Raw genomic sequence first — 90,074 nt, 5'->3', positions numbered from 1 at the left:
GAGTTTCTCCATGTGAGAGTAGGTCATCGTCAAGCTCCTATCCCAAGACCCCTGGTCAGCTTCGCTGGCCGGGGGTTTTGCTTTTGCGCGCGGGAAAGTAGGGTTCGCCTGGGTTGGCACGGCCGCTCGGTTTCCAGAGTTTTCGAGACAATTTCCGGGCACCGAATCGAGGGTTGGGTCGTCTACAATAGCGACAAATTTTCCCTGAGTGCCTACATGCCCGAAGTCGAAGGACATGCCTTGCAGGATCTGCCTCTGGAGGAGCTGACGGCTTGCCACGAGTGCGACCTGCTGATGCGCCGCGAGCCTGTTCCGTCAGGGCATCGCTCCGTTTGCCCACGCTGCGGCTATGAGCTGGAGATCCACCGTCCCCATATGATCCGGCGTGCGCTGGCCCTGGTGCTGACGGCGCTGTTGCTCTATATCCCGGCGAATTTCCTGCCGATCATGCACATCACCATTCTTGGCCAGACCAGCATGGACACGGTATGGAGCGGCGTAATCGGTCTGTACGAGTCCGATATGAAGGGCGTGGCGGTCCTGGTCTTCCTCTGCAGCATGGTGATCCCTCTGGCCAAGTTGCTGTGCCAGCTGTTTGTCTTGCTGACCATACGTTTCAAGGTCTGGCGCGACCAGGGGATGTTGTTGCTCCGCGGTTACCAGCACCTGCGCGAGTGGGGCATGCTGGAGGTTTACCTGATGGGGATCATCGTTGCCATCGTCAAGCTGATCGACATGGCCGAGTTGCATGTCAGTGTCGGCCTGGCGTGTTTCATCGGGCTGCTGTTCACCCAGGTGTGGCTCGAAGTGACCATGTCCCATCATCAGGTCTGGGGTGAACTGTCCGGGGAGTTCGATGATGCGAGCCATTGATGCCGATATTCTGGTTTGTGGCGAATGCCATCAGCTCAATCGCCGTGAGGTGGATGACGAGACCCATTGCAGCCGCTGCGGTGCGCTGGTGCATGACCGCCGCCCGAACAGCCTGACCCGTACCTGGGCCTTGCTGATCACCGCCGCGGTGCTCTACATCCCGGCCAACCTGCTGCCGATCATGACGGTCAACTTCCTCGGCAACGGTATGCCCGCCACCATCATGGAAGGCGTAGTCGAGCTGATCAATGCGGATATGCTGCCGGTCGCGGCGGTGGTGTTCATCGCCAGCATCCTGGTGCCGACGTTCAAGCTGGTGGGCATTGCTCTGCTGCTCTACTCGGTGCAGCGGCACCAGCCGATGTCCGCCAAGCAACGCATCATCATGTACCGCTTTATCGAGTGGATCGGCCGTTGGTCGATGCTCGACATCTTCGTCATCGCGATCCTGGTGACGCTGGTGAACTTCGGCAATCTGGCCAGCATCGAGGCGAACCTCGGTGCAGCCGCCTTTGCCTGCGTGGTGGTGCTTACCATGCTGGCGGCAGTGACTTTCGATCCCCGGCTGATCTGGGATAACACGGACGCGGAAAACGACGATGAGTGATCTCCCCAAACCCAAGATGCGCAAGACCACCAACTGGTCGGCAATCTGGATCCTGCCATTGATCGCGCTGGCGATCGGTGCCTGGCTGGCCTGGCGTGCATACGACCAGGCGGGGATCGTGATCAACATCCAGTTCGAGAGCGGCGAGGGTATCCAGGCCAACAAGACCGAGGTGATCTTCAAGGGGATCGGCGTCGGCAAAGTGGTCGACCTTCACGTCAACCAGCCCACCCTTGGCGTCACGGCAACCGTGGAGATGCGCAAGGAGGCTGCCGAGTACCTCAGCAAGGGAACGCGTTTCTGGCTGGTGAAGCCACGCGTTTCGATTGCCGGCGTCACCGGGCTGGAGACCCTCGTGTCCGGCAACTATATCGCCATCGATCCGGTGAAGGGCGAGCAGCAGAGGGAGTTCTCCGCGCTGAAGGAGCCGCCGCCGCTGTCCGACTCCCTGCCGGGCCTGCACCTGACCTTGAAGGCAGAGCGCCTCGGTTCACTGGAGCAGGGCAGCCCGATCTACTACCGGCAGATCCAGGTTGGCCAGGTGAAGAGCTACCGCCTGGCGGAGGACCAGAAGACCATCGAGGTGAAGGTTCACATCGAGCCGGCCTACGCCAACCTGGTGCGTAAGCACACGCGTTTCTGGAACGCCAGCGGCATCACCCTGTCCGGTAGCCTCAGCGGCCTGAAGCTGCGTACCGAGTCGCTGGCGAGCATCGCGGCCGGCGGTATCGCTTTCTCGACGCCTGACAATTACCCGGACAGCCCGCCCACCGACCCGACCAAGCCGTTCCGCCTGTATGAGGACTTCGACGCGGCTCAGGCCGGCCTCAGCGTCAAGGTGAAGGTCAGCGACGTCAGCGGCCTGACCCCGGGCAGTACGCCGGTGATGTACAACGGCGTGCAGGTCGGCACGGTGAAGAGCATCGACATGGACAAGGATTTCAATGGCGCGACCGCCACCTTGTCCATGGACCCGCGCACCGAGGACTTCCTCAACAGCAAGACCGAGTTCTGGATGGTCAAGCCGAGCATCTCGCTAGCGGGCATCACCGGGCTGGAGGCGCTGGTGAAGGGCAACTACCTGAGTGTGCGATTCGCCAGTGGCGGCGATCCGACCCGTGACTTCGTCATCCGCCCGAAAGCTCCTCCGTTGAATCTCGACTCGCCGGGCCTGCACCTGGTACTGACCACGGATCAACTGGGTTCTCTGGAGGTCGGTACACCGATCCTCTACCGCCAGATGAAAGTGGGCAGCGTGCAGAGTTACCAGCTCTCCCGTCGTGACCCTTCGCGGCTGATTATCGGTGTCCACATCGAGCCGGAGTACGCCAAGCTGGTGAATACCTCTTCGCGCTTCTGGAACATCAGTGGCGTCACCATCAGCGGCGGCCTGGACGGGATCAAGCTGAAGAGCGAGTCGCTTCAGACGCTGATCGCTGGCGGCATCGCCTTCGATACCCCGGACCCGAAGGCGGCGCCGGTGACCAAGGTGCGCCGCTTCGCGCTGTACGACAGCGAGGACGATGCGCATCTCAAGGGCCAGATCATCGACCTGCGCGCCGATACGGCGGACGGTCTGAAGGAAGGCACCGTCCTGCGCTACAAGGGGCTGGAGGTTGGCCGCATTGAGCAGGTCGATCTGAGCAAGGACCTGCAGTCCGTGCAACTGAAGGCGCGCCTCACCCGCGGGGCGGATCGCATCGCCCGGCAGGGTACGCGTTTCTGGGTAGTGGGCCCGCAGGTCGGTCTTTCCGGCGTGTCCAACCTGAGCACCATCGTCAGCGGCCAGTACATCGAAGTGTTGCCGGCGCCCAAGGCCGGCCAGGCGCAGACCAGCTTCAGCCTGCTGGGTGGCGAACCCAACCGCCTGCTGGATGCTGACGGCCTGCGCCTGACCCTGAGTGCGTCTCGACGGGGTTCGCTCAAGGCCGGGGTTCCGGTGACTTACCGCGAGGTGCAGGTCGGCAAGGTCACTTCCTTCGAGTTGGGCGAGACGGCAGACCGCGTGCTGGTCCACGTCCTCATCGAGCCACGCTATGCGGCGCTGGTGCGGACGGGCAGCCGCTTCTGGAATACCAGTGGCGTCGGTGTCGACGCAGGTTTGTTCAAAGGCGTGAAGCTGCGTACGGAGTCGATGGAAACCATCCTCGCCGGCGGTGTGGCCTTCGCGACACCGAACAACGACGAAATGGGCTCGCCGGCCAAACCCGGGCAGACCTTCGCGTTGTTCGACGAGTACGACGAGAAGTGGCTGGACTGGGCGCCGAAGATTCCGCTTGGGAAGGCGAACTGAGTTTCAGCCGTACAGGAAAAGGGCCGCATCAGCGGCCCTTTTCATTCCACGGGCTCGATGGGGGCACGAGCAGCGTTTGTAGGGGGGGGCGTAGTGCGCACCGGTACCCATCAGCAATGGGTATCGAATAGGCTTCGGCGTTATGCGGTTCGCGAGCAAGCTCGCTCCTACAAGTGCAGGGCCGCGCAGAGTCGGAAAGGAAAAAGCCCCGCATGGCGGGGCTTTTTCGTTAACGCCGAGAAAGTGTCACGCCGGCTCGGCGCTGGCTTCCATGTCGTTGTGCGCAGCCTTTTCAGTGTCCCGGCGACGGATGTACTTCCAGTCTGCCTCGTCGATATAGATACCGTTCGGACCGCTGCCGCCTTCCAGGTCGATGGCAACCTGGGCTGAGACCTGCGGCTTCACGCTCGCCAGGATCGGCACGAAGCCCAGCTGCAGGCTGGTCTCCAGCAGCGCCGACTGGTTGCGTTCGTCGATGTCCGCTGCCTCGTCGAGGTAGTAGGGCAGACGCACGCGGCCGGCCTGCTCGCGGTCCATCAGGTGCAGCAACAGGTACATGTTGGTCAGCGCCTTGATGGTCATGGTGGTGCCGTTGGATGCCGCACCGTCGATGTCGGTGTGCATGATCGGCTGGCCGCCCATCTTGGTGATCTCGAACGCCAGTTCGAACAGGTCCTTCAGGCCCAGCTGGTTGTTGTTCGCCGCCACCAGGCGCGACAGGTAGTCCTTGGCTTCCTCGTTCTTCGCATCCTGCTCGGCGCTCTGGGTCAGGTCGAAGACGGAGAGGTTCTCGCCCTCTTCGTACTGGCCGGCGCTGTGGATGATCTGGTCGATGTGCTTGAGCGCGTCCTTGTTGGGCGCCAGCACGATGCGGAAGCTTTGCAGGTTGGATACCTGGCGCTTGTTGATCTCGCGGTTGAACAGCGCCAGTTGGTGTTCCAGGTTGTCGTAGTCGCTGCGGATGTTGCGCAGGGTACGGGCGATGTCGGTGACGGCTGCACGGCGCGCCTTGGCCAGGGTCATGGCTTCGTCAGTGCGGTGTGCGTAAGCGTTGATCAGCAGTTGCAGGCGACGCTCCGGATCATCCTCGCTGTCGAACTTGGCCACGCCCTTGAGGCGCACCTGGGCGTACAGCGCCTCGATCTGACCGTCCACGCGCTGCAGCGATTGCCAGGTGTCCTGATAGTCGTTGAGCAGCGGCAGCAGGTTGTCCATGGAGTCGTCGACCGGGTCCATGAACGGGATGCCGAACGGCAGGTTGGCCGGCAGCAGTTGGCGGCGGCGCAGGGCATCGTCGAGGGTGCGCTGCTTGGCTTCCATGTCGGCCAGCTGGCGGCCGATCAACTGCAACTTGGCGGAGAGCTGCTGGACGCGTTCGGTGAAGGCGTCGGCGGAGCGCTTGAGTTCGTCCTGGGTGGCTTCCAGCTGGGCGAGTTGCTCCAGCTTGGCCGGCTCTTCGGCGTTGAGCGTCTGGCTGCGACGGAAGTCTTCCAGCGCCTTCTGCGCATCGAGCACGTCCTGATAGAACTTGTCCGCTTGCGCCTTGCTGGCATTGCGGTCGGCGGCGACGGCCTGCTGGGTCTTGAGCTGCTTGAGCTCCTTCTCCAGGCGTTCCTTCTGGTCGCGCAGCGCGGCGCGGTCAGCCAGGGCCTGCAGGGCCGGCGGCTCGATGGTGGAGATATCGATGGAGAGGCCGGGCACTTCGAAGCGCTCGCCCTTGAAGGCATCGAGGATCTTCTCGACGCTGCCGACCCACTGGCCGGCTTCGTCGAGGTCCACGCCTTTTTCGCCCAGCGGCAGGCTGAACAGCGCGCCGTTGAACAGACGCATCAGACGCTCCACGTCCTGCTGGGAGAATTCCTCGCGCAGGCGGGCATAGCTGTTGTTGTCGGCGTGCTCGAGTTGCTGGCGAACGCCTTTCAGGCGTTTTTCCAGATCGCGCATGCGCTCTTCCAGGTCTTCGCTGGAGAACTGCCGGGAGTGCGCCAGGGCGCCGGCCAGTTCGTCGTGGGCGTCCTTGGCGGCGAGCAGTTGCTGCTCCAGGACCTTGACGTCATCGACCAGCGCGAAGCGATTCTTCAGCACGGCGAGTTCGCCCATCCAGCGCTGGATCTCGCTGATTTCGCGCTCCAGGCGCATCAGCTCGGCGGTGCTGCCGCGCTGCTCGTTCTGCAGGCCGTCCTGCTCGCGCTTGTAGTGCTCGGCCTGGATGACCAGCTCTTCCTTGCGCGCGCCGGAATAGTCTTCCCAGGTACCCAGCAGGTTATCCAGCAGCGGCGAGAGACGGTGCATCTTGCCGCGCAGCAGTTCGCGCTGCTGCACGCCGTTGGCCAGGGCCTCGACCAGCGGGCCGGCGGCGACCAGGGCCTGGTAGTCACCTTCCATGCGGCGTACGTCGCGGAAGGCTTCTTCGCAGGCGGCGATGTAGTCGACGCTGCCCGAACGCAGGCTGTGCTCGAACGCATCGAGGAACAGCTGCTTGAGCTTGGCGGCGGTGATCTCGCGCATGTGCAGCAGGTTGATGAACAGCGAGCGGAAGGTCTTCAGGCTCTGTTCGCTGGTGGAGCGCAGCGGGATCAGGGTCAGGTCCAGCGGGATTGAGGTGTGGCCGCCGACCAGCAGGCGACGCAGCTCGTCGGGCTTCAGTTCATAGGACTTGATGCCCTCGCGCTCGAGGTTGGCGTACAGCTCGCGCAGGCGCAGGCAGGTACCGTTCTTCTGGTAGTGCTCAAGGTCCAACTCGCCCTGGTAGGCGAAGAACTGGTGGCCGAAGCCGCCGCCCGGACCGCGGCCGCCGACGCCGATCACATGGCGGCCGTTGGGCAGGTCCAGCTCGATGAGGATGTAGCTGGTGTCGGTGGCGAAGTAGAACTTGCGCGAGGCTTCCAGGCTGTATTTGCCGAAGCTCATGTCGGACATGCGCGCGAGGATCGGGAACTGCAGCGCGTTGATCGACGCCGACTTGCCGAGGTTGTTCGCGCCGTAGACCGACAGTGGCTGCTCCAGCGGGAAGATGCCGAGGCTGTAGCCGGCGGTGTTGAGCAGGGCGAAGCGGCGGATGCCGTAGCGTTCCTGGGTCATGCCTGGGCCTCCTGTTCTTCGGCGATGGCGCGGGCGAGGGCGTCTTCTTCGCTCTCTTCTTCCGCGATGGCAGCGGGTTCGTCGATCACCACGATGGCGTCTTCGCTGTCTTCCAGCGGTTCGTTGGCGTAGGACTCCAGGATCACTACCGGCTCATCGTCCTCTTCCATCAGCGCGGGCGCGGTGAACTGCATTTCGCTGGCGTGCAGGTTGCTGGCCAGGTCGCGGTCCTGCTGGACCGACAGGCAGACGTCGAGGAAGCGGTGGATCGGCGGCAGGAAGCGGTACACGCCATTGTCCTCGGCGGCGAAGCCGAGCTGGGTGAGGCGGCGCATGACCTTCTCTTCCAGTTCTTCCTGGGTGGTCACTTCGGCCTGCAGGAACAGGTCGCGGTACTTCTCCAGCAGTGGCGGCAGCTCGTCGCGGCCGATGCTGCCGCCGTCGAGGACGGCCAGCGGGTCGCGGCCCTGGTCGGCGAGGTGTTCGACCAGGATGAAGGTGAACAGCGCCAGGCGCTGGGCGGTCTTGTTCACCTGGGCGCCGGTCTGCTCGGGGACGAAGTAGTAGAAGCCGCGGGTATCGCAGACCAGTTCGTAGCCCAGGCTGCGGAACAGCGCGCGGTAGGCGTCCTGCTGGTTGGACAGCTGGCTGTACAGCTCCGGATCACGGCGGCTGATGTGGAAGCCCTTGAACAGCTCGCGGAAGATCGGCGCGAGCTGGGTCATTTCGGTGAGATTAATCTGCATGCGATTCGCTCTTGCTGTCCTTGCCAGCGGTCGGGCCGGCGATCAGGGCGAAGGAGCACAGGCTGACGCTGTGCTGGAGAGTGTCGTATTGCGCGCGCTCGAGGCGGTCGCGCTGGAAGCGGGCATCGCGCGACAGGCGCGAGAACCAGTAGAGCAGTTCGTCGGTGGCGCCTTCGGGTTCCTGCTCCAGCAGCCATTGCATCAGGTCCGGCAGGGGCAGCGCGGCCTGGCAGCGGTCGAGCATTTCCCGCGCGGTGCGTGGCGAGCGCTGCGGGCCGTCGCTCTTGCGATTGCCGCTGGCCTTGGGGAAATGCGCAGGCTTGGGCTGGAAGTTGGCGAGGGCGAAGACGTAGCTCTCGACCTGCGAGGCGGTGCCGAGGAAGTTGCTCTGCGGCCGGGTGAACATCGGCATCGCCGCCTGGGGCACGGCGTCGATACCCTTGCGACGGATGACCGACAGCGCCAGGGCGGCGCCGCGGGTGATCGCGTTGTGCCGGCGCGCTTCCTCACGCAACGGCAGCAGCAATTCGCGGGCACGGCGCAGGGTGAGCTGGGCGGTGGTCTGCATTTCCAGGATGCGCGCGTGGGTGCGCAGCAATTGGTCGTCATCCACCAGTTGGCCGAGGCGCGCCTGTTCGCTGAGCAGGCGCAACAGTACCTGCTCCACGCGGTGCACGCCCTGTTCGAAGGCGCCGTCGGCGGAAACCAGCTGGATCATCGGTTCGACGTATTCGTCCCAGGTCGCCAGGACTTCCGCATAGCGCTGGCGCAGCGGAATCTGCCGGTCCTGGGTCTTGGCCCGATCGGCCACGGCGACCAGCGCCTGTTCGTCGTTGGCGAGCTTCTTCAGCACGTCGCGCACGCGCATGTCGAGCAGGCGCAGTTGCCGGGCCAGGTCGTTGCCGTCGCGCGCCTCGAAAGCCTCGCGGATGTAGCCGGCGAGGCGCTCGAGGTGGCGCAGGTAGGCTTCGATCTCCAGGCACAGGCCCAGGCGGTGTTCCTGGCGCAGGTAGGCGAGGAAGTCGTGGATCTGCGCGTTCAGCTCGAAGCGGTTGGGGCTCTTGGCCACCGGGACGAGGATGTCCAGGCGGACCCACTGGTCGAGCAGGGCGGTGATGTCCACCGGGGTGCTGTCGGGCAACTGGCTGGTGAGCTGGATACGCAGCTCCACCAGGCTCAAGGTGCCGGCGTCGAAGCGCTCGCACAGCGGTTCGAGCAGCACCCAGTGTTCGGCGAGGGCGCGGAGTACGCGTCGTGGGTCGATCATCGGCTTGGTTGGGCCCGGAATGAACAAAGGGGGCGATTGTACTGCAAAGGTCCCCCCCTGGCCGACAGGGTGACGAAACGCGTCAGTTTGCGACCGCGACAGCGCCCCAGGTGTGCGCTGGTTCACGGAAAATCAGGGCTAACTCACTGAATTTTCTGGCAAGTTTTTTGCCATAGCCTGTTATCAGAGCCGGGATATCGAAAGGCTGATCGCTGCCATGACCTACGACGCCGCACTTGCCAAAGCCCGCTGGGCCGAACTGGAACGCCAGAACGACCTTGACTGGGACCTGGATGCGATCACCGATCGCAATGAAGCCATCGCTTTCCTGCAGCGCTTCGAAAATCGCTTGTGCATCTATTCGTCGTACGTCGAGAAGCTCTACAGCAACTACAGCTTCGTGATTCCGGAGAGCCAGGAGGGCGGCATCACCATCCTCCCGGACGAGCAGGCCTGGTTCGACACCTTCCACGACATTCCCGGCGATGCGGTGGAGCCCACCGGCATCCATATCCTGCCCGGCGAGACCATGGGCTACAGCGGCCTGTACCTGAAGATCCCCGGCGAGCACCGGCTGGTGGCGTCGCGGGAGCTGCCCTTCCAGGATGGCCTGAAGCTGCTGATCAACCGTTACCGCATGCGTGGGGACATCTTCCTGCCGGTGCTGGTGAAGGGCGACTTGCGCGAGTACGAGGCGCGCATGCCCTCGCTGCACCTGCATCGCCTGAACACCGCCAAGCTGCAGGCCCATTCGCGGCTGAACCTGGACGCCATCAAGGGCGCGATCGCCGAGCACCTGATCGGCCTGTTCCGCCACCAGTGAGCCTTCGGCCGCCCGAGTCTGTCACCCGGGTGTGACGATGGGTAACAACCGGGCCCGGACTTTCCATTCTTCGTCTATCGTTCGGAGCGATTTACTCGACTATGGGTCGGCCCGCCGTGGCGGGTGAGTTCCTATAGTGGCATCACGGCGCCGAGTCTCGACCTGCTTCCTGACCCGATAAGCCCGACGAATAACAACAGGCTCTCGCGAACAGGGGGCCAGGAAAGGAGAGTGCCATGCGTCAGTCCTCCGGTCCGCTCATGCGTGCCTTTGCCTTGTTCTGCGGCGGCCTGCTGGCCTTTTCCGCCCAGGCGCGCATGCAGTCGATGAACGATGAAGAGCTGTCCGCCATCTCCGGCCAGGGCGCGATGCTCACCGTCGACGCTTCCACCTACCAGAACTACCAGTACACCCGGCTCAACTTCGGCGCCGATATCAGCCTGCTGACCAACATCGACCAGTTGAGCCTGGGCAACTACAGCCGCACCGGTTCCACTACCGTCTCCGGCCAGCCGGCGGATATCCTGATCAACAACTTCGCCCTGGGCCGGGTGGACAACGCCAATTCCGCCGATGCCAAGGTGGTTCCGTTCCAGATCCAGGATCCGTACGTCGAGTTCGCCTTCCAGACCAACAACGGCGTGCGCCAACTGGTGGGCGCACGGGTCGGCTTCGGCAAGGCGCAGGGCGATCTCTCCGGTGACATCCTGTCGATCACCGGCAACCTACAGGGGCAGATCTACGGCCCGGCATCCATCGCCTACGACTACTACACCCGCAACGGCTGCCCGAACCTGATCAACTGCCTGGCGCTGGCTGTTGCCGGGGACACGCCGGTATACGCCGACGTGGTTCTGCTCAAGGCCGGTACCGGCGAAGCCACCATCAATGGCCAACCGATCAACCGTGCGACCCAGATCGGCATCGCCAAGGGCGACTCGCTGCATTCGGACGCCGGCGGCCTGATCGCCTCGCTGATCCCGACCCTGTCCACCACCAGCAATTGCCAGGCGCTGGGGTTGACCACCTGCTTCGACCTGACCAACTACAAGACCATCTACATCGGCAAGCCGGGCTCCACCGACATCAATACCGGCGCCCAGGGCATCTTCTTCTCCCTGCAGAACCAGAACGTGCCCTGGCAGGACCTGGCCAACGCCGGCAATTTCGTCAACACCCAGTCCGGCGCCTTCGCCAACTTCCCGAAAGTGGGGAGCGGCGCGGATGCGGTCTACCCGATCCTGATCAACCTCTACGACGCCCTGCGCGGCCTGCCCCGGCAGTCGACCTGCATGGGCTCGCAAGCGGCGGGTTGCTGACATGAGGAGCGCTGACATGAGCTGGCGCGCGACAGTATTCGCCTGCCTCGCCGGTTGCCTGGTCAGCCTGCCGGCGCTGGGCATGAAGGCCCTGGATGATGATCAGCTCGAAGAGGTCAGCGGCGCGGGCCTGGGCTTCTTCATCGATGGCTTCAGCTACGACCAGGCCGCTGCGACCTCGAAGATCACCGGCGTGAAGAACAGTGCCAACCAGGACGTGCAGGTGGACATCACCGGCGCCTACATCAAGGGCGCCGGCAGCCAGCGTGGCACGCTGGATACCAAGGCCTACCTCGGTACGCCCATGCACCCCTTCACCCTCGGGCCGATCAAGTACAAGGCCGGGCTGAACATCCCGGCCAACCAGGAAGCGCTGCAACTGATGACGCCGACCTGGACCGACCCGATCAACGATACCCACAAGTTCGGCCTCTGGTCCTACTATCAGGGCTGCCTCTACGGTGATGCCGGCTGCACCAACCCGGCCCAGGCCACGACCAAGATCAACAGCGAGCTGAGCGCACTGAAGACCCAGCGCGACACGCTGCTCACGACCTATTCGAACAACATGGTGAGCCTCAAGTCCGGCATCGACGCCGACATGGCGGTGGTCAACCAGCGCGAGACCCAGGTCGATGCGGCCCAGGCGGTGCAGAAGACCAACTACAACACCATGAATACCCGTTACACCTCGGCGCCTGCCCAGGTCTGCGGGCTCTGGTGCGTGGACCGCCCGGCGCTGGGGACGAAGTACGACTGCGGTATCCTCGCCGCCTGCAACAACAACACCGCGGTGAAGAACTACAACGCCTCGGTGGACACCTACAACACCAGCACCAGCGACCTCACGGCTGCCCAGCAGAACCTCAGCGCCGCCTGGTCCGTCAGTCGCAACGGCGTCACCCTCAGCCAGCGCGCCAGCGACTACGACAAGTTCGTCCAGCTCTGCGGTGCGCAAGGCGGCAGCGCCACCACCTGCGTCAGCGGCACCATTACGCGCACCGAGAAGAACGTCTCCACGGTGCAACTGGTGGCCGGCGCCATGCAGACTTCCTCCGGTACGCGTATCCAGGGGCTGGATATCGGCATCGCCACCAAGTTCACCCTGCCCAGCACGGCCTACAACAGCAATGGCTCGGCAGGCGCGACCACCACGCGCACGGACTTCTTCTCCATCGCCCTGGAGAACTTCACCCTCAACGGCTCCTACCTCAACCTGTGGGGCGACGCCGCCGGGCTGAAGGCCTCCATGAGCCTGCAGATGTATGCCGACAAACTGATCATCGCCGGCTGCGAAAACTGCGCCGACAGCAACAAGGTGGTGGCCAAGAACGTCTACTTCGACCTCAACCTGGGCGATGCCAATTACCAGCCGGCAACGCTCTCCGTGGCCAGCAACGGCGACCTGGTGCTCAGTGCGCCGGGCGTTACCTGGGCCAACCACGAAGCCTTCTACCAGAACGTGCAGAAGAGCAATATCAGCATCGGCAACCTGAACATCAGCGGCACCGACGTCGGCTCCCAGGCCATCCGTGGCCTGCGTATCGACTACCTGAACGTTCGAACCGTGAACCTGCCGCGCTAGCGCATGAGGAGACTCGCCGTGAAAACTGCACGCCTTTCGAGCCGACTCCTGGCCCCGCTGTTGCTGTTGGCCACCTTTGCCGCCCACGGCGAGATGCGCGGGCTGGACGACAGCGAAATGGCCGATGTCAGCGGCCAGGACGGCGTCAGCCTGAGCGTCAGCTTCAACCTCGCCGCCAACACCGCCGATACCCGCTGCACCGGCGGCTGTGGCGCGCGCCTGGCGATCCAGCCACTCAACAGCACCGGCTACATCGTGCTGGACAACATCAAGGGCACCTTCAGTTTCGACGGCATGTCCATCGACATGGTGACCATCAACAATGGCTTCAACGGTGACGGCGCGCTGTTCAACCGCCAGGCCATGAAGATCGGCCTGACCAACGCCAGCGCCACCAACCTGCAGTTCACCCTGGGCGGCGCCAACCAGGGCAAGGTTTCCGGCAGCGGCCTGCAGCAGACCAACCTGCTCACCTACCAGGCTACCGGTGCGGTCAAGCTCACCGGCAACGTCTACGTCTTCGGCACTCCGTAAGCGAAACGCACGGGCTCTCCGCCCGCCGGCCTTTCCCCCCAGCGCGTTTCACGCGACAATCCCGCCTCGTCGTGTCGGCCTGCTCGCGCAGGCACCACCCACAGGTAAACGCCCCTTGATCGAAGAAGCCCGTCGCCGCGCCTACCTTGGCGCCATGCAGGTCGCCAGTTGGCTGCCGCGCGTGGTGCTGCCGTTCGCCGCTCCGTCGCGCCCGGAGTTGCTGGAAACGCCTGCGCCCGTCGTAGCCGAGCCGATTGCTCCCGCGTCCGTTGCGGTGGCTCGCGAGGCCGTCGCCCCGGTTGCCGCCCCCTCGCCTGCTGCACCGGCAATGCCGGCAGAACCCGGCTCGATCGCTGCGCGCCTGCTGCCCAAGGTCGGCGCTGCGGCCAAGCCGGCTGCTGCGGTCAAGGCCGAAGAGCCGGCCGAGGCGGAAGCCGAACCGGCTGTCCGCGCGCCGGTCGCGCCGCCGCCACGCTTTGCCCTGCAACTGTTGCGTGCCGGTGAATGCACCTTGCTGGTCGAACTGCCCACCGGCGAGCCGCTGGCCAGCCGCGACCCGGCCTACCTGCTGCTCAAGGACCTGCTGCGCGCCGCCGGCCTGCCGGATAGCCCGCAACTGATGGGCGAGCCGGTACGCTGGCCGCTGTTCTCCCGCGGCAACATGGACCAGGGCCCGCAAGCCGCCCGCGAGTTCGTTCAGGGGTTCGTCGCCGCGCGGCTGGAGGAGGGCGCCCCGTGCTCCTGCCTGTGGCTGGTCGGCATGCCCGCCGTACGCTTTGCCGGCGAGGGCGATGAAGAGTCCCTGCTGCGCGAGCTGCAGGTCGAAGGCCTGGGCGTAGCCTGGGCACTGCCGGGCCTCGAGCGCCTGGCCGAAGAACCCACTTTGAAAGCCGACCTCTGGCGCGCCATGCGCCGAGTGCGGCAACGCTGGATGAGTCAGGCACCTGCATGAGCGACGCTGTTTCTTTCCGCCCAATGACCGAGGCGGACCTCGATGCCGTACTCAAGATCGAATACGCCGCCTTCAGCCACCCCTGGACGCGCGGCACCTTCGCCGATGGGCTGAAAAGCTATGAATGCTGGGTGATGTTCGAAGGTTCCCAGCAGGTCGGCCACGGCGTGATCCAGTTGATCCTCGATGAAGCGCACCTGCTCAACATCACCGTCAAGCCGGAGAGCCAGGGCCGTGGCCTGGGGCTGGCGCTGCTGGAACACCTGATGAAGCGCGCCCACGAGCGAGGCGGAGTGGAATGCTTCCTCGAAGTCCGCGCTTCCAACGGTCCCGCCTATCGCCTTTACGAGCGCTACGGCTTCAATGAAATCGGTCGTCGCCGCGATTACTACCCGGCAGTCGGCGGCCGTGAAGACGCGCTGGTGATGGCCTGCACGCTGGTCGACTGAGCGCCCCCCACGCGGGCTTCTTCGCACTGACCAGGAAGTAGGATGGTGTGGAGCGAAGCGATACCCATCAATCGGTGCGTCTGCGGCATGGGTATCGCTCCGCTCCACCCATCCTACGAGAACTTCCCCAGACTCCCCGCTACCCCGCACGCCGGAATCCAGGACTGCGTGGGAGATCTGTCCGCGATTATCTCGCCGCCGCGCCATTCATCCCGGCCTGTCCAGATCGCTTCATTCCGGGATAGCCCAGGCTAGAGCCCTCGACATTTCATCCTCCGCAAAGCCTGGAAATTTCCCACAATTCGGGTTTCTCCGAGGACGATTCCTGGCTTACGCTTAAGCCCAATAACAACAAGAACATAAGGTCGCAGACATGAATCGCAGCGATGTGATCGTGGTGGGCGCCGGTATTTCGGGGCTGACCGCGGCCTGGCGCCTGGCGCAAGCCGGGCAACGGGTCAAAGTGATCGAAGCGAACAAGCGCGTCGGTGGGCGCACCCTCAACCATCGCTTCGCCAGCGGCGAGGTGGTCGAGGTGGGTGGCCAGTGGGTCGGCCCGACCCAGGAACGCATCCTTTCCCTGCTGGCCGAACTCGGCCTGTCGACCTATCCGCAGTGGAACCAGGGCGACAACCTCACTCTCTTCGGGAATCGCCTGAGGCCCTATCGCGGCGCTATTCCGAAACTTCCTCCCCACGTTCTGCTCGATGTCCTTCAGGCTCATGTACGCCTGGACCGCATGGCGCGGGAAATCCCCCTGAGCGACCCCAGCCTGCACCCCAAGGCCGAGCTCTGGGACAGCCTCACCTTCGCCGAATGGCTGCGGCGCAACGTGCGCACCGCCACCGGGCGCAAGGTCTTCGAGCTGATGAGCGGCGCCGTGCTTGCCGCCAGCCCCCATGACCTCTCTTTCCTCCATGTGTTGTTCTACATCCACAGCGGCACCAACCTCGACACCCTGCTGGGCGTCGAGGGCGGCGCCCAGCAGGACCGCATCCTCGGCGGTTCCCAGCGCATCAGCGAAGCACTCGCCGAGCGTGTCGCAGACGTCATCACCGGCGAGCCGGTGCGCACCGTGCGGCAGAACGGCAGCAGCGTCGAGCTGATCACCGACCGCGGTACGCACCAGGCCGCCCGTGTCATCTTCGCCGTGCCGCCCACTCAACTGCTGCGGATTACCCAGGAGCCGCTGCTGCCCAGTTGGCGCGATCAACTGCTGCAACGCCTGCCGCAGGGCTCGGTGATCAAGTGCATGGCGCTTTATGACACCCCGTTCTGGCGTGACAAAGGCCTCTCCGGCCAGGCCACCAGTGAGATCGGCCCGGTTCGCCTGACCTTCGACAATAGCGTCCCCGACTCCGGGCGCGGCGTGCTGCTGGGCTTTATCGAAGGCGACGAAGCGCGCCAGTGGAACGCCCGCCTCGCTGACGAGCGCCGCGGCCAGGTGCTGGAGTGCTTCGCCCGCTACTTTGGTGAGCAGGCGCTCCAGCCGATGGACTACGTAGACAAATCCTGGGCCGAGGAACCCTTCGCCCGGGGCTGCTATGCCGCCCTGTTCCCGCCGGGGCTGTGGAGCAGCGGCGCGGCGCGCCTGCGCGAACCCTACGGGCGTTTGCACTTCGCCGGCACCGAAACGGCAACGCGCTGGATGGGCTATTTCGACGGGGCCGTGGAGGCCGGGGAGCGTGCGGCGCGGGAAGTGCTGGGCGCGCGGGAAGATCACGGGGAGGAAGACTATGTGCGACACCTTGGTATTGCGTAGCGGCGGGGCCACCTGGTTCGCCAAGAACAGCGACCGCGAGCCTGCCGAAACGCAACGCCTGATCCGCCTGCCCGCTGTGAGCGGCGACAGCGCGGCCAAGGTGCGCACCACCTATCTGGAGATCCCCCAGGCTTCCCATCGCCATGGCGTCATCCTCAGCCAGCCGGCCTGGCTGTGGGGCGCCGAGATGGGCGTCAACGACAAGGGCGTGGCCATCGGCAACGAAGCCGTGTTCACCAGACTGACCCAGCGCGACGGCGAAGCCCTGCTCGGCATGGACCTGCTGCGCCTGGGGCTGGAGCGCGGCAGCAGCGCCCGCGAGGCGCTGTCGGTCATCACCGGACTGCTGGAGCGCCATGGGCAGGGTGGCCCTGCCGGCTATCGCAACAAGCGCATGCGCTACGACAATAGCTACCTGATCGCTGACCGCGACGAAGCCTGGGTGCTGGAAACCGCCGGGCGCCTGTGGGCGGCGAAGAAGGTCGAGCGCTGGGCCATCTCCAACGCCCTGACCCTGGGCCATGACTACGATCTCGCCAGCCCCGACCTGGAATCCCAGGCACGCCGCTTCGGCTGCTGGAATGGCCGCGGCGATTTCCACTTCGCCCGCGCCTTTGATGGCCGCGTGCTGCCCTGGGTTGCAGGTGCCCACCAGCGCCGCCAGCTTAACGAAGACTTCCTCGCCCACTGCCCGGCGCAAGTCGACTGGCTGGCGCTGGTCGTCGCCCTGCGCAGCCACGGTCACCGCGGGCACCGCTTCAACCTGCACGACAACCGGCAGATCTGCCTGCATGCCGGCAGCTTCTGGCGCCCCTCGCAGACCACCGCCAGCCTCATCGCCCGGCTCGACGGTGAATCTCCGCGCCTGGCCGCCACTGGTACTTCTGCACCCTGTCTGTCCATGTTCCAGCCGCTGGGTTTCGACGAGCGCGCCGGGGAAGGGCTGCTCAGCCGCGAAACCGACGCCGTGGAGGACTCACTCTGGTGGCGCTTCGAGACCGTGCACCAGCGCGCCCTCGCCGATCCCGGTTTCGCCGATGCCTTGCGCGCCGGCCACGGCTGGCTGGAAACCGAGTTGCTCGGCGCCCTGGATCGGCGCACGCTGGATTGGCCGCGCCTCGCTGCCGAAGGCCAGGCCTGGCACGACGCCTGGCACCAGCTGGCGCTGCAGCAGGCGCCGCGTCCACCGCGCTGGTGGCGGCTCAACGCCGTGCACTGATGCCGCTTGTCAGTCACGCCTGCGCTGCGTAAGGTGCCGCCAGCCAATGATGAGGAGCCGGACATGAGCGATCTGCAGGAACTGTTCGACAACAACGCCCGCTGGGCCGAAGCCATCAAGGAGGAGGACCCCGAGTTCTTCGCCAAACTGGCCCGCCAGCAGACTCCCGAATACCTGTGGATCGGCTGCTCCGATGCACGCGTGCCGTCGAACCAGATCGTCGGCCTGCTGCCGGGCGACCTGTTCGTCCATCGCAACGTCGCCAACGTCGTGCTGCACACCGACCTCAACTGCCTGTCGGTCATCCAGTTCGCCGTCGACGTGCTCAAGGTCAAGCACATCCTGGTCACCGGTCACTATGGTTGCGGCGGCGTGCGCGCCGCGCTGCAGCACACCCAGCTCGGCCTGATCGACGGCTGGCTGCGCACCATCCGCGACCTCGCCTACGAATACCGCGACCACCTCGGTCAGTTCGAGAAGGAAGAAGAGCGCGTCGATCGTCTCTGCGAGCTCAACGTCATACAGCAGGTGGCCAACGTCAGCCACACCAGCATCGTCCAGAACGCCTGGCACCGTGGTCAGAAGCTCTCAGTGCACGGCTGCATCTACGGGATCAAGGACGGTATCTGGAAGGACCTCAACGTCACCGTCAGCGGCCTCGACCAACTGCCGCCGCAATACCGCCTGCGCCCGCTCGGTCAGTCTTGAGCCGACGCCTGTGTGTCATTCCCGGTGACGGCATCGGCCGCGAGGTCGTGCCCGCCGCCGTGGAAGTCCTGCGACGCCTGCTGCCTGACCTGCAGGTAGAAGAAGCCGAAGCCGGCTGGGACTGCTTCCAGCGCCACGGCACTTCGGTGCCTGACACTACCTATGACCGCCTGCGCGACTGCGGCGCCGGATTGTTCGGCGCCGTTTCCTCGCCCAGCCACAAGGTCGAAGGCTACCGCAGCGCCATCCTCAGCCTGCGCCAAGCGCTGGCGCTGAACCTCAACCTGCGCCCCGTACGCTCGCGCCCATTCGTCTCGCCGCGCGCAGGCATCGACTTGCTGGTCCTGCGGGAGAACAGCGAAGGCCTCTACAGCGGCCGTGAGCACTGGGAGGCGGAAGGCGTCGCCATCGCCGAACGGGTCATCAGCCGCACCGCCTGCGAACGCCTCGCCGCTGGCGCCGCCGAGCTTGCTCGCCTGCGCAACGCACGGCGCATCACCCTCGTGCACAAAGCCAACGTCCTGCCGCTCACCTGCGGCCTGTTCCGCGACACCTGCCGCGACCGCTTGGCCGAAGACGGCTGGAGCGACGTGCTCGACGAACGCCTGGTCGATGTGGCCGCGCTGCAACTGGTCGAGCGCCCGGAGTCTTTCGACCTGATCGTCACCACCAACCTCTTCGGCGACATCCTCTCCGACCTCGCCAGCCACTGGGGCGGCGGCCTGGGCCTTGCACCTTCGCTCAACCTGGGCGCCGGCATTGCCCTGGCCGAACCCGTCCACGGCAGCGCCCCGGACATCGCCGGCACTGGCCGCGCCAACCCGCTCGCGGCCATTCTCAGTGCCGGCATGTTGCTGCGGCATCACTGGCAGTTACCGGAATTGGCGGATTGCATCGATGGGGCGGTGGATGCATTCCTGCGGGAGGAGGGGAGTGTGGACTTCGGGGGCGAGACGACGCGGGTGATCGGGCGGGGCGTGTTGCAGCGGTTGGGCTGAGCATCAAGTCGTGAAGCGACGCCTGTCTGTGTGCTAACGTGCGCCACCCCTCAAGGCACGGAGACACGGATGATCCTGCGCTACTTCAAACCTTCCTGGCGTAAGCTTCTCATTGCAGCTGGCCTTTACTGTGTTACCTCCTTTTTGACCGGAGTCAACAGCGCGATCAGCAAGCACATGCAGGTCGATTACGCCAAGACCGTGGTGGGGCAGAAATATGCTGCCGAGGTAGAGCGCATCTACAAGGAGTACCGCTGTGAAGCTCATGAACAGGTTTATGAGTTGACGAAGAGCATGATGGCGGAGCCCCGCGGTCAGGCGCTGAGTGAGCAGTTGGATAGAAGAATGGCTGTCTTTGTCTGGGCAAAGGCTTTACTGGTTGCTTTGCTGGCCTATCTCGCCGCTTGTCTTGCCTGCACCGCTGGCGCGCATCGCATCGCTGAGCACGCATGAAGCTACTGATACTCGCCCTGGCACTCTTCGTCCCGCCGGTACTTCTGTTCTGGCGGGCTTCACGTTTTAGCTGGCTGGCGCGCTACCTGCTCGCCGTCATACCGGCAGCTTATTCCGGCATCGGTTGGCAACTGGGCTCCTGGGGATATGGCTACGCCAACTGCCAGGGCGGAGCGAAGAACCTGCAGGACTGCCTGGCCGGTAGTGCGGACATCACCGCTTGGGTTGGCTACGGCCTGTTCCTGATGATCCCTTTCCTGTTCCTCGGCGCGCCTCTGTCGTTGTGGTTCCTGATCGACACCGCGGCGAAGCACATCGGCCAGTCCCGCACGCAGCGATGACGCCGCCGGGCATACCGGCGAACTAAGCTCAAGGCACCACTTTATTCAAGGTGCCCGGCATGTGCGGACGCTACGTCAGTCCCGAAGAGGCTGCCATCGAACGCTATTGGCACATCGGTGCGCGCACACCGCCGCGCTGGTTGGAGGCCTGCTACAACGTCGCCCCGACCATGACCGTGCCCATCCTGCGCCACGACGAAAGTGGCCAACTCGAACTGCTGCCTGCCCGCTGGGGCTTGATCCCCTCCTGGTGGAATGACCCCGCGCCGCCGCGCTTCTCTTTCAATGCCTGCAGCGAAGAAGCCGCCGGCAAACCCTTATGGCGACAAGCCCTGCGCAGCACTCGCTGTCTGATGCCCGCGCTGGGCTGGTATGAGTGGAACGAGAAGGAAAACCTGCGCAACCTGGCGGGCCGGAGAGTCCACCAGCCGTACTTCATCCACAGCCCCATCGATCCCATCATCGCAATCGCAGGCCTCTGGTCCCAGTGGATGAACCCCGACGGCGAGCCGGTTCTCTCCTGCGCCCTACTCACCAGACCCGCTGCGCCGAGCATCGAAAATATCCACCACCGCATGCCTGTGGTGGTGGCGCCGGAAAGCTTCGAGGAATGGCTGTCTACTGCCACCCGTAACGAGGCGGTGGACGACCTGATTCAACACGCGCGGGAAGACTTTGTGGGACACCGGGTTTCGTTGCGGGTAAATGACACCCGGAATGATGAAGATGGCTTGCTGGCCGAAGCTGAGTAGCCGGGGAAGGAATGACTTTTCGCAGACAAAGAAAAAGGGGTTTAGCTTTCGCTAAACCCCTTTTAAGAGATGGTGGCTACACCGGGACTTGAACCTGGGACATCAGCATTATGAATCGCATGAGAGGCACCCCGTGCGCGCCCGAAGCCTTGTAAATCAGGCCTTTCAAAGGCGACAAAACCTCACTTCGACAGGCTGTTTCTGACAATTGGCGTTATGTAGTCACCCTAGAGTCTTTACGGGTACTAGCGTCTCAGGATAGCTTCCATGTATGGCCTCTGGCCATGAATGGATGCGTATTTAGGAGACACGGATGGCTCGTCGCCGCAGAACCTCGCTCATCGAGGACCTCATCGAGATCGCTAGCCGCCTACCCTGGTGGGTGAGCCTGCTCATTGCCTTGGGCAGCTGGCTCGTTCTTCACCCTATCGCCAACAGTCAGCCCGAAGTCCCCAAGGACTTGCACCAGATGGGGCAATCAGTTGCCGGGCAGCTCATTCGTACTTTTGCCTTTTTCGGCCAGTTCGTGCTGCCGGCGGTATGCGTGATTGGAGCAATTGGCTCTGTGCTTGCCAGGGCCGAACGCAAGAAGCTGCATGCAAACGTGACGAATGCGCGCGAGTCAGGGAAAACCATTGAAGGTATCAGCTGGCGCGAGTTTGAGCTGTTGGTGGGCGAAACCTTCCGCCGTAAGGGGTTCACCGTTATCGAGAAAGGCGGTAACGGACCGGATGGTGGCGTTGACCTCGTGCTGCACTTGAGAACGGACAAGTACCTAGTTCAGTGCAAACAGTGGAAGGCTATTAGCGTTGGTGTCACGGTTATTCGAGAGTTCTTCGGTGTGATGACTGCGGAAGGAGCCGCAGGAGGTTTCGTTGTGACCTCGGGAAGATTTACTGCAGAAGCTAAATCGTTCGCTGATGGTAGAAATATACAGCTAGTTGACGGCGCCTTGCTTAAAAGGTGGATAAGCAATCTATCTGAAATTATGCAACCCGCTTCAAAAAATAAAAATGATGATACTGGTCATGCACGTAGTTTATGCCCCCCTCATTGCCCCGCGTGTAACGAACGAATGGTGATTAGAACTGCCAGACGAGGATCCTATGTTGGGTCTGAGTTTTGGGGGTGTACTAAGTTCCCTGTTTGTCGGGGGACAAGAGATCTATTGACCTCAACAGACAAGTAAGTCATCGGGCTGTGCCTTATACAACCACTCTTCAGGGAGGAGATGAATAAAAATATTAGGCTTTGGGTTTTTGTTTGCCTTTAAAAATCTCGAAATTGAGTAGGAGTTTTTATATGAATGTTCTTGCCCTTCTAAACAAAAGTGAACTCGCTCTCGTTGGGGAGATTGAGCAGGTACTTTCCGATTCAGCTTGCAATATTGATATTCTTGAGCTTGCAAAGCCTTTCGATTCTGAATGCACACAGAGGGAAGAGATAATTTCCCGCCTAACTGATGCCAAGGTTCTTGTATATTTTGGATCTCGAGAGAATGAAGGAAACAAATGTATTGACCTTGCATTGATTGAGGCCGCAAGGTTGAATATAAAAGTTATTTGCATCTCCCTTGATCAAGGTGCGGAAATTGCTTCCGGATTTGAACAATTGGGAGATGTTTTAATTCCTAATATTGCAGCCCTTCCCGAGGCAATTGCCGAGCAGCCCCGGGAATGGCAAAACGGTGACGGCACTATGAGAGAGGATCGTCCATTCAAAAGATATAAATGCGGCAACAAGAAATGAGAATTTTCTCATATGTAGTCGCTAGAGATTATGGATTTGCGCCAAATCCATTCCATGGATTCTGTACGCTGGCCACGTGTAAGCCTCAGATAAGAAAGCATGCGAATGTAGGAGATTATATTGTTGGTATAACCCCTAGAGATATGGGGAATAAGATTTGTTATGTGATGGAGGTTGGCTCAAAAGTAAGTTTTGATGAGTACTGGGAAGGAGAGCAATATCAGGCTAAAAAGCCAAGACTTAACATGTCTTATAAGTATTCATTCGGGGACAACATATACCACAGAAAGAGCGATGGTACTTGGCATCAAGAAAATTCCCATCATACCAACGAGGATGGTAGCCCAATTCAGGAAAACATTGATGCAGATACCGGAACTACAGACAATGTTCTGATTGGTAGTAATTTTTCATACTGGGGGAAAGATGCAGTTGATTTGCCGCCAGAATTTAATGCGTTAATTGTTGCGCGCGCCCATAAGTGTGAATTCTCTCGAGAGTTTGTCGATAGCTTCTTGGTTTGGTATAGGGGACAGATTAAAGGACAGATATCTACTCCGGAAAGATGGACAAAAAGAGGGACTTTTATATGACTCTTGTTAGCTTTTTATCGGACTATGAGCGAGACATTGAACCTACCGATACTCTTGGGGATGATGCAGATGAATTAATAGTTTTTGGGCTATTTGGGGAGGTGGGAAGCGTTCTGTCTGTGTCAAAAAAAGCACGGCGTGACGCAGGGGCTTTTGACACAAATCACTCATTTATAGAAGAGCTTGGAGACGTACTTTGGTATTTCTGCCGTTTGTGCAGCAGGAAAGGATTAACTTTGAGCACCGTTGCTGCTCCTTTTATTAGTGGGAAGCCTTACCAACTTGCCCCTACGGGAATAAAGAGATTTCCGCTTGCACTTGTGCCATCGCCGGTTGAGATCAGCGTGATTGAGGCCAGTACTGCACTTGGTAAAAATGCGGCAGTAATTTTAGAGAAGTCGGAAACATCTATAGATCAAGCGGCGCTCTCTGGCTTTTTTGAAAGCTATATCGCTTTGATGTCGGCATCAGGTGTCAGTTTTAAAGCAGTCGTTGACTTCAACCTGGATAAGTCATTGAGCAGATTTTCTCCCATAGACTTATCTAGTTCGCCAGACTTTGATGCTGAAGAACATGTAGATGAACAGTTGCCGAGGAAATTTGAAATTGAGGTAAGCCAAAGATCCAATGGAAAAACATACATGAAAATGCATGGTGTTTTTATCGGTGACCCTTTAACCGATAATATTGCAGTTGAAGATGGATATAGATTTCATGATGTATTTCATATGGCTTATGCTGCCATTTTGCATTGGTCACCGGTGTTCCGAGCACTACTGAAGCAAAAAAGGAAAAGTAATCCCGGAGTCGATGAGTCACAGGATGGTGGAAGAGCTATTGTTATTGAGGAAGGGTTGAGTGCGTGGGTGTTCTCTTTGGCAAAAGAGAATGACTATTTTGAAGGGCAGGACAGAATATCCTTCGATGTTCTAAAGACAGTTAAGCAATTTGTTAAGGGGTATGAAGTTGAGCGATGTTCATATAAGTTGTTCGAAAAGGCAATTTTGGATGGCTATAGCGTATTTCGGGAGCTAAAAAAATATAAGCAGGGAACGATAATTGGTAGTAGAATTGAACGTTCAATAACTTTTCGGCCTGCCGAGGGCTGCAAATGAAACCGAAAGAATTTGCCCGAAGATTGTCGGCAGTTACTACCAGTAATAGCTTCAATCCTTACTCGCAGGTTTGCAGTGCTTTTGATGTTAAAGCGGCAGATAAGATTAGATTTCAATTGCTTTTGGGTATGTTGGAAAAAGCTGCTTCTGTTGAAGTCGACGCTATATGGATTGGGAGAGATTTGGGTTACCGAGGTGGGCGTCGCACGGGACTAGCGTTAACGGATGAGATCCATGCTGAAGAATACGCAGAGCGATGGTCTCTATGTGCGCAGAGAACTACTAAGGGGGAACCCTGCAAAGAGAGAACAGCATCCGTGATATGGGATGCGTTAAGGTGTATCGAAGATAATATATTTCTTTGGAACGTGTTTCCGCTTCATCCTCATGAAGTCGGGGAACCGTTTTCGAATAGAAGCCACAATGCTGCCGAGAGAAAGATCGGCGAAGAAATTTTAACGGAGTTGGTTGCCATCCTCCGGCCTCGGCGATTAATTGCAGTGGGGAATGATGCCGTTTCATCTATAAGTAGAGTGGCTCCTAAGATAGCGTCTGCCAAGGTCAGGCACCCAAGCTATGGGGGGCAAAATATTTTTTTGAAGCAAATAGAGACACTGTATGGTGTTAGCTGCCTACCGATAATGCAAGGGGAACTTTTTTAAGAGAATTAAAAATTCCCGCTTAGATGTGCATTTATTTTTGTATTAGAGGTGCGTTTTAGCTGGATGCTTTAGAGCCTTTGTTGCGGTTCGTGCTGGCTTTATATGGCGAAACTTTTATTGCACTACCAGGTTTTTTCTCTGGTTCCTTCAGTACACTCTTTGACGTCATCGTCGATTACGTTGCCAGGCTTAATACACTCCTTCATGGATTTGCGTACCCCTCTATTGGCTTCCCTGTCGCGTTGAGCCTGCATCTTGAGGTTTCTTCTGGCCCCTTCTGCCAGTGGCCCTTTTCCGTCGGCAAGGCCTTGCATGATGCTTTTCTCGAGATATTGTGCCGGTACTTCGATGATGGGCTTCATCGTTTCGGCAGCTTCGGCGAGGGCGGTTTTCTCTTCGGCGGATGCGAGGGGGGCGCAGCTCAGGATGGCAACGCTGGTCAGTATGGTTTTCATCTGATTCACGTCCTTGTAGCGGAGAGTTGATTGAGCCCGGCAAATAGGGGCTTAGCCAGACCATATGCTCGCGGTATCCAGCGTCAATCGGAAAAGACTGAAATGCGGAGAGCGGTACCTACTCCATGGTCATACGCTTCACCGTCTTACTAGCTGTAGCAGGCTTGGCCTGTGTTTCTGCTTCATTCCTTCTTGGCGGATTTCTCTCGGGCGTACCAGCGCCTAGCTACCGTCTGAGTAATCTCTATCCCGCGTCGTGTCCGCCCAAGTTTCGATCAGCTTCATCATATTCCGGGCTTCGGTGCCCATTTTCGGGTTCAGTCCGTCCCGATATCAGCCACAGCGCGTAATGAGGATATGCGTCCGCCAAGATGCCGACCTCCTCAGTACTAATCCTGATCTTCCCGCTACTGATATTTCTCCAGCGATCGTAGTTCTTTCCGCCAAGCTCACTTAGGTGCTTAGGACCAAGCGTTCGGATCAGTTGAAGCGCTCTATTTCGTACAGAATCCATCGACTTTTCTCACGGAGAGTAACCTTTACGCACGCAATTTGCGGGGGTAGCCTTTACTCATGCGTAAATTTTACTCCAGCTAACCGCTGGGAACGTCCGACCCGATTATAGGGAGTTCGTATGGAAGATTCTGGAATAGTGGGGTTCACCGTCACTGGCGCAGTTGAAAAGGTTACGGACTTCCGTACCGCTCCGTTCTGCTCCCAGGCGGTATTCGCTCAGATGCTGGGCCTGGAAGACATCACGGAAGACGTGGTGCGCGGTTGGGTCGAAACCAAGACAGTGCCGACCGCTAAGATCGGCCGCCGCCGCGTCATCAACCTCCACAAAATTCGCCGCGACCTCGACAAGGGCAAGTCGATCTTCTGTCAGGGGGATTACGACGATGAATAAGCTCCGTCGCCGCTCACCCACCAAGCCTCAGCGCCTCGCAGCAGCCCGCACCAAGGCCGACCAAGCCGGGGTAGCTGCCTTCCGAGTTCTCAACGCCAAGCTGATCGTGCGCCTTCAATGCCGCGCCGTGGGGGAGGTGCCCGCCAATGCTCCCGAGCAAGTACCTGCACCGTCCACACCCGGAGGGCTGCGACTGCTCTGTCTGCTGGTCCCGTCGCGAACTGGCGAAACCCGTTCCCTCCCAGTCCACACCCTGTACCGAGTGCCGCCGTACGCGGGTCTTCGCGGTCGTTATTACGATGAAGCAGGTCGCGGGTGTGTGGCGTTCTATCCACTCGACGTACCGGGTGGAGCCGGGTTCTACCTGCGCGAAACACATGCCCGCACGCCGTCCCCCGAAGTACTGGCACGTTGTCTACGACAGCGGCAGGCCCACACCCTTCGTGCCCATACACCAGCCATTCGAGTGGGAGGGCTGAACAGTGGTCACTGATCCGCTACCTCACCTCATTTTCTGGCTGGTGCTGCTGACATATGCGCTGATGTTCGTGCGCTACCACGCTCGCCACACCATCCCCACCTGGGCCAATCAGGTCAGGGGCCGCCGCACCGGCTTGTCCGAACACGCTTCACCGTTCGGTCAAACGGAGCGCCGGGCGAAGCGCACCCTTGACCGCGCTCCCCCCTGAACAGCCTCAGCTCGGGAGAGTGGGGTAGCTCCACCACCCCGCGCTCCTGAGCCCTCGGCGGCGAGAGCGGGATGGTAAGGGCAGCGCCCTTGCGACGTTGACCTTCGCTCTCCAGCCCAATCACCACCCGTAAACCCAAGGCACCACCACACCCGCTGAATGACGGCCACCACGCGCCCAAATTGCAGCAGCGGGCCAACTCATGCCCGAAAAAGGCAAAGGAGCTTCACATGAACATGTTTGCCACCACCGGCGGCGTAGTCGAACTCTGGGTCACCAAGACCGACACCTACACCTCCACCAAGACCGGCGAAATCTACGCCAGCGTCCAGGCCATCTCCCCGATCCCCGAAGGCGCTCGCGGCAACGCCAAGGGCTTCGAGATCAGCGAATACAACATCGAGCCGACCCTGCTGGACGCCATCGTCTTCACCGGCTCCCCGGTGCTGTGCAAATTCGGCAGCGTCGTCCGCCCCACCCAGGACCGCTTCGGCCGCACCACCAATACCCAGGTGCTGACCGAACTTCTGAGCGTGGGCAAGGACGCCACCACGCAACCCCGCCAGCCCTCTGTACAGCAGCCCACCCACCGCCCGACCCAGCAGCCGGCCAGCGACAAGCCAGTCGCTGAGAAGCCCGGCGACCAGCAGAAGAACTAACCGGGAGACAGGCACATGAACGTGGACGGCTACCTCTTCTGTGATCGCTGCGGCAGCGCCATCGGCCACCTGTGGAACGAACCGGTAGTCGCCCCCGCTCTGCTGCCCGAACCCACCCGCCACATCTGCCCGGACTGCATCGAGCTGACCGAGCTGAACGACGTGGAGGACGAGTGAATGGGCGTTGTTGCCATACAGGTCTGCACCAGCTGGGCGTCCACCGCGGACGGCCTGATGCGCTGCCAGCAGCTCGAATGGCAACAGGCCTACCTAATACCGCCCGAAGCCGCCGGAGCCGTGGAGCTCCTGGCCAACGGCGGGTTTTCCCTGGAGGCCTTCAGCATCGGTGCTGCGGGCGTCCTGGGAGCCTTCGTGACGGGCCTGCTGACGGGCTGGGTCGCGTCACTTCTCCGTAAAGCCCGCTAGAGAGGTAACAACCATGAACGCACTGCAAAACATCAACCCGGTAACTGCCTTCCGCAACCTGTGCATCGCCGGCGCCGTGACCGCCGCCAGCTCTGTCCCAGCCTGGGCCGGCAGCGTCATCGACACCTCGGCGGTGGAAAGCGCCATCAGCGACGGCAAGCAGGACATGTCCAACATCGGCGGCTACATCGTCGGCGCCCTGGTCATCCTCGCCTGCGCAGGCCTGATCTACAGCATGTTGCGCAAGGCGTAACCGGTGCTGTGGTCGGTGTGGTTGGGGGCGTTCTTCGCCGGCGCCTTCATCACCGGGTACCGCTGCGGCGAATTCTTCTGATCGCACCCAATGTGCCGAACTTGAGCCCCGCTTCGGCGGGGTTCTTTTTTGAGGATGCGCTATGCGCGCGCGTTTTTTCCTACTGCTGGTGATGGTGAGTTCCGCATTCCCTGCCAGTGCCGAAACCTATTACTGGTTGATGGGTGGAGGGATGCCGCAGATATTCAAAGCTGCCATGAGGGCTCCTACGCCTGCTCAGCTTTGTCAGAGTGCGCTGATAGAGAAGACTTTCTCGCCGGCAAAGTTGACGATCGTTAAGCCTGATCGTGGCGTCTGCTCCACCACGTCGCCATCAGGTCTTCTCTATGAGCAGGGCATTTTCCGCTCTGGAGATTCTTGCCCTAATGGGCAAGTCTTGAGCGAAGAAACACTCGGATGCGCCTGCCCACCCGGCCAGGAGCAGAACACCGCCGGAATGTGCGTGGAGCCCCCGCGTTGCGACACCGGCCTCGACCTGCTTACCCGCGGCTCCGACTTTCCCGCCACGAACGTTTCCGGCCGCGTCTACATCCTCAGCTCTCCTCCCTCCAGCGTGTGCAGCGCCGGCTGTCAGTACACCTCGGCCAGCAGCAAGGCCAGCTCCTGCTATCTGGTCAGCGGCTCGACTGACACTGGCTTCTGCAACTACTCCATGACCAGCGACGGCGAACGCTGCAGCGGTGACGCCCCCCCCGGCCCGGACGTGGGCGACCCGCCGAATCCGGACGACACCTCCGAAACACCCAACCAACCCTCAGACCCCGACGATCCCGGCTGCTCGCCTGGCCAGGCCTGGTCCGGCAGCGCCTGCGTGACTGAACCCACCGGGGAGGGTGACGAAGGCGATGGCACCGATGACGGCGAAGGCGACGACTCCGGAGATCCCTGCGACATCGAGGGTGATTGCTGGGACGAGGACGACGGCGGATCTGGCTCGGGCAACGGCTCAGGCAACGGTTCCGGAAGTGGTAACGGTGACGACGACGGCAGTGACGATGGCGGCGGTGAAGACGACGGCGAGGGCGAATGCGACCCAAGCCAGGGTTACGTCTGCGGCGATGGAAAAGGCCCCGAATCGACCCTGAACACCCCCGACGTCGGTAGCTGGGACAAAGCCAACGAAGAGTGGGACCAGCGCCTCGACGAAGCCAAGAAAGAACTCAAGGACAAGGTCAAGGCCAACGTCGACCAGATGAAGAACGCCTTCAACCTCCAGATCTCCGCCGGCGGCGGTCAGCTGCCCTGCGACTCCATCAGCGTATGGGGCAAGTCCTACCGCTTCTGTGTCGCCGACTACGGCGAGCAACTCATCAACCTGCGTCTCGCGCTGCTGCTGATGGCCGCCGTCATCGCCGCGCTCATCATCCTCAAGGACTGACTCATGGAATGGTTATCGGGCTTCCTCGACCAGATCATCGGCTTCTTCCAGTGGCTCTGGAATTTCTTCGCCCAGGGCATCTACGACTTCGTCAAGGACGGCCTCGTGGTCGCCACAAAGGCCGCCATGGTCGCAGCGCTGCAGACCTTCCTCCTGCTGATCGACGTCAGCTTCACCGTCGCCAACGACCTGATCGAAGGCCTTGGCGTCGGCCAGCTGGTGCGCTCCATGTACGCCGCGCTACCGGCCCCCATCGCCTCCGCACTGTCGTTCTTCGGCGTGCCGCAGGCCCTCAACATCATCTTCGTCGCGGCCGTCACGCGCTTCTGCATGCGCTTCGTGCCCCTCATCGGCAGGTGACCCATGTCCATCAAGATTCACCACGGCCCCAACGGCTCGTACAAGACCTCCGGCGCGCTCCAGGACGATGCCGTCCCGGCACTCAAGGAAGGTCGCGTCATCATCACCAACGTGCGCGGCTTCACCCTGGAGCGCGCCTACACCGTCTTCCCCGATCTGCCTAACACCTCGCAGATCATCAACCTCGATCTCGAATCCCTGGCCGACCTCGACCGCATGCGCAGCTGGTTCCAGTGGGCGCCCCGCGGCGCGTTCCTGATCTTCGACGAAACCCAGCTGCTGTTTCCCAAGTCCTGGCGTGAAAAGGACCTCGAGAAATTCGACTACCCCGGCGGCCCCGAAGCCGCGCACGAAGCCGACCGCCCCATGGGCTGGCTCGATGCCGGGACCCGGCACCGGCACTTCAACTGGGACATCGTCCTGACGACCCCGAACATCAGCTACATCCGCGACGACATCCGCATGACCAGCGAGATGGCCTACAAGCATTCCAACCTCGCAGTGATCGGCATCCCCGGCCGCTACAAGGAGGCCCAGCATGACGCCCAGCTCAACCGACCACCCGCCGACGGCACCATCGTCGAATACAAGCGAATCAAGCAGCAGACCTTCGCCCTCTACCAGTCCACCGCCACCGGCAAGAACCAGGACACCAAAGCCGGCAAGAGTCTGCTCCGGTCCCCTAAGCTGGTTTTTCTACTGGCACTGCTGGCCTGCACTATTGGCTTTGTCAGCTATATGGGACCTCTCAAGGTCATCGGCGGCAACGCTGCTCAAGCCCCTGCCAAGCCTGCTGTGGCATCTGCTCCGAGTGCTGCTGCGCCCTCTGTTCAAACCGCTGCTGTGGATCCTGCGGCGCGTCCTCCTGCGCCTGGGGCTGTTCCTGCTCAGCCTCTATCTGGTCGGCCAACTGATCCGCCTGCTGAACTGAGCCCGCATCCCTTCGCCGGCCGCAGCATCACCATCACTGCCCACCTCTACAGCAAGAAGAAAGGCGACCAATACATGTTTGCCTTCCTCGATGCAGATGGCCGTCAGCTGGACCTGACCAGCTGGGACCTGGTCGGCTCCGGCTATGCCATCCGCAGCAAAGGCGCCTGTGTCGCCGAGCTGATGTACGAACAGTGGAAGCAGACCGTCACCTGCTCCGGAGCCCTGCCACGGCCGGCGATCTCGAACGCTCCGCTCACGCTTGCAGCAACGCCCACCACCAGCCCGCCAACGTCACCGCAGCAGATCGTTGTGGTACCCGACAGCGAATACGCCTCACGCCCCTGGAGGAAGCAATGAACCTGCCTGGACTGATCAACGCCCTTGGGCTGCTCGTGCTCGCCTTTGCGCTCGGATTCTTCACCGCGTTGCAGCTCGTGCAGCCGATGGCGCCGTTTCCTTTCTGAACGGGCGTGCCGCGCCTCCGGCCGGGAGCGTAAGGCACGAGCGGTAGGCCGGAGGCGCGGCCGACGCCCCTGTAACACGTCGGATAGCTAACGAGTAAGCACCTCAATAAACCTCATTGAAGGTACGAAAGAATGAAAAAGGCAGTTCACCCCCTTCGCCTGATCCTCAAGGAGAACGGGGATTTTTATGAGTCGTCCGAAGGACGGATTTTCATGGACCCGAGCAACGGCAGATTCGCCGACCTGTCGGGTGTGCGCCTGCTGCGCTGTGGCGTCGATACCGTGCGGCAGCTGTACAACGGCATGATCCGCCCGGAAGTGATGGCGCTGTTTGATGAGCCCGAGGATCTGGTCAACTTCGCCGGCTACAAGTGGGCCAAGGGTCGTATCGGTCGGGACTCGGGCTACCAGTACCGTCTGCAGAACGCCGACATGGGCCTGATCCTGCTGATCAAGAACCACAACGTGAAGCTCGAAAACATCGGCCCGCACCTCAAGATTGAAGTGTCGCCACACGCCCTGGATGGTGCCGATCCGAAGATCCTGCAGGGCGTCATGGATGACTTGGCCGCTGGTGTGCTCTCGGCCTGCGAAGTGAATCAGTGCGCGGTCCACATCGCCCTGGACGTGCAGGGCTGGACCCCGCCAGTGGACTTCGTGGACCGCATGCACTGCCGGTCCCGGCGTGTACGCCAGATCAGCGGCATCGACCGCATCGAGTACGACGGCAACGCCTCGGTTTACGGGCGTGGTGAGACCTTCATGTTTGGCTCGGCCAACGGCCTGCAGATGTGCCTCTACAACAAGACGCTACAGGCACGGGCCACCGACAAGCTCGACTATTGGGAATCGGTGTGGGCCTCCCTGAATGGCGATCCCTTCGGCGATGGCGAACCCGCCTTCAATCCGCTGGAAACGGTATGGCGTATCGAGTTTCGCTATCACCATTCCATCATCCAGCAGTTCTCCGAAGGCTCCACGATGACCTCTGGCGAGGTGATCGGCTGCCGCACCTATGAGGGCCTTTGCCCGCACCTGCAAGGCCTCTGGCAGTACGCCTGCGACAACTACAAGCTCATTTCCCGGGAAGGGATCTTCGACGCCTTCTGGTCGCTGATCAGCCTCGACACCAAGGTCCAGGTAGAAGCCGATCCGCTCATCGAACGCACCGAGTACCGCCGCTACTACAAGACCGCCCAAGGCTTCTCCGGCAAGAACTGCGAAATGTTCCTGGGCCAGTTCGCCAGCCTGATCGCGCGGGAGCGCATCCCACCAAAAAAAGCGCTTGAGGTCGGGAGAACGCTTCCCTTCTGGCATGTGATCGAAGACCACTACACCGCCAAGGGCTACAGCACTCGCGACCTCGAAAAGCACGTCATCGGGTTGATCAACGATCGCTACATCAGGCGGGGCTACGCGATATGACCGCGCGCAAGGATGGGAAGACGTGGACGGCTGACTTCTACGAGAACGGTCGCTCCGGTCGCAGGATCCGCAAGAAGGGCTTCGCCACCAAGTCCGCCGCCATTCGCTACGAGCAGGACTTCTTCACCGTCCTGGGCGAGACAGGCCGCCCGCTGGATGATCGCCTCTCCGATCTGGTGAAGGTCTGGTACGACCTCCACGGATGCACCCTGAAGGACGGTAAACAGCGTCTGGCTCGCTGCCACGCATTGGCTGAACGCCTTGGCGATCCGCAGGCCTTCGAGTTCGATTCGCTTGCGTGGGCACGCTACCGGCAACGCCGTCTGGCTGAGGTGAAGCCGGAAACGGTCAACCATGAGCAACGCTACCTGTCAGCGATCTTCTCCGAGCTGATCCGCCTCGGCTCATGGCACAAGGCAAACCCGCTGGCCAACGTCCGGCAGATCAAGACCGATCAGGTCGAACTGACTTTCCTCACCCTGGATCAGGTCGCCCAGCTCCTTGAGGAGTGCAAGGCCAGCACGAACAACCACACGTACCCGGTCGCTCTCCTGTGCCTCGCTACGGGTGCCCGCTGGGAAGAGGCCGAGAGCATCGCCCGTGGGGCCGTGCATGGGGGAAAGGTTCACTACCACCGGACCAAGAACCGCCAGAGCCGCTCAGTGCCGATCCCGGCCGAGCTGGAGCAACTGATGTTCAAGGTAGGTATGCCTGGAACTGGCCGCCTGTTCATGCCGTGCCGCGCCGCGTTCCGCTGCGCCTATGAGCGCTGTGGGTTCCAGACGCCGGGCCAACTGACCCACATCCTCCGCCACACCTTCGCCAGCCATTACATGATGGGAGGAGGGGACATCCTCACATTGCAGCGGATCTTGGGGCACTCGTCGATCACGATGACGATGCGGTATGCGCATTTGTCACCGGAGCATTTGGAGTCGGCAATGCGGCTATCGCCAGTCGCACAAGCCAGCATTTTTTAGTTGTTGATGGTTGAAAGGGGCGACATAAGGGGATGGACTAATATTTATATGAAGTGCGGGGCGTTGCATGTGCATGATATCAATAGAGAGCTGTATATAAGTGAATATGCTGTGGCCAGCACTGCCCAGATATCTGAAGATCAATTTTTTGCTTTTATTTGGAAAGAGGGACGAAAGGTGTTTTCTAAGGAGCCAGCAAAGCATTCACACCCTTCCGAAGCGAAGTATCCATATCAATCAGTGAGCTAGGCAAGTTGTCTGGGCATGGTGCTACCCCAGGCTGAATACTTGCTGGTCAAACTTGATACGTCGAATAGAGTGGGTCTGAATACCCTGCTGGGGCTGTTTGTTTAATGTGGCGTGCTCTGCTTTTTCAGATGAGCTGACTACGGGTTGTTTATTGTAGTTCGCAGGCTATGCCCGAATTGATAGCTCGAAGAATTTCTTCTTTGGCGCTGAGGATTTCCTCATTGCTTTTGCAAATCTTCTCAAGGGTTACATCAGAGATGTCGGCGATTTCCCGTTTTCTTAATTCGTTAAAGCTCGTGCTGCAGTGTTGTGAAATTAGCTCAGGTCGTAATTCTTTTATCCTATAGGATAGAGTCTTTCCATTAGAGAGTATTTGACATATTAATTCTTCAGCACCTCCTGCGTCTAGGCGGAGGCCTAATAGATTGATAAGAGCTTCGGAGGCCTTATCGCTTTGGCTAACTCCAATTAGGCCAACTCCGAGTTCCAATGCTCCAGTTTCAGAGCATGCATTAGAACACTTTTCTCTCGCCTGTCGTACAGAGGGGCTTAGCGCACGTGTAAGCTCAATGAAAATTACACGCTCGGCGAAGCGAATTTGCCTCGTCTCATTTTCCGGCTCTGGCAGAGCGGCCGATGAAAAAGATGAAGACAACAAACAGCTCGCGTATAAAGTAATGGTGGTTATGAGACTAGAGTTCATGGATTCACCTGTAGTGTGCTACCTGGCTCTGCATCAATAAGTAAGTTTAGTCGCTGAATATCAGGAACGGTGCCGGTTACGCAACCCTCGGAGCAAAACTGCGGCCCAAGTCCAGGCCCGAACGGATTGGCGCAGCTATGAGAACGGATCAGTGTTCTGTTCTCGATGACGTTTGTGTTTGTTCCTGGGCAGGGTACGAGTACCCTGCCATTGGGTTTACTCGTTGAGCCGGTTGTCCACATCCAACAACCTGTCGGAATGGGGCCTCTGTTTGGTATTGCGGTGCACGCGGCATTATTCCGGCATTGCTGGCCACCGCCGTTATTGCCTGATGCTGCCGGAAGGCTAACTGGGCTATTCTGTGGGCTGGAGGGTGTGCAGTCTATCCGCCCCGTTGAAAGTGTGAATGTACAAGCGGCCAATCCGCTAGGGTCAACATTTTTCAAAGGGTTCTGCCCTACGTATCCGTAAGTGTTTATTCCACCGTTAAGCCCAACCGGATCGCTCTCTATATACCGTCCGTCATCCGGGGCGTAATCCCTGAAGTAGTTGTGATGAAGTCCGCTCTCTTCATCGAAGTACTGCCCTGGTAACCGGAGATTCAGCACTGTCTGCAACCCGCTCTCCTGTGGGTCCTGATTCGGCGCGCCGTTTCCGAAGGCGTCCGACTGCCACTGCCAAATAATCTGCTGGTTCTCAGACGTTACCAGGCGCGGGGTGTTCAGGTGGTCGCTGTGCAGGTAAATCAGGCGTGGTATGCCATTGCCCTGCTTCTCCACGCTGGCCAGCGGCATGCTACCCAGCCACAGATAGGTCTGGCTGCGCTGATGGGCGCCGGTGCTGCTGTAGTCGGTCTCTGCCAGCAGTTGGCCGTCCGGTCCGTATAGGTATGTGGTGAAGCCCTGTCCGGTGAGCTTGACGACGCGCTGACCGAGGCTGTTGTAGCGATACTCCGCCACCTGCTGGCCGTTGATCTTCACGGTTGCCAGACGGTTCTGTGCGTCGTAGCTGAGCAGTCGGCTGGCTCGATCTTTAGTCAGATTACCCGCAGCGTCGATGCTGACGGTCTGACCGTCGATGGCGGTCAAGCGGTTGCTATTGCTGGCGTACTGGTAGGTGGTAGTCGCCGTAATGCTGCCCTCGGTGACTTGCCGCTGCGTGCGGTTATCCACCGCGTCGTAGCTATAGCTACCCTGCTTGCCGGTCGCGTTCTCGCTGGTCAGGCGGTCCAGAGCATCGTAGCCGTAGGTCAGCGTGCCCCAAAGGTTGTTCGCCAGTTCGGTGATATTGCCGTTGGCATCGCGCTGGTAGTCGTTGCGCCACGGGCCGACGTCCTGGCGGGTCAGTTGATAGTCTTGGTCGTACTGACGCGAGAGCTGAATGCCATTTGCCCAGGTCAGTTGTTGTAGCGGGCCGAAGGGCAGGTAGTTGATGCCGCTGGCCACATTTGTTGCGCTGCCTCCATCAAGGGCAAGGGTCACTCTGGCGACCTGTCCGCCCGCGTTGCGTGGATAACCCACTTGCACAGCGCCTGGATACCCGATGCCCACCAGTTGGTCAGCGGCGTCGTACTGGAAGGTCACGGTGTCTGCCAGCGTCTGACCGTTGATGCTCAGGCTACGTGCCTGCTCAATCAGGTTGCCGTGAGCGTCATAGCGGTAGGCGAGGGTGCCGCTACCGTCCTGGATCGCGGTCAAGCGGCCGATACCAACGTTACCATCCGCTGCGGAGTCGTAGCTGTAGGTGGCATCCAGTGCCGGTGTGGCCGGATAGTGACGGGCTGTCAGTCGGTTCAGCGCGTCGTAGCTGAAGGTCACGACTACACCACGAGCATCTGTCTGCTTGGTGACGTTGCCGGCGGCATCGTACTCGAAGGTGCTGGTGCCGCTGTCCGGGCTGATCAGCTTGGTCAGGTTGCCCAGGCCGTCATACTCGTAGCGCGTAGTGACGCCGCGCGGGTCAATCACTTGCGTCAGGTTTCCCTGGGCGTCGTAGCTGATCTGCGTTTGTCCCTGCAGTGCATCGGTATTCTTGTTCGGACGATCGAAGGCGTCGTAGGTCTTGCTGTTTACATACTTCCTCGGATTGGTAGTGCCGGTGAGGTTTCCATTGGGGTCGTAGCGCAAATCGCGAACATTCCCGTTGGCGTCAGTGATTTGCTTCAGGCGCGAAAGCGCATCGAATGCTTGGGTCAGCGAATAGGTCAGCTTTCCGCTGGTATTGAAGCGTTTTTCGCCTAGCCGATTACCCTCGGAGTCGAGCGTGTACTCAATGCGATCGCCCAGATTATTGCTGATACCAACCAGTCGCTGCGCTGCATCGTACTGGTAGCTGAGCTTCGCGCCGTTGGGCAGGTCCGTCGCGGTACGAAGTCCGTTGCTGTCGTAGTGGTGCTGGGTTGTGGCGCCATCAGTGGACTGGCTCAATACGCGCCCGCGCACGTCATAGGTCAGCGCCGTTTCAACGTCATTGGCATCGGTGATGAGCAAGGGCTGGCCATTGCGGTTGTAACGGGAATACGTCGTCGCCTGGCCGAGGGCGTTGGTGATGTTGGCAAGGTCTCCTTGCGTGTGGTCCGCGTCGGTGGATTCGTAGTAAGCCAGACTGAAGTCCGCTGTGGCGCTTCCGGGCCGAGTCAAGGTCAGTAGCTGGCCTCGAGCGTTGTAGGTGTAACGGGTCACTCTAGGGGCTGCATTGGCATCCGGTTGCGCGTTGAAACCCTGCGCGCCGGTGACATCCAGCGTCGGTTGCTCGGTGACGCGGCAAAGCGTCGGTAGTCCGCTCGGTCCGCATTGAATCGGTTGGTTACTGGCCAACGGATCGCTATCGCCGTTATAGAGATAGGTTGTCTGCAGTCGCGGGGCGACCTCCTGGATTGGCTTGCGATGAATGCTGTGCCAGCGCGTGCTGAACTTCCTGGCGCCCGCTGGAAGTACCTTGCCGTCGGGGCGGTAGTCGGTGCTGTCGTTCAGCTTGATGCCTTCGACGCGCACGGTTTCCAGGGCGCGGGAGTTGTCCCAGCCGAACAGGGTCTTATTACCGTTGAAGTCTGCCTGGTAGCGCTTCAGGCCCTGGTCATCGTATTCGATGACATTGGAACTGGCAGGGCAACCGGAGCCGGCAGGTTGTGCAACGGAGGTGGCCAGTTGCGTTCCATCGGCCAGCTTCTTGTTGAAGTAATGGTTGTACTGAACACCCTGGCTGGTCTTGACCGCCGAATAATTTCCCCAGACATCGACAGTGCGTTTATCAACGCCGCCAGCGAGCTCGCTGCTGACCGCGAGGTCACTGGAATACTTGTAGGTGCCGATACGCTGGCCATTGGAATCCAGCTTGCCGGTGACGAGAATCGGACTGATCGAGCCTGTCCCTGTCATTCCTGCTTCGTTGTACAGATAGCTGATACTACTGCCGTCCTGCCAGATCACTTTGGTGATTTGCCAGTAGGCGGCCTCTTTCGGATCATTACCGTATTCGTAAGTGACGAGCTTGCCGTCCGGCGGCGTGGCGCTGACCAGTCGTCCCTCATTATCGTAGGCATAAGTGATGGAGCGGCCGAGGTGATCGGTCTTTTTGCTCAGGCCATATGGGCCGTATTCGTACTCGATGTTGCCCCCCGATGCCGGCAAATAGCGCACGAGCCGCCCGTCAGCCTGAAACAGCGAAGTGTTTCCTCCACCGTCGGTGAACTTCCAACTAGCTCCACCGTTGCTGGCGGCATCGACGTTTTGCAGGGTGGTATGCAGGCCGATCGGGCCATCGCCCTTGAGGGTGTCGCCATTACCGACGAAGCGGTAGCGATTGCGACCTTGCCACAGGTAAACCATGCGCTCGGTGCTGGTGTTGACCCAGTCCGGACGGCCAATGCTGACGTACGGTTCGGTGCTGCTGGGATTGTCCGGGGCCAAGGTATAGCGATTGAGGACCGATACACTGTTGTACGGCTGAATGCCTCGAGCGCCGAAAACTTCGGAAGATGATATGGAGCTAGAAGGGGCAAGTGCGATAAGACGATCTGGAGGGTCAATTGCCCACCCACTATATTGGTCCCGGTAGAATCGCTGTATCTTCAGAAGACCATCCGCGCTACGGTAGTCCTCTTCGCGGAAGAATTTCACGCCATCTGCAATTTGGATTGGGTTAGCCGTTGCTGAGCAGGAACTCTTTTCCACCAAATAGCACTCGAGAGTACGAATGTCAGATGGATAGCCAAGCTGGGTGCCAGCGAATGGTTTGGGGCATGCCATATGGACATCTGCCCCTAGCCCACCTCCGTTTGATGTACTTGTTGAAATGTTTCCAGCAGAGTTTCTACTTTGGGTAAATATGGTTGTTGGAAGCGAGTATGTTAATGGCTCTCCGTTTATCCGGATGCTCCCAGAGGGTATTGAGTCCGTGATCTTAATCTTTGAGCAGCTATATGTTGGGGCTTTTATACAGTTTTGAAAGTTAAGTTCCGACTTTTCATTCACTGCAGAGATCAGACTGCCGAGGGCAGGGTACTTTACGTATGGAATTGATCCTGCAAGGCCGTAATTGGTGATTGGGCTTACTTTTATTTCTGCGGCTTCAAGAGTGCTCAGGCTTGCAATAGCTAGCAGAAATGCACTTGTGAAAAGTGTTCCTTCTCTTTTCATGGTGGTCCTCGATTTTACTTTCTGACGGTAGTACTTGGGTTTAGGTGGGTGGTCGTTTTTTTGACAAATAAAAAATCCGGCTTTTGGCCGGATTTGATCTTCTGTAAACATATTTGGATTTATACGAGCTTCGTGGTTTTTTACCGCTTGTTTCCTATCGTGGCAATACCGGGACGCTAATGCACTTCGATATGAGGGGGATACACGGCATTCCAACTGTAATGAACTATAAATCTCATGATTTCCCAATTAGCCGGCACGGTGCTGAAGGGGCGCAGTGGTTGGCGATTCGACCCTACCGTTTGACCGTTCAGCTTCCAGGCCTGGCAATGTGGGCCAATTGCGAGATGTCCGCGGTACCGCTAGACTTGTACAATAAATTGCACATGAGGTGCCGCATGCGTGTCGTGAATTTCTCTGATGCTCGCAACAACCTGAAGAAGGTCATTGATGATGTCGTCGATGACTCGGATTACACCGTCATTTCGCGCCGCGATGCGCCGGACGCCGTGCTGCTTTCGCTCGACAGCTTCAACAGCCTGATGGAAACGGTCCACCTGCTGAAGTCGCCGGCCAACGCGGCTCATTTGGCGCGCTCCCTGTTTGAGATGGAGTCCGGCAAGACGGTCGTGAGGGAACTGGTCGACGATGAAGATCAGCCCCGCCGCAAGAGCGCGAGTCGGTCATCCACCCCGATCCCTAGCAAGCCTGCGTCGAAGAAAGCTAAGGCGGCTGTGAAACCGGACAAGGTGGCTCGCTGATGACTAGCCGTCTGGTCTGGTCCCTGGAAGCATGGGCCGACTATGAGTATTGGCAGGGCCAGGACAAGAAGACGCTGAAGCGAATCAACCTGTTGATCAAGGATTGCTGCCGCAGCCCGTTCGAAGGCATCGGCAAGCCTGAGCCCTTGAAAGAGAATCTATCGGGGTGGTGGTCCAGGCGTATCGATGACACCAATCGTTTGGTCTATCGGCAGGCTGGGGAGTCGTTGGAGATCCTTTCATGCCGCTATCACTACTAGCAGGCTCTATCTCCTCGTTCGAAGAGGAATTTGCGGTGCTCTGACTGCGGTCGTTTTTGCCTAATGGCAAATTGCTGTCTAGCTTGGTGAGGACGTCAGCTCTCCAGCCGAGGTGGTAACGATGGAAGCGTTATCTGAAGTGACGAAGCCCCAAAAGCATTCCAAAGGCGAAATCGAACAGCCGGAAGGGCGGACACTGTCCAACTCATCAGCCGAGTTGTATGCCCTGATCAATACCATCCTGACGGACGCATCGCTTACCGCGAAGGAAAAGCAGTTACTCATTGATGAGGTGCGAAAGAGCACACCTGCTAGCGATCGATGGACTTATCGATATGCCATCTATGGGTTACTAGCGGTGGTGCTTTCGACTGTATTAGGAGCGCTCTTTCTGCAGGAAAAATTCCCAGCTAGCGTGATCGCCATAGGTTCGGCGGCGGTGGGAGGGCTGGCGGGAATGCTGGGCTCGGTGAAGAGAAGCTAGCGAGTAGACAGGGGGTAGTCACTTCGTAGTCACTACCCCAGAAAGCACAAAGGGCTAGCTTTCGCTAACCCTTTGTTTTGTATGGTGGCTACACCGGGACTTGAACCTGGGACATCAGCATTATGAATGCTGCGCTCTAACCGACTGAGCTATGTAGCCGAGTGGCGCGCATTTTCCGCAGATCGAGGGGGGGTGTCAACCCCTTTTCTTGAATATTGTTCTGATCTATCAATCGTTTAGCCGGTCGTGCGGGATTTTCGCGATGAGCGGCGGGGCGGGGCGACCATAAGAAAAAGCCCCGGCTTATGGCCGGGGCTTTTTCGTGTCTGGCTGGCGCTTAGACGTTGAAGCGGAAGTGCATTACGTCGCCATCCTTGACGATGTAGTCCTTGCCTTCCAGGCGCCATTTGCCGGCTTCCTTTGCGCCCTGTTCGCCCTTGAACTGGATGAAGTCGTCGTAGGCGACGACTTCGGCGCGGATGAAGCCTTTTTCGAAGTCGGTGTGGATCACGGCAGCGGCCTGCGGGGCGGTGGCGCCGACGCGGACGGTCCAGGCACGGACTTCCTTCACACCGGCGGTGAAGTAGGTCTGCAGGTGCAGCAGTTCGTAGCCTGCGCGGATCACGCGGTTCAGGCCGGGTTCTTCGAGGCCGAGGGATTCGAGGAACATGTCCTTCTCTTCGCCGTCGTCGAGTTCGGCGATCTCGGCTTCGATCTTGTTGCACACCGGTACGACCATGGCGCCTTCTTCCTCGGCGATGGCGCGGACGACGTCAAGGTGCGGGTTGTTCTCGAAGCCATCTTCGGCGACGTTGGCGATGTACATCACCGGCTTGCTGGTCAGCAGGTGGAAGCTGCGCACGAGGCGCTTCTCGTCATCGCCCATGTTCTTCATCAGCGAGCGGGCGGGTTTGCCTTCGCTGAAGTGGGGGATGAGCTTTTCCAGCAGGGCTTTCTGGACCAGCGCGTCCTTGTCGCCGCCCTTGGCGTTGCGCGCGACCTTCTGCAGTTGCTTCTCGCAGCTGTCGAGGTCGGCGAAGATCAGTTCGAGGTCGATGATCTCGATGTCGCGCTTGGGGTCGACGCTGTTGGAGACGTGGATGACGTTCTCGTCTTCGAAGCAGCGCACGACGTGGGCGATGGCGTCGGTCTCGCGGATGTTGGCGAGGAACTTGTTGCCCAGGCCTTCACCCTTGGACGCGCCGGCAACCAGGCCGGCGATGTCGACGAATTCCATGGTGGTCGGGATCACGCGCTCAGGCTTGACGATCTCGGCCAGTGCATCGAGGCGTGCGTCGGGCATCGGCACGATGCCGCTGTTCGGCTCGATGGTGCAGAAGGGGAAGTTTTCCGCCGCGATGCCGGATTTGGTCAGGGCGTTGAACAGGGTGGACTTGCCGACGTTGGGCAGGCCGACGATGCCGCAGTTGAATCCCATGCTAGGTCCCTCGCGCCACGTGGCGGAAATAGAGGTGTAATCAGGCCTTCTGGCTGTGCAGCTTCTGCATCGCGCGGGTCCAATCCCCGTCGAGCATTTCCGGCAGCACGCCGAGGGCGAAGTCGATGCTGGTGTCGAGCAGTTCCTGTTCGGCGCGCGGGGCGCGGCCAAGAACGAAACCGGAAACCAGGCTGCTGTGCCCCGGATGGCCTATGCCAAGCCGCAGGCGATGGAAACCGTTCTGGTTGCCGAGCTGGGCGATGATGTCGCGCAGCCCGTTATGCCCGCCGTGTCCGCCGCCCTTCTTGAGCTTGGCGACGCCGGGAGGCATGTCGAGTTCGTCGTGGGCCACCAGAATGGCTTCGACCGGAATGCGGAAGAATCCGGCGAGCGCCGCCACGGCCTGGCCGCTGCGGTTCATGTAGGTGGTGGGAATCAGCAGACGAACATCACGGCCCTTGTGGCTGAACTTGCCGACCAGGCCGAAGTACTTCTTGTCGAGAGACAGGTTCGCGCGTTGCGCGTCCGCCAGTCGCTCAACGAAAAGGGCCCCCGCGTTATGCCGGGTCTGGTCGTATTCAGGGCCTGGATTTCCCAGGCCAACGATCAGTTGTACGGCAGTCACGACGGGGGCCCCTTCCTTAAAGGCAATGGTGCGCGCGATTACTCGGCAGCAGCTTCGCCTTCACCTTCTTCTTTCACTACGCGGGAAGCGTGGATGTTGGCGACGGCCAGGTCGTTACCGTGGGCCAGTTGCACCAGCTCTACGCCTTTCGGCAGTTTCAGGTCGGACAGGTGAACGATCTGACCCAGGGCTACCTGGGCGAGGTCGACTTCGATGAATTCCGGCAGGTCTTTCGGCAGGCAGGAAACTTCGACTTCGGAGATCACGTGGGAGATCTCGCCGCCGCCAGTCTTGACGCCAACAGCGGTGGCTTCGTTCAGGAAGTGCAGCGGAACGTGAGCGGACAGCTTCTGGCCGGCAACGACGCGCTGGAAGTCAGCGTGCATGACGAAGCCTTTGGACGGGTGGCGCTGCAGAGCCTTGATCAGTACGGTTTCCTTGGCGGAACCGACGTTCAGGCTGATCACGTGGCTGAAGGCAGCCTCGTTTTCCAGCAGTTTGGTGATTTCGCGCAGTTCCAGGGTGACGGATTGCGGGGCTTTGTCGCCACCGTAGATCACAGCCGGGAGCAGGCCAGCGTTACGACGCAGGCGGCGGCTCGCACCTTTCCCCAGGTCGGAACGCTCTTGAGCATTGAGTACAAAGTCAACCATTTCACTATCTCCAAAATGACAAGATCGCCCGGACGCTTGCGACCAGCGTTCGGGCGATTTTGCTGATGCTTCGCCAGCATGGCGAAGCGCTTTACGTCAGGCCTGCTCCGCCTTAGCGGAACATGGCGCTGATCGATTCTTCATTGCTGATGCGGCGCATGGCTTCAGCGACAACCGGAGCGATGTCCAGTTGGCGGATACGGCCACAGGCTTGTGCAGCAGCGGACAGCGGGATGGTGTTGGTCACCACCAGCTCGTCCAGTACGGAATTCTCGATGTTCTCGATGGCACGGCCGGACAGCACCGGGTGGGTGCAGTAGGCGATGACCTTGGCGGCGCCGTGCTCTTTCAGAGCCTTGGCGGCGTGGCCGAGGGTGCCAGCGGTGTCGACCATGTCGTCGACCAGTACGCAGGTACGGCCTTCGACATCACCGATGATGTGCATGACTTCGGACTGGTTGGCCTTCGGACGACGCTTGTCGATGATGGCCAGGTCGACGCCCAGGGACTTGGCGACGGCGCGCGCACGCACCACGCCACCGATGTCCGGGGAGACGATCATCAGGTTCTCGAAGCGCTGGTCTTCGATGTCGTCGACCAGTACGGGCGAGCCGTAGATGTTGTCGACGGGGATATCGAAGAAGCCCTGGATCTGGTCGGCGTGCAGGTCAACGGTGAGAACACGGTTGACGCCTACGACGGTCAGCATGTCGGCAACGACTTTGGCGCTGATGGCCACACGAGCGGAGCGCGGACGGCGATCCTGGCGGGCGTAACCGAAGTAGGGGATGACTGCCGTGATACGAGTCGCCGAGGAGCGGCGGAAGGCATCGGCCATCACTACCAGTTCCATCAGGTTGTCGTTGGTCGGTGCGCAGGTCGGTTGAATCAGGAAGACGTCCTTACCACGAACGTTTTCGTTGATTTCAACGCTGATCTCGCCGTCGGAGAACTTGCCGACAGAAACGTCACCGAGAGGGATGTGCAGCTGCCGTACGACACGGCGTGCCAGATCGGGGTTGGCGTTCCCCGTGAAAACCATCATTTTGGACACGCTGCGGTACCTGTGTCGGCTTGAGGGTAGGCCCGGTTGAGCCAGAAGAAAATGGCAGGGGCGGCTGGATTCGAACCAACGCATGGCAGGATCAAAACCTGCTGCCTTACCGCTTGGCGACGCCCCTGTAGCTTACAACTTGCGGAGCAATGTGTTCGTTAACGCTGTACGTATAACCCTTTGGGTTAATGGCAGGGGCGGCTGGATTCGAACCAACGCATGGCAGGATCAAAACCTGCTGCCTTACCGCTTGGCGACGCCCCTGTATCGTACAACCGATTACATTACTGCTTCTCAGGCCTGGCCTTGCAGCTTTCGGTGCAACATCGAGATGTTACGGCCCTGGGCAACAAAACTCGGCAGAGTGGCCGGAAGTTGGCGGCGAACTTTATCAGCATCGCCCTTGTTTGGGAAGCTCCCAAACACACAAGATCCGGTGCCGGTCAATCTCGCTTCGGTAAATTTACCTAGCTGGATCAGTGCGTTACGTACATCTGGGTAACGCTTCTCGACGACCGGCTGGCAGTCGTTATGACCGTCCGCCCCGAGAAGGCTGCGAACTTTAATGGGCGGAGTATCCCGTGTCAACTCGGGATCGGAGAAAACTTCTGCTGTGGAGACAAAGACTTGCGGCACAACGACGAGGAACCAGGGCTCTTCCAGTTCAACCGGCGTGAGCTGTTCGCCAACGCCTTCGGCGAATGCGGCGTGGCCACGCACGAATACCGGGACGTCTGCGCCCAGGCTAAGGCCCAGTGCGGCAAGGCGGTCTTCGTCCCAGCCCAATGCCCACAAATGATTCAGCGCCAGCAGGGTAGTGGCGGCATCGGAGCTGCCGCCGCCGATGCCACCGCCCATGGGCAGGCGCTTGTCCAGCCAAATATCGGCGCCCAGTGTCGTGCCGGATTGTTCTTGCAGCCGGCGCGCGGCTTTCACGATCAGGTTGCTGTCGTGGGGAACACCTTCGATCTCGGTGTTCAGGCGGATTTCGCCATCCTCGCGGGCGGCGAACTGGAGTTCGTCGCCATGATCGAGAAATTGAAACAGGGTCTGCAGCTCGTGGTAGCCATCGGCGCGGCGACCGGTGATGTGCAGGAACAGGTTGAGCTTGGCCGGTGCCGGCAGGGTCAGGCGGTCTTGCATGTCACTGTTGGCTCGCCTGGCCCAGCTGGCGCGGTTGCCAGGTTTTTACCACCAGGGTGACGTCCAGGTCCTGGCCGTGCAGCTTCAGGCGCTCGGGCAGCCAGTAGCCGTTCTGTTCGCTGTAGCGGGTGTATTCCACGTCCCAGCCGTCCTGTTGCAGCCTGGCCAGGCGGCTGTCGCTGTCGAGGGTCAGGCGGCTCTTGCTGTCCGGAGCGGGTAGGCCGCGAATCCACCAGAGCAGGTGGGAAACCGGCAGGCGCCAGCCCATCTGCTGTTCCAGCAGCTCTTCGGGGGAGGCGGCTTCATAGCGGCCCTGGCCGGCGACTTCGAGGGTCACGGCGCCTTCGCGGCCGGTCAGCCGCGCGGCTCCACGGCCGAGCGGGCCGGACAGGCGGATATCGTAGTAGTCCTGGCGCTGCAGCCAGAACAGGGTGCCGCTGCCCGAATCCTTGGGCGCGCGGATGCCGACCTTGCCGTCGATCTGCCAGCCGTCGAGGGTGGCGATACGGGCCTTGTGGGCATTCCAGGCGGTGGCGTTGCCTTGGCCTTCCAGGGCTTCGTGGGTGCCGAGGCCGGAGCAGCCGGCCAGCAGGGCCAGCGCGGCAGCGCCGATCAGATGACGTAAACGCATAAATCAGAGGGTTCCGGAGCCGGTCAGGCGCAACATGGTGTCGCGCAGGACGGCGCTGTCAGGCTGGCTTTGCAGGGCGGTGGCCCAGACCTTGCGGGCTTCGCTCTGCTTGCCCTGGGCCCAGAGTACTTCGCCCAGGTGTGCAGCCACTTCGTGGTCGGGGAAGCGTTCCAGCGCCTTGCGCAGGTAGGTTTCCGCTTCGCTGAGGTTGCCCAGGCGGTAATTCACCCAGCCCAGGCTGTCGAGGATCGCCGGGTCGTCCGGGTTCAGCGAGTGGGCCTTCTGGATCAGGTCGCGTGCTTCGCTGTAGCGGGTGGTGCGGTCGGCCAGGGTGTAGCCCAGCGCGTTGAGCGCCATGGCGTTGTCCGGCTCGCGCTGGATGATCAGGCGCAGGTCCTGCTCCATCTGCGCAAGGTCGTTGCGTTTCTCGGCGAGCATGGAACGGGTGTAGAGCAGGTTGAGGTCGTCCGGGAACTGCTTGAGGCCTTGCTGGATGACGCTCCAGGCGCGATCGACCTGGTCGCGGTTGGACAGGCCTTCGGCTTCGATCAGGTACAGCTGGATGGCGTAGTCCGGTTGGCGGTCGCGGGTTTCGGCGAGGCGGCGCGAGGCGTCGTCGTAGCGTTTCTGGTCCAGCAGAATCTCGGTGGAACGCAGCTGGGCCGGGAGGAAGTCGTTGCCCGGGCCGACCAGGGCGTACTCCTTGAGCGCGGTTTCCGGGTCCTTCTGCTCCTCGGCCAGGCGCCCCAGGTTGAAGTGGGCGGAGTCGACGTGGCTGTCGCGCTCTACCAGTTCCTGCAGGTAGACCTTGGCCTCGTCCCAGGCCTGGGCTTCGAGGCAGACCAGGGCCAGGGAGAAGCGCAGGTCGTCGTCATCGGGGAATTGCTCGACCAGCGCAGAGAACTCGGCCTTTGCGTCTTCCAGGCGGTTCTGTTCCACCAGCAGGCGGGCGTAGGCGAGGTGGACGCGCTTGTCGTCCGGGTGTTCCTTGATGCCGGCCTTGAGCAGTGGCAGCGCTTCATCGCTGCGCTTCATGCTCTGCAGCAGGCGGGCGCGCAGCAGCAGCGGGGCGACGTCGTGCTTGCTGGCGGAATTGTCTTCGAGCAGGTGCAGGGCTTCCTGCGGGCGGCCGTCCTGTTGCAGCAGCAGGGCCTTGCCGAACAGCAACTGGCCGTTGTCCGGGTACTTCTTCAACAGGCGATCGAAGCTCTGCAGCAGGCCGGCGCGGGTATCCGGGTCGGTCTCGGCGGCGGACAGCGCGAGGAAGTCGAAGTGGGTGTCGCCCTGGCCGTTGAGGACCTTCTCCATGTACACCATGGATTCGTCGTACTGCCCGGTGCGCGCCAGCTGGATGGCGGCAGCGCGCTGGGCGTCGAGGTTGTCCGGCGCGGCCTTGGCCCAGATCAGCGAGGTGTCCAGGGCTTCCTGGTCTGCGCCCAGGTATTCGGCGATGCGGAACGCGCGCTCGGCGACGCCCGGATCGCGGGTTTCCTTGGCCTGCTCGACATAGTTGGCGAGGGCGATGTCGAAGCGGTTGCGCTGGCCGGCCAGTTCGGCGGTCAGCAGCGAGAACATCGTGTCCTCGCTGAAGGAGCCGTACTTCTGGTCCTTCTGGGCAGCCGCGGCCTTGTCCTTCTCCGCGGAAGCACTGTCGGAATTTTTCTGTGTAAGAGACTGGCAGCCGCCGAGCAGCAGCAGAGCAGTCAGCAGCGCAAGAGACTTGTTCATAGAGGAAGGACGAGGGCCTGACCTGCGAAATGGGACCATCATGACATAAGGAAAGTGCCAATCCCATGGGCAAGCGCCGCTGGATGGCCTGTATACGATTTGCAGTGTGCGATACGTCGCGGGTGGTTGTCCTTCACTGGCCTAAGTAGGACAATTGCGGGCTTTCCGATCAGCATCAGCGATTCTGCATGGCCTTCATTGCCCTCGGCATCAACCACAAGACCGCGTCCGTGGCCGTGCGCGAGCGCGTGGCTTTTACTCCCGAGCAGATGGTCGAGGCCCTGCAGCTGCTGTGCAGGCTGACCTCCAGCCGCGAAGCCGCGATCCTCTCCACCTGCAACCGCAGCGAGCTCTACCTGGAGATCGAACACCCGGATGCCGGCGACGTGCTGGCCTGGCTGGCCGATTACCACAACCTGGGCATCGATGACCTGCGCGCCTGCGCCTACGTCCACCAGGACGAGGAAGCCGTGCGCCACATGATGCGCGTGGCTGCCGGCCTGGATTCCATGGTGCTGGGCGAGCCGCAGATCCTCGGGCAGATGAAGTCCGCCTACGCGGTAGCCCGCGAGGCCGGCACCGTCGGGCCGATGCTTGGTCGCCTGTTCCAGGCAACGTTCAGCACCGCCAAGACCGTGCGCACCGACACCGCCATCGGCGAGAACCCGGTGTCCGTGGCCTTTGCGGCGGTGAGCCTGGCCCGGCAGATATTCAGCGACCTGAGCCGCAGCCAGGCGTTGCTGATCGGCGCTGGCGAGACCATCACGCTGGTCGCCCGCCACCTGCACGAGCAGGGCGTGAAGCGCATCGTGGTCGCCAACCGCACCCTGGAGCGCGCCAGCCAACTGGCCGAACAGTTTGGCGCCCGCGCCATCCTGCTGGCAGACATGCCGGACGAGCTGGTCAACAGCGACATCGTTATCAGTTCCACCGCCAGCCAACTGCCCATCCTCGGCAAGGGCGCGGTGGAGCGAGCCTTGAAGCAGCGCCGGCACAAGCCAATGTTCATGGTCGACATCGCCGTACCGCGCGATATCGAACCGGAAGTCGGCGAGCTGGAAGACGTCTACCTCTATAGCGTCGACGACCTCCACGAAGTGGTCGCCGAAAACCTCAAGAGCCGCCAGGGCGCCGCCCAGGCCGCTGAGGAGCTTGTCGGCGATGGCGTCGTCGAGTTCATGCAGCGCCTGCGCGAACTGGCCGCGGTCGACGTGCTGCGCGCTTATCGCCAGCAGGCCGAGCGCCTGCGCGACGAGGAAACCCAGAAGGCCCAGCGTCTGCTGGCCAATGGCGCCGACCCGATGGAAGTCATCGCCCAGCTCAGCCGTGGCCTGACCAATAAATTGCTGCACGCCCCCAGCGTGCAAATGAAGAAACTCTCCGCCGAGGGCCGCATCGATGCGCTGGCCGTCGCGCAGGAACTGTTCGCCCTCGAGGAGGGCACTGACAAGCGATGAAAGCGTCCCTCCTGAAAAAGCTGGATATCCTCAGCGATCGCTTCGAAGAGCTCACTGCGCTCCTGGGCGACGCCGAGGTGATCAGCGACCAGACCAAGTTCCGCGCCTACTCCCGTGAGTACGCCGAGGTGGAGCCGGTGATCCTTGCCTTCCGCGAATTCCGCAAGGTGCAGTCCGATCTTGAAGGCGCCCAGGCGTTGCTCAAGGACAGCGACCCGGACTTGCGTGAAATGGCCGAGGAAGAAGTTGCCGAAGCGAAGGCCGCGCTGGTTGGCCTGGAGGATCGCCTGCAGCGCATGCTGCTGCCCAAGGACCCCAACGACGGCCGCAACGTCTTCCTGGAAATCCGCGCCGGCACCGGCGGCGACGAAGCCGCGATCTTCTCCGGCGACCTGTTCCGCATGTACTCGCGCTACGCCGAGAAGCAGGGTTGGCGTGTGGAAGTCATGTCCGAGAACGAGGGCGAGCACGGCGGCTATAAGGAAGTGATTGCCCGCGTCGAGGGCGAGAGCGTCTTCGCCAAGCTCAAGTTCGAGTCCGGCGCTCACCGTGTGCAGCGTGTGCCGGCGACCGAGTCCCAGGGCCGTATCCACACCTCGGCGTGCACCGTGGCGGTGCTGCCCGAACCGGACGAACAGGCGGCCATCGAGATCAACCCGGCCGACCTGCGCGTGGACACCTACCGCTCCTCCGGCGCCGGCGGCCAGCACGTGAACAAGACCGACTCGGCGGTGCGCATCACGCACATCCCCTCGGGCATAGTGGTCGAGTGCCAGGAAGAACGCTCGCAGCACAAGAACCGCGCCAAGGCCATGGCCTGGCTGGCGGCCAAGCTCAACGACCAGCAGCAGGCCGCGGCCCAGCAGGCGATCGCCAGCACGCGCAAGCTGCTGGTCGGTTCGGGTGATCGCTCCGAGCGCATCCGCACCTACAATTTTCCTCAGGGCCGGGTAACCGACCACCGCATCAACCTCACCCTCTATTCCCTGGGGGAAGTGATGGAGGGCGCGGTGGAACAGGTGATCGAGCCCTTGCTGCAAGAGTTCCAGGCCGACCAGTTGGCCGCGCTCGGCGATTAAGAGAGCGACAGACCATGGCTACGATCATGACCCTGCTCAACGAGGCGCAATTGCCGGACTCGCCCAGTGCGCGCCTGGATGCCGAGCTGCTGCTCGCCGCCGCGCTGGGCAAACCGCGCAGCTTCCTGCGCACCTGGCCCGAACGCGTGGTCAGCCGCGAGGCGCACGACCTCTTCGACCGCTACCTGGCACGCCGCGTGGCCGGCGAGCCGGTCGCCTACATCCTTGGCCGCCAGGGCTTCTGGAGCCTGGACCTGGAAGTCGCGCCGCATACCCTGATCCCGCGCCCGGACACCGAGCTGCTGGTGGAGACCGCGCTGGCGCTGCTGCCGGCCTCGCCTTCCCGCGTGCTCGACTTGGGGACCGGCACTGGCGCCATTGCGCTTGCGCTGGCCTGCGAGCGCCTGAGCTGGCAGGTGCTGGGCGTGGACCGCATTCCCGAGGCCGTGGCCCTGGCCGAGCGCAACCGCGAGCGCCTGCGCCTGGCCAACGTCGCCTTCCGTGCCAGTCACTGGTTTTCTGCGGTCAATGGCGAGCGCTTCTCGCTGATCGTCAGCAACCCACCCTACATTCCCAGTACCGACCCGCACCTGAAGCAGGGCGATGTGCGCTTCGAACCGTCGAGTGCTTTGGTCTCCGGCCAGGACGGGCTGGACGACATTCGCCTGATCATCGACCAGGCGCCGAACCATCTGGAAAATGGCGGTTGGCTGATGCTCGAACATGGCTTCGACCAGCCCGACGCCGTGCGCGACTTGCTGCTGGGCCGCGGCTTCACTGCCGTGGAAAGCCGCCGTGACCTGGGCGGCCACGAACGCATCAGCCTGGGGCGCTGGACATGCTGACCGACAACGAACTGCTGCGTTACAGCCGGCAGATTCTCCTGCCGCAGATCGATGTGGATGGCCAGCTACGCCTGAAAGACAGCCGTGTGCTGATCGTCGGCCTTGGTGGCCTTGGTGCGCCGGTGGCGCTGTATCTGGCCGCGGCCGGTGTCGGCGAGCTGCACCTGGCGGACTTCGATACGGTCGACCTGACCAACCTGCAGCGGCAGATTATCCATGACAGCCAGAGTGTCGGCGTGAGCAAGGTGGATTCCGCCATTGCCCGCCTCACGGCGATCAATCCGGACGTGAAACTGGTCGCTCATCGCCAGGCGCTGGACGCCGACTCCCTCGACGCCGCGGTTGCTGCCGTCGATCTCGTACTGGATTGCTGCGATAACTTCGGTACCCGCGAGGCGGTCAACGCCGCCTGCGTTGCCGTGAAGAAGCCGCTGGTGAGTGGCGCCGCCATTCGCCTGGAAGGGCAGCTTTCGGTGTTCGACCCGCGCCGGGAGGAAAGTCCCTGCTACCACTGCCTCTACGGTCACGGCAGCGAAGCCGAGCTGACCTGCAGCGAGGCCGGCGTGGTCGGCCCGCTGGTGGGTATGGTGGGCAGCCTGCAGGCGTTGGAAGCGCTGAAGCTGCTGGCCGGTTTCGGCGAGCCGCTGGTGGGCCGCCTGCTGCTGATCGATGCCGTGGGCTCGCGCTTCCGCGAGCTGCGGGTCAAGCGTGATCCGCAGTGCGCCGTGTGCGGAGCTGCGCATGGCTGATGCTGCGCCGGTCGGTGTGTTCGACTCCGGCGTGGGCGGCCTGAGCGTCCTCCACGAAATCCGCGCGCGACTTCCCCATGAATCGCTGATCTACCTCGCCGATTGCGGCCATGTGCCCTACGGCGAGAAGACTCCCGAGTACATCCGCGCGCGTTGCCGTGCCATCGCCGAATTCCTTCTGGGCCGTGGCGCCAAGGCGTTGGTGCTGGCGTGCAACACCGCAACGGCCGCCGCGGCCGCCGACCTGCGTGAGCTTTATCCACAGCTGCCGATCATTGCCATGGAGCCGGCGGTCAAGCCAGCCGCCGAGGCGACCCGCAGCGGCGTGGTGGGCGTGCTCGCCACCACCGGCACGCTGAAGAGTGCGCGGTTCGCCGCGCTGCTGGATCGCTTCGCCAGCGATGTGCGGGTCATCACCCAGCCTTGTCCCGGGCTGGTGGAACGCATCGAGCTGGGTGATCTGGACGGGCCGCTGACCCGTGAACTGCTGCAGAGTTATGTTGCGCCGTTGCTGGCTGAAGGCTGCGACACGCTGATCCTGGGCTGCACGCATTATCCTTTTTTGCGCCCGCTGCTGCGCCAACTGGTGCCGGCAGACGTTTCGCTGATCGACACGGGGGCCGCCGTAGCTCGCCAGCTTGAGCGGGTGCTGCAGGTGCGGGGAATGCTGGCTGAAGGCCACGCAAAAAAAATTGAGCTATGGACCAGCGGCGCAGTCGAAGCCTTTGAACCTGTATTGCCAGTGCTCTGGGGAACTGACGAACCTGTCAGGCACTTCCCTGGCTGATGGAAAAATAGCTAGCTACCCACTTTGGTCTGTCAGTAATTGCTGACAAATGGCCTTATAATTGCCAGCTATTCGCGGGGATTTTTCATTCAGCTTTCTAATAAAGGATGTTTCGATGAAGAAACTGCTCTCGCTTGCCACTGTGGCAGCTCTGACTCTCGGACACATGGTCTCTTCCCAGGCCGCCAGCCTGACCGGCGCTGTCGGTTTCACCGGGCAGAACGACATGACTTACCGACTGGGCCTGGGTTTCGACTGGGACAAGAGTTGGTGGGAAACTTCGACGGGCCGCCTCACCGGTTACTGGGACGCTGGCTACACCTACTGGGAAGGCGGTGACGAAGCCGGTGGCCGCCACTCGCTGTCCTTCAGCCCGGTATTCGTCTATGAGTTTTCCGGCGAGAAGGTCAAACCCTTCGTTGAGGCAGGTATCGGCGTAGCCGTGTTCAGCGGTTCCCGTGTCGGCGACCAGAACCTGGGTGGCGCCTTCAACTTCGAGGATCGTCTGGGCGTCGGCCTGCGTTTCGGCGAGGGCCAGGCCTTGGGTGTGCGGGCCATGCACTACTCCAACGCCGGCATCAGCCAGCCGAACGATGGCATCGAATCCTACAGCCTCTATTACACGCATCCGCTGTAACAGATCGCTGACAAAGAAGGCCGGGCCCAGCGCCCGGCTTTTTTGTGGGCGCTATATCGAGGCTCCTACGCCAAGGGACGCTTCAACGTGAGCCGGAGAGGTTCTTGAATGCCTCCAGCGCCCGCTCCCGCGTGGCCGAGAGGTCGCACATCGGCTGTGGATAACCGTCAGCCCCGAACAGGCCCTGCTTCGACGGATCGTGCAGCGCGCGCCCCTGCAGCCCGGCCAGCTCCGGCACCCAGCGGCGGATGAAGCGGCCGTCCGGGTCGAAGCGCTCGGATTGCGAGATAGGGTTGAAGATGCGGAAGTAGGGCGCCGCATCGGTCCCCGTGGAGGCGCTCCACTGCCAGCCGCCGTTGTTCGCCGCCAGGTCGCCGTCGATCAGGTGGCGCATGAACCAGCGTTCCCCCTCGCGCCAGTCGATCAGCAGGTTCTTGGTCAGGAACATCGCCACCACCATGCGCAGGCGGTTGTGCATCCAGCCGGTGGCGAGCAGCTGGCGCATGGCGGCATCGATGATGGGGAAGCCGGTGCGCCCTTGCTGCCAGTCCTCCAGGTCCTTCTGGTCGTAACGCCACTTCAGCTTCTCGGTGTCCTCGCGGAAGGCGCGGTGCCGGCTAACGCGCGGGAAGCCGACCAGGATGTGCTTGTAGAACTCGCGCCAGAGCAGCTCGTTGATCCAACTGACCGCACCGCTGTTGCCGGTCTCGAACTCGCCATGGTTATTCGCCAGCGCCGCATGCAGGCATTGTCGTGGCGAGACCACGCCAGCGGCCAGGTACGGCGATAGGCGGCTGGTGCCGTCGCGGGCGGGCAGATCGCGGGTGTCCTGGTAGGTCTTGAGGATTTCGTCGGCGAACAGCTCGATGCGCTCGTGCGCGGCGTCTTCGCCGGCGGGCCATTCCTCGCGCAGTGGCAGCGGTGGTGGTTCGAAGCCTTCTACCCGCTCCGGCACTTCGTCGCTGGGGATAGCCAGCTTCTGCTGCGCGCGAGGCGCTGGCAGCAGACTGGGCACGCCCAGGTTCAGGCGTTCGTAGCAGACCTTGCGGAACTGGCTGTAGACCTGGAAGTAGGTGCCGCCCTTGGTAAGGATGGTGCCGGGGGTGAAGAACAGCTGGTCAAGGTGGCTGCGCAAGCGGACACCTTCCTGCTCCAGCGCCCTCTCCACAGCGGCGTCGCGGGCTGCTTCGTTGACGCCGTACTCCTCGTTGACGTGCAGCGTCTCGATGTCCAGCTCGCGGCAGAGTTGCGCGATGACTTTCGGCGCCTCGTCCCAGTGGTCCGCGGTGCGGATCAGCAGCGGAATGTGCAGTTCGTCGAGGCCGGCGCGCAGTTCGCGCAGGTTGCGCAGCCAGAAGTCGACCTTGCTCGGTGCATCGTCGTGGCGTTGCCACTGGCCGGGGCTGAGCAGGTAAAGGGCTATTACCGGGCCGCGCTCGGCCGCGGCGTGCAGGGCGCTGTTGTCGCGCAGGCGCAGGTCGGTGCGCAGCCAGACGAGTTGGCGTTTCATGCCGTCTCCCCGTTGAGCAGGTGCAGTTCGCGCAGCAGATCGAACGCGGCAACCGGATCGCTCGCCAGGTGCAGCGGCGGTTCGGCGATGGCCAGTTCCTGTAGCGCGTCGGGGTGAATGGCAGTGGCGGGGCCGGCCAGCAGGCGCGGGCAGTCGACGCCGGCCAGCAGCCGGGGCAGTTGCAGCAGGTTCAGCGTGCGGCTGGAGTAGAGCAGCACGGCGCGTGGCTGCAGGCGCTCCACCGCCAGTGCCAACTCGCCTGGCGGCAGCGGCCAATCGAAGATTTCCAGCGGGCAGCCGGCACTGCTGGCCAGCCAGGCGGTGAGCCACAGGCCCGGTTCCAGCGGCAGGCCCGACTGGTTGACCAGCAGCAGCGGGGCGCCGCGTTGCTGGCGGTTGTGGTGGTACAGGCGGGTGCCGAACTTGGTGCGCAGCCAGGTATGGAAGAACACTCGCTCCAGCTGCGCACCGAACTGGCCCTGCCAGCGCCGTTCCAGTTCGTCCAGCAGCGGTAGCATCAGTTGTTCGCAGAGGGTCTGCGCGGGGTAGATCGCCAGCGCGCCGTTGAACAGCTCGTCCAGCTGGCGCTCGTTGATCCGGCCGATGGCGGCGATGCACTGCTGGCGCAGGTCGTCCCAGGGAGAGGCGGTGGCGTCCACCGGAAGCGGCGCGTTTTCGTCGAGTAGCGTGCGGATCTTGCTCACGGCCACGCCTCGGCCGAGCCAGGTGAGGATGGCCTGGATGCGCGAGACCTGCGCTTCGGAGTAGAGGCGGTGGCCCTTGGGTGTGCGCTGGGGTACGACCAGACCGTAGCGGCGCTCCCAGGCGCGCAGGGTGACTGGGTTGACGCCGGTGCGCCGCGATACTTCACGGATCGGCAGCCAGCCTTCGGCCAGGGCCTGGCGATAGTCATCGTCCGAGTCGCGGTGGGGGTGGTCGGGATTCATGGGGTTCCTGTCTGGACGTCAGATGGCATTGCGCAGGCTCAGGTCTTCGGGGTGCGGTTGCAGGTAGGCCTGGGCGTCGATGTAAGGGTGCGGATGCAGGCGGAAGTGATGCTTGAGCAGCGTCAGCGGCACGACCAGCGGGATCACGCCTTCGCGGTACTGGTCGATCAGATGCTGCATCTCGGCCTTCTCGGAGCCGGGCAGGTCGTGCTTGAGGTAGCCGGCCAGGTGCTGCAGCACGTTACTGTGCGTACCTCGGGTGGCGCAGGTGCCCAGCGCCTGCATGAAGTCGCGGAAGTAGTCCGGGGCGAACTCTTCCAGCGGCTGATCGCTGATCTTCGCCAGGCGCTGGCCGAGGGCACTGTACTGGCGCGGGTTGTGCGCCATCAGCTGGTACTTGTAGCGCGAGTGGAAAGTGATCACTGCGTGGCGCGTCAGGCCCTGTGCGCAAAGCTGCTGCCAGGCGCCGTAGGCGAACACGCGGGTAAGGAAATTCTCGCGGATCACCGGATCGTTGAGCCGGCCTTCCTCTTCCACCGGCAGTTCCGGGCGCGCGGCGCAGAAGGTGTCGGCGTAGAGCCCGCGCACGCCCGGCGGGCGCAGCTGCCCGTCGAAACGGTAAAGCTTCACGCGCTGCAGGCCGCAGGAAGGCGATTGCTGCATGAAGATGTAGCCGCAGATGTCCTGTTGCAGGCTGGCCTGTTTGCGGCCGAAGTCGCGCAGCGCTTCGCTGACGTCGCGGCCGCCTTCGCGCTGGATCAGCGCGCGGGGATCATCGCGGTCGCCCACCAGGCGCAGGGTCGGGCGCGGCACGCCGAGGCCGATAGCGACTTCGGGGCACAGCGGGACGAAGTCGAAATAACGGCTGAGTACGTCCAGGCACATGCGCGAGGCCTTGTGCCCGCCGTTGTAGCGCACCGGTTCGCCCAGCAGGCAGGCGCTGATGCCGAGCTTGGGACGTGGCGGGATGCTGGACATGGTTTTGACCGTTTTCTTGTACATATGAATTTATTTGTACAACTATCGGTCAGGATAGACGCAGGCCTGTACAAGTGCAAAGCCTTGTACAGGGGCAGGACGCCAACGTGGAGGCTCCGCGGCCCTCCGCGGAAGGAGGGGGCCGTGCGCGATCAGAGGTGTTCGAGCAGGCGGCGTGCGGCTTCCAGGCCGCTCAGCCAGGCGCCTTCGACGCGACCGGAAAGGCACCAGTCGCCACAGGCGTAGATGCCCAGGTCAGCATCGGCCAGGGCGCCGAACTGATGGGCTTCCATGGGCCGCGCGTAGAGCCAGCGGTGGGCGAGTGCAAAGTCGGGGGCGTGCACGGCGCAACCGATCAGCTCGGCGAAGGCCCCGCGCAGGTGTTCGATCACGCTTTCCTTGGGCAGATCGATGTGCTGCTTGCTCCAGCCGCTGGCGGCATGCAGCACCCAGGTGTCCAGTTGCTCGTCGCGCCCCGGCTTGGAGTGGTTGCTGGCCAGCCAGGACAGCGGACCTTCGTGCACGAAGCAGCCTTGCACCGGCGTATCCAGCGGTTCACGGAAGGCCAGGGCAACGGCCCAGGTCGGCTCCATGGGAATGCTTGCGGCGGCCGCCGCCAGCTTCGGCGCGCTGGCCAGCAGGGCGGCGGCCTGCGGTGCAGGGGTCGCGACCAGCACACGGCTGAACGGCCCGTGCGTCTGGCCCTCGGAGTCCTGCAGGTGCCAGTGCTCCTCGCCGCGGTACACCTCGGTGATGCGGCAGGCGAAGGTGACGACCTGGTCCTGCAGCAGCGCGCGGGTGATCGCACTCATGCGCGGGGTGCCGACCCAGCGTGGCTGCTCGTCGGGAGAGGGGCTCAGTTCGCCGTCGCGGTACTGGTAGAGGGCCGGGTCCCATTCGGCGACCCAGCCATGCTCGCGCCATTGCTGAATGGCGTCGAGGAAGCGCCGGTCGCGGGCGGTGAAGTACTGTGCGCCGAGGTCCAGCGCACCGGCCTCGCTGCGCTTGCTGGCCATCCGGCCGCCGCTGCCGTGGCCCTTGTCGAACAGTTGCACGTCCTGTCCGGCATCACGCAGCGCGTGGGCGGCCGAGAGTCCGGCGATACCGGTGCCAATGATGGCAATGGGGGCGCTCATGACATGCCTCGTAATCTGTTTGCATTGAAGCGTAACGAGCGGGAGGTTCTTGTACAAACAAAACTATCTGTACAATTGCGTTTCAGCTGTCCGCGCTCGTCATCGATAGGAATCCGATCATCGGAACCTTCGGCGCCGCATCGGTTCATTCAGAGATGAGCCCGGCTCGGGTTCCGGCACTTACAGCGTAGACCTCGCCGCAGAGGGAGTGTCAATGCAATCGCCTCCCTCTCGTCCAGACTGATGGAAGGTGGATCAACGCAACAAGGAGTTCGCCATGCATATTCTCTTGACCGGCGGCACCGGCCTGATCGGCCGCCGCCTCTGCCGCCAGTGGAGCGCCGATGGGCACCAGCTCACCGTGCTCAGCCGCCAGCCGCAGCGTGTTTCGTCGCTGTGCGGCGAGACGGTGCGTGGTATCGCCGACTTCGAAGCCTATGGCGACGGGCCGCTGGACGCAGTGGTCAACCTGGCCGGCGAACCGATTGCCGACAAGCCGTGGAGTGCCCGGCGCAAGGCCTTGCTGTGGGACAGCCGGGTGCGCCTGACCGAGCGCCTGGTAGCCTGGCTGGAAAGCCGCAGCCAACGCCCGGCAGTGCTGATCAACGGCTCCGCGGTTGGCTGGTATGGCGACGCCGGTGAGCGCCCGCTGGAGGAGAACAGCGCCGCGGCCGGCGAGGACTTCGCCAGCGAGCTGTGCCTGGCCTGGGAGCAGATCGCCCGCGAGGCCGAGGCACTCGGCATCCGTGTGGTCCTGGTGCGCACCGGGTTGGTGCTGGCGCCCGAAGGCGGTTTCCTCAAGCGCCTGTTGCCGCCGTTCCGCCTGGGCGCGGGCGGGCGATTGGGCGACGGTCGCCAGTGGATGTCCTGGATCCATATAGAGGACCAGATCGCCCTGATCGATTTTCTTTTGCGCAAGGCCGATGCCGAGGGTCCCTATAATGCGTGCGCGCCGCAGCCGGCGCGCAACCGCGACTTCACCCAGGAACTGGGCCAGACGCTGCACCGGCCGACGCTGATGCCCATGCCGGGGTTCGCCCTGCGCCTGCTGCTGGGGGAAATGTCGACCCTGCTGCTGGGCGGCCAGCGCATCGTGCCGCGACGCCTGCTGGACGCCGGCTTCGAGTTTCGTTTCCCGGAGCTGAAGGAGGCCCTGGCCGACGTGCTTCGCGAGGCCCGCTGAACCCCGACCTACCGAGGCCCTGCGACATCGGTGACAGCCTCGGGGCCTCTTGATGGAGCGAGCTGCGTGTAAACTGCGCAGCCCGCACGATGACCGCCTACCGCACCGGTTTAAGGACACTGCATGACCCAAAACGCCCTCCTGCTGGTCAACCTGGGATCGCCGGCTTCCACCCGGGTCGAGGACGTGCGCCGCTACCTCGATCAATTCCTCATGGACCCTTACGTGATCGACCTGCCCTGGCCGATCCGCCGGTTGCTGGTTTCGCTGGTGCTGCGCAAGCGCCCGGAGGAGTCCGCCCATGCCTATGCGTCGATCTGGTGGGACGAAGGTTCGCCGCTGGTCGTGCTGAGTCGTCGCCTGCAGGAGGCCGTCCGGCCGTTCTGGCCGCATGGCCCGGTGGAGCTGGGCATGCGTTATGGCGAGCCGTCCATCGAGGGCGCGCTGCTACGCCTGAGCCAGCAGGGCATTACCCAGGTGACCTTCGCGCCGCTCTACCCGCAGTTCGCCGACAGCACCACCACCACCGCCATCGAGGAAGCCCGCCGCGTCATGCGTGAGCATGGCCTCAAACTGGAGCTGAAGGTGCTGCCGCCGTTCTACGCGGAGCCTGAGTACCGCCAGGCGCTGGTGGATAGCGTGAAGCCCTATCTGGACCAACCTTACGATCACCTGCTGCTGAGCTTCCACGGCCTGCCCGAGTCGCACATCCGCAAGCTGGTGAAGGACAAGAGCCACGACCTCACGGCCAGTTCCAGCCGGGGCGTGCACGAGGACGTCATGGCTGTCTGTTACCGCAGCCAGTGCCTGCGCACGGCGGAGGACTTCGCCGCGGGTGCCGGGCTGGAGGACGGGCGTTGGTCGGTATCCTTCCAGTCGCGTCTGGGGCGCAACAAGTGGATCGAACCCTACACCGAAGCGCAGCTGGAAAAGCTCGGCAAGCAGGGCGTGAAGCGCCTGCTGGTGATGTGCCCGGCCTTCGTCGCCGATTGCATCGAGACGCTGGAAGAAATCGGCCAGCGCGGCAACGAGCAGTTCCGCGCGGCAGGTGGCGAGGAGCTGGTGCTGGTGCCTTGCCTGAATGACCAGGAGTTGTGGGCGCGGGCGCTGGCCAAGCTGTGTGAGCGGACGCCTGCCGCGATCTGATCGGCTTCGGCGCTCGGGCTTCCCCTCACCCCAGCACTTGCCTGCTCTTCGTAGGAGCGAGCTTGCTCGCGAACGGATTCCGCGACAGGGCGGGTTCGCGAGCAAGCTCGCTCCTACAGGACGTCCCCGCTGAAACCCGGCGGCCAGCCTCTGACCACCCATTCATCAGCCAACGGCCGACGCACGCATTCAGAGACCTGATAGTGCGCGCGCTGTGGGTTCGCAATGCCTACTCTGCGGGTCTCCCCTTCGCCTTCGCCGCGATTGGCGGCGCATCAGGAGCCCGGCATGAACAACAACAATAACGGCTACCCCTCCAGTGCCGTGGCCTGGTCCACGGTTGCGATCCTCATGGTCGCCTACGTGCTTTCCTTCATCGACCGACAGATTCTCAACCTGCTGGTCGGCCCCATCCGCCGCGACCTGGAGATCAGCGACACGCAGATGAGCCTGCTGATGGGCCTGTCCTTCGCGCTGTTCTACACCCTTTGCGGCATTCCGCTCGGGCGCATGGCGGACAGCCGCAGCCGCCGCGGGCTGATCACCGTCGGCGTGCTGATCTGGAGCGCCATGACCGCCGCCTGCGGCCTGGCCAAGCAGTACTGGCATTTCCTGCTGTTCCGCGTTGGTGTCGGCGTGGGCGAGGCGGCATTGTCGCCGGCAGCCTATTCGCTGATCGCCGACAGCTTTCCGGCCAATCGCCGCGCCACCGCCATCAGCGTCTACTCCATGGGCATCTACCTCGGCTCGGGCCTAGCTTTCCTGCTCGGCGGGCTGGTGATCAAGTTCGCCTCGGCCCAGGGCGACGTGCACCTGCCGGTCCTCGGTGAAGTGCGCCCCTGGCAGCTGATCTTCCTGATTCTCGGCGCGGCCGGCGTGCTGTTCACCCTGCTGATGCTCGCGGTGAAGGAGCCGACCCGCCGTGGCGTGGGCGCCGGTGTGGTGGTGCCGATGAGCGAAGTGGGCGCCTACCTGCGCGCCAACCGCAAGACGGTGATCTGCCACAACTTCGGCTTCGCCTGCATCTCCTTCGCCAGCTACGGCAGCGGCGCCTGGGTGCCGACCTTCTTCGTCCGCACCTATGGCTGGGACGCCGGCCATGTGGGCGTGGTGTACGGCAGCATCGTCGCCGTGTTCGGCTGCCTGGGCATCGTCTGCGGTGGCCGCCTGGCCGACTACTGGGCCAAGCGCGGACGCACCGACGCCAACATGCGCGTGGGCCTGTTGGCGGCCTGCCTCGCCATCCCGCTGAGCCTGGTCTACCCGCTGCTGGACAGCGCCAATGCGGCTGCCGCGATGATGGCGCCCATCGTGTTCTTCCTCAGCATGCCCTTCGGCGTCGCCCCGGCGGCGATCCAGGAAATCATGCCCAACTCCATGCGCGGCCAGGCCTCGGCCATCTACCTGTTCGTGGTCACGCTGCTGGGCCTGGGCGTCGGCCCGACCGCCATCGCCCTGGTCACCGACTACGTGTTCGCCGACGACATGGCGCTGCGCTATTCGCTGTTGATCGTCAGTGCCGTGGCCCTGCTGGCGGGCGCGCTGTTCCTGGCCAACGGCCTGAAGCCGTATCGGGCCAGCCTCGAACACCTCAAGAGCTGGAGCCTGAAAGGCGAGAGCAGCAGTGGCGCGATGCAACGCCAGCCGGCCTGATACTGCCTGTTCCGCACCGAGCCCCCGCGCAGCGATGCGCGGGGGCTTTTCTTTGTGCGTGGCACAATGCGGCAGAACATGGATTCGATGAGGGATTTCCAGCGTGGAAGGGAACAGTATTCGTGCAGGGCTGCTTGCCCTGGGGGTTCTGGCGCTGAGCGCCCCGGCAGGCGCGGACGAGTCTTGGGATGCGTTCACGCAGAACGACCTCATCGGCTTCAAGGATGCGCAGGGTACGGTGAAGGTTGCGCCCAGGCTCAGCCCGATGTTCACGATAGCCCGGCGTTTCGAGCACATCATCGCTGCCGGCGAGGAAACCGCCGACGGTTACCGCACCTACTACCTGCTGCGCGATGGTCGTCGGGTGGCGCCGGAGGCGGTCTACTACTTCGACAACGCGCCGGTCTGCGAGAGTGAGAACAGCATCCGTTTCCGCGATCGCCAGCGTGACAAGGTCGGGTTCCTCGATGGTCATGGCCAGGTGCTGATCCCGGCCGAGCTGAGCGACGCCAGTGCCATGCGAAACGGCATGGTCGTGGCGCTGACGGGGGCCAGCCGAACCTGTGCCGATCCGGGCACCAGCCTGGAGCAGTGCGAACACCGAGGCTGGAAGGGCGGCACCGAGTTGCTGCTCGACCGCCACGGCAAGACGCTGGTGTCGAACTTCGACAGCACCCGTGCTGGTGCGCTGGACTGGTTCTCGCAGCAGGCCAGCGAGCAACCTTCCAATGACCCGCGCCGCGTTTCCTTCAGGGGCGTCGACGGGCGTTACATCAGCTTCGTCGACATCGAGAAGGACTTCGCCCTCTGGTTCAGGGACGTTTTTCTCGCGCAACTCGATGATGATTCGCTGAAGGCCCACAGCTACTCGCGAATCTGGCTCGGGCAGGGTAGCGAACCGCTGGATGACTGGCAGGCCGCTCCGGTGGACGATGTGGTGCGCCAACACGCGGCCGAGCTGCGCAAGCGCCTGGAAACCCTGCGTACGTCAGATGGCTATGGCGTGCGCCAGGACGACATGGGCTGGCCGTTCGACCCCGAGAGCGACCCGCAGTACTTCGACAACTGCGGCGATTTCGCCCAGTGGACGACGCCCAAGGTCTCGGCCGTGGAACACTGGGAGCAGGGCTCGTTCGAGCCGGCCAAGCATGCGAGCTTCGATTTCATCCGCACGGCGGACGGGTATCGCCTGGTGGCGTTCTCGATTCCGAAGCAGTGACCTACCAGTTGTATCGGAACTGTAGGAGCGAGCTTGCTCGCGAACGCGGTTTCGCCAGGGACATTGGCATCAGGCGGTTCGCGAGCAAGCTCGCTCCTACAAGGGCCTGGCGCGCGGATCAAACAGAGAAAAAAGCCCCGCGGATGCGGGGCTTTTTCGTTCAGTGCGCCGTGGCTGGCGTGCCGGCTTCAGCAGGCTTCTTGTCCGGCTTGGCCAGCAGCGTGTACACGCAGGGTAGGACGAACAGGGTGAACAGCGTACCGACGCTCATGCCCGTGGCGATCACCACGCCGATGTCGAAGCGGCTCACCGCGCCGGCGCCGCTGGCGAACAGCAGCGGGGTCACGCCCAGCACCATCGCTGCGGTGGTCATCAGTACCGGGCGCAGGCGGATCGCCGCGGCTTCTTCGACCGCCTCGCGCACCGACAGGCCGCGCTCGTGGCGCAGCTGGTTGGCGAACTCGACGATGAGGATGCCGTGCTTGCTGATCAGGCCGATCAGCGTCACCAGGCCCACCTGGGTGTAGATGTTCAGGCTCGACAGGCCGAGGAACAATGGGATCAGCGCACCACAGATCGACAGCGGCACCGTGACCATGATCACCAGCGGGTCGCGGAAGCTCTCGAACTGTGCCGCCAGCACCAGGAAGATCACCGCCAGTGCCAGGGCGAAGGTGATCATCAGCGCGCTGCCTTCCTGCACGAACTGCCGCGAGGCGCCTGCGTAGTCGAAGGAGAAGCCGCGCGGCGATTCCTCTTCGGCGAAACCGCGCACCGTCTCGATGGCCTCGCCCATGCTGACCATGGGCACGCCGGAGATAATTGCCGAGTTCAACTGCTGGAACTGGTTGAGCTGGCGCGGGCGGGCGCGTTCGTGGAAGGTCACCAGGGTCGACAGCGATATCAGCTGGCCGCTCTGGCTCTTCACGTAGTAGTTGTTCAGCCAGCTCGGGTTGTCGCGGTAGGCGCGCTCGACCTGGGCGATCACCTTGTAGCTGCGCCCGTCGATAGTGAAGCGGTTGATCTCGCCCTCGCCCAGCAGCGCGCCCAGCGACACGCCCAGGTCCTGCATGCTGACGCCCATCTGCGCGGCCTTGGCGCGGTCGATGTCGACCACCAGTTCGGGCTTGTCGAAGGCCAGGTCGAGGTCGAGGAAGGCGAACTTGCCTGACTCCTCTGCGCGCTTCTTCACCCGCTCGGCCACCTGCAGCAGCGACTGGTAGTCGCTGGCGGTGTTGATCACGAACTGGAACGGCAGGCCCTCGCCGGTACCCGGCAGCGACGGTAGGTTGAAGCCGAAGATCTGCAGGCCGGGAATCTTGTTCAGCTCTTCCTGTACCGCGTGCAGCAGCTCCATCTGGCTACGGTCGCGCTCGTCCCAGGGCTTGAGAAGCATGCCACCGATGCCGGTCTGCACGCCGTTGTAGCCGTTGATCTGGAACGCCGAATAGTACTCGGGGAACTTGCGGAAGATGCCCTCGAACTCGGCGGTGTACTTCGACAGGTAATCCAGGTTCGCCGTCTGCGGTGCGTTGGCCATGATGAAGACGATGCCCTGGTCTTCCTCCGGTGCCAGTTCCTTGTGGGTGAACATCAGCAGCAGCGGGATGATCGCCAGCACCAGCAGGGCGAAGACGATTACCACCGGACGGCTGTTCAGCGTGCCATGCAGGGCGCGCTGATAACGCTGCTTGAGGCCCTCGAAGATCAGGTCCAGGCGATGCGCCAGGCCGCTGGGGTTTTCGTCGTGGCGCAGCAGGCGCGAGCACATCATCGGCGACAGCGTCAGGGCGACGATGCCGGAGATGATCACGGCGCCGGCCAGGGTGAAGGCGAACTCCTTGAACAGCGCGCCGGTCAGGCCGCTGAGGAAGCCGATGGGCGCATACACGGCGGCCAGGGTGATGGTCATGGTCACCACCGGCACGGCGATTTCCCGCGCGCCCTCGATGGCGCCCTGGAACGGCGACTTGCCCTCCTCGATGTGGCGGTGGATGTTCTCCACCACGACGATGGCGTCGTCCACCACCAGGCCGATGGCGAGCACCATCGCCAGCAGCGTCAGCAGGTTGATCGAGTAGCCCATCATCTGCATGAAGAACAGCACGCCGATCATCGACAGTGGGATGGTCACCACCGGGATGATCACCGAGCGGAACGCGCCGAGGAACAGGAAGACCACGACGATGACGATCAGGATCGCCTCGGCCAGGGTCTTCACCACTTCGTCGATGGATGCCTGGATGAAGCGCGTGGCATCGTAGGCTATGGAGACTTTCAGGCCCGGCGGCAGCTGTTCTTCCAGCTCCGGCATCTTGGCGCGGACTTCCTTGATCACGTCCAGCGGGTTGGAGCTGGGCGTGCCCTTGATGCCGATGTACACCGACGGGATGCCGTTGAACGAACTGACCGCGTCATAGCTCGCGGCACCCAGTTCGATACGTGCGACGTCACCCATCAGCACGCGGCGGTCACCCGCGGTCTTCAGCGGGATGGCGGCGAAGGCTTCCGGGGATTTCAGGTCGGTGGTGGCGTTCACCGAGGTGACCACCAGCTCGCCCTTCACCTCGCCGGCGGCGGAGAGGAAGTTGTACTCGCGCACCGCGCTGGCCACGTCGCCGGCGGTGATGCCGTAGGCGGCCATCTTCACCGGGTCCAGCCACAGGCGCATGGCGAAGACCTGGTTGCCGAGGATCTCGGCTTCGGCGATGCCCGGCAGGGTGGCGAGCTTGGGCTGGATCACCCGCGACAGGTAGTCGGTGATCTGCGGGTTGTTCATCTGCTCGCTGAAGAAGCTGATGTACATCAGCGCCGAGGCGTCGGCCGCTTCCTTGTCGAGGATCGGGTCCTCGGCATCCGGCGGCAGCTGGGTCTTCACCTCGCCGATCTTCGACAGCAGCTCGGTGACCAGGCGATCGGTGTTGGCGCCAATATGCGCGTAGATCGAGATCACCGAGTAGTTCTGCCGGCTCACCGAGGTCATGTAGTCGATGCCTTCGGCGCTGGCCAGGCTCTGCTGCAGCGGCTGGGTGATGTAGCCCTGGATGGTCTCGGCGTTGGCGCCGGCATAGAAGGTGGTGACAGTGATCAGCGCGTTTTCCATCTGCGGATATTCGCGGATCACCAGCTTGCTGAAGGCCTGCATTCCGAGCAGGACGATCAGCAGGCTGACCACGGTCGCCAGCACGGGGCGACGGATGAAGGGATCGGTGAACATAGCTCAATCCTTTAATGCGGACCCTGCCGGATGACGGCGGGGTCTGTTGGCGCGCAGCATCGAGCGACGCGCCGGCTATGCGATTACTGCGGGTCCTTGACGATGGCCACGGCAGTGCCGTTGTCCAGCTTGAGCTGGCCGGAGGTCACCACTTCTTCGCCGGCCTTCAGGCCCTCGAGGATCACCACGTTGCCTTCGCGGCGCTCGCCGGTCTTCACGAAGCGGCGTTCGACTTCCAGCTTCTTCTGCGAAGACTCGGTGACCTTCGTCTGGCTGGCGCTCGCTACCTCAGCGTCCTTGTCGTCCGCTTTCTTCTTCTGCGGCACCACCACGTACACCGAGTTGCCGTACAGGGTGAAGGCCACGGCGGTTTCCGGGACGATCACGCGCGGGGCGCTGTCCGGCAGCTGTACTTCGAGGTTGGCGAACATGCCCGGCAGCAGCTTGCCGTCCGGGTTGGCCATGCTGGCGCGGACCAGCAGGTTGCGCGTCTGGTTGTCCACGCGCGGGCTGATGGCGTCGATCTGCGCGTCGAAGCTCTGGCCTGGATAGGCTGCCACGCGCACCACGACCTTCTGCCCGCGCTTGAGCAGCGGGAAGTCCTGTTCGGGCAGGAAGAAGTCCACCTGCAGGGTGGATAGGTCCTGCAGGGTGACGATCTCGGTGCCGGGGGAAACGTAGTCGCCCACGTCCACCTGACGGATGCCGATGGTGCCGGAGAAGGGCGCGAGGATGCGCTTCTTCGCCAGCGCCGCCTTGAGCTGGGCAACGGTGGCAGTGGAACGGTTCAACTGGGCGGCGAGGCGGTCGTACTCGCTCTTGGAGATAGCCTGGCGGCCCACCAGGCTCTTGCCGCGCTCGTACTCGACCTGGGCCAGCCCGAGGTCTGCCTCGGCGGTGCGCAGGGTAGCCTGCTCGACGTCGGATTCCAGTTGCACGACCGGCTGGCCGACCTTGACCTTTTCGCCGGAGACGAACTGCACGGCACTCACCGTGCCGGAGACTTCCGCAGTCAGGGTTACGCCCTGGATGGCGCGCAGGGTGCCGATGGCCGCCAGGCGGCTCTGCCAGTCGCGTTCTTCGGCCAGGGTCGCGTTCACGCTCACCGGCGGGCGGGGAGCCGAGAACATGGCGATCTGTTTGGTGATGGAGAGGTATTTCGAGCCGGCGAGCACCGCAACGATGACGGCAACTACGCCCAGCATGATCAGCATGCGGCGCAACATCTTCCTGTTCCTTGGTACGTGCCTGGCAGCTATCGAGCGCGATCGCTCGCCCACTATTTGCCGGGCGGCCTTCCGTTCGCGCAGATGTCGATCAGGCTCTGAAGCCTATACGTGGGACGCCCCATTGCGGGGCGGAATTGCGCACCTTATTCCTGAATCGACGGCGAGTCAAAGGGCCGGGTTTACAAGACGTTTCCCGCAGGATTTGAAGGGATTACGAGAAATAGGCGCTGAATCGGTGCAGCAGGAACTGTCGGAGGAGGGGGCCACTTCCGTGTGGCCGGAGCGGGTCAGGCGCTGAGCTTGCGGGTGACGTCGGCGATCTCGCCGGAGAGGCCGTGCAAGTGGCGGCTGGCGCCCTGGGTGCGCACCACGTTTTCCTCGTTGGTGGCGCCGATGGCGGTGATCTCGGTGAGGTTGCGCGAGATGTCCTCGGCGACCGAGGTCTGTTCTTCGGCGGCGGTAGCGATCTGCCGGTTCATGTCGCGGATCGCTTCCACGGCCAGGGTGATGCTGCGCAGCACTTCGCCGGCCTGGGTGACGCGCTCCACGCCCTGCTCGCTGCGGGTCTGGCCGTTTTCGATCGCGCGCAGGGCGTTCACCGAACCGGTCTGCACGGTGTCGATGATCTGGTGGATCTCGGCGGTGGATTCGGCGGTGCGCTGCGCCAGGGTGCGGACTTCGTCGGCGACCACGGCAAAGCCACGGCCGGCCTCACCGGCGCGGGCGGCTTCGATGGCGGCGTTGAGGGCCAGCAGGTTGGTCTGGTCAGCGATGCCGCGGATCACTTCGAGCACCTTGCCGATGCGCCCGCTGTCGCTTTCCAGGCGGCGAATGACCTCGGCGGTGTTGGCGATCTCGTTGCTCATCTCGGTGATGGTGACAATGGTGGTCTTCATCACTTCGCCGCCTTGCTGGGCGTGCTGGTCGGCATCGTCGGCGGCGCGAGCGGCGTCGGAGGCGTGGCGCGCCACTTCCTGTGCGGTGGCGGACATCTCGTGCATCGCGGTGGCCACCTGGTCGGTGCGCGAGAATTGCTCGCGGGTACCTTCGGCCATCAGGGTGGCGATGGCGTTCAGCTCGCCGCTGGCGGTATCCAGTTCATGGGTGCTGTGCTTGAGGCGAGTGAAGGTTTCGGCGAGGAAGTCGCGCAGGGTGTTGGCGGCGCGCGCCAGGCGGCCCAGTTCGTCGCGGCGGGTGGCGTCGACGCGTTCGCCGAAATTGCCTTCGCTGAGCTGGGCGATGTGCTCGATCAGGCGCGCAATCGGGCCGATCAGGTTGCGGTTGACCAGCCACAGGCTGAGCAGGCCCAGGGCGAGTCCGGAGACCAGCAGGATCAGGCTGCCGCTGATGGCGGTGCTGTGGGCGCTGTCGGAAATCATCTGGGATTGCTCATGGGCTTCGCGGTGCAGGCTGTCCACCAGGGCGGCCATCTGGTCGCTGGCGGCGCGGTCGATGCCCTTCACGGCAGCATCACCGGCGCGCGGGTCGCTGCCGGCGGCAAGGTAGGCGTCGCGGCCCTTGCGGTAAGCCTGGCCGAGCTGGCGGTGCTCGTCGCGCAGGCGGGTTACCTGTGACTTGAGCTGCGGTTCGTCGCCGGCGTTCTGTTCCAGTCGGCCGAGGATGTCCTGCACCGCGCGTTCCTGGTCCTCGAACTGGCCCCAGTATTTGTTCAGGTCGGCCGGCTGCTGGCCGCGCAGCAGGACGTTCTTCCACTCCTGGACCTGGATCTTGAAGGCGAGGTTGGCCTGGTCGACCAGTTGTGAGGATTGCAACGGGCCGTCGAGCAGACGCTGGTAGGCCGTGACGCTGCCGGAGAGGAAGTGGAAGCAGGCGAGGGCGATCAGCAGCACGAGCAGCAGGCTGCCGCCCAGCAGCGAAAGGATCTGGGTACGCAAGGAAGTGTTGGGGGACATCGTGGGTACGCCTCTAAGACGCAAGGTGGGAATCGGTCAGTCTTTGCATCGGCCGGGTACGCGCGTTTGTGAGGCCGGGCAGATGAGCGGTAGTGCTTTGGAGCGCTCTGGGACGGGCGTTCAGCTTGATGCCTTGGTCTGTTGATCGCATAAGAGCGACTGTCTTCTGCGGGGAAGTCCGTGCCACTGGTTTTCCCTCATCCCAGCCCTCTCCCAAGGGGAGAAGGGCTGGCATGGCATCCAGCGAACACGGCACGTCCCGGCAACGCCAAACGGCTCCCTCTCCCTTCGGGAGAGGGCTGGGGGGAGGGCATGTCGTGCTGAGGACTCGCAGTCCGCTGGTGTGTTTGCCGGAAGCTTCACGCCAGGTGCAGGTGGTTGTCCCAGAAGGCTGGCGGCAGGTCCAGCGGCGTGCCGGCAATCCGTTCGCTGCGGCAGTCATAGACGCGGCAGCGGCCCTGGCCGGAGGTGACGACAAAGCCGTCCTTCACCGCGCCGACGCCGGCGCAATCGGGCAGCGGCGCGTCCAGGCGCACGGCGCCGCTGTCCAGGTCCCAGATGAAGAAGCGGTTGCCGCGCGGCGCGGTCAGGGCGACCAGGCGCAGCTCGTCATGGATGGCGACGCTGGCGGTGTACTGGGTCATCGCCAGGCGCTGCTCGTCCGCCAGCGGGAAGGCTTCGAATGGCTGGCCGGGGCGCTTGATCGCGAGCAGGTCGGCACGGTCGTGGCTGTCGCCCATGTATTGCTGGCCGGCGACGATGGTGCCGTCCTTTGCGATCGCCAGGTGGCGCACGCTGTTCATCTGCTGCGGCAGGGTTTCCTTGGAGATCAGCGAGCCGTCGCGGCGCATCAGCACCAGGCTCGGTTCCATGGCGTCGAGGTTCATTTCCACACGGCTTTCGGCTTCGGTGCGGATGCCGCCGTTGGCGACCACCAGCGTTTCGCCGTCAGGCATCCAGGACACCTGGTGCGGGCCGAGGCCGTGGGTGGAAATCTCGCCGGTGTGGCTCAGGCGCTCACCGTCGAAGCGGTACACACCGAGCATCCCGCGGCCCGGATCGGTGGTGTCGTTCTCGGTGGCGTACAGCCACTCGCCGTCCTTGTGCCACACGCCGTGGCCGTAGAAGTGGCGGTCGGCCTGCGAGTCGAGGGTCTGCAGCAGGCGGCCGTCGTTCAGGTCGATCAGGTAGCTCTGCCGACCCGGCCGCCGGGCGACGAACAGCGCCAGTGGCAGCTCGGGATGCTGCACCACGTCGTGGCAGCGCAGGCCGACTTCGGTGGCGAAGGCACAGCTGCCATCCAGGCGATAGCCCACGGCGTAGTGCTTGCCATCCGCGTCGTCACGGGCGGACAGCACCAGGGGCTCCTTGCCCTTGCGTGACAGCGTCCAGCCGCCGAAGGTCAGGGCACCGAGCAGCAGGCTGCCCAGGCCGATCACGTGACGTCGCAACATGGCGTTCACCTCTTTCACTTCTTGCTTCCCATCGATCTTGCGAGCTAGAGCCAGGCTAGGCGGGAAGGTGCGGCGGATGCGGAATTGGCTCTAGCCAATGAGCAATTCGACGCACCTTTCCAACGACGCATGGCCGACGCGCAGCAGACCGAATCAGTCGCCGTCGTTGGCGTTGAACCCCAGCTGCACGCCGAGGGCTTTCGCCAGGTCGCTTTCATGCAGGCGGTGGACAACGTTGAGGCTGTCGTACAGCTCGTTCAGTTGCTTGATGCCGGCATCGTCCTTGAGCAGTTCGCTGAGCGGGGTGTTGATCGCCTTCAGCTTGCCATGAACGTCGGTGTAGGCCGCGTCGATCTTGCCGGCCAGCTCTTTCTGCTCGGCCGGCAGCAGGGCGCGCAGGCCCTTCTTGTCGGTGCCGTCCCACAGCGCCTGGGCGCCGGTCAGGCTGGAGTCCAGGCTCGCCAGCGACATGTCGCTGCGCCAGCCTTCGGCCTGGAACGGCTGCGGGATGCCCTTGCTCTGGCGGCCCAGCGGGGTGCCGAGTTTCTTCTTCAGCATGTCCAGCGCGGTGACCTGCACGCGCAGCAGTTCGGCGATGGCCTCGTGGGCATCGGCGTAGCGCTCGTTGGGGAACTTGGAGAGCTGGGCGAGCATGCCGCCGTCCTGCTTCCACTGCGCCAGGATGCCCTCCGCCAGGGCTTGCTGGTGGCTGCCGATGGCCTCCAGCAGCGGGCAGTAGCGCGCCTTGGTCTCGGCGTTGGCGAGGTCGATCCTGGCGTCGTAGAGGATGTATTCGTAGGCGGTCAGGCCCTGGACCACGACGCTGGATTTATCCAGGGTCGCCGGGGAAATCGCGTTGCCGCTGTTGAGCAGTTGCTCGACCTGGCGCGCCACGAGGTTCTTCTTGTCCGGCCAGAACTGTACCTGCCAGGAACGATTGCCTTCGGCCAGAGGGCCGACCAGCAGCGGCTGCAGCTCGGCCCAGGCCTTCTGCGCGGCCATGAAGTCGGCACGGGCCTTGGTCAGATCTTCCTTGCCCTGGCAGTAGGCCAGGGCGCTGGCGGCGAGCGCGCGGTCGGCGTCGACCCAGCGGCTGTAGGTCGGCAGGATCACCTGCTGGGCCAGCGTGGCGCTGGTGGTCGCCTGCGGGTCGGTGGGCGAGCAGGCGCCCAGGGCGATGGCGAGGCTGGTGATCAGAAGTCGGGGGCGGAACATGGTGGGCTCGGCTCCTTAGAGTGAGTTCAGGAACGCCAGCAGGGCGTCGCGCTGCCCGGCGTCGAAGTTCAGTACGCGTTGCTTGGCCGCTTCGCCTTCGCCTCCGTGCCAGAGCACGGCTTCGAGCAGGTTGCGGGCGCGGCCGTCATGCAGGAACTGGGTGTGGCCGTTGACCGTTTCGGTCAGGCCGATGCCCCACAACGGCGCGGTGCGCCAATCGCGGCCGCTGGCGAGAAATTCCGGGCGATTGTCCGCTAGTCCCTCGCCCATGTCATGCAGCAGCAGGTCGCTGTACGGGCGGATGACCTGGTTGGCCAGTTCGGGCTCGGCGGCGTTCGGCCCGGTGGTGAATTTGGGCGTGTGGCAACTGGCGCAGCCGGTGTCGAAGAACAGGCCCTTGCCGGTCAGCACCTGTGGGTCGTCGACCTTGCGCCGCGCCGGCACCGCGAGGTTGCGGGCGTAGAAGGCGACCTGGTTGAAGATGTGCTGGCTGACTTCCGGCTTGCCGCCGTCGATGGCGTTCTTGCAGGCGGTCTGCGCTGCCGTGCAGTCGTCGCTGGGCAGCAAGTCGCTGGTCAGGCCCATGTCGCCGGAGAAGGCGTGGGCATTCTGCTGGGCAACGTTGGGCTGCCCGGCCTTCCAGCCGAAGCGGCCGAGGACGGTCTGTTGCGTGGCATCGTCCCAGACCCGGTTCGGTCGGCCGTGGATGCCGTCGCCATTTTTGGCTTGGCGTTCCGCGTTGGCGAGGATGTCCGCCTCGCTGATGGACTCCAGCAGGCCCAGGCCGATCATCGGCGGGGCGATGCGCGCGGAGAACATCGTGTCCGCGTGCATCGGGCCGTAGCCCAGGTCGCTGATGCGCAGTTTCGGCTTGCGCAGTTCGACCACGGTGCCGTCCTTGAAGGTCACCGGCACCGCGTCGTACTCCACGCGGACCTTGCCTTCGGGCGCCACGCCGGGGATCGCCGAGTCCTGGAACTGGCCGCCGTACACCGGCTCGGGCACCACGCCCAGGCGCTTGATGGTTTCGACGTCGGCGGAGCCGGCGGGGATCGACAGGCGTACCAGCATCGATACGGCGTTGACGTCGTTCAACTCCGGCGGATGGCCGCGGCCGTCCTTGATGTGGCAGTTCTGGCAGGCGTTGGTGTTGAACAGCGGGCCGAGGCCGTCGCGCGCGGTGGTGGTGGTCGGCGCGATCACCCAGGGATTGCGGAAGAAACTGTTGCCCACGGCGAAGTCCAGGCGGCGGCTCGGCGTGAGGTTGGCCGAGGGCATGGAATAGGCGTTGCGGTCGCTCTGCTTGACCGTGGTGGCGCCGCCGGAAAGCGCTTCGCCAGGTTCGCTCACGGCGTGCTGGGAGGTCTCCGGCTTGCACGCGGCAAGGGCGAGGGCAGTCAGCAGCGGCACGAGGTGCAGGGCGGTACGGCGGTGGAGCATCGACGGGTTCCAGAGCGGTGACATGGCAGCGCGCCATGTTATCAGGGGCGTCAAATGCAAATATGAAAAATTTGTATTTGCGAACGACATCGTTTGCCGTCCGGAAACGACAAAGCCCCGCAGTGCGGGGCTTTGCCTTTGCCACTTCAGCAGCTGCGGCCTGGAGCCGCAGTCACTTCAGGACGCGCGGATCAGAACTGGTGATCGGCGTTGTCCGGCTTCAGGTCCTGCACGCCGACCGCGGTAGCGGCCTTCTCGATGGCGCCGGTCTGCTTGACCAGCGAGGCGATGGCGTCGCGGATCTTCTGCTGATCGTCCTTGTCTTCCGGAGCGATCATCTGGTCGAAGTGCACACCGTCCTTCTCGGCACGGTCGACGATGACCTGCATCTTGGCTTCGGTGTTGGCCAGGTCATTCTTCAGGTCGGTATCGGCGGCGGCGTCAGCCTTGGCGACCAGGTCGGACAGGCTCGGGCCCTTCACGACGCTGCCGTCGGTGCGCTTGTACTCGCCCAGGTAGATGTTGCGGATGGACTTGGCGTTGAAGAACAGGGTGTTGTGGGTGTTGTCGCTGAAGCAGTCGTGCTCGTCTTCGGTGGAGTTGGCTTCCAGCGCGACCTTCATGCGCTCGCCGGCCAGTTCGCCCAGGGACAGGGAACCCATGCCGAAGAACATCTTGCGCAGGTTGTTCTCGGCGGTGTCGGCCTCGACCTTGGCGCGGTAGTTGTCGGCGACGCCGGACTTGAAGTTGCCGTGCATTTCTTCCAGGTCGGAGACCAGCAGGTCGGTGACGGCCTTCAGGTAGGCAGCGCGACGGTCGCAATGACCGTTGGTGCAGTCCTTGCCCTGGGCGTAGTCGGTGTACTTGCGATCACCGGCGCCCGGCTTGGTGCCGTTCAGGTCCTGGCCCCAGAGCAGGAATTCGATGGCGTGGTAGCCGGTGGCGACGTTGGCTTCGGAACCGCCCAGCTCGTTCAGGCCCTTGAGCTTCTCGCCGGTGATTTCCTTGACGTCGATCTTGTCTTCGCCGACCTGGATCTCGGTGTTGGCAATGATGTTGGCGGTGGCGCCGGCGTTGCCTTCGGCGTGCTGGTAGTCCTTGGCGACGTAGTCGATCAGGCCTTCGTCCAGCGGCCAGGCGTTAACCGCGCCTTCCCAGTCGTCGATGATCGAGTTGCCGAAGCGGAAGGCTTCGCTCTGCGAGTAGGACGGGCGGGAAGCGATCCAGGCTTCGCGGGCGGCCTTCAGGGTTTCTTCGCTGGGCTTGGCGATCAGCGCGTCGACGGCGGTCTGCAGCGCCTTGGCGGTGGTCAGGGCGTCGCCGTAGGTGGCTTCGGCGATGTCCAGGTAGTTTTTCACTACGGCCTTGACCGCGGCCTCGTCGACCTTGGCGGTCGCTGCCGGGGCAGTGCTCTGGGTGCTGGCAGCCGGCGCGGCGGCGGCGGGGGCTTCGGCTTTCTTGTCATCGCCGCAGCCGGCGAGGGAGATGGCGATGGCGAGCAGGCTGGCAGTGGCCCAGGGCATACGAGTCATGACGGGTTCCTTTGCATGGAGAAGAGGCGCACGAAAAAGGACTGCGCAAGAAAATCCGCAACATAATGCGAAAGATTTGCATTTTTGAAAAGAGAGATCGGTGGCGCTGTTTGGTCACGGGGCCAGCAAGTCGCTATCGGCGTCAGGGAATTAGCTCTTTGTAGGAGCGAGCTTGCTCGCGAACAGCTCCGGCGCCATGCGGTTCGCGAGCAAGCTCGCTCCTACAAGGGGATTCGGCGTGGGGGGATGGCGAATGAAGCGTTCCGCTTCATTCGCCCTACGCCGTCAATGCCGCTCGACGGACCCGCCGGGATTGCCGCCGGCCGCTTCGGCCAGGCGCCGTGCCTGCTTGAGGTAGAGCGTCAGCTCGCGCGCCGGCAGCGGCTTGCTGTAGAGGTAGCCCTGACCTTCGTGGCAGCCCTGGGCGATGATGTAGGCCTCCTGCTCGACGGTCTCCACGCCCTCGGCGATCACCTGCATGCCCAGGCTCTTGCCCAGCTGGATGATGGCGCGAACGATAGTGGCGTCGTCGTCGTCCAGCAGCAGGTCCTGGACGAAGCTCTTGTCGATCTTGATCTTGTCCAGCGGCAGGCTCTTCAGGTAGCTCAGCGAGGAGTAGCCGGTGCCGAAGTCGTCGATGGCGATCAGCGCGCCGGCGCGGCGCAGGCTGAGCAGGTGCTGGGCGGCGGTGGAGATGTCCTCCATCAGGCCGGTCTCGGTGACCTCCAGTTCCAGCGAGCGCGGCGGCAGGCGGTGCATCTGCAGCAGGTTGCTGACCACGCGCGGCAGGGCGTTGTGGCGTAACTGCACGGTGGAGAGGTTGACCGCCAGGCGCAGGTCATCGAAGCCCTGGTCGTGCCATTCGCGCAGTTGGCGGCAGGACTGGTCGAGCACCCATTCGCCGATGCTGAAGATGCTGCCGTTCTGCTCCGCCAGCGGGATGAACAGGTCCGGCGCGACCCAGCCCTGGGTCGGGTGCTGCCAGCGCAGCAGCGCCTCGACGCCGACCACACGGTGATCGCGGTAATCCACCTGCGGCTGGTACACGAGGTGCAGTTCGTTGCGCGCCAGGGCTTCGCGCAGGTCCTTCTCCAGTTCGCGGCGGCGGCGCATCTCGCTGTCGACGCTGGCGATGTAGAACTGGTAGCGGTTGCGCGAGCGGCTCTTGGCCAGGGTCATGGTCTGTTCGGCTTTCTGCAGCAGCTTCTCGGTGGTCTCGCCGTCCTCGGGGAACAGGGTGATGCCGATGGTGGCGCGCAGGTGTACCAGGTGCTGGTCCAGCTCGAAGGGGGCTTCGAGGTCGTCGAGGATCTGCTGGGCGAGCTCCGCTGCTTCGTAGGGCTGCTCGATGTCGGCCTGGACCAGGGCGAACTGGTCGCCGCCCAGCCGCGCCAGGGCGCCCAGGTGCGCGCTGCGGGTGCGCAGGCGGTCGGCGAGGGCGATCAGCAACTGGTCGCCGAACTGATAGCTGTATTGCATCGTTGATGCCCTTGAAGTCATCCAGGCCCAGGCAGAGCACGGCAACGCGGCGCTGCAGGCGCGAGGCGCCTTCGAGGATCTGGTCCAGGCGTTGTTGCAGCAGCTTGCGGTTGGGCAGGCCGGTGAGGAAGTCGTACTGGGAGATGCGCAGCAGGCTGTCTTCGGCCTCCCGGCGCAAATGGCCGTTGCGCTCGATGGAGGCCAGCAACTGGTTGGCGGTATTCACCCACAGGCCCAGTTCGTCCTTCTCGTGGCCGTCGGGCATCGGCAGCTTGTGCTGGCTGGGGCGGTCCGGGTTGATCGAGGCCAGGTGCTCGATGATCTTCGACAGCGGCTTGGTCAGCAGCCAGTGGTAGACCATGAACAGCACCAGGCTCAGGGCCATGGCGCGGAGGATGCCGGAGATGAAGATGATCACCGAGGTGGCGACGAAGTCGTCGCCGTAGGGCGCGGTGTCTAAGGTGATCTTCAGGTCGCCGTAGTATTCGTTGGAGCCGCCACGGCCGGCGAGGCGGATGGAGTAGTTCTGCTCGGCGCCGAGGATCGGGTCGGTCAGCCAGCGGGTGTTGGAGTCCAGCAGCGGGCGGGATTTCTCCGCCAGCATGGGTTCGTCGGGGTGGCCGATGGCGGCATAGCGCACGGCTTCGTGCTGGAACAGGCCTTCGAGGACCTGCATCGCCATGTCGCGGTCCAGGCTGTAGACGGCCTGGGTAGACGGGTCGCGAACCATCGCCAGGATGCGCTGGGCGTCGTTGTGTACGTTCTGGCGCGCCTTGTGGGCGTCATAGACGATCTGGGCACAGCTGAGTACCACCCCGACCACGAGGGCCGCGAGCAATACCATTCGCAGCAGCTTGAGGGAGAGGCTGTGCCGGGGATCCAGTTTCAAGGTCTTTCCTTGTTTCTCGCCAGGGGCGAACGACTGGGGCTGAGTATTGGCAATTGGCGCAATGACGTCAAAGGGCCATCGTTGTGTTTCGTGACTGTACCGGCCTTTCAGGTTAGCCGACACGAAGGTGTTACGCGCCCCTTACGAAAAAACCCGGCACGGGGCCGGGTTTTTTCAGATCAAGCGGGGTGCGATCAAGCAGCGAACTGCTCGGCCACGAAGTCCCAGTTGACCAGGTTCCAGAACGCCTCGACGTACTTCGGACGCAGGTTGCGGTAGTCGATGTAGTAGGCGTGCTCCCAGACGTCGCAGGTCAGCAGCGGGGTGTCGCCGCTGGTCAGCGGGCAGCCGGCACCGATGGTGCTGGCCAGGGCCAGGGAACCGTCGGCTTTCTTCACCAGCCAGCCCCAGCCGGAGCCGAAGGTGCCGATGGAGGTCTTGCTGAACTCTTCCTTGAACTTGTCGAAGGAACCGAAGGCAGCGTTGATGGCGTCAGCCAGGGCGCCGGTGGGCTGGCCACCGCCGTTGGGGCTCAGGCAGTTCCAGTAGAAGGTGTGGTTCCACACCTGGGCTGCGTTGTTGAAGATGCCGCCGGAAGAGGTCTTGACGATGTCTTCCAGGCTTTTGCCTTCGAACTCGGTACCCGGAACCAGGTTGTTCAGGTTCACGACGTAGGTGTTGTGGTGCTTGTCGTGGTGGAATTCCAGAGTCTCCGCGGAAATGTGCGGCTCAAGGGCATTCTTCGCGTAGGGCAGCGGAGGCAATTCGAAAGCCATGGTGTCTCTCCTATCTCACTCAGTCTGGGCTAGCGCGGCGAACGCGCGACCGGTACACGGGGCCGGTATCGTAGGTGTCGCGGCATCCGGGCGTAGCTGCAAGACGTCCCGCAAGGGGACAGGCAGCGCGCCAGTTGCGTCTGGCAGCCTTGGCCGCCAGCGCCGCGAAGGTCGGATCATAGCACCCGACCTGTGGCATATCCACGCAGCAACTGTAGGGGCAAAGGCCCTGGGAGGCGGCCTGCGCTGGTATCCGGCCCTCACCCTACACAGACCGTGATGACGGAACGTCGTTCGGACTGTTTCCGCGCCGCCAGTAGATCAGGCGGCGAACACCAGCTGCGCGGCCATCCCCAGCATCATGACCGCGACCATCAGGTCCACCAGGCGCCACGTCGCCGGCCGTGCCAGCCAGGGCGCGAGCCACGCGGCACCGAAGGCCAGGGTGAAGAACCAGATCAGCGAGGCACTGGCCGCGCCCATGGCGTAGGCGCCGGGGGCGGCCTGCTGGGCGCCGAGGGAACCGATCAGCAACACGGTGTCGAGGTACACATGGGGGTTGAGCAGGGTGACCGCCAGCGCAGCCATCAGCACGGTGCGGCGCGAGCGCGGGCCGGTTTCTCCGGCGTTGGCCATGGCTTCGGGTGCGACTGCGCGACGCAGCGCCTTGAGGCCGTACCAGACCAGGAAGGTGACACCGCCCCAGCGGGCGACGGCCAGCAGTGTCGGGTTCTCGGCGAGGATCTTCGCCAGGCCGAATACCCCGGCGCTGACCAGGATGGCGTCACAGGCCACGCATAGCGCGGCGACCGACAGGTGATGCTCGCGGCGCAGGCTCTGGGCGAGGACGAAGGCGTTCTGCGCGCCGATGGCGATGATCAGCCCGGCGGCGACCAGGATGCCGTTGAGATAGCTCTGCCACATGATTCATATCCCCTCTTTATTGATGGCGGGGGGATTGAGCGTGAGCGCGTGCAGGACGTCCAGCGCGCGCGGGCCGTCGGCGTGGGCGACGAACAGATGGTCGTGGTACCAGGCGGCGACCACGTTGCAGCTGATCCCGGCCTTGGCCAGGGCCGTCGCGACGGCGGCGGTGAGGCCCACCGCCTGCAATGCCGAGTGCACCTCGAGGGTCAGCCACGCGGCGACGTAGTCGAAGGCAAGCCCGGCCTGTTCTGCCTCGGCGCGGGGCAGGATCAGCGTCAGCCCTTCGCTTTCACGGAAGCTGCCCAGCGGCTGCAGGCCGGCGGGCATTTGCCCGTCGGGCAAGGTGCAGTAGACGTATTCGCCGTCATTGAGCACCGGGGTCATGTCGCGCAGCAGCGCGGCCAGTGAGGTTTCGCCAGCCATGGTGGGCAATCCATTTGATCGAGTGGGAATGCTGGCGATTGTCCGGCTTTGGCCTGTATAAGAAAAACCAATACTGCTGATATCTCATTAGGGAAACTGATCATGTTCGACTACAAGCTGCTTGCCGCCCTGGCCGCCGTGGTGGAGCAGGGCGGTTTCGAGCGTGGCGCCCAGGTGCTGGGGCTGTCGCAATCGGCGATTTCCCAGCGCATAAAACTGCTGGAGGCGCGGGTCGGGCAGCCGGTGCTGGTGCGTGCGGCGCGACCGCAGCCGACCGATCTCGGGCAGCGCCTGCTCAACCATGTGCAGCAGGTGCGCCTGCTGGAGGGCGACCTACAGCAATGGGTGCCTGCGCTGGACGACGGCGCTGCGCCCGAGCGCCTGCGCCTGGCGCTGAACGCCGACAGCCTGGCGACCTGGTGGGCGCAGGCGGTCGGGGACTTCTGTGGCGAGCGCCATGTGTTGCTGGACCTTGTCGTCGAGGACCAGGAAGTCGGCCTCAAGCGCATGCGCGCCGGCGAGGTGGCCGGTTGTGTCTGTGCCAGCCCGCGCCCGGTGGCCGGCGGGCGCTGCGAGCCATTGGGCGCCATGCGCTATCGCGGGCTGGCCAGCCCGGAATTCATTGCCCGGCATTTTCCCAGGGGAGTGAAGCCGGAAGGGCTGGTGCGCGCCCCGGCCATCGTCTACGGGCCGGACGATCAACTGCAGCACCGCTACCTGAAGGACCTGGGCGTCGACGGCCACTTCAGCTATCACTTGTGCCCATCTTCCGAGGGCTTCGTACGCATGACCAGCGGCGGTCTCGGCTGGGGCCTGGTGCCCGAGCAGCAGGTGCGCGGCGAACTGGAACGCGGTGAGCTGGTGGACATGCTGCCGGGGCGGGTGATCGACGTACCGCTTTACTGGCACCACTGGCGCAACGGCGGCGAACTGCTCGCCGCGCTGACCCGGCACCTGCTGGCGAAGGCGCCGGGGCTGATGGTGCCGATCAGCCGCGAATGACGATGCTGCCGCTGCCCGGCAACTGCTCGATGCAGCGCGCGCCGAAGAGCTTCGACGGTGTGAAGCAGCCGACGCTGGTGGGATTGGCCAGCAGATGGCGCACCGCGAAGAGTACGCCGTGGATGGTCACGTCATAGCCGTTGGCCGTTTCCAGGCGCGCCGTGCAGCGTTCGCCACGGGCATTGCGCACTTCGCCCCAGACCCAGGTGCGCAGCTTGCCGCGCGCTACTTCGTCCGGGCCGTGGACGCGCTTCTCCACCTGCTGCTTGAGCCAGTCCTGCACGCGGTCGCGGCCCAGCAGTGGGCGGAAGCTGTCCATCACGCGCATGCCGATGGCGGCGGCGGGCGGCACCGGCAGGTACACCTCGATGTCGCCGATGCCGGTGGAGTAATAGGCTGTCGCCACGTCGCCCCAGGGAATGGTCACGGCATGCTTGAGGCCGCGGCCGAAGTCGATGTCGCGGCGCTTGTAGCCCAACGGCACGTCGCGCAGGCGGCCGGCTTCGCGCACCTTGCCGCCCAGCTTGAGGCCTTCGACGGTGGTCTTGGCGGTACCCGGTGAGAGGCCGCTGCCGCTGTCGAAGCCCAGCGCCAGGGACGTGGCGTCGGGCATGGCTTCCTTGAGGCAGGCGGCGACGCAGTCGGTGGGGATCACGTCGAAGCCGACGCCGGGGCAGATCGCCACGCCTGCCGTGCGCGCCACTTCGTCGAGGCCGTGGGCGTATTCGAAGACGGATATCTCCCCGGTGATGTCGACGTAATGGGCGCCGCTGGCGATGCACGCCTCGATCATTGGCGCGGCGGTGGCGGAGAAGGGGCCCGCGCAGTTGGCGACCACGGCGATATCTTCCAGCGCGGCCAAGGCGGCGGCGCTGTCGTTCAGGTCGAACACCCGGCACTCCAGTCCCAGCGAACTGCCCAGCGCATGCAGGCTGGCCGGGTTGCGGCCGCCGAGGATCGGCGTCAGGCCTTCGCGTTGCGCCTGCTCGGCCACCAGCCGGCCGGTGTAGCCGTTGGCGCCGTAGATCATCCAGTGCGTCTTGCTCATGATGTGGCCTCGTGGATACGCGTCAGTGCCTCAAGGGTAGTCGCAACCACCCCCGGCATGTCGCCGATCTCAAGTCGTGCAACCCTGCCGGCTCGCTGCGGTCTGCAAGGATTCGTTTCTGGCGTGCAAGGCCAGAGTGGTAGCGTGCGGCGGCTGATAGAGTCGCCGGAAATAAAAACAGGAGTGGCGTGCATGAAGATTCTGGTCACCGGAGCCAGCGGGTTCATTGGCGGGCGTTTCGCTCGCTTCGCCCTGGAGCAGGGCCTGGCGGTACGGGTGAACGGACGCCGCGAGGAAGCGCTGCAGCCGCTGGTGGCGCGTGGCGCGGAGTTCATGGCCGGCGACCTGTCGGACCCGGCGCTGGTGCGCGCGCTGTGCAGCGACGTCGACGCCGTGGTGCATTGCGCTGGTGCGGTCGGTGTGTGGGGCAGCCACGAGTACTTCCACCAGGCCAACGTGGTGATGACCGAGGCCATCGTCGAGGCGTGCCTGAAGCAGAAGGTTCGCCGTTTGGTGCACCTGTCCTCGCCATCGATCTACTTCGACGGTCAGTCCCATGTCGGCATCAATGAAGAACAGGTGCCCAAGCGCTTCGCCAACCATTACGGCTCGACCAAGTACCAGTCGGAACTGGTTGCCCTCGGCGCCCAGGAGTTCGGCCTGGAAGTGCTGGCGCTGCGCCCGCGCTTCGTCACCGGGGCCGGCGACACCAGCATCTTCCCGCGGATGATCGGCGCGCACCGCAAGGGCCGCCTGCGTATTATCGGCCAGGGCCTGAACAAGGTGGACTTCACCAGCATCCAGAACCTCAACGACGCGTTGTTCTCCAGCCTGATGGCGGGCGACGCGGCGCTCGGCCAGGCCTACAACATCAGCAACGGGCAGCCGCTGCCGCTCTGGGACGTGGTGAACTACGTGCTGCGCCGACTGGACATGCAGCCGGTGGAGCGGCACATGCCCTACGGGTTGGCGTACAACCTGGCGCTGATCAACGAGGGCGTGTGCAAGGTCCTGCCCGGTCGCCCGGAGCCGACCCTGCATCGCCTGGGCATGGCGGTGATGGCCAAGGACTTCTCCCTGGATATCTCCCGTGCGCGCCAGTACCTCGACTACGACCCGCAGAACAGCCTGTGGGATGCGCTGGACGAGTTCTGTGAGTGGTGGAAGGTGCGCGGTGCCTGAGGGCTCGCTCCTATGAGATGCCTCTGCGCTTGGGTCGGCCCTCACCCTAACCCTCTCCCGGAGGGAGAGGGGACCAGTTGGTGCAGGGTGAAACCATGGCGTCAGTTGGCACGGTCTGCCCCCTCTCCCTTTGGGAGAGGGCTGGGGTGAGGGGAATGCAGTGGCACAGAGTGACCGAAGAAGACAGTTGCTCCTACTAGAACATTCCCAATCTAGCGTGCGCTGCGGGCACCGCCACGCAGCGGGCCGGAATACTGTTGCTCACCGCCACCCTGCATCGGCAGGAAGCTCGGCTCCTGCACCACGCGCGGCAGCTTCACGCCGCTCAGCTCGCTCAGGCGCTCCCCCATCTGGCGGGTTTCTTCCCGCGCGGAATCGGCACAGGCGCGCAGCATCCGCTCGATGGCGTCGCTCTGCTGGTACTGGATCTCCAGTGCCTGTTCTTCACGCAGACGGCGGCGCAATTCGCGCATGCAATCCAGGATGGCCTTGTTGAGTTCGATCACCCGACTTCCTCCCCCGCGAAGGGCGCCAAAGCGGCGCCAAGTATCGGGAGCAGGAGCAAGGGGCGTGCCACGATATCGCAAAGCCACTATTGGCGGGTCGGCTGGGGAACTGCGACCTCGGTCACGGGTCTTCTGTGCGCCGACGAGGTGCGTGACGCCCTGTGATGGCACGCTGCTCAGAACTGTCACGCGAACGGATATACTGCGCCCTGCGCAGGCAACACGCCGCTTTATCCCCACAGGTTCATTCCATGCGTAATGACACGTTCGACGAATTCGATGATGTGCCCCATCTTTCCACCGACGCCGCCGACCGCGACGAATTCGGCCATCACCCGCGCCGTGTGGTCGAGCCCAGCGGACGCCCGCTGCCCCCGCCGGTGAAACGTGGCGGCGGGACCGGTGCGCTGTGGGCGCTGGTCGCGGCCATGGCCATCGCCCTGGCCGGCGTGGGCTGGTGGAGCCACCAGCAACTGCTGCTGATGGAGCAGCAACTGATCGCCACCCAGGAAAGCTTCGCCAAGATCAGCGAGGAGGCCGCCGGTCGCCTGGATGACATCCGCGGCAAGTTCGTCGCCAACGAATCCAATGGCATGAGCGACCGCGAGGCGCTGAAGCTGCAGGTCAAGCAGCTGCAGGGCCGCCTGGCCGAGCAGGCCAAGGCGCAGCAGACTTCCCTGTCGGAGTTCGACGGCGCCCAGGGCAAGCGCCTGGCGCAGATCAGCGACGACCTCAAGGCGCAACAGGAAAGCGCCGCGCAACTGGTGGCCCAGCTGGACGCCAAGCTCAAGACCATTTCCGACGAGCAGGCCAAGTTCAAGAACGTGCAGACCGACCTTGCCGCCGCCAACCAGCAGATCCAGGCGCTCAACACGGAAATCGCCAACCTGAAGAAGGACGGCAGCCAGGCCAAGGCGATCAAGAGCATCCAGGACGATCTGTTCGTGCTGCGCTCCGAGGTCGACGGCCGCCAGGGCCAGGCCAACAGCGATACCAAGGAGTTCGATGTGTTCCGCATCCAGGTGATGCGCAACATCAACACCCTGCAGCAGCAGATGCAGAACCTCCAGCAGCAGATCAGCACACGCTGAGCCGCGGCATTAAAAAAGCCCCCGCGCCGAAAGGTCCGGGGGCTTTTCATTGGCCATCCCTCTTTGGGGGTAGTCACGGCAATTCTTGTCTTGAATCAGTTTCAGGGCCGGCTTCGAGGCGAATAATCGCTAACAAATGAGAGTCATTCTGATTCTCCCCTTGTTCGATCATTCGCCCGGAGGCTTCCCATGCACGATCTTCAAGCGCAACGCCGGTACCGCATCGCGGGTTACCGGCCCGGGATCGGCGCCGCCTTCCGCCAGCGACTGTTCTCCATGGGGCTGCTGCCAGGTGCCGAGCTGAAGATTCGCCGCGTGGCGCCGCTGGGCGATCCGGTGCAGGTGGATACCCGCCAGTGCAGCCTGGTCCTGCGCCGCCGCGATCTGGCCTTCCTCCAGCTCGAAGCGCAGGACTGATCGACCATGGATGAACTGCGCATCGGCCTGATCGGCAACCCCAACGCGGGCAAGACCACCCTGTTCAACCAGCTCACCGGCTCGCGCCAGCGCGTGGGCAACTGGGCCGGGGTGACCGTGGAACGCAAGGAGGGCAGCTTCCACACCGCGCGGCACAGCGTGCGCCTGGTGGACCTGCCCGGCACTTATTCGCTGACCACCTTGTCGACCCAGGCCTCGCTGGACGAGCAGATCGCCCGGCGCTGCATCGTCGATGGCGAGGTGGATGTGCTGGTCAACGTGGTGGACGCCACCAACCTCGAACGCAACCTCTACCTCACCGTGCAGCTGCGCGAGATGGGGCTGCCCTGCGTGGTGGCGCTGAACATGCTCGACATCGCCCGTACCCAGGGCGTGAACATCGACCGCGAGGCGCTGGCGCGGGAATTGGGCTGCCCGGTGGTGCCGCTGGTATCGACCCGCGGCGAAGGCATCGATGCACTGAAGGAGGCCATCGACAGCCTGGGTGTACAGCAACCGCTGCAGGTGCCCTATCCCACGGCCCTGCGTAACGCCATCACCCAACTGCTGCCCGCCGATGCACCGCCGGCCCAGGCCTGGATGGCGCTGCTCGCGTTGGAGGGCGACTTGCATTGCGCTCGCCAGCTCAAGCTCGACCCCGTCCGCCTGCTCGCCGCCCGCGATGCCATCCGCTGTGCCTGCGGCGAAGATCCGGAGCTGTTGCTGGTGGACGCGCGCTATCAATTGATCGGCGAGCTCTGCGAGCGCGCCAGCAACCATCGCCAGGCCGCGCCGCATCGCCTGACCCAGGTGCTCGATAGCATCGCGCTGAACCGCTGGCTGGGCATCCCGGTGTTCCTCTTCGTGATGTACCTGATGTTCTTCTTCGCCATCACCCTGGGGGGAGCGCTGCAGCCGATCTTCGACCAGGGCTCCTCGGCGCTGTTCATCGACGGCATCCAGTGGCTGGGCGCGCGCACCGGCGCGCCGGACTGGCTGACCGCGCTGCTGGCTCAGGGCCTGGGCGGCGGGATCAACGCGGTGCTGCCGCTGATCCCGCAGATCGGCCTGATGTACCTGTTCCTCGCGCTGCTGGAAGACTCCGGCTACATGGCCCGCGCGGCCTTCGTCATGGACCGCCTGATGCAGGCCCTCGGCCTGCCGGGCAAATCCTTCGTGCCGCTGATCGTCGGCTTCGGCTGCAACGTGCCGTCGATCATGGGCACCCGCACCCTGGACAACCCGCGCGAACGCCTGATGACCTCGATGATGGCGCCGTTCATGTCCTGCGGTGCGCGGCTGGCGATCTTCGCCGTGTTCGCCGCGGCCTTCTTTGGCCAGAATGGCGCGTTGGCGATCTTCTCGCTGTACCTGCTGGGCATCGTCGTGGCGGTGCTCACCGGGCTGCTGCTCAAGCACACACTGATGCGCGGCGAGGCCTCGCCCTTCGTCATGGAACTGCCGCTGTACCACGTGCCGCACCTGCGCAGCCTGCTGCTGCAGACCTGGATGCGCCTGCGCGCCTTCATCGTCCGCGCCGGCACCGTGATCATCCTGGTCAGCCTGGTGATCGGCGGGCTGAACAGCGTCACCCTCGATGGCCGCCCGGTGCAGGGCGACATCGCCGACTCGGCGCTGTCGAGTCTCAGCCACAAGGTCACGCCGCTGCTGGCGCCCATGGGCGTGCACCCGGACAACTGGCAGGCCACCGTTGGCCTGGTCACGGGCGCGCTGGCCAAGGAAGTGGTGGTCGGAACACTCAACACGCTCTACACCGCCGAGCACATCCAGGGCGAAGCGTTCGATGCCGATGCCTACGACCTCTGGGGCCAACTGAAACAGGCCGGGGCGGATACGCTGGACGGCCTGCGCGACTCGTTCAGCCTCAGCGTGCTGGCCAACCCGGTGGCCGCGAGCATGGCGGACGGCGAGATGGAGGAGGGCTCCATGGGCACCTTCGCCGCCAAGTTCGGCAGCCCCTTGGCCGCCTACAGCTACCTCGTCTTCGTACTGCTCTACGTGCCCTGCGTGGCGACCCTTGGGGCGCTGACCCGCGAAAGCGGCCGCGGCTGGATGACCTTCTCGGTGCTCTGGGGCCTGAACGTCGCCTACTCGCTGGCGACCCTCTGCTACCAGGTATTCAGCTTCGCCGAACATCCGCAGTACAGCGCGGTGGCGATCGGGGTGGTGCTGGCATTCAACCTCGTGCTGTTCCTGATCCTGCGCTGGGTTGGCCGGCGCGGGCTGGATCTGGATGGCGAGCGCGAGCTGCGCGCGGCCCCGGCGGGGAGCTGCCACTGATGGCCACGGTAATCGCAGTGCGCAACCTGCTGGGCGAGCTGGGCGAGGCGGATGTGCCAGCCCTGGCCCAGCGCCTCGGCGCCTCCAAGGCGCTGCTGGAAGCTTTGCTGGAAAGGCTGCTGGCGATGGGCGTGGTGGAAAAGGTCGCGCCCGAGCCGGCGGCCTGCGGGAGTTGCAAGGGCTGTGCGGAGGCGACGCGATGCGCGACGACGGGGTATCGGTTGTCGTCGAGAAGCACTGTTGCGCCGCTGCGCTGGCTCACGCCCTGACCCCGGACCGTAGGATGGCGTGGAGCGAAGCGATACCCATCACGCATCGCTTCGACAGCATGGGTATCGCTGCGCTCCACCCATCCTGCAAAGAGCTCCGACCCTGAACCTGACGCGCTTTTTGTAGGAGCGAGCTTGCTCGCGAACAACCCCGGCCTCGGTGCCGAGCGGTTCGCGAGCAAGCTCGCTCCTACAGAGGTTTTCCGGTTTTCGCATGGCGAATAGAAAAAGGGCGCCTTCGCGAGAAGGCGCCCTTTTCGTTGGCGCTGGTACCGACGCTTACAGGCGCGGGTAGTCCAGGTAGCCGACCGGGCCCTTGCCGTAGAAGGTTTCCGGGTGCGGCTCGTTCCAGGCGGCGCCTTTCTGCAGGCGGGTCACCAGGTCCGGGTTGGCGATGAACGGGATGCCGAAGGCGACCGCATCGGCCTTGCCGCTTTCCAGCCACTCGCTGGCGGTTTCCTTGGTGAAGCGCTCGTTGGCGATGTACACGCCGCCGAAGATTTCCTTCAGTTTCGGGCCAATGCTGTCGTCAGCGGCCTTCTCGCGGGTGCAGATGAACGCCACGCCGCGCTTGCCCAGCTCGCGGGCCACGTAGCCGAAAGTGGCCAGCGGGTCGGCATCGCCCATGTCGTGGGAGTCCATGCGCGGAGCCAGGTGGACGCCAACGCGGCCGGCGCCCCACACGCCGATCACGGCGTCGGTGACTTCCAGCAGCAGGCGCGCGCGGTTCTCCACGGAGCCGCCGTACTGGTCGGTGCGCTGGTTGGTGCTGCTCTGCAGGAACTGGTCGAGCAGGTAGCCGTTGGCGCCGTGTACTTCCACGCCATCGAAACCGGCGGCCTTGGCGTTCTCGGCACCGATGCGGTAGGCCTCGACGATGTCGGCGATCTCTTCGGTTTCCAGGGCGCGCGGGGTGACGAATTCCTTGATCGGACGCACCAGGCTGACATGGCCGGCCGGCTTGAGGGCGCTCGGCGCCACCGGGGTTTCGCCGTTCAGGTACAGCGGGTCGGAAATACGGCCCACGTGCCACAGCTGCAGCATGATGCGCCCGCCATTGGCATGCACGGCCTTGGTGATGTTGGTCCAGCCGCGAACCTGGTCGTCGGACCAGATGCCGGGAGTATCCGGGTAGCCCACGCCCATCGGGGTCACCGAGGTGGCTTCGCTGAGGATCAGGCCGGCGTCGGCGCGCTGGGTGTAGTACTCGGCCATCAGTGCGTTGGGCACGCGGCCTTCGTCGGCGCGGCAGCGGGTCAGCGGGGCCATGATGATGCGGTTGGGCAGTTCCAGGTCACCGATGACGATGGGATCGAAAAGCGTAGTCATTGCATTACTCCGGGGCGTGAGGGTGGAGGTTCAATCGAGGACGGTTTGTGTCTGGTTGGGCTTGCCGCTGAAGGCGATCATCACCGCGATCAGCGCGAGTACGGAGAGCACGGCGCCGGCCAGGGGCACGCGGGTCAGGCCCAGGCCGTGGTCGATGACGCTGCCGCCGACCCAGGCGCCGATGGCGTTGCCGACGTTGAAGGCGCCGATGTTCAGGGTGGCGACGAGGTTGGGCGCGGCGCCGCCGACGCGGACCACGTTGACCTGCAGGGCGGGCACTGCGGCGAAGGCGGCAGCGGCCCAGATGAACAGGGTGATTTCGGCCGGGATCAGTGCGGCGCTGGTCCAGCTCAGCACAGTGGAAACCACCGCCATGGTGGCGAACACGCCGGCCAGGGTGGTGCCCAGGCGCCAGTCGGCGAGGCGGCCACCGATGATGTTGCCCAGGGTCAGGCCGAGGCCAATCAGTACCAGGCTCCAGGTGATACCGCGCGGCGAGACCTGGGTGACTTCGCCGAGCAGCGGCGCGACGTAGGTGAACAACGCGAAGACCGCGGCGGAGAACAGTACGGTGGTGCCCAGCGCCAGCCACAGCGGGCCGTTGCGCAGCGCGGAGACTTCCTTGCGCATGTCCACCGCTTCTTCATCGTGTTGCTTGGGCAGCACACGCCACAGGCTGATCAATGCGATGACGCCGATCAGCGTGACTGCCCAGAACGGCGAGCGCCAGCCGGCGACCTGGCCCAGCGCAGTGCCGGCCGGAACGCCGAGCACGTTGGCCAGGGTCAGCCCGGTGAACATCAGCGCCACGGCGGAAGCCTTGCGGTTGGCCGGCACCAGGCTGGCGGCGACCACCGAGCCAATGCCGAAGAA

At 63.1% G+C, this 90,074-nt stretch carries 81 protein-coding genes, 3 tRNA genes and 2 pseudogenes; 51 read left to right on the top strand and 35 right to left on the bottom strand.

Annotated elements, in window-relative coordinates; genetic code table 11:
• The first annotated feature begins 216 nt into the window (after positions 1-216).
• Genes A6723_RS10060 through A6723_RS10050 form a run of 3 tightly spaced genes read left to right on the top strand, consistent with a single transcriptional unit; the run spans position 217 to position 3,773 of the window.
• A complete protein-coding gene (locus A6723_RS10060; protein WP_024766605.1) occupies positions 217-873 on the top strand; it encodes a paraquat-inducible protein A in 657 nt (218 codons plus the stop codon).
• The gene (locus tag A6723_RS10055; RefSeq protein WP_054911227.1) at positions 860-1,480 is read left to right on the top strand and encodes a paraquat-inducible protein A; all 621 of its coding nucleotides are present in this window, start codon (positions 860-862) and stop codon (positions 1,478-1,480) included. The genes A6723_RS10060 and A6723_RS10055 overlap by 14 nt, the downstream gene beginning before the upstream one ends.
• Entirely contained in the window at positions 1,473-3,773 is a 2,301-nt protein-coding gene (locus A6723_RS10050; protein ID WP_054911228.1) for a PqiB family protein, read from the top strand. Before A6723_RS10055 ends, A6723_RS10050 begins: the two co-directional genes overlap by 8 nt.
• Positions 3,774-4,019: 246 nt before the next feature.
• Here A6723_RS10050 and mksF read toward each other — a convergent pair whose 3' ends face one another.
• From mksF to mksB, 3 genes are read right to left on the bottom strand one after another with little or no spacing between them, the layout of a single operon-like run.
• Positions 4,020-6,854, bottom strand: a complete 2,835-nt coding sequence (gene mksF, locus A6723_RS10045) for an Mks condensin complex protein MksF (protein ID WP_064979628.1) — start codon at positions 6,852-6,854, stop codon at positions 4,020-4,022.
• The gene (gene mksE, locus A6723_RS10040) at positions 6,851-7,600 is read right to left on the bottom strand and encodes an Mks condensin complex protein MksE (protein ID WP_054911230.1); all 750 of its coding nucleotides are present in this window, start codon (positions 7,598-7,600) and stop codon (positions 6,851-6,853) included. The genes mksF and mksE overlap by 4 nt, the downstream gene beginning before the upstream one ends.
• Positions 7,590-8,867, bottom strand: coding sequence for an Mks condensin complex protein MksB (gene mksB, locus A6723_RS10035; RefSeq protein WP_024766610.1), 1,278 nt, complete (start codon positions 8,865-8,867; stop codon positions 7,590-7,592). The genes mksE and mksB overlap by 11 nt, the downstream gene beginning before the upstream one ends.
• Positions 8,868-9,084: 217 nt before the next feature.
• Here mksB and A6723_RS10030 point away from each other — a divergent pair, with 217 nt between their 5' ends.
• The 18 genes from A6723_RS10030 to A6723_RS31195 all read left to right on the top strand — a co-directional run bounded on the left by A6723_RS10030 (position 9,085) and on the right by A6723_RS31195 (position 24,881).
• On the top strand, positions 9,085-9,690 hold the full coding sequence (locus A6723_RS10030; protein WP_054911231.1) for a hypothetical protein: 606 nt from the start codon (positions 9,085-9,087) through the stop codon (positions 9,688-9,690).
• A gap of 236 nt (positions 9,691-9,926) precedes the next feature.
• Positions 9,927-11,009 carry a hypothetical protein gene (locus tag A6723_RS10025; protein WP_054911232.1) on the top strand — a complete coding sequence of 361 codons (1,083 nt, stop codon included), beginning with the start codon at positions 9,927-9,929 and terminating at the stop codon, positions 11,007-11,009.
• A gap of 16 nt (positions 11,010-11,025) precedes the next feature.
• On the top strand, positions 11,026-12,594 hold the full coding sequence (locus A6723_RS10020) for a hypothetical protein (RefSeq protein ID WP_054911233.1): 1,569 nt from the start codon (positions 11,026-11,028) through the stop codon (positions 12,592-12,594).
• 18 nt (positions 12,595-12,612) lie between these two features.
• Positions 12,613-13,128 (top strand): DUF6160 family protein, encoded by a 516-nt coding sequence (locus tag A6723_RS10015; protein WP_082450935.1) that lies wholly within the window; start codon positions 12,613-12,615, stop codon positions 13,126-13,128.
• A 115-nt stretch (positions 13,129-13,243) separates the two neighbouring features.
• A complete protein-coding gene (locus A6723_RS10010; protein WP_054911235.1) occupies positions 13,244-14,080 on the top strand; it encodes a hypothetical protein in 837 nt (278 codons plus the stop codon).
• Positions 14,077-14,529 (top strand): ribosomal protein S18-alanine N-acetyltransferase, encoded by a 453-nt coding sequence (rimI, locus tag A6723_RS10005; protein WP_024766615.1) that lies wholly within the window; start codon positions 14,077-14,079, stop codon positions 14,527-14,529. Before A6723_RS10010 ends, rimI begins: the two co-directional genes overlap by 4 nt.
• A 373-nt stretch (positions 14,530-14,902) precedes the next feature.
• Complete coding sequence (locus tag A6723_RS10000) at positions 14,903-16,291, top strand: flavin monoamine oxidase family protein (protein WP_054909855.1); 1,389 nt, start codon at positions 14,903-14,905, stop codon at positions 16,289-16,291.
• The gene (locus tag A6723_RS09995) at positions 16,266-17,510 is read left to right on the top strand and encodes a C69 family dipeptidase (protein ID WP_054909854.1); all 1,245 of its coding nucleotides are present in this window, start codon (positions 16,266-16,268) and stop codon (positions 17,508-17,510) included. Before A6723_RS10000 ends, A6723_RS09995 begins: the two co-directional genes overlap by 26 nt.
• 63 nt (positions 17,511-17,573) lie before the next feature.
• Positions 17,574-18,218 carry a carbonate dehydratase gene (gene can, locus A6723_RS09990; RefSeq protein ID WP_024766618.1) on the top strand — a complete coding sequence of 215 codons (645 nt, stop codon included), beginning with the start codon at positions 17,574-17,576 and terminating at the stop codon, positions 18,216-18,218.
• On the top strand, positions 18,215-19,216 hold the full coding sequence (locus tag A6723_RS09985; RefSeq protein WP_054909853.1) for an isocitrate/isopropylmalate dehydrogenase family protein: 1,002 nt from the start codon (positions 18,215-18,217) through the stop codon (positions 19,214-19,216). The genes can and A6723_RS09985 overlap by 4 nt, the downstream gene beginning before the upstream one ends.
• 69 nt (positions 19,217-19,285) lie before the next feature.
• Positions 19,286-19,669, top strand: coding sequence for a hypothetical protein (locus A6723_RS09980; RefSeq protein ID WP_054909852.1), 384 nt, complete (start codon positions 19,286-19,288; stop codon positions 19,667-19,669).
• Entirely contained in the window at positions 19,666-20,010 is a 345-nt protein-coding gene (locus A6723_RS09975; protein ID WP_054909851.1) for a hypothetical protein, read from the top strand. Before A6723_RS09980 ends, A6723_RS09975 begins: the two co-directional genes overlap by 4 nt.
• 59 nt (positions 20,011-20,069) lie before the next feature.
• Positions 20,070-20,762, top strand: coding sequence for an SOS response-associated peptidase (locus tag A6723_RS09970; RefSeq protein ID WP_054909850.1), 693 nt, complete (start codon positions 20,070-20,072; stop codon positions 20,760-20,762).
• 313 nt (positions 20,763-21,075) lie between these two features.
• Entirely contained in the window at positions 21,076-21,951 is an 876-nt protein-coding gene (locus A6723_RS09965) for a restriction endonuclease (RefSeq protein ID WP_064979626.1), read from the top strand.
• Positions 21,952-22,064: 113 nt separating this feature from the next.
• On the top strand, positions 22,065-22,511 hold the full coding sequence (locus A6723_RS31695; protein WP_139092946.1) for a hypothetical protein: 447 nt from the start codon (positions 22,065-22,067) through the stop codon (positions 22,509-22,511).
• Complete coding sequence (locus A6723_RS31690) at positions 22,493-23,104, top strand: hypothetical protein (protein WP_139092945.1); 612 nt, start codon at positions 22,493-22,495, stop codon at positions 23,102-23,104. The genes A6723_RS31695 and A6723_RS31690 overlap by 19 nt, the downstream gene beginning before the upstream one ends.
• Positions 23,101-24,219, top strand: a complete 1,119-nt coding sequence (locus tag A6723_RS31200; protein WP_082450779.1) for a nucleoside triphosphate pyrophosphohydrolase family protein — start codon at positions 23,101-23,103, stop codon at positions 24,217-24,219. The genes A6723_RS31690 and A6723_RS31200 overlap by 4 nt, the downstream gene beginning before the upstream one ends.
• Positions 24,216-24,881 carry a uracil-DNA glycosylase gene (locus tag A6723_RS31195; protein WP_082450778.1) on the top strand — a complete coding sequence of 222 codons (666 nt, stop codon included), beginning with the start codon at positions 24,216-24,218 and terminating at the stop codon, positions 24,879-24,881. The genes A6723_RS31200 and A6723_RS31195 overlap by 4 nt, the downstream gene beginning before the upstream one ends.
• Positions 24,882-25,003: 122 nt before the next feature.
• On the opposite strand, the gene A6723_RS09960 is transcribed toward A6723_RS31195, so the two are convergent.
• The gene (locus A6723_RS09960) at positions 25,004-25,336 is read right to left on the bottom strand and encodes a hypothetical protein (RefSeq protein WP_054909849.1); all 333 of its coding nucleotides are present in this window, start codon (positions 25,334-25,336) and stop codon (positions 25,004-25,006) included.
• A gap of 634 nt (positions 25,337-25,970) precedes the next feature.
• Here A6723_RS09960 and A6723_RS09955 point away from each other — a divergent pair.
• The 11 genes from A6723_RS09955 (at position 25,971) to A6723_RS09910 (ending at position 33,870) form a co-directional block, all read left to right on the top strand.
• Positions 25,971-26,243 (top strand): hypothetical protein, encoded by a 273-nt coding sequence (locus A6723_RS09955; protein WP_054909848.1) that lies wholly within the window; start codon positions 25,971-25,973, stop codon positions 26,241-26,243.
• 146 nt (positions 26,244-26,389) lie between these two features.
• Positions 26,390-26,722, top strand: coding sequence for a DUF5447 family protein (locus A6723_RS31185; protein ID WP_082450776.1), 333 nt, complete (start codon positions 26,390-26,392; stop codon positions 26,720-26,722).
• Positions 26,723-27,162: 440 nt separating this feature from the next.
• A complete protein-coding gene (locus A6723_RS09945; RefSeq protein WP_054909846.1) occupies positions 27,163-27,591 on the top strand; it encodes a hypothetical protein in 429 nt (142 codons plus the stop codon).
• A gap of 15 nt (positions 27,592-27,606) precedes the next feature.
• A complete protein-coding gene (locus tag A6723_RS32100; protein ID WP_156356619.1) occupies positions 27,607-27,768 on the top strand; it encodes a hypothetical protein in 162 nt (53 codons plus the stop codon).
• A complete protein-coding gene (locus tag A6723_RS09940; RefSeq protein WP_054909845.1) occupies positions 27,769-28,017 on the top strand; it encodes a hypothetical protein in 249 nt (82 codons plus the stop codon).
• 13 nt (positions 28,018-28,030) lie between these two features.
• Complete coding sequence (locus A6723_RS09935) at positions 28,031-28,270, top strand: major capsid protein (RefSeq protein ID WP_024763395.1); 240 nt, start codon at positions 28,031-28,033, stop codon at positions 28,268-28,270.
• 502 nt (positions 28,271-28,772) lie between these two features.
• Complete coding sequence (locus A6723_RS09930) at positions 28,773-29,708, top strand: attachment protein (RefSeq protein ID WP_139092944.1); 936 nt, start codon at positions 28,773-28,775, stop codon at positions 29,706-29,708.
• A 3-nt stretch (positions 29,709-29,711) separates the two neighbouring features.
• Entirely contained in the window at positions 29,712-30,068 is a 357-nt protein-coding gene (locus A6723_RS09925) for a DUF2523 family protein (RefSeq protein WP_054909843.1), read from the top strand.
• 3 nt (positions 30,069-30,071) lie between these two features.
• Positions 30,072-31,358, top strand: coding sequence for a zonular occludens toxin domain-containing protein (locus A6723_RS09920; protein WP_054909842.1), 1,287 nt, complete (start codon positions 30,072-30,074; stop codon positions 31,356-31,358).
• A gap of 239 nt (positions 31,359-31,597) precedes the next feature.
• Positions 31,598-32,890, top strand: coding sequence for a hypothetical protein (locus A6723_RS09915; RefSeq protein ID WP_054909841.1), 1,293 nt, complete (start codon positions 31,598-31,600; stop codon positions 32,888-32,890).
• A complete protein-coding gene (locus A6723_RS09910; RefSeq protein ID WP_054909840.1) occupies positions 32,887-33,870 on the top strand; it encodes a tyrosine-type recombinase/integrase in 984 nt (327 codons plus the stop codon). Before A6723_RS09915 ends, A6723_RS09910 begins: the two co-directional genes overlap by 4 nt.
• 397 nt (positions 33,871-34,267) lie before the next feature.
• Here the strand turns inward: A6723_RS09910 and A6723_RS32625 are convergent, their stop codons facing one another.
• Both A6723_RS32625 and A6723_RS31175 read right to left on the bottom strand, forming a co-directional pair.
• Positions 34,268-34,822 (bottom strand): Imm57 family immunity protein, encoded by a 555-nt coding sequence (locus A6723_RS32625; RefSeq protein WP_139092943.1) that lies wholly within the window; start codon positions 34,820-34,822, stop codon positions 34,268-34,270.
• The gene (locus A6723_RS31175; RefSeq protein WP_175405536.1) at positions 34,819-38,994 is read right to left on the bottom strand and encodes an RHS repeat-associated core domain-containing protein; all 4,176 of its coding nucleotides are present in this window, start codon (positions 38,992-38,994) and stop codon (positions 34,819-34,821) included. The genes A6723_RS32625 and A6723_RS31175 overlap by 4 nt, the downstream gene beginning before the upstream one ends.
• 863 nt (positions 38,995-39,857) lie before the next feature.
• On the opposite strand from A6723_RS31175, the pseudogene A6723_RS09900 reads away from it, so the two are divergent.
• From A6723_RS09900 to A6723_RS09890, 3 genes and pseudogenes are all read left to right on the top strand, one after another.
• Positions 39,858-40,109: pseudogene (locus tag A6723_RS09900) on the top strand (type II toxin-antitoxin system Phd/YefM family antitoxin); the annotation flags it as partial.
• 110 nt (positions 40,110-40,219) lie between these two features.
• The gene (locus A6723_RS09895; protein WP_054909839.1) at positions 40,220-40,480 is read left to right on the top strand and encodes a Txe/YoeB family addiction module toxin; all 261 of its coding nucleotides are present in this window, start codon (positions 40,220-40,222) and stop codon (positions 40,478-40,480) included.
• A 121-nt stretch (positions 40,481-40,601) separates the two neighbouring features.
• The gene (locus A6723_RS09890) at positions 40,602-40,964 is read left to right on the top strand and encodes a hypothetical protein (RefSeq protein ID WP_054909838.1); all 363 of its coding nucleotides are present in this window, start codon (positions 40,602-40,604) and stop codon (positions 40,962-40,964) included.
• Between the two features lie 82 nt (positions 40,965-41,046).
• Here the strand turns inward: A6723_RS09890 and A6723_RS09885 are convergent.
• The 10 genes from A6723_RS09885 to A6723_RS09840 all read right to left on the bottom strand — a co-directional run bounded on the left by A6723_RS09885 (position 41,047) and on the right by A6723_RS09840 (position 48,278).
• A tRNA-Met gene (locus tag A6723_RS09885) sits at positions 41,047-41,123 on the bottom strand.
• A gap of 178 nt (positions 41,124-41,301) precedes the next feature.
• Positions 41,302-42,402: a redox-regulated ATPase YchF gene (ychF, locus tag A6723_RS09880; protein WP_054909837.1), complete on the bottom strand. Its 1,101-nt coding sequence runs from the start codon at positions 42,400-42,402 to the stop codon at positions 41,302-41,304.
• Positions 42,403-42,442: 40 nt separating this feature from the next.
• On the bottom strand, positions 42,443-43,027 hold the full coding sequence (gene pth / locus A6723_RS09875) for an aminoacyl-tRNA hydrolase (RefSeq protein ID WP_024767097.1): 585 nt from the start codon (positions 43,025-43,027) through the stop codon (positions 42,443-42,445).
• Between the two features lie 38 nt (positions 43,028-43,065).
• Positions 43,066-43,680: a 50S ribosomal protein L25/general stress protein Ctc gene (locus tag A6723_RS09870; protein ID WP_054909836.1), complete on the bottom strand. Its 615-nt coding sequence runs from the start codon at positions 43,678-43,680 to the stop codon at positions 43,066-43,068.
• A 112-nt stretch (positions 43,681-43,792) separates the two neighbouring features.
• Positions 43,793-44,734 carry a ribose-phosphate pyrophosphokinase gene (locus A6723_RS09865; protein ID WP_015478849.1) on the bottom strand — a complete coding sequence of 314 codons (942 nt, stop codon included), beginning with the start codon at positions 44,732-44,734 and terminating at the stop codon, positions 43,793-43,795.
• Between the two features lie 52 nt (positions 44,735-44,786).
• A tRNA-Gln gene (locus A6723_RS09860) sits at positions 44,787-44,861 on the bottom strand.
• Positions 44,862-44,923: 62 nt separating this feature from the next.
• Positions 44,924-44,998: transfer RNA gene (locus A6723_RS09855), tRNA-Gln, on the bottom strand.
• A gap of 30 nt (positions 44,999-45,028) precedes the next feature.
• Positions 45,029-45,877, bottom strand: coding sequence for a 4-(cytidine 5'-diphospho)-2-C-methyl-D-erythritol kinase (gene ispE, locus A6723_RS09850; protein WP_054909835.1), 849 nt, complete (start codon positions 45,875-45,877; stop codon positions 45,029-45,031).
• Between the two features lies 1 nt (position 45,878).
• Complete coding sequence (gene lolB / locus A6723_RS09845) at positions 45,879-46,508, bottom strand: lipoprotein insertase outer membrane protein LolB (protein ID WP_054909834.1); 630 nt, start codon at positions 46,506-46,508, stop codon at positions 45,879-45,881.
• Positions 46,509-46,511: 3 nt separating this feature from the next.
• Positions 46,512-48,278 (bottom strand): tetratricopeptide repeat protein, encoded by a 1,767-nt coding sequence (locus A6723_RS09840; protein ID WP_169890142.1) that lies wholly within the window; start codon positions 48,276-48,278, stop codon positions 46,512-46,514.
• A gap of 146 nt (positions 48,279-48,424) precedes the next feature.
• Here A6723_RS09840 and hemA point away from each other — a divergent pair, with 146 nt between their 5' ends.
• The 6 genes from hemA to A6723_RS09810 all read left to right on the top strand — a co-directional run bounded on the left by hemA (position 48,425) and on the right by A6723_RS09810 (position 53,790).
• Positions 48,425-49,693 carry a glutamyl-tRNA reductase gene (gene hemA / locus A6723_RS09835; protein WP_038803562.1) on the top strand — a complete coding sequence of 423 codons (1,269 nt, stop codon included), beginning with the start codon at positions 48,425-48,427 and terminating at the stop codon, positions 49,691-49,693.
• A complete protein-coding gene (gene prfA, locus A6723_RS09830) occupies positions 49,690-50,772 on the top strand; it encodes a peptide chain release factor 1 (RefSeq protein ID WP_054909833.1) in 1,083 nt (360 codons plus the stop codon). Before hemA ends, prfA begins: the two co-directional genes overlap by 4 nt.
• Before the next feature lie 14 nt (positions 50,773-50,786).
• Positions 50,787-51,617: a peptide chain release factor N(5)-glutamine methyltransferase gene (prmC, locus tag A6723_RS09825; protein ID WP_054909832.1), complete on the top strand. Its 831-nt coding sequence runs from the start codon at positions 50,787-50,789 to the stop codon at positions 51,615-51,617.
• On the top strand, positions 51,611-52,366 hold the full coding sequence (locus tag A6723_RS09820; protein WP_054909831.1) for a molybdopterin-synthase adenylyltransferase MoeB: 756 nt from the start codon (positions 51,611-51,613) through the stop codon (positions 52,364-52,366). The genes prmC and A6723_RS09820 overlap by 7 nt, the downstream gene beginning before the upstream one ends.
• Positions 52,359-53,153: a glutamate racemase gene (gene murI / locus A6723_RS09815; protein WP_054909830.1), complete on the top strand. Its 795-nt coding sequence runs from the start codon at positions 52,359-52,361 to the stop codon at positions 53,151-53,153. Before A6723_RS09820 ends, murI begins: the two co-directional genes overlap by 8 nt.
• Before the next feature lie 115 nt (positions 53,154-53,268).
• Complete coding sequence (locus A6723_RS09810) at positions 53,269-53,790, top strand: acyloxyacyl hydrolase (RefSeq protein ID WP_054909829.1); 522 nt, start codon at positions 53,269-53,271, stop codon at positions 53,788-53,790.
• A gap of 82 nt (positions 53,791-53,872) precedes the next feature.
• On the opposite strand, the gene phrB is transcribed toward A6723_RS09810, so the two are convergent.
• The 4 genes from phrB to A6723_RS09790 all read right to left on the bottom strand — a co-directional run bounded on the left by phrB (position 53,873) and on the right by A6723_RS09790 (position 58,361).
• Complete coding sequence (gene phrB / locus A6723_RS09805; RefSeq protein ID WP_054909828.1) at positions 53,873-55,300, bottom strand: deoxyribodipyrimidine photo-lyase; 1,428 nt, start codon at positions 55,298-55,300, stop codon at positions 53,873-53,875.
• Positions 55,297-56,247 carry a MerR family transcriptional regulator gene (locus A6723_RS09800; protein WP_054909827.1) on the bottom strand — a complete coding sequence of 317 codons (951 nt, stop codon included), beginning with the start codon at positions 56,245-56,247 and terminating at the stop codon, positions 55,297-55,299. The genes phrB and A6723_RS09800 overlap by 4 nt, the downstream gene beginning before the upstream one ends.
• 18 nt (positions 56,248-56,265) lie before the next feature.
• The gene (locus A6723_RS09795; RefSeq protein WP_054909858.1) at positions 56,266-57,225 is read right to left on the bottom strand and encodes a DUF523 and DUF1722 domain-containing protein; all 960 of its coding nucleotides are present in this window, start codon (positions 57,223-57,225) and stop codon (positions 56,266-56,268) included.
• Between the two features lie 152 nt (positions 57,226-57,377).
• The gene (locus tag A6723_RS09790) at positions 57,378-58,361 is read right to left on the bottom strand and encodes an NAD(P)/FAD-dependent oxidoreductase (RefSeq protein WP_024762580.1); all 984 of its coding nucleotides are present in this window, start codon (positions 58,359-58,361) and stop codon (positions 57,378-57,380) included.
• A 277-nt stretch (positions 58,362-58,638) separates the two neighbouring features.
• Here A6723_RS09790 and A6723_RS09785 point away from each other — a divergent pair, with 277 nt between their 5' ends.
• The 4 genes from A6723_RS09785 (at position 58,639) to A6723_RS09770 (ending at position 63,562) form a co-directional block, all read left to right on the top strand.
• Positions 58,639-59,544, top strand: a complete 906-nt coding sequence (locus tag A6723_RS09785; RefSeq protein WP_054909826.1) for a TIGR01777 family oxidoreductase — start codon at positions 58,639-58,641, stop codon at positions 59,542-59,544.
• Between the two features lie 123 nt (positions 59,545-59,667).
• Positions 59,668-60,690: a ferrochelatase gene (hemH, locus tag A6723_RS09780; RefSeq protein ID WP_054909825.1), complete on the top strand. Its 1,023-nt coding sequence runs from the start codon at positions 59,668-59,670 to the stop codon at positions 60,688-60,690.
• Positions 60,691-60,978: 288 nt separating this feature from the next.
• A complete protein-coding gene (locus A6723_RS09775; RefSeq protein ID WP_054909824.1) occupies positions 60,979-62,343 on the top strand; it encodes an MFS transporter in 1,365 nt (454 codons plus the stop codon).
• A gap of 103 nt (positions 62,344-62,446) precedes the next feature.
• The gene (locus A6723_RS09770; RefSeq protein ID WP_054909823.1) at positions 62,447-63,562 is read left to right on the top strand and encodes a hypothetical protein; all 1,116 of its coding nucleotides are present in this window, start codon (positions 62,447-62,449) and stop codon (positions 63,560-63,562) included.
• 160 nt (positions 63,563-63,722) lie between these two features.
• On the opposite strand, the gene A6723_RS09765 is transcribed toward A6723_RS09770, so the two are convergent.
• The 11 genes and pseudogenes from A6723_RS09765 to A6723_RS09715 all read right to left on the bottom strand — a co-directional run bounded on the left by A6723_RS09765 (position 63,723) and on the right by A6723_RS09715 (position 80,056).
• Positions 63,723-66,779: a multidrug efflux RND transporter permease subunit gene (locus tag A6723_RS09765; protein ID WP_054909822.1), complete on the bottom strand. Its 3,057-nt coding sequence runs from the start codon at positions 66,777-66,779 to the stop codon at positions 63,723-63,725.
• A gap of 83 nt (positions 66,780-66,862) precedes the next feature.
• Positions 66,863-68,005, bottom strand: a complete 1,143-nt coding sequence (locus A6723_RS09760) for an efflux RND transporter periplasmic adaptor subunit (protein WP_054909821.1) — start codon at positions 68,003-68,005, stop codon at positions 66,863-66,865.
• 290 nt (positions 68,006-68,295) lie between these two features.
• Positions 68,296-69,921 carry a methyl-accepting chemotaxis protein gene (locus A6723_RS09755; protein ID WP_054909820.1) on the bottom strand — a complete coding sequence of 542 codons (1,626 nt, stop codon included), beginning with the start codon at positions 69,919-69,921 and terminating at the stop codon, positions 68,296-68,298.
• Between the two features lie 359 nt (positions 69,922-70,280).
• Positions 70,281-71,375, bottom strand: coding sequence for a DUF1513 domain-containing protein (locus A6723_RS09750; RefSeq protein ID WP_054909819.1), 1,095 nt, complete (start codon positions 71,373-71,375; stop codon positions 70,281-70,283).
• A gap of 153 nt (positions 71,376-71,528) precedes the next feature.
• On the bottom strand, positions 71,529-72,590 hold the full coding sequence (locus A6723_RS09745; protein WP_054909818.1) for an imelysin family protein: 1,062 nt from the start codon (positions 72,588-72,590) through the stop codon (positions 71,529-71,531).
• A gap of 15 nt (positions 72,591-72,605) precedes the next feature.
• Complete coding sequence (locus A6723_RS09740; protein WP_054909817.1) at positions 72,606-74,030, bottom strand: di-heme oxidoredictase family protein; 1,425 nt, start codon at positions 74,028-74,030, stop codon at positions 72,606-72,608.
• A gap of 191 nt (positions 74,031-74,221) precedes the next feature.
• On the bottom strand, positions 74,222-75,562 hold the full coding sequence (locus A6723_RS09735; protein WP_054909816.1) for an imelysin family protein: 1,341 nt from the start codon (positions 75,560-75,562) through the stop codon (positions 74,222-74,224).
• A gap of 285 nt (positions 75,563-75,847) precedes the next feature.
• Positions 75,848-77,930 (bottom strand): annotated as a pseudogene (locus A6723_RS09730) (putative bifunctional diguanylate cyclase/phosphodiesterase).
• A 194-nt stretch (positions 77,931-78,124) separates the two neighbouring features.
• Positions 78,125-78,706 carry a superoxide dismutase gene (locus tag A6723_RS09725; protein ID WP_045211147.1) on the bottom strand — a complete coding sequence of 194 codons (582 nt, stop codon included), beginning with the start codon at positions 78,704-78,706 and terminating at the stop codon, positions 78,125-78,127.
• Between the two features lie 321 nt (positions 78,707-79,027).
• A complete protein-coding gene (locus A6723_RS09720; protein ID WP_054909815.1) occupies positions 79,028-79,630 on the bottom strand; it encodes a LysE/ArgO family amino acid transporter in 603 nt (200 codons plus the stop codon).
• A gap of 3 nt (positions 79,631-79,633) precedes the next feature.
• Complete coding sequence (locus tag A6723_RS09715; RefSeq protein ID WP_054909814.1) at positions 79,634-80,056, bottom strand: ACT domain-containing protein; 423 nt, start codon at positions 80,054-80,056, stop codon at positions 79,634-79,636.
• Positions 80,057-80,152: 96 nt separating this feature from the next.
• On the opposite strand from A6723_RS09715, the gene A6723_RS09710 reads away from it, so the two are divergent.
• On the top strand, positions 80,153-81,058 hold the full coding sequence (locus tag A6723_RS09710; protein ID WP_139092947.1) for a LysR family transcriptional regulator ArgP: 906 nt from the start codon (positions 80,153-80,155) through the stop codon (positions 81,056-81,058).
• On the opposite strand, the gene A6723_RS09705 is transcribed toward A6723_RS09710, so the two are convergent.
• Positions 81,045-82,106, bottom strand: coding sequence for a trans-acting enoyl reductase family protein (locus A6723_RS09705; RefSeq protein WP_054909812.1), 1,062 nt, complete (start codon positions 82,104-82,106; stop codon positions 81,045-81,047). The two genes, A6723_RS09710 and A6723_RS09705, sit on opposite strands and share 14 nt — an antisense overlap.
• Before the next feature lie 192 nt (positions 82,107-82,298).
• On the opposite strand from A6723_RS09705, the gene A6723_RS09700 reads away from it, so the two are divergent.
• On the top strand, positions 82,299-83,288 hold the full coding sequence (locus A6723_RS09700; protein ID WP_054909811.1) for an NAD(P)-dependent oxidoreductase: 990 nt from the start codon (positions 82,299-82,301) through the stop codon (positions 83,286-83,288).
• Between the two features lie 212 nt (positions 83,289-83,500).
• Here the strand turns inward: A6723_RS09700 and A6723_RS09695 are convergent, their stop codons facing one another.
• Complete coding sequence (locus A6723_RS09695; protein ID WP_054909857.1) at positions 83,501-83,791, bottom strand: hypothetical protein; 291 nt, start codon at positions 83,789-83,791, stop codon at positions 83,501-83,503.
• A 254-nt stretch (positions 83,792-84,045) separates the two neighbouring features.
• Between A6723_RS09695 and A6723_RS09690 the strand changes: the two genes are divergently transcribed.
• The 4 genes from A6723_RS09690 (at position 84,046) to A6723_RS09675 (ending at position 87,872) form a co-directional block, all read left to right on the top strand.
• Positions 84,046-84,885 carry a hypothetical protein gene (locus tag A6723_RS09690; RefSeq protein WP_054909810.1) on the top strand — a complete coding sequence of 280 codons (840 nt, stop codon included), beginning with the start codon at positions 84,046-84,048 and terminating at the stop codon, positions 84,883-84,885.
• 189 nt (positions 84,886-85,074) lie between these two features.
• On the top strand, positions 85,075-85,302 hold the full coding sequence (gene feoA, locus A6723_RS09685; protein ID WP_037009455.1) for a ferrous iron transporter A: 228 nt from the start codon (positions 85,075-85,077) through the stop codon (positions 85,300-85,302).
• A 6-nt stretch (positions 85,303-85,308) separates the two neighbouring features.
• Positions 85,309-87,603 (top strand): Fe(2+) transporter permease subunit FeoB, encoded by a 2,295-nt coding sequence (feoB, locus tag A6723_RS09680; RefSeq protein WP_054909809.1) that lies wholly within the window; start codon positions 85,309-85,311, stop codon positions 87,601-87,603.
• On the top strand, positions 87,603-87,872 hold the full coding sequence (locus A6723_RS09675; RefSeq protein ID WP_054909808.1) for a FeoC-like transcriptional regulator: 270 nt from the start codon (positions 87,603-87,605) through the stop codon (positions 87,870-87,872). Before feoB ends, A6723_RS09675 begins: the two co-directional genes overlap by 1 nt.
• A gap of 279 nt (positions 87,873-88,151) precedes the next feature.
• Here A6723_RS09675 and A6723_RS09670 read toward each other — a convergent pair whose 3' ends face one another.
• Both A6723_RS09670 and A6723_RS09665 read right to left on the bottom strand, forming a co-directional pair.
• On the bottom strand, positions 88,152-89,201 hold the full coding sequence (locus A6723_RS09670) for an alkene reductase (RefSeq protein WP_054909807.1): 1,050 nt from the start codon (positions 89,199-89,201) through the stop codon (positions 88,152-88,154).
• A gap of 30 nt (positions 89,202-89,231) precedes the next feature.
• The coding region (locus A6723_RS09665) for an MFS transporter (RefSeq protein WP_064979622.1) at positions 89,232-90,074 on the bottom strand (843 nt) is incomplete at its 5' end.

This window comes from Pseudomonas sp. AU11447, from assembly GCF_001672555.2.
Lineage (GTDB): Bacteria > Pseudomonadota > Gammaproteobacteria > Pseudomonadales > Pseudomonadaceae > Pseudomonas > Pseudomonas nitroreducens.
The sequence above is the reverse complement of the archived record's forward strand: the minus strand, read 5'-3'. Positions and strand labels throughout refer to the sequence as shown.

Excerpts from the sequence above, each read along its gene's own strand:
- A6723_RS10060 (WP_024766605.1), top strand. The coding sequence starts at position 217 with ATGCCCGAAGTCGAAGGACATGCCTTGCAGGATCTGCCTCTGGAGGAG.
- A6723_RS10055 (WP_054911227.1), top strand. The coding sequence starts at position 860 with ATGCGAGCCATTGATGCCGATATTCTGGTTTGTGGCGAATGCCATCAG.
- A6723_RS10050 (WP_054911228.1), top strand. The coding sequence starts at position 1,473 with ATGAGTGATCTCCCCAAACCCAAGATGCGCAAGACCACCAACTGGTCG.
- mksF (WP_064979628.1), bottom strand. The coding sequence starts at position 6,854 with ATGACCCAGGAACGCTACGGCATCCGCCGCTTCGCCCTGCTCAACACC.
- mksE (WP_054911230.1), bottom strand. The coding sequence starts at position 7,600 with ATGCAGATTAATCTCACCGAAATGACCCAGCTCGCGCCGATCTTCCGC.
- mksB (WP_024766610.1), bottom strand. The coding sequence starts at position 8,867 with ATGATCGACCCACGACGCGTACTCCGCGCCCTCGCCGAACACTGGGTG.
- A6723_RS10030 (WP_054911231.1), top strand. The coding sequence starts at position 9,085 with ATGACCTACGACGCCGCACTTGCCAAAGCCCGCTGGGCCGAACTGGAA.
- A6723_RS10025 (WP_054911232.1), top strand. The coding sequence starts at position 9,927 with ATGCGTCAGTCCTCCGGTCCGCTCATGCGTGCCTTTGCCTTGTTCTGC.
- A6723_RS10020 (WP_054911233.1), top strand. The coding sequence starts at position 11,026 with ATGAGCTGGCGCGCGACAGTATTCGCCTGCCTCGCCGGTTGCCTGGTC.
- rimI (WP_024766615.1), top strand. The coding sequence starts at position 14,077 with ATGAGCGACGCTGTTTCTTTCCGCCCAATGACCGAGGCGGACCTCGAT.
- A6723_RS10000 (WP_054909855.1), top strand. The coding sequence starts at position 14,903 with ATGAATCGCAGCGATGTGATCGTGGTGGGCGCCGGTATTTCGGGGCTG.
- A6723_RS09995 (WP_054909854.1), top strand. The coding sequence starts at position 16,266 with ATGTGCGACACCTTGGTATTGCGTAGCGGCGGGGCCACCTGGTTCGCC.
- can (WP_024766618.1), top strand. The coding sequence starts at position 17,574 with ATGAGCGATCTGCAGGAACTGTTCGACAACAACGCCCGCTGGGCCGAA.
- A6723_RS09980 (WP_054909852.1), top strand. The coding sequence starts at position 19,286 with ATGATCCTGCGCTACTTCAAACCTTCCTGGCGTAAGCTTCTCATTGCA.
- A6723_RS09975 (WP_054909851.1), top strand. The coding sequence starts at position 19,666 with ATGAAGCTACTGATACTCGCCCTGGCACTCTTCGTCCCGCCGGTACTT.
- A6723_RS09970 (WP_054909850.1), top strand. The coding sequence starts at position 20,070 with ATGTGCGGACGCTACGTCAGTCCCGAAGAGGCTGCCATCGAACGCTAT.
- A6723_RS09965 (WP_064979626.1), top strand. The coding sequence starts at position 21,076 with ATGGCTCGTCGCCGCAGAACCTCGCTCATCGAGGACCTCATCGAGATC.
- A6723_RS31695 (WP_139092946.1), top strand. The coding sequence starts at position 22,065 with ATGAATGTTCTTGCCCTTCTAAACAAAAGTGAACTCGCTCTCGTTGGG.
- A6723_RS31690 (WP_139092945.1), top strand. The coding sequence starts at position 22,493 with ATGCGGCAACAAGAAATGAGAATTTTCTCATATGTAGTCGCTAGAGAT.
- A6723_RS31200 (WP_082450779.1), top strand. The coding sequence starts at position 23,101 with ATGACTCTTGTTAGCTTTTTATCGGACTATGAGCGAGACATTGAACCT.
- A6723_RS31195 (WP_082450778.1), top strand. The coding sequence starts at position 24,216 with ATGAAACCGAAAGAATTTGCCCGAAGATTGTCGGCAGTTACTACCAGT.
- A6723_RS09960 (WP_054909849.1), bottom strand. The coding sequence starts at position 25,336 with ATGAAAACCATACTGACCAGCGTTGCCATCCTGAGCTGCGCCCCCCTC.
- A6723_RS09955 (WP_054909848.1), top strand. The coding sequence starts at position 25,971 with ATGGAAGATTCTGGAATAGTGGGGTTCACCGTCACTGGCGCAGTTGAA.
- A6723_RS31185 (WP_082450776.1), top strand. The coding sequence starts at position 26,390 with ATGCTCCCGAGCAAGTACCTGCACCGTCCACACCCGGAGGGCTGCGAC.
- A6723_RS09945 (WP_054909846.1), top strand. The coding sequence starts at position 27,163 with ATGAACATGTTTGCCACCACCGGCGGCGTAGTCGAACTCTGGGTCACC.
- A6723_RS32100 (WP_156356619.1), top strand. The coding sequence starts at position 27,607 with ATGAACGTGGACGGCTACCTCTTCTGTGATCGCTGCGGCAGCGCCATC.
- A6723_RS09940 (WP_054909845.1), top strand. The coding sequence starts at position 27,769 with ATGGGCGTTGTTGCCATACAGGTCTGCACCAGCTGGGCGTCCACCGCG.
- A6723_RS09935 (WP_024763395.1), top strand. The coding sequence starts at position 28,031 with ATGAACGCACTGCAAAACATCAACCCGGTAACTGCCTTCCGCAACCTG.
- A6723_RS09925 (WP_054909843.1), top strand. The coding sequence starts at position 29,712 with ATGGAATGGTTATCGGGCTTCCTCGACCAGATCATCGGCTTCTTCCAG.
- A6723_RS09920 (WP_054909842.1), top strand. The coding sequence starts at position 30,072 with ATGTCCATCAAGATTCACCACGGCCCCAACGGCTCGTACAAGACCTCC.
- A6723_RS09915 (WP_054909841.1), top strand. The coding sequence starts at position 31,598 with ATGAAAAAGGCAGTTCACCCCCTTCGCCTGATCCTCAAGGAGAACGGG.
- A6723_RS09910 (WP_054909840.1), top strand. The coding sequence starts at position 32,887 with ATGACCGCGCGCAAGGATGGGAAGACGTGGACGGCTGACTTCTACGAG.
- A6723_RS32625 (WP_139092943.1), bottom strand. The coding sequence starts at position 34,822 with ATGAACTCTAGTCTCATAACCACCATTACTTTATACGCGAGCTGTTTG.
- A6723_RS09895 (WP_054909839.1), top strand. The coding sequence starts at position 40,220 with ATGACTAGCCGTCTGGTCTGGTCCCTGGAAGCATGGGCCGACTATGAG.
- A6723_RS09890 (WP_054909838.1), top strand. The coding sequence starts at position 40,602 with ATGGAAGCGTTATCTGAAGTGACGAAGCCCCAAAAGCATTCCAAAGGC.
- ychF (WP_054909837.1), bottom strand. The coding sequence starts at position 42,402 with ATGGGATTCAACTGCGGCATCGTCGGCCTGCCCAACGTCGGCAAGTCC.
- A6723_RS09870 (WP_054909836.1), bottom strand. The coding sequence starts at position 43,680 with ATGGTTGACTTTGTACTCAATGCTCAAGAGCGTTCCGACCTGGGGAAA.
- ispE (WP_054909835.1), bottom strand. The coding sequence starts at position 45,877 with ATGCAAGACCGCCTGACCCTGCCGGCACCGGCCAAGCTCAACCTGTTC.
- lolB (WP_054909834.1), bottom strand. The coding sequence starts at position 46,508 with ATGCGTTTACGTCATCTGATCGGCGCTGCCGCGCTGGCCCTGCTGGCC.
- A6723_RS09840 (WP_169890142.1), bottom strand. The coding sequence starts at position 48,278 with ATGATGGTCCCATTTCGCAGGTCAGGCCCTCGTCCTTCCTCTATGAAC.
- hemA (WP_038803562.1), top strand. The coding sequence starts at position 48,425 with ATGGCCTTCATTGCCCTCGGCATCAACCACAAGACCGCGTCCGTGGCC.
- prfA (WP_054909833.1), top strand. The coding sequence starts at position 49,690 with ATGAAAGCGTCCCTCCTGAAAAAGCTGGATATCCTCAGCGATCGCTTC.
- prmC (WP_054909832.1), top strand. The coding sequence starts at position 50,787 with ATGGCTACGATCATGACCCTGCTCAACGAGGCGCAATTGCCGGACTCG.
- A6723_RS09820 (WP_054909831.1), top strand. The coding sequence starts at position 51,611 with ATGCTGACCGACAACGAACTGCTGCGTTACAGCCGGCAGATTCTCCTG.
- murI (WP_054909830.1), top strand. The coding sequence starts at position 52,359 with ATGGCTGATGCTGCGCCGGTCGGTGTGTTCGACTCCGGCGTGGGCGGC.
- A6723_RS09810 (WP_054909829.1), top strand. The coding sequence starts at position 53,269 with ATGAAGAAACTGCTCTCGCTTGCCACTGTGGCAGCTCTGACTCTCGGA.
- phrB (WP_054909828.1), bottom strand. The coding sequence starts at position 55,300 with ATGAAACGCCAACTCGTCTGGCTGCGCACCGACCTGCGCCTGCGCGAC.
- A6723_RS09800 (WP_054909827.1), bottom strand. The coding sequence starts at position 56,247 with ATGAATCCCGACCACCCCCACCGCGACTCGGACGATGACTATCGCCAG.
- A6723_RS09795 (WP_054909858.1), bottom strand. The coding sequence starts at position 57,225 with ATGTCCAGCATCCCGCCACGTCCCAAGCTCGGCATCAGCGCCTGCCTG.
- A6723_RS09790 (WP_024762580.1), bottom strand. The coding sequence starts at position 58,361 with ATGAGCGCCCCCATTGCCATCATTGGCACCGGTATCGCCGGACTCTCG.
- A6723_RS09785 (WP_054909826.1), top strand. The coding sequence starts at position 58,639 with ATGCATATTCTCTTGACCGGCGGCACCGGCCTGATCGGCCGCCGCCTC.
- hemH (WP_054909825.1), top strand. The coding sequence starts at position 59,668 with ATGACCCAAAACGCCCTCCTGCTGGTCAACCTGGGATCGCCGGCTTCC.
- A6723_RS09775 (WP_054909824.1), top strand. The coding sequence starts at position 60,979 with ATGAACAACAACAATAACGGCTACCCCTCCAGTGCCGTGGCCTGGTCC.
- A6723_RS09765 (WP_054909822.1), bottom strand. The coding sequence starts at position 66,779 with ATGTTCACCGATCCCTTCATCCGTCGCCCCGTGCTGGCGACCGTGGTC.
- A6723_RS09760 (WP_054909821.1), bottom strand. The coding sequence starts at position 68,005 with ATGTTGCGCCGCATGCTGATCATGCTGGGCGTAGTTGCCGTCATCGTT.
- A6723_RS09755 (WP_054909820.1), bottom strand. The coding sequence starts at position 69,921 with ATGTCCCCCAACACTTCCTTGCGTACCCAGATCCTTTCGCTGCTGGGC.
- A6723_RS09750 (WP_054909819.1), bottom strand. The coding sequence starts at position 71,375 with ATGTTGCGACGTCACGTGATCGGCCTGGGCAGCCTGCTGCTCGGTGCC.
- A6723_RS09745 (WP_054909818.1), bottom strand. The coding sequence starts at position 72,590 with ATGTTCCGCCCCCGACTTCTGATCACCAGCCTCGCCATCGCCCTGGGC.
- A6723_RS09740 (WP_054909817.1), bottom strand. The coding sequence starts at position 74,030 with ATGCTCCACCGCCGTACCGCCCTGCACCTCGTGCCGCTGCTGACTGCC.
- A6723_RS09735 (WP_054909816.1), bottom strand. The coding sequence starts at position 75,562 with ATGACTCGTATGCCCTGGGCCACTGCCAGCCTGCTCGCCATCGCCATC.
- A6723_RS09725 (WP_045211147.1), bottom strand. The coding sequence starts at position 78,706 with ATGGCTTTCGAATTGCCTCCGCTGCCCTACGCGAAGAATGCCCTTGAG.
- A6723_RS09720 (WP_054909815.1), bottom strand. The coding sequence starts at position 79,630 with ATGTGGCAGAGCTATCTCAACGGCATCCTGGTCGCCGCCGGGCTGATC.
- A6723_RS09715 (WP_054909814.1), bottom strand. The coding sequence starts at position 80,056 with ATGGCTGGCGAAACCTCACTGGCCGCGCTGCTGCGCGACATGACCCCG.
- A6723_RS09705 (WP_054909812.1), bottom strand. The coding sequence starts at position 82,106 with ATGAGCAAGACGCACTGGATGATCTACGGCGCCAACGGCTACACCGGC.
- A6723_RS09700 (WP_054909811.1), top strand. The coding sequence starts at position 82,299 with ATGAAGATTCTGGTCACCGGAGCCAGCGGGTTCATTGGCGGGCGTTTC.
- A6723_RS09690 (WP_054909810.1), top strand. The coding sequence starts at position 84,046 with ATGCGTAATGACACGTTCGACGAATTCGATGATGTGCCCCATCTTTCC.
- feoA (WP_037009455.1), top strand. The coding sequence starts at position 85,075 with ATGCACGATCTTCAAGCGCAACGCCGGTACCGCATCGCGGGTTACCGG.
- feoB (WP_054909809.1), top strand. The coding sequence starts at position 85,309 with ATGGATGAACTGCGCATCGGCCTGATCGGCAACCCCAACGCGGGCAAG.
- A6723_RS09675 (WP_054909808.1), top strand. The coding sequence starts at position 87,603 with ATGGCCACGGTAATCGCAGTGCGCAACCTGCTGGGCGAGCTGGGCGAG.
- A6723_RS09670 (WP_054909807.1), bottom strand. The coding sequence starts at position 89,201 with ATGACTACGCTTTTCGATCCCATCGTCATCGGTGACCTGGAACTGCCC.